The following is a 114,216-nucleotide window of genomic DNA, read 5'->3' on the forward strand; positions in this document are numbered from 1 at the left end:
CCACCGAGACCCCCGGGTCCAGCAGCCTGACCGTCGGCATCATCGGCGCCGGCAACATCGGCAGCACCCTCGCCAAGCTCGCGGTCGACGCGGGCCACCGCGTGGTCATCGCCAACTCCCGCGGCCCCGAGACCCTCGCGGACCTCGTCGCCCAGCTCGGCGAGGGCGCCCGCGCGGCCACGGCCGCCGAGGCCGCGCAGGCCGGCGACCTCGTCGTCGTCACCGTCCCGCTGAAGAACTACCGCGAGCTGCCCGCCGAGCAGCTGGCGGGCAAGGTCGTCCTGGACACCAACAACTACTACCCCGACCGCGACGGCCGGATCGCCGAGCTCGACGACCACAGCGCGACCACCAGCGAGCTGGTGGCTCGCCACCTGGCCGGTGCGTCCGTGGTGAAGGTCTTCAACAACATCTTCTTCGTCGCGCTGGCCGCCCTGTCCGCGCCGGCCGGTGACCCGGCGCGTGCGGCCCTGCCGATCTTCGGGGACGACGACGACGCGAAGGCCACCGCCACCCGCTTCCTCGACAGCATCGGCTACGACGCGGTGGACGGCGGGCCCCTGGCGCGCAGCTGGCGCTCCGAGAACGGCCGCCCGGTCTACGTCATGCCGTACGCGACCAACGGCGACGTCAGCACGCCCGCCCCGGCCGACGCCGCGACGGTGCGCTCGCTGCTCGAGGCCGCCGAGCTGCACGACCCGGCGCAGCAGCCCAAGCCCCTCAGCTGAGGTCGCGCACCGCGGCCACGGCCGACCGCGTGGTCTGACCGGGTGTCATCGCCGCTCACGGTGTGTGGGCGGCGATGACACCGGGCACTTCCCGACCATGGCGGTGGACGGGGTCAGCGCGGTCGGCGGTGCGGGCGCAGGTCAGCCCGGTCTCCAGGAGGAGTACCGGGCTGAGCTGCTGGCGCGGCTGCGCGAGCGCCGTCGACAGCGCCAGGCCCTGCTGCCCCAGCGCGAGCCGCGCCCTGCCAAGGGCCAGCCGCGCCGCTGACCCTCGGACGGGGCTGAGCCTCAGGCGGCGGACGCCTCCACGGCGAGGTCCTCGGCCAGGGCCTGGCGCAGGTCGGGGCGCAGGGGCTCACCCATGGCCCAGAGCAGCCTCGCGGCCAGGCCCGCGGGCACCGTGCCGGTGGCCTCGCGCCGCGTCATGCCGCGCACCACGTCGTAGGGGACGTGCGCGGCCACGGCGAGGTCGCGCAGCGCCTTCGGGCCGAGGGGGCCGGCGTCCTCCAGCCACTCCGCGATCGTCTCGCGCATCGCCGCGGCCGTGACCGTGGTGCGCATGCGGTCGGAGACGGGCTTGGCCGGCAGGTGCAGCTGCGACGGCGAGGGCAGGGGCCGGACCGGGGTCTCGACGCTCCGGACGGGCGCCGTGCTGCTGCCCCGGCTCGTCGTGCTGCTCGTGCTGCTCGTGCTGCTGGTCGCCGTCGTGCTCGTCCTCGTGCTGCGGCGTGTGCTCGCGGTGCTCACCTTCTCGTGCGCCCCCTCAGGTGGCTGGTGCTGGACGGCCGGTACGGCCCGCCCACTGGTGTCAACACCTGTTCGACGCCGTTCAGTCCTCGGTGTGGTCGCGGCCACCTGCCGCGCGGGGTGATCTGGGCCACCTGCGAGGCTGGACGGCATGGAGCAGCGAGCGCTCGGACGGTCGGGCCTGAAGGTCTCGACGATGACCATGGGGACGGCCACCTTCGGCGGCGGCCTGGCGGCCTTCGGCAACACGCAGCTGGACGGCGCGCAGCGCCAGCTGGCGATGGCGAAGGACGCCGGCGTGACGCTGGTGGACACCGCTGACGCCTACTCGACGGGGTTGTCGGAGGAGATCGTCGGGAAGGCCCTCGCGGGTCAGCGCGACGACTGGCTGATCGCCACTAAGGTCCGCTTCCCCATGGGGGACGGGCCCAACGACCGCGGCCTGTCGCGCCACCACGTCATCAGCGGCTGCGAGGCGAGCCTGCGCCGCCTCGGCACCGACCACATCGACCTCTACCAGATGCACGAGTGGGACGGGCAGACGCCGGTGGAGGAGACCCTCGCGGCGATGCAGCACCTCGTCGACTCCGGCAAGGTCCGCTACGTCGGGGTGTCCAACTTCTCCGCGTGGCACCTCATGAAGATGCTCGGTGCGGCCGAGCGCGACCGGCTCGTGAGCCCCGTCGCCCAGCAGATCTACTACACGCTCGAGAGCCGCGAGGCGGAGAACGAGCTGCTGCCGCTCGCCGCCGACCAGGGCCTGGGCGTGCTCGTCTGGAGCCCGCTCGCCGGCGGGCTGCTGTCGGGCAAGTACACGCGCGGCGCCGACGGCCAGGTCCAGGGCCCGCAGGGCTCACGCCACCTCGGTGACTGGCACGAGCCGCCGGTGAACACCCCCGACCGGCTCTTCGCCACCATCGACGTGCTGCGCGAGGTGGCCGCCGGCCGCGGCGTCTCCGGCGCGCAGGTGGCGCTGGCGTGGCTGCTGACCCGCCCCACCATCACCTCGGTGATCCTCGGCGCCCGCACCGAGGAGCAGCTGGCCGACAACCTCGCGGCGGCCTCGCTGCAGCTGACCGACGACGAGGTCGCGGCCCTGGAGTCCGTCAGCCGGCCGCCCCTGCAGTACCCCTACTGGCACCAGAAGATGACCGCGTCCGACAGGCTCGGGCCCGCGGACCAGGTGCTGCACGGCAACCACGCCTGACGGCCCTCGCCGTCGTCGTCCTGGTCTCCGGGGAGCCAGGACGACGACGGCGGCCGGGCGGGTCAGCCCAGCGGGGCGGTGAGCTCGAGGTTGATGTCGTCGGGGTCCTGGATGCTCAGGACGGCCATCTCCTGCGCGGGGATCTCGATGACCTCGCCGTGCTCGATGCCGGCGGCGGCCAGGCGGGCCGAGGCGGCGTCGAGGTCGGCGCGGGAGCCGACGGCCAGGCTGATGTGGTCCAGGCCGGGTCGCTCGGGGCTGAACGTCTGCCCGGAGGCGCCCGGCACCGGGCGCAGGCCCAGGATCTGGTCGCCCAGGGCGAAGACCGCGCCGCCGAAGAGCTTCTGCGGGTCCTCCACCGCGCCGGGGTCGCTGCTGAGCTCGGACGTCTTGTCGACGGCGGGCTCGGCACCGACCAGCGCCGTGTAGAAGGCCTTCGACCGCTCGATGTCCGTCACCGACAGGCGGACGTGGTGGATGCCGCGGGGCTGGGCCAGCGGCTGGGTGGTCTGCGTCGTGTCGCTCACGACGGGTCCCCTACCCGCCGGAGATCGCCTCACACGCCGGATGTCAGAGGCGGCGGGCAGGGTGAGCGGCGTGGCGGACGGGGTGGTTTTGGGCGGGCCGGTCCCGGGCGGGCCGGTCCCGGGCGGGCCGGTGCGGACGCGGCCGATCGTCGTGCCGCCGGCGCCGCCGCCGTCCACCCCGGCTGCGGCGCGCACCATGCGGGCCAACCGGCGACGCGACACCGCCCCGGAGCTGGCCGTCCGGCGCGAGCTGTTCCGGCGCGGCCACCGCTACCTCGTGGACGCCACCCCCGCCGGAACCAGCCGGCGCCGCCGCGCGGACGTGGTGCTGCGCGGTCGGCGCGTGGCGGTGTTCGTCGACGGCTGCTTCTGGCACTCCTGTCCTGTCCACCTGCACGTGCCGAAGGCCAACCGCGCGTGGTGGGAGGTGAAGCTCGCCAGCATCCGCGAGCGGGATGCTCGCACCGACGCCGAGCTGCTCGCGGCCGGGTGGCTGCCCCTGCGGGTGTGGGAGCACGAACGGGCAGCCGACGCCGTGGACAGGATCGAGGCCGCCCTCGCGGAGCGCCCCCGCTGGGCAGGGTCGCGTCCGGTGGGCACGCTGACGTCCGCATCGCGGCGCTGACCCGGACGCCAGGCTCCCCACCGGACGTCAGCCTGCCCGCACGGAGGTGGCGCGCAGAGCCATGATCGTCGGGTCAGGGGCGGGGCGGGTCAGGGGATGGGCGGCACGGCGGTGCTGGGGAGGGCGACCACCGGGTCAGCGGGCAGCGTCACCACGGACGGCTCGGGCCCGGTGGTGGCAGCAGCAGCAGCAGCGGCGGCGGCTGTCGGCGCCGGCTGCGCCTCGTCGGCGAGCGTGGCGACCGTGGTGAGCGGCCCGCTGTGGCAGACGCGGTTGCGTCCGGTGCGCTTGGCCTCGTAGAGCGCTGCGTCGGCGCGGTCGAGCAGGCGCGCCGACAGCTCCGAGGCGCTGCCGTCGGTGGTGCGCGGCGGAGCGGGCGTGCTCGCCGTCCCCAGGCTGACGGTGACGCGGGGCAGGCCCGGCTCGTCGACGGCCTCCACCGCCACCCGCAGCCGCTCCGCCAGACGCGTCACGCGCCGCGCCTCCCCGCGGGCCACCAGCGCGATCTCCTCCCCGCCCCAGCGGACGAGCAGGTCGTCCTCGCGGACGGTGCCGCGCAGCGCGTCGGCCACGGCGACGAGCACGCGGTCTCCGACGAGGTGGCCGTGGGTGTCGTTGACGCGCTTGAAGTGGTCGACGTCGGCCACCACCACCGACACGTGCTCACCTGCGCGCGACGCCGCCCTCACCAGCGGACCCACCCGCATCGCCAGCCCGTGCCGGTTGAGCAGGCCCGTCAGCTCGTCCAGCCCCGCCGCCCGGGCGGCCGCGGCCCGCGCCGCGTCGAGCTGCTGCGCCAGCGCCCACACCACGCCCACCACCACCGCGGGCACGGCGGCCATCGCCGCTGAGGCGATGAGGGTGAGCAGCGACGGCGGCTCCCACGCGGCGAACACCAGCGGCGCCCCCAGGCACGCCAGCGCGGTCAGCGAGACCAGGCCCCACCGCCGCAGGTGCATGACCCCGACCACCGGGATCGCGGTCAGCACCGACGCGCTGAGCCACTGCCACCCGAGGTCGGGCTGCACCACGCCGGACACCGCGGTGGCCAGGGCGCCGCAGTGCAGCAGCACCCCGGCCTCGGCGTCACCGACGCGGCCGCGGCGCACGAGGTGGACGGCGGCGGCGGCAGCCGCGGCGCACGTGCCCGCCACCACGCCGCGCGCGATCGCCAGCCCACCGCCGGAGGCCACGTCCACGGTGAGCACCAGCGCGCTCGAGGCAGCGGCGAGCGCCGCGAGGAGCGCCAGCACCGCGGTGCGCCACTCCAGGCGGCGGACCACCGGCCACCCGCGCCACATCACGCGCCCATCATGGCGGTGGACCCCGACACGGGCTCCCGATGTCCCACGTCCGGCAGACGGCGCAGCACCTACCGCTGCCGTCCGGGGACGGACAGGATCGGGGGCGACCGACCCTCGACGAGGAGGACCTGCGGTGCCCGACCAGTACTTCGACCTCGGTGACCTGCCCCTGGCCAGCGGACACGTGCTCCCCGGGGCGCGGCTCGCGTACCAGACGGCGGGCACGCTGAACGACTCCCGCAGCAATGCCGTGCTGCTGCCGCACATGTACTCCGGGACGGCGGACTTCATGCACGCCTTCATCGGCGAGGGCCGCCCCCTCGACCCGAGGCGGTACTTCTTCGTGCTGCCCGCGCAGCTGGGGAGCGGGACGTCGTCGTCGCCGAGCACCACGCCGCCGCCGTACGACCGGGGCGCCTTCCCCCCGGTGGCCATCAGCGATGACGTCCGCGCACAGCACCGGCTGCTCACCGACCACCTCGGCATCAGTCGGCTCGCGATGGTCAGTGGCTGGTCGATGGGCGGGCAGCAGACGCTGGAGTGGGCGGTGCGCTACCCCGACCTCGTGGAACGGGCGGTACCGTTCGCCGCGACGCTGCGCAACCCCGACCACTGCACCGTCTTCTGCCAGCTCCACACCGACGCCCTGCGCAGCGACCCGGCCTGGAACGGCGGGTTCTACGAGCGAGCCTCGGACGTGCACGTGGGCCTGCGCCGCCACGCCCAGGCGTTCGCGCTCATGGGCGCGAGCTCCCACATGTACCGCCAGGAGGCCTGGCGCGAGCTGGGCTTCACCTCGCGGGACGGCTTCGTGCAGGGCTTCCTGCAGGCGTACTTCCTGCCCATGGACCCCAACGACCTGCTCTGCCAGGCGCACAAGTGGGCCACGAGCGACGTGTCCGCCGACCACGGCGGAGACCTGGACGCCGCCGCGGCGCGGATCACCGCGCGGGTGACCGACGTCGCCTTCACGGGAGACCTGTTCTTCCCGCCCGAGGACGTCCGCGCCGACGCCGAGCGCATCCCCGGCGCGAGGTACGAGGAGATCGGCTCGGTGTGGGGCCACTTCACGATGTTCAACCTGCGCGAGGCCGACACCGCTCAGATCGATGCCGTCTACGCGGAGGCGCTGGCCTCGTGACCCGTCCCGCTGGACCGGGCCGCTGAGGCGGCGGCCCGGTCCACGAGGAGGCGCGGGGCCGCGCAGTCGGACAGGACGGTGGCCGGCCACGCCGGGTCGTAGCGCTCGGCGGCGGTCAGCCGCGCCACCGCGGCGCCCTTGCCGGCGCCGTGGCAGAACATGAGCACCGAGCGCGACAGGTCGCGGAGGGTCGCCACGCCCACGCTCACCCCGTGCCGCGGCACGTTCGCCAGGTCCCCGCCGAAGCTCGGGAACGTGCCGAGGTTGTCGCGCCGGGTGCTGTCCGGCAGCTCCACCACCCGGGTCACCGCGTCGGGCGGCGTGCCCGGCGGGTTGAACGCCACGTGGCCGTCGCTCGCGCCGCTGGCCAGCAGGAACAGGTCGACGCCACCCACGGCGGCGATCCGCGCGTCGTACGCCGCCGGGCCACCCGGAGCGGCGGGGTCGGGCAGCCACAGCGCGTCGTCGGCGGGGCCGCGCCCGGCGCCCGCGGCGCGCTGCAGCGGCTCGAGCACCACCTCCCGGCCGTACCGCGCGCACGAGTGCCGCGCGGCCGGGTCCTCGAGCGCGAGCCCGGGCCCGTCGTCGTCCTCCTGCGGTGCGCGGGGGGACCAGGTACTCGTCCATGAGGACGACGACGAGCCGGCTGACGTCGAGCCGCTCCGCCGCCACCCGGCGGGCCAGGGCGGCGTAGGTGGTGGCCGGGCTGCGCCCCGTCGGGCAGCCGAGGACGAACGCGTCGGCACCGCGGGCGCGGGCGGCCGCGAGCCCCTCGACGACGACGGCGGCGGCCGCCTCGCCGAGGGCCTCGGGGGAGGGCAGGACGGTGGGCTCGACGCGCACCGCCCCGACGCTAGGCGGCGAGCCGGGTGAGCACGCGGTCGAGGGCGTCGACACCGGCGTCGAGCTCGTCCGGGGTCACCGCCAGTGACGGGCGGAAGCGCAGGCTGCGGGTGCCGCACCCGAGCACGAGCACGCCCTCGTCCTTGAGCGCCGCGACCACCGCGTTCCGGGTGGCGGCGTCGGGGAGGTCCACGGCGCACATGAGACCGCGGCCGCGGGGGTGCGTCACCACCGCGTGGCGGGCGGCGAGGTCCTCCAGGCGCGTGAGCAGCTGGGCGCCCAGCAGGCCGGCGCGCTCCACCAGGCCCTCGGACTCGATGACCTCGAGGATGCGCTGCGACCTGACCATGTCGGTGAGGTTGCCGCCCCAGGTGGAGTTGATGCGCGAGCTCACAGCGAAGACGTTGTCGGGCACCTCGTCGACGCGGCCGCCGGCCATCACCCCGCAGACCTGCGCCTTCTTGCCGAAGGACAGGACGTCGGGGACCACGCCCAGCTGCTCGAAGGCCCACGTGGTGCCGGTCATCCCGACGCCGGTCTGCACCTCGTCGAGCACGAACAGCGCGTCGTTCTCGTGGCACAGCTCCTTCATGAGCCGCAGGAACCGCGGGCGGAAGTGGCGGTCGCCGCCCTCGCCCTGGATCGGCTCCATGATGAAGCAGGCGATGTCGTGCGGGTTGGCCGCGAAGGCCGCGCGGGCGGCGGCGAGCGCGGCGTCCTCGGCGCGCTCGACGGCGTCGTCGTCGCCGAGGCCGGTGTGCGGGGCGGGGATGCGCGGCCAGCCGAACTGCGGGAAGCGCGCGGTCTTGTTCGGGTCGGTGTTGGTCAGCGACAGCGTGTAGCCGGAGCGGCCGTGGAAGGCGCCCTCCAGGTGCATCACCTGCGTGCCGAGCGCCGGGTCGAGGCCCTTGCTCTCGTTGAGGCGGCTCTTCCAGTCGAAGGCGACCTTGAGGGCGTTCTCGACGGCGAGGGCGCCGCCGTCGATGAAGAACAGGTGCGGCAGGTCCGGGTGGCCGACCACGCGGGCGAAGGTGTCGACGAACTCCGCCAGCTGCGTGGTGTAGATGTCGGAGTTGGACGGCTTGTGGACGGCCGTGGCCTGGAGCTTCGCGAGGAAGGCCGGGTCGTCGGTGAGCCCGGGGTGGTTGGTGCCGATCGGGTTGGACGCGAAGTACGTGAACAGGTCGAGGTGCTCGCGGCCCGTGGTGGCGTCGCGCAGCCAGGAGCCGTGGGAGCCGGCCAGGTCGACGACGAGGTCGTACCCGTCCACGAGGAGGTGGCGCGACAGCGACGCCAGGACCTCGCGGGGGTCGATCGTCGAGCTGGTGGTGGTGTGCGTCATCACGGCCATGCCGGGACTCTAGAGGTCGATGACCCGCCTGGAAAGCGTCAGGCAGGCCGATCGCCTGCCAGATGCTTGATGTGGAGGCGGATCTACTGCTCGGGGGCGGTGGCGCGCTCGAAGAACGTCTGCAGCACCACCGTGCTGCGGGTGCGCACCGACGCCGCCTGGCGGATCCGCTGCAGCAGGTCCTCCAGGGCCCGCGGCGAGGCCACCCGCGCCATGAGCAGGTAGCTGGCGTCACCGGCCACCGAGTAGCAGGCGCTGATCTCCGGCAGGTGCTCCAGGCGGCGCGGCGCGTCGTCCGGCTGGGCCGGGTCGAGCGGGGTGATCTCGATGAACGCGGCCAGCGGCTGGCCCACGGCCTCCGGGTCCACCACGGCCCGGTAGCCGGTGATGACCCCCTCGGCCTCCAGGCGGCGCACCCGCGCCTGCGTGGCCGACGTGGACAGGCCGGTCTGGCCGGCCAGCTGGGCGAAGGTGGCCCGGCCGTGGTCGCTGAGCGCGCGGACGAGGGCCAGGTCCGTGGCGTCGAGGGTCATGGCGGGAGAACCTAGCGGCGCCCGGCGACAGCGCGGCGCATGCGCTCGGTGTGCGGGGCCAGCCGGCGCAGCACCTCCTCCAGCACGGGCCGCCCGTAGCAGTGCGGGTGCACCCAGATGTGGCACGTGTCCAGCCCGAGGACGACCACGCCGGGGCCGCCGTCCTTCTCGACGACGCCGACGACGTCCTCCCAGCGGACCTCGTGCACGATGCCCGTCTCGTCCCGCTGGGCGATGCTGTGCTCGCCGAGCACGAGCGTGCGGTCCGCGCACGTGCGCGCCAGCCGGCGCCACAGCGGCGGACGCAGCTGGCGCCCCGGCGGCAGCTCGGCCACCTCAGGGCACCAGGGCCTGCGGCTGATGGGCGCCACCTGCTGCGCGGACTCCGGGAGCCGCGCGCCCTCGGGCACCACCAGCAGCGCCCGGCGCGCAGCCGTGGCCAGCAGGTCGCGCACGTCCTCGCGCGTGGTCCGCGCGACGCCCGCCGCGATCTGCGCCAGCGCGGTGGCACCCGGCCGCCCGGCCGCGACACCGATCGCGGTCTCGGCCGCCAGGCGGAACGGCTCGTTCTCCGCGACGTCCTCGTCGGTCGGGTCGACGCGGTCGGCGTAGGCCCGCAGCACGTCGTCGAGCTCGGCCTGCGCCGGGCCGTTCGCGGCGAGGTCGCCCAGCTGCTCCCAGACCAGGCGGGCCGCCTCGCCGGCGCTGTCCTCGGGACCGTCGACGGCGAGGGTGAAGACGTCACCGTCAGGGCCGTCGACGGTCTCGGACACCACCGAGAAGGTCAGCTCCGCGTGGTTCCGCTCGACCTCCTCCAGGCGCTCGGCCAGCAGCGTCTGGGCGACGCGGACCGCGTGGTCGTCGGGGTCGAGGCCGTCGAGCAGCAGGGCCACCCCGGGCGAGGGGGCGTCCTCCACCCACTCCGGCCCGTCCCCGAGCCGAGGCCGCGGGAACCGGCGCGGTGCCGAGGCGTCCGCAGGGGAGGGCCCGCCGGGGCGCAGCGGGAGCTCGAGCCCCTCGGGCAGCGGCCCCAGGACGCCGATCGCCGCGCGCCCGGCGGTGAAGTGGGCGGCGACGTGCGCGGCCACGCCCTGCGCGGTGTGCACCAGCGGGCCGTAGCCCGGCGTGACCACCAGGCCGGCACCGGCGAAGCCGTAGCGGGCCGCCCACGCCGCCGCCGTGGTCAGGTCGGCGCCGACGCTCGCCTCGGTGGCCACCACGTCCTTCTCGCGGTCGAGGTGGTCCAGCGGCAGGTCCGCCAGGGCGGTGCACACCCGGCGCAGGAAGGCGCCCACCTCGTCGGGGCGGCCGTGGGCGTAGAAGGCGGTGTGGTCGACGGTCACCGTGGCGTTCGCGTCGAGGTGGGACTTCGGCAGCTGCGCCATGACGAGGTGCTCGACGAGGTGGGTCAGGCCGATCGTCTCGAAGGACTCGTCCTGCAGCCCCACCCCGAAGAACAGGACGGCGCGGGTCTTGGACGGGCCGGGCTGGTGGAACACCCGGACGCCGTCGACCACCAGCTCGCGCGGCCCGGACGCGGGCTGCGGCTCGGCCTCCACCTGCTCCTCCAGCGGCTCGGCGCTCACGAGGCACCGCCCTGGGCCGGGACCAGCTGTTCCGGGACGTGCTGGGTCGGTGCGGCCTGCTCCCGCGCGCCCTGCTCCCGCGCGCCCTGCACCCGCCGGAGCCGCTCCACCTTCGGCGCCAGGCGGCGCACCACCTCGTCGTAGGCCTCCTGGCCGCAGGAGCGCGGGTGCACGGCGATGAGGCACAGGTTCTGCCCCAGCACCACGAGGCCGCCGTCGGCGTGGGGCAGCTCGCTGACACTCGCCACCTCGTCCCAGCGGACCTCGTGCACCACGTCGTCCTCGTCCTGCAGCGCGATCGACTCCTGCGACAGCACGACCCCGCGCCGGGCGACCTTCCAGCGCAGCCGGTCCAGCAGCGGCGGCCGCAGGCGGCGGCCCGGCGGGAGGGCGGGGACCTCCGCGCACCACCGCCGCTCGGTGATCGGCGCCGCCTGCTGCGCCGCGTCGGGGAGCCGGACGTCCTCGGGCACCAGGAGGAGCGCCCTCCGCGCGGCCTGCGCGAGGCGGTCGCGCACGGCCTCGCCCGTCACCCCGTCCAGGGCGGCGCGGACCTCCTCCAGCGGCCGAACGCGCCCGTAGAGCACGGTGTTGAAGGCCCACCGGAAGGGCTCGTTCCGGGCGACGTCCTCGTCCGCGGCGTCCAGCTCCGCGGCGTCGCCGGTGACGGCGTGGTCGAGCTCGGCCGAGGTCGGGCCGTTCGCGACGAGGTCGGCCAGCTGCTCCCACACCAGGGCGGCCACCTCGGCGCCCCGGTCCTCCAGGACGTCGAGGGCGAGGGTGAACACGTCACCGTCGGCCCCGTCGAGCATCTCGGAGACGACCGAGTACGTCAGGCCGCGCCCGGTGCGTGCCACGTCGCGCAGGCGCTCGCAGAGCACCGACCAGGCGACGTCCGCTGCGCGGTCGTACGGCGCGAAGCCGTCCAGCAGCAGGGCGACGCCGGAGACCGGACCCTCCAGCCACTCGGGACCGTCACCGAGGCGCGGCTGCGGGTGGCGGTGCGGGGACGGGGACGTCACCGTGTCGGGACGCAGCGGCAGCGCCAGCTGCTCGGGCAGCGGGCCCAGCACGCCGAGTGCGGCCCGCCCCGCGCTGAAGTGCTCCGCCGCGTGGGCGAGGACCTCCTCCGCGGTGAGCGACTCCACGCCGTACCCGTCGGTGAGGGCCAGGCCGGGACCGGTGAAGCCGTAGCGGGCCGCCCACGCCGCCGCCATGCTCGGGTCCGCCCCCGCCGTGCCCTCCGCGGCGAGCGCAGCCTTCTCCCGCTCGAGGCGGTCGAGCGGCAGGTCGGCCAGCGCCTCGCAGACCCTGCGCAGGAAGACGCCGACCTCCTCGGGGCGGCCGTACGCGGAGAACGCGGTGTGGTCGACGGTCACGCCGGTCTCCGCCTCGAGGCGGGACGCGGGAAGGCTCGCCGTCACGAGGTGCTCGACGAGGTGGGTCAGACCCACGGTCTCGAAGGTCTCGTCGCGCAGTCCCACCCCGAAGTACAGGGTGGCCCGGGTCTTGGACCCCCCGGGCAGGTGGAAGACCCGGACCCCGTCGACGACCAGCTGCTGCAGCTCGACCTGCTCGGCGCTCACCCGGCGGACGCTAGGTGATCACCCCCCGGTCAGGCGAGGGCCTTTCCCGTCCGGCCGACCGCCGCGGCTGGTCGGCTCAGCCGACCGGGGGACGGGCGCGACGCACGGCGTCCTCCAGGGCGACCCACGCGAGCATCGCGCACTTCACGCGAGCGGTGAACTTCGAGACGCCGGACAGGGCGGCGGCGTCCCCGAACTCCTCCTCCTCGAGCGGGAGCCTGCCCTTGGAGCGCATCGCCTCGCGGAAGCCGCCGGTGAGCCGCGCGACCTCCGCCGTCGTCGTCCCGCGGGCCAGCTCGGTGAGCATCGAGGCGGAGGCCTGCGAGATGGAGCAGCCCAGGCCCTCCCAGGCGAGGTCGGTGACCACCTCGCCGTCGCCCTCGCCGTCGAGGGCGGCGCGCAGGGTGATCTCGTCACCGCAGACGGGGTTGCGCTGGTGCGACGTCGCGCTGCGAGCGCCCTCGGGGACCGCGGACAGGTCGGCGGCACCGACCCGGCGCTTGGCGTGGTCGAGGACCACCTCCTGGTAGAGCGCGTCGAGCCCGGCCACCTCAGGCCACCCCGAAGTAGGCGCGCACGCCGGAGAGCGCGTCGAGGAAGACGTCGACGTCGTCCGAGCTCGTGTAGAGCGCGGCGCTGGCGCGCACGCTCGCCGTCATCCCGAAGCGGCGGTGCAGCGGCTGCGCGCAGTGGTGGCCCACGCGGACCGCCACGCCGCGGGCGTCGAGCAGCTGGCCGACGTCGTGGGCGTGCACGCCGTCGACCTCGAACGCCTGCAGCGCGACCCGCTCCACGCCCTCACCGGCGTCACCGAGGAGGCGGACGCCGGGCATCCCGCGCAGGCCCTCACGCAGCCGGCGCTCCAGGGCGCGCTCGTGCTCGAGCAGCGCGGTCGCGCCGACGCGGTCGGTGAGGGCGCGCTGGTAGTCGACGGCGGCGGCCAGCGCCACGGCCTGGGAGACCGGCTGGGTGCCGGCCTCGAAGCGCTGCGGCGGCGGCAGGTACTCCGCGCCCTCCAGCGTCACCGTGGTGATCATCGAGCCGCCCAGCAGGAACGGCGGCAGCGCCTCCAGCACCTCCGCACGCCCGTACAGCGCACCGACGCCGTTCGGGCCGAGCACCTTGTGGCCGGAGAACACGGCGACGTCGACGCCGAGCGCGGGCAGGTCCAGCGGCAGGTGCGGCGCGGACTGGCACGCGTCGAGCACCACCAGCGCCCGTCCACCGGTGGCCTCGCGGGCCAGGGCCACGAGCTGCTCGACGGGGTTCACCACGCCCAGCACGTTCGAGACGTGCGAGAAGGCCAGCACGGCCGTGCGCGTCGACAGCAGCGAGGCGGCGGCCTCGAGGTCGAGCGTGCCGTCGTCGCGGACCGGGACCGCCTTCACCGAGGCGCCGGTGCGCGCGGCCAGCTCCAGCCAGGGCACGAGGTTGGCGTGGTGCTCGGCCTCGGTGACGACGATCTCGTCTCCCGGGCCCGGGACCCACGGGCCGGCGGCGTCGGGGTGACCGGGGGCGGCGTGGCCCGGCACGGTGCGGCCGGCGGCGGCGTTGCCGAGGGAGTACGCGACGAGGTTGAGCCCGGCGGTGGCACCGGAGGTCCACACCAGCTGCTCCGGCGGCGCGCCCACGAAGCCGGCGACGGTCTCGCGGGCGCCCTCGAACAGCTCGGTGGCCTCCGCCGCGAGGGTGTGCGCGCCGCGGTGGACGGCGGAGTTCACCGTCTCCAGGAAGGCGCGTTCGGCGTCGAGCACCGCGCGGGGACGCTGGGAGGTGGCGGCGGAGTCGAGGTAGACCAGCGGCTCACCGCCCACCTCCACGCCGAGCAGGGGGAAGTCGCCGCGGACGGACGCGGGGTCGAACGGGGTCGTCTCAGCGGTCTTCTCGGCCGTCGCGGGGGAGGCGCTCACCCCTCCAGGCTAGGCGCCGGCCGGGAGCCCCCAGGACGTGCCGAGGACCACCGCGGGAACCGGTCGCGGCAGCCGCGGGAGCTGCGGTCGGGCACCTCGGAGGATGTGCCCCTTCAGCGTGACCAGCCGGTCACGCGCAAGGGGCCGATCCTCCGAGGCTTCGGAACACCACGACCGAGGGCCGGCACCCGACCCTGCTGAGGGGACCCTCGACACGTCCTCAGAGGCGGTGGACGGCGGTGGCGCTGAGGAGGTGGCGGTAGCCCGCGGCGCGCAGCGCGGCGTCGTGGCGGGCGCTCATGCCCGTGGGGGAGCCGTGCAGCCACGCGAACACGCCGGCGTCGGTGCCGGTGGCCGCCCGCAGCGCCGCAGCGGGCGCGCGGACCTCGCGCTCGAGGTCGGCCTCGGTGGGTGTCTCCTCGATACCGGCGTGCGAGGCGGTGTGCGCGAAGACCACGTGCCGCTGGGCCAGATGCCCGACCTGGTCCCACGTCATGGCGGGGCTGGCGGCCGCGAGGTCCTCAGGCAGCAGCACGATCTTGTGGGAGCGGGCGTACAGCTCCTGCTGGTCGGCGGGGCAGCCCACGAAGCCCGTGCACACCCCGAACCACCCCGTGATGCCCAGCTCCTCGCACACCGGCGCGGCCACCTCGGCGCTGGCGCGGTACCCCTCGTAGAAGACCGGCAGCAGGCCCGGGCGCTCGTCACCGTCAGCGCTGCCCGGCCAGGTGCCGGTGGCGGTGACGGCCTCCAGGTCCGCCAGGGTCCACAGCCGGTAGCGCAGCTGCAGCGCGGCCAGCTCGGCGCGCAGCTGGTCGCGCCGCGACGGCGGGGTGTTGTGCCAGCTCACCACCCGCAGGTGGTGGCCTCGGCCCAGCGCCAGCAGGTGGGACGTCATGCCCAGCGGCGCCGGGGCGGGCGTCCGCCGCTGCCGCGGCAGGAGGGCACCGGAGGCGCTGCCCCCGAGGGTGATCCGTCCTGCCAGCCCACCCGTCAGCTCGTCGGCCAGGGCGCCGTAGCCCGCCGTGTGCAGCACGGAGGTGACGCACGACAGGTCGTCGTCGCGCTGGTCCGCCGCCAGCGCCTGCCACGCGCTCGCGGCCCGCGCGGCCAGTTGCAGGCCGTCGAGGCGCACGTGCGCGGGCACCGGGTGCGCGGGGCGGGCGCGGCGGGCGTCGTCGTCGTCCCACAGGAGCGCCACGAGGGCGGGCACGCCGCCGCGGGCGGCCGCCAGGGCGGCGGAGGCCCGCAGGTCGGCGAGGGGCGTGCGGTCCGGAGGCGCGAGGAGCACCGGGGCGGGGCGCGCCGGGGCCGGCAGCAGCGACAGGGACTCGAGGGGCACCACGGGGACCTCGCAGGGGCTCGGACCGGCGGCGGTCGGCTCGACCGTGCACCGACGCTAGGAGCCCGCGGGCCCGGGTGGGGACCGCGACGCGCACGCGACCCACAGACGTAACACGGCGGCCGGGCGGGTGCCGGCAGCAGGCTCCGGACTTCGACCCGCCCGCCGCCGCCAGCGTGGTGGCGCTGGGAGCATGGGCGCGTGCTCGACTCGTCGTCCTCCTCACCGGCCCCGCTCTTCCTCGACTGCGACACCGGCGTGGACGACGCCCTGGCCATCGCCTGGCTGGTGGCCTCGCCCGGCGTCGACCTCGTGGGGGTGGGGGCCGTCAGCGGCAACGTCGCCGCGGCCACCGGGGCGCGCAACACCCTGGACCTGCTGGCGCTGCTCGGCCGCGAGGACGTCCCGGTGCACCTGGGCGCGCACGACTTCCTCGACCACCCCTTCTCCGGCGGTGCCCCGCACGTGCACGGCGCGGACGGCACCGGCGGTGTGGCCCTGCCGCGGGCGGCCACCGAGGTCAGCGGCACGAGCGCGGCGCAGGCCCTCGTCGACGCCGCCCGCGCCCACGCCGGTGAGCTGCGGCTGCTGGCCATCGGCCCGCTGACCAACGTGGCGCTGGCGCTGGAGCTCGAGCCGGAGCTGCCGCGCCTGGTCCGCGAGGTCGTCATCATGGGCGGGGCGGCGATGGCGCCGGGCAACGTCACGGCCGTGGCGGAGGCGAACGTCCACAACGACCCGCTCGCCGCGGCGCGCGTGGTGGACGCCGGGTTCGACCTCACGGTGGTGGGGCTGGACGTGACCATGCACCAGCGGTTCGAGGAGGAGCACCGCCAGGCCCTGCTCGCCGCGGGCACGCCCGTCACCCGGGTGCTGGGCGAGGTGCTGGAGTTCTACTTCGCCTTCTACGCCGAGCGGTTCGGGCGGCCCTGCTCGGTGCTGCACGACCCCCTCGCCGCCGGCGTGGCCACCGGGGACGTGCGGCTGTCCCTCGCGCCGCGGGTGCCGGTGGCGGTGGACGCCACGGACGGGCCCGGGCGCGGCCAGACCATCGCGGACCTGCGGGGGCTCTACCACGGCTTCCCCGGCTCCCCGCCCGTCGGGCCCGGCGCCGCGCGCGTGGCGCTGGAGGTGGGCGGCGACTTCGGGGCCGTGCTGCTGGAGCGCCTGCTGACGCTGTGACGCTGTGCCCCTGTGATGCAGCGTCCGCCCGTCAGGGGCTGACGGCGGCGAGCAGGGTGGTGACGCCGGTGGAGCCGGCCACGGCGAGCGCCACGAACCACGCCCGGCGGAGGCGGTCGGCGGCGCGGACCCGCTCGTGGAGCTCCTCGAAGGCGTCGGCGGCCTGCCCGACCGGCTGGTCCGCGCCGGCCTGGAGGTCGCGCGCGGCGGTGGCCAGGCGCGCGGCCGTGGCGGCGTCCAGCACCCGCGGCTGGCGCCGCAGCCACCGCACCAGCACGGGGGCGCGCAGGACGGCGACGTCGCCCGTGCGCAGCGGCAGCGCCAGCCGCTCGGCCCCGAGGACGACGACGACGGCGCGGACGGGCACGTCCACCCCGCAGGCCCGCGCCAGGAGCTGCTGCACCGCGCGGGCGCGCCGCTGCGCCCGCCGCAGGTGCTCGGCGCGCTCACCGTCCACCACCAGCCCGGTCCGCGCCGCGCGCACCCGCGACCCGGGCAGGTGCAGCGTGGTCACGGCGTAGGCGCCACCGGGCCCGAGGAGGACGTGGTCGGCCCGCTCGGCGGGGTCCCCCTCGAGCGCGCCGAGGGGGAGGTCGTGCAGGAGGTGCCACGGCGGGGTCGGGCCGCTGCGGTGGCGCAGCACCGACAGGCGCCGGCCGACCTCGCGCTGGCCGACGGCGTCGACGTAGTGCTCCAGCGCGTCGCCCACGAGCGGGTCGGCGCCGACCGCGCGGCGCAGCACCCCCAGCAGCGCCGAGCCCTGCGCCGGGGTGCGCTGCGCGGTGACCGCCGCCGCCATCGCGGACGCACCGGCCGGCCGCGGGGCGCCTGACGGGACCGGGGTGCCTGCGATGCCCGGGGTGCCTGCGATGCCCGGGGTGCTCGGGGGGCTGGGGGCGCCGGCCGGTGCGAGCAGGGGCTGGGCACCAGCGGAAGCCGTCACCCCGCTGGCATCGGCCCCTCACCTCCGCTGCTCGAGCGGGCTGCCGCCGGGTCAGCGGTGGCTCAGCGAGTCCTCACCCGTTCGGCGCAGCCGGGGGCCGCCTTCGCCGCGCTCGTCCTCGTCGTCGGCGGTGGTGGCGGGAGTGGCGGGGGAGCGGGGCGCGGTGGCCCAGGGGCCGCGGCGCGCGAGGACCACCACCCCCACCAGGAGCGCTGCGAGGCCGGCGGCCTGACCGGCGCGCCAGCCGGCGCCGCTGGCGAGGTGCTCCCCGAGCGCCGGGCCCGCCAGCGTGATGGCGACCACCGGCTCCAGCGCCGCGATGGCCGGCAGCGCCTGGGTCACCGCACCGGCCTGGAACGCGCGCTGCGCCGTCACCAGCGACGACGGGGCGAGCACCGCGAGGGCGAGCAGCGGCCACGACAGCCACTCACCCGCGGCGACGTGCGCGCCGACGGCCTTGAGCAGCAGGGCGTCCACCCCGAAGCCCGTCGCGGCGGCCACCGCGAGCAGCAGGCACCGGCGGCCCGCGCGCAGCCGGTGGCCGACCGTCCCCGCCACCAGCTGCACGGCGAGCGCCGCGCCGGCCGAGCCGAGCAGCCAGGTGAGCCGGAGGGCGCCGACGTCGGTGCCGTCGGGGTCGACCGAGGGCCGGGCCGTCAGCCCGAAGACCACCAGACCGCCGACGACGAGCGCCGCCGCGCCCCACAGCGCGACGTCGAGGCCGGCGCGCCCGTGGCGGCGGCGCGCCAGCGCCCCGGCGAGCAGCAGCGAGAACACCAGCTGGGTGGCCAGCAGCGGCTGCACCACCACCACGCGGCCCAGGTGCAGCGCCACCGCGAACAGCGCCAGGCCCCCCGCGCCCAGCAGCTGGCCGGCGAGCCACCGCCGCCGGCGCAGGAGCCGCCCCAGCAGCCGCACACCGGCGCCGAAGCCGCGCGGCGCGGGGGCCGTCGAGGCGGCGTCGTGCTGGAGCACGGCCGCGCCGGCCAGGGCCGCCGCCGCCGCGAGCCCGAGGAGCGCCGCGACCACCCGCCCAGCATCCCTGGCCGCGGCCGGTGGCGGCGCCACCGACGCGTGGGGGTGGCCTGGGGCGGGCCAGCTGTTCGCCGGACCTTCACCTGGCGTGCGCCCGCGCGGGGGCGGCGGGCCGCTCGGGTGCGGGCAGGGTCGGGGGGAACCGCCCGGCCCGACGTGAGGACCCTCGATGACCGCAGCGCCCTCGGGCCTGCTCCCCGCCGCGCCCTCCGCTCCGCCCGGCCGCTCCGCACCGCCCGCCCGCTCGCTGCCCTCCGCCCGTGCGGTGCGCGCCCCGCGGGTGCTGGTGCTCACCGGCAGCGTGGGCGCCGGGCACGACGGCGCCGCCGCCGAGCTGGCCGCGCGCCTGCGGGCCCGGGGCGCGGTGGCGGAGGTGCGCGACCTGCTCGACGGGCTCCCGCGCGCCGCGCAGCTGTTCCTGCGCGACGGGTACGCGGTGGCCGTGGCGCGGGCACCGCACCTGTTCGAGGCGGTCTTCCGCGGCATGGAGCACCGCGGGGTCGTGTGGCGCGTGGAGCAGGAGGTCTGCGCGCTGGGACGGCGCGCGCTGCAGGCGTGGCTGGAGGAGGTGCGCCCCGACGTCGTCGTCTCGACGTACCCGCTGTCGAGCCAGCTGCTCGGCCAGGAGGCCGACGCCGGGCGCCTGTCCGTGCCGTTCGTGACCTACTGCACCGACCCCGCCGTGCACGCCTCGTGGCTGCACCCGCGCGCCGCGGCGCACCTCACCGTCACCGAGGCGACCGCGGAGCAGGGCCGCGCGCAGTACCCGGACCTGGAGCGGTCCGGGGTGCCGTTCGAGGTGGCCGGCCCGCTGGTGCCGGCGCGGTTCGCCGAGCGCCCCGCGCTGCCGGAGCTGGTGGCGCTGCGCGCGGAGCTGGGCCTGGCAGTGGGCCCGCACCGGGGCCGGGGCACCGGCAGGCCGGTGGCGCTGCTCGCCACCGGGTCGCTGGGCATGGGCGCCGTGGTGCCGTCCGCGCGCGACGTCGCGGCCGCCGGGTGGACCCCGCTGGTGCTCTGCGGGCGCAACGCCTCCCTGCGGCGCCGGGTCGCCGCCGTGCCCGGGGCGGTGGCGCTCGGGTGGCGCTCTGACGTCCACCGGCTCATGCAGCTGGCCGACGTGCTGGTGCACAACGCCGGGGGACTCGCCGTCACCGAGGCGCTGGTGGCGGGGCTGCCCGCGGTGACCTACCGCAGCATCCCCGGGCACGGGCGCGCCAACGCCGGCGTGCTCGCCGAGCGCGCGGGGGTGCCGTGGCCGACCGCCCGCGAGGAGCTGGCCGCGGCGCTGGACGCGCAGCTGGCGCGCGGGCGGCTGCAGCGGACGTGGCCGTGCGCGGCGCAGGCCGTGCTGCGCCGGGTCGGCCCGCTGGCCGGTGCCCGCACCGCTGCCCGCGCCGCCGCCCGCCCTGCCGGGTCAGGTCTCGTCTGACCCGTCTGACCCGTCTGACGCGCTGGTCGGGCCGGACTGGGCCGCCACGGCCGAGGAGGCGGCGCGCAGGTCCTCCAGGTGCGCGTAGCGGCGGGCCTGGGCCCACCCCGCGCGGCGTCCGGTGCTGCCGGTGTCGGGCACGCCCGCACCCAGGTGCACGGTGCTGTCGGCCCAGGGGGCGCTGAGCAGCACCACGTCGTAGACGGCGCCCTCGGTGCGGGTGTGGTCCGCCAAGCAGGTGTCGATGACGGCCGCCAGCTGGCCCTGGCCCCGCTCGCGGTGCCGGTCGGCGCTGGCGGGGGTGAAGCGCACCCCGGTGTGCACGGCCTCCACGGCGGGGACCAGACCGGTGAGCTCTCCCTCCACGGAGAAGCCGACGTGCGTGGTGCCGCCGCGCAGCTCCCGGCCGGGCGGGGTGATGACCGCGCCGGTGCGCAGGTACTCCGGCCACGCGGTGCGCCCGGCCACCACCACGGTGTCGTGCAGGGAGCGCAGGCCGTGCGCGTCCCAGTACGCCAGCAGCTCGGTGAGCAGCTCGCGGGCGTGCTGGGTGGCCCGCGCCTGCGGGAGCCCGTCGGCCAGGGCGAGGTCGACCACGCCGGCCAGGTGCGCCGAGGAGCACCACGCGACCCGCGGCCGCTGCGCAGTGCCAGCGCCAGCGACCTCCGGCTCGGGAGCGCCCTCCAGCTCGTCCACCCACGGCGGGCGCGTGCGGTCACCGGTCACCACGAGCAGCGCGGCGCCGGGGTCGGTGACCAGCACCTCGCGCGCGGTGCCGCTGACCCGGCGCCCGTCGCGGCCCTCGGCCAGCAGGACCACCGGGCCGGCGCCCTCCAGCGCCGGCGCGGCGGTCCGCAGCAGGGTGGTGGCCAGGACGGCGTCGAGGTGGCGCAGCACGGACGCCGTGGACGTCGTGAGCGGCGTCGCTCCGGACGGCGCCGGGCGCAGGGTGATCAGCGGCATGGTCCACGGGTCGGCGTCCGGCGCGCTGCGGCTGAGGCCCACCGGGGCCCCTGTGCCCCGACCGGACGCGGCCCGCCACCCGTCCGGAGGACGCCCCGCCCCGCCGGGGAGGGGCGCAGGACCGTCAGCCGGTGGCGCGGCGCAGGACGCCCACGAACGCGCCCAGCGCCACCAGCCCCTCGGCGGTGGTGGGCGTGATGGAGCGCAGCGCGGGGGAGTGCACCAGGTGGGCGGCCCACATCGCCCGTGACAGCGCCACGTTGAGGCGGTTGCGGGACAGCAGGAACTCCACGCCCCGCGGCAGGTCGTCACCGGAGGAGGTGGCCATCGACACGACCACCACCGGAGCCTCCCGCCCCTGGAACCTGTCGACGGTGCCCACCTGCACCTCGCCGTGCCCGGCAGCGGCCAGCGCCGAGCGGACCAGCGAGACCTGACGGTTGAAGGGGGCGACGACGAGGACGTCGCCGGTCCCGACGGGGCGCGCCGCGCCGTCCTCGTCCGTCCAGGTGCGGCCCAGCACGTCCCCCACCAGCTCGACGACGCGCGCGGCCTCCTCGGGGGAGGAGGTGGTGTTGTCGCGGTGGTCGACGGCGTGCAGGTGCACCCCGGGCTCCACGCCCTCCAGGTGCCGGTCGCCGGTGCGCGGGTGGGCCGCGAGCACGCCCTCGTACTGCAGCTGCGAGACCGGCTCGCAGACCCGTTCGTGCATGCGCCACGTGGTGTCGAGCAGGTACCCGGCCTCCGGCGGCACGAGCGCGGCCTGGCCGAGCAGGTGGCGCAGCGCGGAGACGTCGACGGGCTCGGGGTGGGTGCCCTGGCAGACCTGCGGCAGCTGCTGCGGGTCTCCCAGCAGCAGCACCCGCTCCGCGGCCGACCCCGCGACGAGAGCGTCGACCAGGGCGAACTGGCCGGCCTCGTCCACGACGAGCAGGTCGAGGTGCTGGCTGCGCACGCCGGGCTGGGCGAAGGTCCACGACGTGCCGCCGAGCACGCACCCGCCCTCCTGCGCGGCGAGCCACGCGTCCACCTTGGGCGGGCGCTCCCACGGGGTGGTCTCGCGCTGGTCGCCCTCCTGCTTCGGCTTGGCCACGGCGAAGCCCGGTGCCGACGGCCTGACCCCCGCGCCCGCCGCGGCGCCCACGGCCACGACGCGCTCGAGGAGGTTCTCCACCACCTGGTGGCTCTGCGCCACCACGCCGATCCGCCAGCCCCGCTGGGCGAGCGCGGCGATGACGCGGGAGCCGACGTACGTCTTGCCCGTCCCCGGAGGTCCCTGGACGGCGACGACGTCGCGGCCGGCGCCCAGCAGCGCCGACGTCACGGCGGCCACGGTGTCCGCGCGGGAGTCGGCGTCGGCGTGGTGCAGGCCGGGGGCGCGGCGCAGGAGCAGGCGCCACCACGCCTCGTCGGGCTCGCGGCCCGCCTCGAGGTCGGCGAGGGCCGCGCGGGCGAGGTCCACGACCACCGCCTCCTTGCCCCCGGTGGCCGGCGGCGCGCTGGGGAACAGGGCCACCGGCAGCTCCGGCCAGCCCCCACCGCCTCCCTGGGCCGTGCTCTCGACGACGGTCACCACGCCGTCGTGCCAGGCCAGCGACCCGCAGCGGGCGTGGGTGCCGCGGGCGCTGTCGGCGGACAGCTGCAGGCCCTCGGGAGCGGGGGCGTCGTAGACGGCGTACGGGCTGCGGCCCAGGCGCGCGACGTCACCGGCCCCCGACGTCGTCGTCGCGGTGACGGTCCGCTTGAGGGTGCGGGCCCGCGGCGGCTTCTCCCAGTCGCCGCCGTCCACCCGGTCGAGCACCACCACGCCGTCGTCGTGGGCGAGCTCGTCCAGCGGCGTGCGGAGCCTGTCGAAGTGCTCCCACCAGAACGGCTTGTGCTCGCGCGGGTAGTACCCCAGCGACGCGGCCAGCAGCGCGCGGGCGTGCTGGAGCTCGCTGCGCTGGTCCGCGTGCGGCGGGACGCCGCGGAGCAGCCGCGTGACGAGGTCGGTCACCACGGCGTCGGGACCGCCCACCGCGTCCGCGGCCACGTCGTCCACGCCGACCGCGGTGGCCAGGGCGAGCGGGTCAGCCCCCTCCGCCACCGCTGCTGCCGCTGCTGCCTCGGCGGCGGCCGCCGTGGTCCTGCCGACCAGCCTCAGGAGCCAGTCGTGCAGGCGGCGCGTGCTCTCGCAGTCGTAGGCGTTGTAGTCGCGGATGGCCGCGAGCACCACGGCGGCGTCGTCGTGGAAGCCGCGGGCGGTCAGCGCCGCGTAGTGCTCGTACTGGACGATCGAGTCGCCGGCGGTGGTGACGTCCCCGCCGCGCAGGTCGGCGCCCATGTACAGCGGCTCGAGCTTCTTGATGGAGTACGACGGCGCCGACACCCGCACCGAGGAGCGGACCACCGCGTACAGGTCCACCAGGCGGCCGTCGCGCAGCAGCTGGTCCACCTGGGCCTCGCGGGTCTGGTGGCGCACCGCCAGCGCCAGCAGCGCGGTCCGCTCGTAGGCGGCGTAGTGGTAGACGTGCATGCCCGGGTGGGCGGCCGCGGCGACGGTCATGGTGTCGACCACGGCCTCGAACGCGATCCGCTCCTGCGCCCGGTCGTGCGCCCAGTGGGCGGTGAAGGCGCCGTCGGCGCCCGTGAGGCCGTGCAGGTACTCCAGGCCCTCGCCGCCGTCGGCGAAGGGGTCGCCCTCGATGTCGTAGTAGAGGTCGCCCGCGTCGGGCTCGGGCAGCAGGCGCAGCGGCGCGTCGTCGTGGACGTCGTGCAGCGGGGGCGAGCCCGGCGGCTGCGCGTCACCGCGGGCCTGCAGCGCGGCCTGGGCGCGCAGCCGCTCGAAGGTGGGGCGGCTCATGCCGGGTGGCCGCACGTCGTCTTCGGCGACGGCGAGGGCCTCCACGGTCGCGGCGCCCCGCTCGCGCAGGCGGTGCACCTGGTCGCGCCGGATGCCGGCGACCAGGCTGAGGTCGCGCGCGTCCGCCCGACCGGTCTCGCACACCGGCGCCCAGGGGCACGTGCCGCACGCCGGGCGCGCGTCGGCCCACAGCGGCTCCGGCAGCACCCCGCCCGCGTCGGCCAGCTCCGCGAGCACCCGCTCGCGGTACTCCGCCACGAGGGGGAGCACGTCGGCGGCGCGCTCGGAGACCACGCGCCCGCCCGGCGACCCCGAGCCCCCGCCCAGCCACAGGTGCACCCGCTGCGGCGCCGGGTGCCCCAGCGCGACGAGCGCGTCGGCGTACGCCGCGGTCTGCAGCAGCGCCGTGGGGCGCGCGGTGCGCGCCAGCTTCGCATCGACCGGCTCGTACCGGCGCCGCCCGGTGACCTCGTCCACCACGGGCTCCCCGGTGACCAGGTCCACGCTGACGAGGAAGTCGGCGAAGCCGAGGAAGCCGCCGCCGCGCGGGTCGTCAGGGGGAGCGGGGACGACGAGCGCGGCCTGGTGGACCACGTCGACCTGGGCGTCCAGGGCCGCGCGCGTCAGGGCGGCGGCGCTGCTGGCGGCCGGGTCGGACGGACCCTCGCCGTCGTCGTCCAGGGGGCCAGGGGCGGTGATCTCCACGACGCGACCGCCGCGGGGAGCCACCAGCGCCGTGAGAGCGGCGAGCGCCTGGCGCTCGTGCTCCAGGCCGTGCTGGGCCACCAGCTCCAGGCTCCCGTCGAGCGGGACCGGCGGACGCTGGACGAGGCCGCGGTGCGCGGCGTGCTCCAGCCGCAGCCGGTGGTCGCACTCCAGCACCGCCATGAGGTCGCGCGGTGAGTGCCACCACCCGTCAGCCGTCCGCCGCATCCGCTGTCCCCGTCCGTCGTGACCGCCACCGCACCACCACCGCACCACCACCGGTCGGGTGTGACGCGGCCGGCGTGGTCACGGCAGTCTGCGGGGCACCACCGACAGCGCGGCCAGCGCCCCACCCGGGTCCGCTCCGGCGGACGCAGGGGTGGGGTCAGATGGCGCAGCCGTCGGGGCCGCAGGCCTCACCTCCGGCGGCCTGGTCGCCGCCCTTCCCGTCGGCGGAGCCAGCCGCGCCGCCGGTCATCACCAGCTGCGGGGAGCGCTCCGCCCACGCCTGCTGCAGCGCGCTGAGCAGCACCTCGGCCGGCTGCGCCCCGGAGACGCCGTACTTCCTGTCGAGCACGAAGAACGGCACGCCGGTGATCCCCAGCGCACTCGCCTCGGCCTCGTCGGCGCGGACGGCGCCCACGTGGCGGCCCTCGGCGAGGACGGCGGCCACGTCGTCGCCGTCCAGACCGGCCTCGACGGCCAGGCGCTGCAGCACGGCGCGGTCACCCACCGCCTCGCCGTCGGTGAAGTACGCCCGCAGCAGCCGCTCCTTGACGGCGCCCTGCAGCGCGGGCCCGCCGCGCTCCAGGGCCAGGTGGATCACCTGGTGCGCGTCGATGGTGTTGGCCTTCACCGCCCGGTCGAACCGCAGCTCCAGGCCCTCGGCGGCGGCCGTGGCCGTCATCTGCGACACCATCTCGCGGCCGCGCTCGACGCCGGTGCCGTACTTGCGGGACAGGCGCTCGGCGTAGTCGTCGGGCCCGACCTCGGTGCCCTCGGGGTGGGAGGAGCTGTTCGGGTCCAGCTCGAAGGCCCGCCAGGTCACCTCCACGGCGTCGGCGTGCTCGAACCGCGACAGCGCCTCCTCGAAGCGGCGCTTGCCCACGTAGCACCACGGGCAGACGACGTCGGACCAGATCTCCACCTTCACGCCAGCGGCAACGCCGGGGCCCGGCGCGCGTCTTCCCGCCACCCCGGAGCAGGATCGGGGGCGTGCTCACCGACATGCCGCTGGACCAGCTCCGCGCCCACCGCAGCGCCCACCGGGACCCGGACGGGCTCGCCGAGTTCTGGGACTCCACGCTCGCGCAGGCGCGGGCCGCGGGGGGCGACGTCGTCGTCGTCCCCCAGCCCACGCCGCTGACCTCCGTCGACGTCTACGACGTGACCTTCCCGGGCTTCGACGGCCAGCCGGTCCGGGCGTGGCTGCGGGTGCCCGCCGGTGCGGTCGCCACCGCCGAGGCGTCCGGGCGCGGGCTGGCGACGGTGGTGCAGTTCGTCGGGTACGGGGGCGGCCGCGGCGAGCCCGCCGACGACCTGCTCTTCGCCAGCTGCGGCTTCGCCCACCTGCACGTGGACACCCGCGGGCAGGGGTCGACGTGGAGCCGCGGCGCCACCCCCGACCTCGGCACCGCCGACCCGGGCAGCCACTCCCCGCAGTTCCCCGGCGTCATGACCCGAGGGATCACCTCCCCGGAGACCTCCTACTACCGGCGCCTGTTCACCGACGCCGCCCGCGCGGTCGACGCCGCGCGCACGCTGGCCGTGGTCGACGCCGCGCGGGTGGCGGTCTACGGCGGCAGCCAGGGCGGGGCCATGGCCATCGCCGCGGGCGCCCTGGTCCCGGACGTCGGTGCCGTGGTGGCGCACGTGCCGTTCCTCTGCGACATCCGCCGGTCGATGACGATCACCGACGCCGACCCGTTCCACGAGCTGGTGCGCTACCTCGCGGTGCACCGCGACGCGGTGGACGCCGTGCACCGCACGCTGGACCACCTCGACGGGGTGGGCTTCGCCCGCCGCGGCCGCGCGCCGGCGCGGTTCACCGCGGCGCTCATGGACGCGGTGGTGCCGCCGTCGGGGCCGTTCGCCGCCCACGCCGCGTGGGGCGAGCGGGCTGCGGCGGGCGGCGCGACCGTGCACAAGGAGATCGAGGTGTGGCCGTACAACGGCCACGAGGGCGGCGGGTCCGTCGACGAGGTGTCCGCGGTGGAGTTCTTCCGCCGCCACCTCGGCTGAGGAGGCCGGTCCCGGTGGTGTCGACGACGACGAGGGGGAGTGCCGTGCCGGTGTCGGGCAGGACGGCGGTGGTGACGGGCGCGGGCTCGGAGCGCGGGATCGGGCGGGCCGTGGCGCACCGGCTCGCCCGCGACGGGTGGAGCCTGCTGCTCGTCGACGTCGACGACGACGGCGTGCAGCGCCGTGCCCGCGAGGTGGGGGCCGAGCTGGCCGACGGGGCGTCGGTGGTGGGCCTGGCGTGCGACGTCACCTCGCCCGACGCCGTCGCGGCGGCGTTCCGCGAGGCCTTCGAGGGGGAGTCCCCGCGGCTGCCGCCGGTGGTGGGTCTGGTGAACCTCGCCGGCATCCCCAGTCCCACGCCCCTGCTGGACGTGACGCTCGCGGAGTGGGACCGGGTGATGGCGGTCAACGCCACCGGCTCGCTGCTGCTCGTGCAGGAGGCCGGGCGGCGCATGGTGGCCGCCGGGCACGGGCGGATCGTGCTGACGTCGTCGGTGACCGCGCTCGACGGTGGCGGGACGTTCTCCAAGTCCGCGTACGCGGCGGCGAAGGCCGCGGTGCTGGGCCTGGCGCGCGGCGCCGCGCGCGAGCTGGGCCCGCACGGCGTCACCGTCAACGCACTCGTCCCGGGGCCGGTGGACACCGACATCATGGGTGGGGCGCTGGACGACGAGCGCAAGGCCCGGATGGCCGGGGGCATCCCGGTGGGCCGGGTGGGCCAGCCGGCCGACCTCGCCGAGGTGGCGGCGTTCCTGCTGTCCGACGGCGCCGGCTTCGTCAACGGCACGACGTTCAGCGTGGACGGCGGCATGCACATGCACTGAGCCGCTGACTGAGCCGCCGACGAGGGGTGGCGCCGGTCAGCAGGTGTGGTCGCCGCCGTCCCAGTACTGGACGTCCACGGCGGTGATCTGCTGGCTGCCGGGGTCGACGGTGAGCACCCACGGGATGACGTCCTCTGCGCCGGCGCGGCCGTCCACGAGGTGCGTGGTGTGGACGCGGGCGCACACCTGCAGCGGACCGCCCAGCTGGCGGGTGGCCGACATCCCCGCGAGCTCCACCCGGGCGCCCGCGACCTCGCCCGTGCCCCCGGCCAGCGACGACCGCTCCTGCGCCGCCTCCCGGGCGTACGCCGCGACGTCCTCCACGGCCCCGCCGCTGAGGAAGGCCCTCGGGGCGAGCCCGGCGGCGAGCTGAGCGGGCGTCTGGCCGGGACCGGCGCTCGGGTCCTGCGTCTCGCGGGCGAGCAGCACCACGCGTCCGCCCAGGTCCTCGCGCTGCACGAGGCTCAGCGGCACCGGCACGGCGAGCGCGGTCTGAGAGGTGGCCACCCACCAGCCCCCGCCGGCCAGGGCGAGCAGCGCCACCGCCCCGGCGAGCGCGGCACCCCGACGGCGCCCCCGCTTCCTGACAGCGACCATGGACGACGACACCACGGCTCGCGCCGGACGGTCGTCATCCCGTGGGCTGACTGCCCGCCCGCTCGAGCGCCAGGCCGCGGCGCACCCAGGAGGCCCCCGCGAGGAGGGCGCCGCCGAGCGCGAGGACGGCAGCGGCCTCCAGCTGCCGCTGCGACCGCTCGGCCGCGCACGTGAAGACGGTGTCCGTGGACGTCCCGTCCTCGAACGCCATGACGGCGAACGCGGGCGGGCAGCCGAAGCGCGCCAGGGGCACGGGGCTCACGCCGATGAGGACGCCGCAGGCGAGCAGGACGGCCGCGGCCGCCTGCAGAGCACCGAGCACGTGCCTGGTCATGGGACTCCTCGTCGTCGAGCCGGTGGGGCCGGTGGGGTCGTAGAGCCGGTGGGTGGAGCGGCTGCGGTCAGCAGTCGTAGGGACCGTCGTCCCAGTCCTGCACCTGCAGGTCGGTGATCTGCCCGGTCGAGGGGTCCTCCGTGACCACCCACGGCACGACCTCGCCGCCGCTGCCGCCGGTGCGCCAGAGGACGTCCGAGCGGACGCGGGCGCAGACGTGCAGCACGCCGTCGAGCTCCCGCCGTGCGGAGAGCGCCTCGATGCTGACGGTGCTGCTCTGGGCCGCGGTGCCCGCGGGCGTGGTCGTGCCGGCGCGCAGGTGGTCGGTGGTGCGGGCCCACGCGGCGACGGCGGTGACGGCCCGTCCGCTGAGCCGCGCGGGACCGGCCAGGGCCGCCGCGGCCTGCTCGGGGGAGGAGCCGGGGACCACGACCTGCGGTGCCTGGTCCGGCGTCGTCGCTGCGGTCGAGGCCGCGCCCGGGGGCTGGACGAGGAAGGCGGTCTGCACGTCGCGGGCCACCAGCAGGATCCGCTCGGAGGTGTCAGCGCTCTGCGCGGCCGACAGCTGCGTCGGGAACGCCTTCTCCGAGCCCGGTGTGAGCCACCACCACACCGCACCGGCGGTGGCGCCCAGGACCAGGGTCCCGCGGCGCAGCCGACCACGAGCCCTGCGCGCGCCCGCCGGTGTCCGGTGATCACGACGAGTGATCAGACCACCGTCCGGCCGCCGCGTCGTCAGCCCACGGGCGGCCCCGGGGACAGCCGGGCGAGCAGCGTCGCGTCGACCACGACGTCGTGCGGGAGGCTCGCCAGCTCGGGCCCGCCCACCGCGACGCCGGATGCCACGGCGACGTCGGCGAGGTGGCTCCAGGAGGCCGCCACCGCCTGCTCCCACGTGCCGCCGTGCACCGGCCCGTCGGGGCCGACGACGGTGCGCGCGGTCTCCTCGACGTCCTCGCGCGTGGTGCTGGCCCAGATGCTGCTGCTCCGACCCGTGCTGCTGGTCCAGCCGCGGTCGTCCAGCAGGACGACCCGCGCGCCGTCAGCGAGCTCGAGCTCCAGCAGCGCCCTGGCGGAGAGCTGGTGCTCCGGCTGCGACGCCACCTCGGGGTCGGGGGTCACCGAGGTCACCAGCCGCCGGGGTGCTGGTCGCGAGGGGGCCACCGGGGCACGGTCTCGCAGCGCGCCCCGGCGGTCCCCGCCGCCCTGGCTGCCGCTGCCCGAGCGGTGACACCGGTGCGACGAGCAACCCCACCGGGGGCTGCGCGCGTACTCCGGGTGTGCCGCGCGACGACAGCCCCCGCCCTCCCCGCCTGACGAGGACGACGACGAGGGCGGGCGCGGTGCTTGCCGCGTCCGCCGTCGTCGTCGCCCTGCTGGGGGCGGCGGGGTGCGCCGGGGGAGCCGGGGCCGCACTGGTGGGCGCGTCCGTCCCTGCGGTCCCGAGCGACGTCCCACGGGCGGGGCCGACGCCGACGCCGTGCGTGACCCCCACGAGCACGGCCGACCTCGCCTCCTCGCTACCAGGCGACGTGGAGGCGGTGGCGCAGGTGCACGTCACGGGCAGGGCGCTGCCGTCGGGGTTCGGGGCGGGCGACGGGTCGTGGGTGGAGACCAGCGCGGTGGAGCCGCTGCTCGGGAGCTTCCCGCACGGCCTGCGACTGTTCTCTCACCGGCCGCCAGGGACGGGGCCCCTGCCCGAGGGCGAGTACGTGCTGCTGCTCGGCGCCTACGACAACGCCACCGGCGTCTACTTCACGGTGGGCGGGAACCAGGGCGCCTACGCCCTGCGGGATGACGGGCTGCTGCACCAGCGTTGCGTGGTGCTCCCGGGGGATGCCGGTCCTGCCGAGACGGCGGGCGGCATCAGCCGCGACCAGCTGCTCGCCCTCGTCGAGGGGCTGGGACCAGGTCCGCGGACCGGCGTCAGCGCCGGGACCTCAGCACGCGACTGACGAGCAGCCGGGGGAGGCCCAGGCGCGCTTCCTGCCAGGAGCCGAACAGCGGCTCCGGGGGCTCCGGGACCCGCTGGACCTCGCCGTCGACCGCCACCTCCAGCCACCGCCGCTGCCGGCCGTCGGGGCACGGCTGCGTGACCTCGCGCGAGCGGCCGTGGAGGTGCCCTGCCGCGAGGGCGACGAACGACGGGGCGACCTCGTCGACCTCCCCCTCGTCCACCTCGAACTCCAGCCGGGTGAAGCCGCCGGAGAGCTCGAGGGCGAGGATCCCCGCGCCCCAGATCGTCACGGCGGCCCAGCGCGCCGCCTCGTCGTCGTCCTGGGGGTGGCTCAGCCGCAGCAGCACGGTCGGGTCGTGCGGACCGACCCCACCCCGCTCGTCGAGCCGGTCACGCGCGTCCCGAGCGGCCACGCCCTCGGTCCCGAGCGCGGCCTGCGCCACCGCGCTGACGATCAGGTCCCCGTAGGCCTGGCGCGCCTGCGCGCGCGAGCGCTCGCGGCGCTCGCGGCGGGTGCCCGCGCGGGCGGGACGGGCGGGGTCGCTCACCGAGGCTCACCCGCGGGAGGACGGTCCAGCAGCGCCGTGGCCGTCGCCTCGACCTCGACCACCCGGTCCGGGACCGCCAGACGAGGGACGCCGAGCACGCTGATCGAGGGAGCAGCTCCGGCGTCCCGCAGCCGCGACGCGAGCTCGCGGACGCTCACCGACACCGCGTGGGCGTCGGTGGTGCGGATCTGCAGGTGCTCGACGTCGGCCAGGGACATCCCCTCTGCCGACAGCTGCCGGCGCGCGTCGTCGAGGCACCGGTGGAGCTGGGAGGGCACACCGTCGTCGCCGTCGTCGCTGCCGTTCGCGGGTGCCGCCGGCCGGCACGTGACCGTCACCGTGCGGGGGAAGGGCCACTGCCGCTCGGGAGCACCGGGCTCCTCCGTCGCCGGCAGGTGCCGTCCCTCGAGGAGGTCGAGCACCACGGCCAGGTCACCAGCAGGCACTGCCAGCTGCACCCCGGCTCCCGCGGTGGTGCTGACCGTCACGAGCCGGCACCGCGCGTCGAAGCGCAGGCTGGTGAGCCACCCTGCGCGCTGCACGCCGTCACGGTCCACGGCGTCGACGTCGACGACGAAGGCCGGCAGCGTCCGGAGGCGCAGGCCCTTCCAGTACAGGCCCAGCGCGACTCGGCCGGGACTGACGATTGCGCGCCCGACCCGCCACCGTCGCGACAGCTGCGGGTGCTCGCCTCCCACCACGCGGGCCCAGCACTCGAACGACCACGCCGCGCCGCCGTCGGGGGAGCCGGTCCTGCGGGATCTGACGAGGTGGGCGGTCGCCATGGAGGTGAGGAGCGCGGCTCCCACCGTCAGGGGCAGGCGCCACAGGAGCTCGACGCCGACGCTGGTCCACTCCACGCGCGGTCCCCCTCACCGACGGCTGCACCGCCCGGCGATCATGCCGGAGCACCTGCACGCCGGTCACCACCAGCGACTCGGGTGGATCAGCGCCGTCACAGCGCGGCACGGCGTGCACGTCGTCGCTGCGCCAGCCCTGCGCAGCCAGGGGTCAGCACCCGCAGGCACGGTGTGCCGCGGGGATGTCGGGGACCAGGTCGTCACCGGGGTCGTCGTCCGGGGGTGGAGTGGCGAGCACGAGCTGCTCCGCTCTCCGCCGGGTGGTCTCGGCGACCGCCCGGCGCGGGTTGGTCACCCACCGGTGCAGCGGGTCGATGCTCATGGGAGGCCGCACCTGGGGCACCCCGTCGACCATCCGCACGTCCCACACACCGAGGGTCACCAAGACGTGGTGCCGACCGCACAGCAGCACCCCGGAATCGACGTCCGTGGGACCTCCCTCGGCCCAGGCGTGCACGTGGTGCGCTTCGAGCCACCCGGGCGGGGCGGTGCAGCCGGGGACGATGCACCCGCCGTCGCGGGCGAGCATCGCGCGCCGCTGGGCCGGGCTGAACAGGCGCACCGCGCGTCCGAGCGCCAGGACGGCGGCGTCAGCGCCCTGGCAGGACAGCGTCACGGTGTGCATGAGCGCGCTGCACGCCAGGTGCTGGAGCTGGGTGGTGGTCAGCGACCGGCGGGTGGTCTCGTTGGTGGCGCGCCCGGAGCCGGGGACGCCCGTCACCTGGCCGTCGGTGGCGGTGACGATGATGCGCGGGGGCTCACCACCGCGCGTCTCGTCGGAGCTGCGGCCCAGGCGGGTGAGGAGCGCGAGGGCGTCGGCCCGGCGCTGGGGGGCCGTCCGCTCGTCGCGCACGGCGACGGCGGGCCGGCTCGGGCGGGCGGTGCCGCCGTCGTCGTCCACACCGGGGAGCGGGACGTCGGCCGTGTCGTCGAGGGCGCTGGCGCGGGAGGGGTCGGCGAGGGGGGCGCGCACCGTGGGGTCGGGCTTGGACAGGTGGTCGATCGCGGCCTTGAACTCCGCACCGACGATGGCGTCGAGGTGACCGCGGACGTCGACCGAGCCGTCGTCGTGGACGGTCAGGGACAGGTAGCGCTTGTCGACGTCGTCGGGGTCGAAGCCGCGGTCGGCGCGGTCGGGGTCGAGCGTCTGCGCCAGCACCTCGCAGGCGATGGCGGCCTGCGGGTGGGTCAGGCCGGGGAGGGTCCGCGCGAGCACGTCGTCCGCCTCGGCGGCGCAGGCGCGCTGGATCCGCCGGGGCAGCGACTCGACCGTGCGGCGGGCCAGGGAGGCGACGTCGGTGGAGATGCGGCCGCGGGCGTGCTCCTCGCCGACCCGTCCCAGACCCTCCCCGGCGGAGGGACCCGCCACCGGCCCGGCGGGGGTGGCGTCGTCCGCGCCGTCCGTGCCGTCCGCGCGCAGCGGCGCCACCGGGGCGGTGAGGGCCTTCGCCAGGCGCACCTCGGAGCTCGCGCGGCGGGCCTCCGCCCCGGTGTGGGTGATGAGCAGGTCGGTGGGCGACGTGGCACCGACCGCGGTGAGGTCCTCGGGAGTGAAGCTGGCGGTGAGGAGCAGCAGCGCCGCGTCGATGACGTGGCGCAGCTCGGCGGCGAGGGTCAGCGCCTCCACGCGCTGGTGGGGGCCGACCGAGGCGAGGTAGCGGGCGGCGTCGACGGCGGCGTCCACGGCCGCGCGGGCGGTGGAGAGGGCGTCGGCGAGCGGACCGGACAGCGGCAGCGGGGGCAGGTCGAGCAGCGGGGCGTCGTCGTCGTGGGGGTGCGACGGCGCGGGACCGGCGCCGAGCGCGCCCGGGGCCAGCGGCTCGGACTCCCACACCTCCCCGCCGCCCAGACCGTCAGCACCGGGGGCGCCCTCGTGGGGCGTCTCGGTGCCGTTCCAGGTCATGCCGAGAACGCTAGGGGTCACCACCGACAGTCGAACGTGCGTGCATCGTGCCTGCACAGAGCGGTGATCACCGCAAGTCGAGATCCACCTGACCGGCGCACTGTGTGGCGCTCGGTGACGGCTGCAGGAGCTCGGTGCGCCGCGCGGGGGTGACCTCCGCCGCGGTCTCGGATGCACGGCAGCACGGGTGCCTCAGCACACTCCTGGCATGTCCAGCGGATCGTCGCCGAGGTGGCTGGACCTGGGGCCGGGTGAGGTCCTCCTCCGCTCTGCTGGCGCCAACCGCTCGACGGGGACCGCCACCTGGGCACTGCTCCTGGTGGCCGTCGACGCCACCGTCGTCGTCGTCCTGCTCACCACCGACGAGTGGGGCCTGTGGGTGACCGCTGTGGCCGTGGCGCTGCTGGCGACCCACCTCTGGCTGGCTGCGCGCACGCTCCGGGGCCCACGGCGCGCCGCGGGCGCCTGACACGACCGTGGACGCTGCCCTCCGGTGCGGGAGCCCGTACCGGAAGGCAGCGTCCACGGTCGCGCTACTGCCGCCGCAGCGGGCGCGTCAGGCGCGCAGCTGCGCCGCCAGCGGGCAGCTGAACGGGTCCCCGGCGCGCAGGCCCACCTCGTTGAGGTGGGCGATGATCGCGCGGTAGGAGCCGACCAGCGAGGTCTCCGTGTACGGGATGCCGTGCGCGGCGCAGAACTCCCGCACCATCGGCTGCACCCGGCGCAGGTTGGGCCGGGGCATGCTCGGGAACAGGTGGTGCTCCACCTGGCGGTTCAGCCCGCCCATGAGGAAGTCGACCACCACGCCGCCGCGGATGTTGCGCGAGGTGAGCACCTGGCGGCGCAGGAAGTCGATCCGCGCCCCGCGCTCCACGATCGGCATGCCCACGTGGTTGGGCGCGAACGCCCCGCCCATGCACAGCCCGAACACGGCCAGGTGGACGCCCAGGAACGCCGCGGCCTTGCCCGGGCCCATGGTGGTCAGCAGCACGGACGCGTACAGCGCCCAGTGCGCGGCCACGAACCCCACGTCCGCCCAGCGGCCCTTCACGGGGGAGCGGCGCGCCATCGCCTTGACGCTGTCCACGTGGAGGTTGGCCCCGGACAGCAGCAGCAGCGGCAGGAAGAACCACCCCTGGTGGCGCGTCAGCGCCGCGCGCAGCCCGCGCCGCTTGGCCGCCTCCTCGGGGTGGAAGGCCACCACCACCGACTCGATGTCGGTGTCCTTGCCCACCTGGTTCGGCGCGGCGTGGTGGCGGCTGTGCTTGTTCATCCACCAGCCGTGGCTCAGGCCCGCGCACAGCCCCGCGAACACCCTCGCCGCCCAGTCGTTGCGCGCGTTCGAGGTGAACACCTGGCGGTGCGCGCCGTCGTGGCCGAGGAAGGCGAACTGCGTGCCCAGCACGCCCAGCGCCGCCGCCGGCAGCAGCTGCCACCAGGAGTCACCGAGGACGACGACGCCCGCCACCAGCGCGGCCGCCGCTGCCGCCGCGGCCGTGATCCGGACCGCGTAGTAGCCGGGCCGCCGGTCGAGCAGGCCCCGCTCCTTCACCGCCCGGGACAGCTCGGCGTAGCTGCTGACCGCGCGGTCGCGCTCGCGGACCCGGGGCGCCCGGGTGCCGGGCTCGGGGGCGGTGGTGGTCATGGGGAAGGTGCTCCTCCGGGGCCGGGGCGCGCACCGCGGGCGCGGGCGCGTGCCGTGCTCCGACGCGGGGCCACCGTCCGGTCCGGTCCGGTCCGGGCGGTGGGCAGGGCGCGGGCGACAGCCACTGCTCACCCGTGCGCCGTCTCGTGGTCCGTGACGTCGCGGCCGACCGCTCAGCGAGGGACCTCGCGGTCCCACCACCACTGTCACACACGATCGCCCACGACCGAGCCACATCCCCGGCCGGTGTCTGCAGAACTGGGACTTACGCTGTACGCGACAGCGGGGGAGGCTCGGGGGCGCCGTCCTCTCCGACGACCCGGCGGCACGAGGGGTGCGGCGTGGACCTGCGCGACGACGGAGCGGTCCTGCGGCTGCGGGTGGAGCACCACCGCGGGGCGCGGGGCTGCGTGGAGGTGCTGAGCATCACCGGCGACCTCGACGTGCTGGGCGCTTCCCGGCTGCGCGAGCAGCTGCCCGATCCGGTGGCGCACCTGCGGGTGGCGGACCTGTCCGAGGTCGCCTTCCTGGACTCCAGCGGCGTGGGCGCGCTCATCGCGATGCAGCGCCGCCAGGCCGAGGCCGGTGGGTCGTTCGCGGTCTGCTGCGCGCAGCCGCAGCCGCTGCAGGTCCTCACCATGACCGGAGCCGACCGGCTGCTCGCCGTGCGCCCCACGCTGGTCGACGCGCTCGGCCTCGCCCGCACCGCCGGCTGAGGCCGGGGCCTCCACCGCCGTCACCGCCGCGGCCCTGAGCGGGGTCACGGGCTCAGGGGCGGCGGCCTCGCAGCACGGCGGCCACCGCAGCCGCTGCCGCGGCCAGGACCACCGCGGCGACGCCCGCTCGGCGTCCCGCACCGGTGGCGCGCAGCGCCGCGGCGCGGTGCAGACGCACCCTCGAGCTGCCCAGCGCGACCCGTCCCAGCGGCGAGGACACCCCGTGCCCGGCGTCGAGCAGCGGGCCGCCCGGGGTCTGCACGCGCACCGAGAGGCCGGCGGCGGCCAGCTCCTCGGCGACGAGCGCGACCGCCCTCGCGCGGGAGCGGCCACCGCGCAGCCCCGCGGCGGCGGCCGCCTCCCGCACCCTCGCCAGCAGGGCCGTGGCGTCCGCGGTGAGCACCCGCAGCTGCGCCCCGTCACCCTCGACGCGCACGTCGAGGCCGTCCACCTGCAGCGACAGGTCCGCGCTGACGCGCAGACCCGTCGGCAGCAGGCGCCCCCGCGGCGAGGAGGTGCTCATCCGCGGCTCGCGTCCTCGGAGGTGGTGATGCGCAGGGTGCCGTTGAGCTTCCAGGTGGCGCGCGGCGCGTCGGGGCCGGTCTCGCGCGGCACCTCGACGGCCATGTCGACGAACTCGTAGTTGATGGCGGCGCCGCGCCCGGTGAGGTAGCTCCACATCTCGCGGAACAGGTCGGGGAAGCTGGTCGAGCCCGCCCCGGTCGAGGTGGGCGTGCTGGTGGTGCTGGAGGTCATGTCCGGCCCTTCGGTCGAGATCGGGGACCGCGCCGCCTGCTGGGCGCTGGAACCACCCTGCGGGCAGCCGCTGGAGCCCGCCACTCGCCCGCTGGCCCCGTCGTCGTCCTCAGTGGTGACCGGCCACCCTCCCGGCCAGCACCGCGAGCGGAGAGGTGCGCGTGCGCCCGCGGGCCTCGGCGGCGTCCGCGGCCCGGTAGGTGGCGTACAGGCCGTGCACCGCCAGCCAGCGCAGCGGCTCGGGCTCCCAGCGGCGCACCCGGTGCCCGACCCACGGCAGCTCCGTCAGCGCGGTGCGCTCGCCGAGCACGAGGTCGCGCAGGGTGCGCCCGGCGAGGTTGGTGGCCGTGACGCCCGTGCCCACGTAGCCGCCGGCCCACGCCAGCGCGGTCCCGTCGGCGGCGCGGTCCAGCCCCACGGAGGCGTGCCAGTCCCGCGGCACGGCCAGCACCCCCGACCACGCGTGGTCCAGTGGTGCCCGGCCGTCCGGGGTGAGCTGGCGCAGCACGGGGAAGAAGTCCTCCAGCACCCGGCGCAGCCCCTCCACTGTCCGCGCCGGGGTGCGGCCGTCCGCGGTGGTGCGGGCCGTGCTGGACCCCCACGTGTAGGGGACGCCGCGGCCGCCCAGCGCGATCCGGTCGTCGGCGGTGCGCTGGGCGTACATGTAGACGTGCGCGGTGTCGCCGAGCGTGGCCCGCCCGTCCCAGCCGATCGCGTCCCACACCGCCGCCGGGAGCGGCGCCGTCGCCACCATGGAGGAGTTCATGGGCAGCCAGTCGCGGTGCAGAGCGGGGATGTCCGCGGTGAAGCCCTCCGTGGCGCGCACCACCGTGCGGGCCCGCACCAGCCCGACCTCGCCGCCGGCTCCACCGACGACGGTGCGCACCAGCCCGGGGAGGAGCTCCGTGGCGCGGGTGCCCTCGTAGACCTCCACCCCCAGCCGCTCGACGACCTCGGCCAGCCCGCGCACCAGCTTGGCGGGGTGGATCCGCGCGCAGTGCGGGTGCCACACCGCCGCGGACGTGCCCGCCACGCCGATCCGCTCGTGGGCCTCCCCGGCGTCCAGCCACCGCACGTCGGTGCCGGCGCGGGCTGCCATCGAGGCGTGCAGCTCCCGCAGCCTGGCCAGCTGCGCGGGGCCGCGGGCCACGGTGTGCTCCCCGCCGCGGTGGACGTCGGCGTCGATCCCCTCGGCGGCGGCCACGCGCACCACCTCGTCGACGGTGTCGTTCATCGCCCGCTGGAACGCGTCGACCGCCGCGGGGCCGTGGCTGGCGCGGTAGCCGTCCACGCCGCCGGTGATCTCGTTGGTCAGCCAGCCGCCGTTACGGCCCGACGCCCCGTACCCCGCGACGTGCTGCTCCAGCACGACCACGCGCAGCGACGGGTCCGCCCGCTTGAGGTAGTACGCGGTCCACAGTCCGGTGTAGCCGGCGCCGACCACGGCGACGTCACACTCGAGCGCGGCTGACGACGACGACGGCGACGTCGGCAGCGGCGGCCGCGGGGCCGGCCGGCCGAGCTGGTGCCACCAGAAGCTGACCTCGCCGTTGACCGGCTCACCGCTGGGCTGCGCGCTCACCGGCAGATCCTCTCTCGCGCGCGCGGCCCCCGTCCGCGCCACCATGGGCGGGTGCCCTCGGTGAGCCCCGCCCTGCTGCGCCAGCTGGCCGCGCTGGCGGCCAAGCGCGGCCCGGACGCCATCCGCTGGATGAGCCTCGTGGCGCCCTACCTGCGCGAGCCCGAGACCAGGGAGCGCGTCCGCGCGCTGACGCGGCGCTGGTCCGACGCGCGCTCGGCCCGGACGCCGGACGCCCGCCTGGCGAGCGAGATCTCCGCCCTCGTCGACCACGCCACCTCCGCCCGTGCGGACGCCGCGTCAGCCGGCAGCCCCGCCCAGGTGGCGCAGGCGGAGGCGTGGCTGCGGCGGGCGAAGGCCCTGGAGCGGTCCCGCCACCTGCTGCTGGGGACGACGACGCCGGGCCGCGCCGACGCCCCGCGCCGTCGCCAGGCGGTGGAGCGGCTCACCCCGGAGATCGAGCGCCTGCGCGCCGAGATGCTCGAGGCCATGCTCGAGCTCGGCCACGGCGGAGGAGACCCCACCCCCCGTCCGTGATCACGGGCGCCGGAGGCGGGGCCGTCAGGGGCGCGGGCCGAACGGGCCGAACGGACTCCCGGGCCCGCCGGGACTCCCGGGCCCGCCGACGCGGACCGTGGCCGACCGCAGCCGGCGCCGCAGGTCCTCCCCGCGAGACCACACCGCCCACCCGAGCAGCGCCACCGCGCCCACGGCCGCCGCGGCGGCGAGCAGCGCCCCGCCCTCGCGGGCCCCGGCGCCGAACGCCACCGCCATGAGGCCCCACACCGCCGCGAGGGTGCTCGCGGCGCGGGCGCGCCAGCGCCGGACCACCGCGACGCCGGCCCCGAGGGCCACCGCCAGCACGCCGGCCTGCCACGCCGCGGCGCCGCCCCCGGTGGTCGGCAGGCCCAGGGCTGCCAGGGCCGACGCGGCGTTGACGGGCACCGCCACCGCCGCCCAGCCGGTGTAGACGCCCAGTGCGCCGAGCAGCAGCAGGCGTCCGGGCAGGCGCATGAGGCGGCGGTGGCGCAGGGCGGTGTCGTAGGCCACCACGAGCAGGGCGAGCATCGCCGCGAAGACCACCGCCGTGGTCCAGACCGGGGCCGTGGCCGCGAGCACCAGCCACGCCACGAACCCCGCCATCACGCCGGCCAGCGGCCAGGCGACCCGTCGGTACGGCGGCTCGTCGCCCCGCCCGGCGGGCAGCTGGTAGACCGCGTACGCCAGGCAGCCGACCACCACCGCGCCCCACACGGCGAACGCGTACCCGGCCGGGGTGATGAGCAGGTCGGACTCGCCCGTGCCCCCGGGGCGGCCGCCCCCGAGCACGGACGCGACGACGGCGGCGAGCAGCTGGGCCGCGGCGAGCACGGCGACGGTCCACCGTCGCACGCGCGAGACGAGCGAGGGCCTGGCGGTGGCGGAGGACGCTGCGGACGGGGGACCGAGGACGCCGGCGGGCATGGCCCAGTCTCTCACCGGAGGGTCAAGAGCGAGTAAAGAGACGGCGGCGCCCCGCGTCGTCGGCGCCGGGCTCTCGACCACGCAGCGCTGGCGTCCGGTCACCGTCGGCGCCCGGCGCGGCCCGGGGAGAGCAGGCCCCTGGTCCACCCGTGGTCACCTCCGCCCGTCTCCGGCCGGTGTCCGTCCACGCTGCGACGGTGATCATCACCACCCTCCGGACCCGGCGGCGCCGCGCGAGCCGCAGGCGGACGCCCGCGGCGGCGCTCGTCGTCGTCGTGGCGGTGCTGCTGGGCCCGGCCGCGGTGGTGGTGCCGGGTGCGGCACCGACCGCCGCTGCCGCGACCAGCTGCAGGTACGTGACCGCGGACGGGCACGACGTCGTCGTCCCCTGCGTGACGGGGACCCCCGGTCAGGGGAGCGGCTCGGCGAGCCAGGGCGGTGGGGCGGGAGCGGCGCCGGCCGGGCCCCGCGTCCGGAACCGCTACGTGCTGGCCTGCGCCGGGAACTCGGTCGACGCGCCGGGCGAGGCCACGTGCCAGCTGGCCACCACCCAGTGCGCCGCCCCGCGCCTCTTCTACTGGCAGTACCAGTCCACGGACGGGGTGACCTACCGCCTGGTGGGCACCCGCTGCCTGACCCGCCAGGAGGCGGTCGACGGCGAGGCCGTGCCCGGCCTGACCCTGGCCGACTTCCGCCGCCTGCCGATCCCGGGCCAGGCCGTGGTCCTCCAGCCGGGCAACGGGTACGCGCTCGTGGGGGTGCCGCTCAACGCGGTGGCCGGGACGGCGCCGCAGCTGCTGGCGACGACGGTCCTGGGGGCGTCGGTCTCGGTGCGGGCCAGGCCGGTGGCGTACACGTGGGACTTCGGCGACGGGACGGTGCTCGGGCCCACCCCGGACCCGGGGGCGCTGTTCCCGGCGCTGGGCACCACGCACACCTACCAGCGAGGTGGCGACGTGCAGGTGGTGCTGACCACCACGTACGCGGGGGAGTTCTCCGTGGACGGCGGGGCGTTCACGGCGGTGGCGGGCACGGCCGACGTGGCCTCGCCCCCGGTGCCGCTGGCGGTGCTCACGGGTGCCGGGGCGCTCGTGGGCGACCCGGTCGGCGGGGGGCGCGGCCCGGGCACCCGCTGACGGCGACACGCCGGGGCGTCGCGCGCCTCCGTGACCGGGCCTCGCCGCGGGTGCACCATCGTTCACAGCAGTCCCAGGGGAAACGCTGGACCTGGGCTGTGAGCCCTGGTCTGTCCTGGTTCGGCGGTCCCAGCCGCTCTCGAGCGGCTCCCGGCCCGGCCCCGGCCAGGAGCGTCCCCCGGGGCGCGACATGCCCCGACGCGCCGGAAGTCCCACGCGCAGAGCGTTCGAGGTGTCACGATCCGTGCATGGAGACGCACCGCCCCGGTCACCCGGGCGACTCGTCTCCCTGGGACGACCACGACGACGACGTCGACGTCCACGCCCTTCCCCGGGTGCGCGTGGCCTCCCACCGCGCCCACACGTCCGTCTCGCTGCCCGCCGTGGCCCCGGGCCGCACGCCGCCCACCCCCACCCCTGTGGGTGCGGCCACCCGCCCCGGCGGCCAGCCCGGTCTCCGCCGGCCGGTCATCGACCTGCGCGACGGCGCAGCGCCCTCCGCCCAGGGGCCCCAGGTCTCCGACCACCTGGACCAGTGGCTGGGGCGCCAGCCCGCGCAGCAGCCGGTCCAGCAGCACGTGCAGCAGCCGGTACAGCAGCCCATCCACCTCCCGCCGACCGCGCCCGCCCAGCACCAGGGCGCGCCGGTGGAGCAGGAGCACTGGTACGGCACGCCGCCCGCCGCTCCGCAGCCGGTCCAGCAGCAGCCGACCTACCAGCAGCCGGTGCAGCAGGCCCAGCCGGTGATGGACCCCTCCCGCTACGACCACGCCGTCGAGCTGCTGGGCCTGGCCCAGCGCCACGCCGAGGAGGTGCGCGCCACCGCCGACCGCGAGGCCCGCACCCTGCTCGCCGAGGCCGCCGAGCGGGCCGAGGCCGCGCACGCCGAGTCCGCCCGGCACGCCGCCCTCGTGATCGGCACCGCCGAGGAGCGCGCCGAGAGCATGCTCGCGCGCGCAGCGCAGGAGGTGGAGGTCCTCGAGACCCGCACCGAGCAGGGCCGCCAGGTCCTCGCGGCGATGGGCGAGGAGTACACGACGCTGCGCGAGCAGCTGAGCCTGCTGCGCACGGACCTCACCGCGCTGCGCACGCGCCGCGGGGAGTTCGTCGAGGAGACCGCGGCCCTCGAGGACCGCGCCAGCGTGCTGCGCGCGGTGGCCGAGACCATCGTGGACGAGGCCGTCGCCCGCGCCGCCGAGGTGACCCGCGAGGCGGCCGTCACCGTGGAGCGCGCCGTGGCCGCGCGCGCCAGCGCCCAGGCCGACGCCAGCGAGCTGCGCCTCAGGACCGAGGCCGACCTCGAGCAGGCCCGGGCGGCCGCCGAGCGGGTCCTCGTCACGGCGCAGGCCGAGGCCGACCGCCTGGTCCGCGAGGCCGAGGCCCGCCTGGCCTCCGCCGGCGCCGACGTGCAGTCCCGCATCGAGGCGGCGCAGGCCGAGGGCGCCGTCCTGCGTGCCGAGGCGGAGGAGGTCCGTGCCCAGGCCCGTGCCGAGGCCGAGCGCACCCGCTCGGACGCGAGCCGCCAGGCCGCGGCCGCCGTCGCCTACGCCGAGCAGCTGCGCGGCGAGGTCGACGACGACGCCGAGCGCGTCCGCGCCGAGGCCGCCGCGGTGGCCGAGCAGCTGCTCGGCCAGGCCCGTTCCGACGCCCACCAGGTGCTGGCCGATGCCGAGCACGAGCGCGACCGGGTCACCGAGGCCGCCGCCGCCGCCGCGGAGCTGGCGCTGGTGGCCGCGCGCGACGAGGCCGACGCCGTGAAGGCGGCGGCGCGCGATCAGGCGGAGCAGACCGCCGTCGCCTCGGAGGCCTCCGCCGCGCAGCTGCGCGAGCAGGCCGAGGACGCCGCCCGCGCGCTGCTGCTGCAGGCCCAGGACCTGCGTGAGCAGGCCGCCGCGCGCGCCGAGGAGGCGCAGGCGCTGCGCGCCGAGGCCGCCGGTGCCGCCGAGGCCGCGCGCGAGCGCGCCGCCGAGCTGGTGGCCCACGAGCTGCGCGCCGCCCAGGGCGACATCGACGCCGAGCGCGAGGCCGTCTTCGCCAAGCTCGAGCTGGAGCGCGAGGCTGCGCTCGCCGACGTCGAGGGGCTGCGGGAGGCCGCGCAGGCCGAGGGCGTCGCGCTGCTCGAGCAGGCCCGCGCCGAGGCGGCGGAGGCGCTGGCCCTGGCCCGCGCCGAGGCGGAGTCGTCCTCCGCTGACGCCGACCGCGCGCTGGCCGAGGCCACCGCCCAGGCCGCCGCGCTGCTCCAGGAGGCCCGCGAGGCCGCGGAGGCCCAGCAGGCCGCGGTGCGCGAGGAGGTCGAGGCGCTGCGCGTCGCGACCCTCGACGACCGCGAGCAGGCCCTGGCCAGCGCCCGCGCCGGTGCCGCCGCCGTGCTGGCCACCGCGCGCACCGAGGCCGAGGCCGTCCGCGAGGAGGTGCTGGCCGGGCTCGACGCCGAGCGCCAGGCCGCCCGCGCCGTCGTCGACGAGCTCACCGCGCAGGCGGAGGCGCTGCGCGTCCAGGTGGCCGCCGTCCGCGAGCAGGCCCAGACCGACGCCGCGCAGGTGCGGGCCGCCGCCGAGGCCGAGCTGGTCGCGGCGCAGGCCGTGCGGTCCGCCGCGGACGACCACGCCGCCGGGGTGTGCGCGGCCGCGGAGGCCGAGGCCGCTGAGCTGCGCTCCCAGGTGGCCGCGGTCCGCGAGCAGGCGGGCGCCGCGGCGGCCGCCGCCCTGGAGCAGGCGCGCTCCGACGCCGAGGAGCTGCTGGAGACCGCCCGGGCCGAGGCCGCGCGGGTGCAGAGCGCCGCCGAGTTCTCGCAGGTGGAGCTGCGCACCGCCGCCGAGGCCGGTGCCGCGGCGCTGCTCGCCTCCTCCGAGGCCGACGCGGCCGAGCTGCTGTCCGGAGCGCAGGAGAGGGCCGCGCAGCTGGTCGCCGCCGCCCGCGCCGAGGCGGCGCAGCTGCAGCGCACCGCGGCCGCCGACGCCGCCACCCTGCGCGCCGAGGCCGCCCAGCTGCGCACGGTGGCCCAGGCCGCCGCGGACACCATCGCCGACCGCGCCGCCCGTGAGGCAGGCACCGCACTGGAGGTGGCCCGCACCGCCGCCGCGGCCGCCCGACGCGACGCGGCGCTCGTGCTCGCCGGGGCCCGCGAGCACGCCGACGCCACCCGTCAGCGCGTGGAGGCCCTCGAGCAGGTGGCTCGCGCCGAGGCCGACGAGCTGGCCGAGGCCGCCCGCGCGTCCGCCGCGGCGCTGCACGCCGAGGCCGAGGCCGTGCTGGCCGGCGCCCGCCGCCACGCGCAGGCCGCCCGCGAGCAGGCCGTGGAGCGCGTGCAGGCCGCGGCCCGCGAGGCCGAGGAGCTGGCCGAGGTGGCCCGCGCGTCCGCCGCGGCGCTGCACGTGGAGGTGGAGGCCGAGCGCGACCGCTCCCGCGAGCACGCCCAGGCCGCCCGCGCCGAGGCCGAGCGCCTCGTGGCCACGGCCCGCGAGCGGGCCGGCGCCCTGGTGGCCGAGGCCTCCCGCGAGGTGGACCGGCTCTGGCAGACCGCCGCCGACGAGGCCGACCGCCTGCACGGCGACGCCGTGGACCTCGCCGACGACGTGCTGGGCCGGGCCCGCGCCAGCGCCGAGGAGGTCTGCGCCGAGGCGGAGGGCGCGGTGGCGTCCGCCCAGGCCGCCGTGGAGCAGATGCTCGCCGACGCGGCCGCTGAGGCCGCCGACGTGCTGACGGCCGCCCGCGCCGAGGCCGAGGCCGTGGGCCGCGAGGCCGACGCGTCCCGCGAGGAGGCCGCCGAGGAGCTCGAAGAGCTGCTGGCCTCCGCCCGCGCCCAGGCCGTGCGCATCACCACCGCCGCCGCGGCGGACGCCGACGACGTCCGCGCCGCCGCCCAGGTGGACGCCGAGGAGCTGCTGACGCTCGCCCGCCAGCGCGGGGTCTCCCTGCTCAACGACGCCGAGAGCGCACGCACCGCCCTGGAGGTGGAGGCGGACCAGATCATGGCGGCCGCCCGCGCCGAGGCGCAGGAGATGCTCTCCAGCGTCCAGCGCGCCGCCGACGACATCACCGCCCGCGCCCAGGCCCGCCAGCGCGCCGCCGAGGCCGAGGCCGACCGGCTGCTGGTGGCCGCGCAGGAGCGCGCCGCCCGGGAGCGCTCGGCCGCCGAAGCGGCCGCCGCTGCCGCCCGCGCCGAGGCGCAGGCCCAGGCGCAGCGCGTCCTGGCCGAGGCCACCGCGGTGCGCGAGCGCGCCGCCGCCGACCTGGCCCGCGCGCAGGCCGAGGCCGAGCAGGTGCTCGAGCGCGCTGCCGCCGACGCGCTGGTGACCGGGGAGCAGGCCAGCTCGGCCGCCGCCGCGCTGCGCGACGAGGCCCTGCTCCTGCGGGAGCAGGCCGACACCGAGCTGGAGCGCGCCCGCGCCGAGGCCGCCGCCCTGGTGTCCGCGTCCCAGCGGCAGGCTGACGAGGAGGCCGCCCGCGCTCGCCGCGAGGCCGACCAGACCCGCCAGCAGGCCGCCGCGGAGGCGCGTCGCGCCACGTCGGACGCGTACGCCGAGGCCAAGCGCTCGCTGACCGCCGCCACCTCCCGCGCCGACGCGCTGCGCGAGGGCGCCGCGGAGGAGGCCGAGGCCGCGCGCGCCGAGGCTCAGCGCGTCCGCGCCGCGGCCGAGGCGGAGGCGGCCCGCGTGCTCGCCGAGGCCGCCGCCCGCCTGCAGGAGGGGAAGGACGACGCCGACCGCCTGCGCGAGCAGGCCGCCGACGCGGCGGACGCCGCGGCCCGCAAGGCCCACGCCGACGCCGCCGCCCTGGTCCGTGAGGCCCGGGAGCGCGCCCAGCAGCTGTCCACCGCCGCCTCCGAGCGCCTCGAGCGCGAGCAGCAGGCCGCTGACTTCGACGTCGCCGAGCTGCGCCGCACTGCTGCTGAGCACGCCGAGCAGGTGCGCGAGGTGGCCGAGCGCACCGCCCAGGAGGTCCGCGACGCCGCCGAGCGGATCGCCGCCGAGCTGCGCCAGGCCTCCGAGCAGGCGGCGGAGGAGCTGCGGACCACGTCCCAGCGGGACGCGCAGGAGCTGCGCGCCACCTCCGCCCGCGAGGCGGAGGAGCTGCTGGGCTCGGCGCGGGAGGAGGCCGCCGAGCTGCGCGCGTCGTCGTCCCGCGAGGCCGAGGAGCTGCGCGCCAGCGCTCGCGAGGAGAGCGCCGCCGAGCGCGCCGCCGCCCGCACCGAGAGCGAGCAGCTGCGCGGGCAGGCCCGGCGTGAGGCCGCCGCTGCGCGCAGCGCCGCCCGCGAGGCCCTCGAGGTGGCGCAGGCCGAGGCGTCCCGCCTCGTGGAGACGGCCACGTCGCAGGCCGCGGCCACCGCCGCGGCGGCGGCTCGCTCGGCCGCCGAGGCCGAGGCCGGGGCGCGCGCCCTGGTGGACCAGGTGGCCGAGGAGGTGGCCCGCGCCCGCAGCGAGGCCGCCGAGCAGCGGCGCTCCGCGACCGCCGAGGCCGACGCCCTGCTCGCCGAGGCGCGCACCGCCGCCCACAAGCTCCTCGAGAACGCGGCCGAGGAGTCCGAGCGGCTGCGCGAGGAGGCCGAGGTGGTGCTGGAGCAGGCCCAGGCCGACGTGGAGGCGCTGCGCGCCCGTCACGCCCGGATCCTCTCGGACCTGTCCGAGCTGTCCGCGGCCTCGTCGTCGCTGGCCTCGGGGCAGTCCGCGCCGCGCCCCCGCAGCGGCTCGCGCGGCTGAGGCCGCCCACTGCACCACATCATGACAGTGCTGTTATACAAGCGCTGTGACATCACCGACCCCGCCTTCGGGTGACGACCCGACCACCCGGAACTTCCTGCGGCCCTTCACCGAGCTCACCGACGCCGTCGACGCCGACATCGCCGCCCTCTACGCCGAGCGCCACGTCCAGGGCCTGCGCCCGCGCTTCGCGAAGGTGCTCATCCGCCTGTCCCGCCTCGGTCCCCTCACCGTGCGCCAGCTCGCCGCCGAGGTGGGGGTGACGCACTCCGCCATGAGCCAGACCGTGGCCGAGCTGCGACGCAGCGGCTACGTGGACAGCGCCCCCGGCAGTGACGCCCGCACCCGCGTCATCACGCTCACGGATGCCGGCGCCGCCGCCGTCCCGCTGCTCGAGCGCGAGTGGAACGCCACCGAGGACCTCCTCGCCGAGCTCGACGCCGCCGTCCCCTACTCCTTCCAGCAGGTGGTCGCCGACCTGCGCGCCCTGCTGGAGCAGCGCTCGTTCCTCGACCGGCTCCGCGAGAGGCTCGCCGACGAGACCGACCCGCGGTGAGCCGCTGGGACCGCCTCGACCGCGTCGTCGACACCCGCCCGCTGCGCGCCAGCCCGCCCTTCCGGCGGCTCTGGCTGGGCGGGGCGCTGTCCACCGCCAGCGGCCAGCTGGCCAGCACCACCGTGCTCTTCCAGGTGTGGCAGCTCACCGGGAGCAGCGCCTGGGTGGGGGCGGTGGGAGCGGCGACGGCGGTCCCCACCCTGGTCTGCGGGCTGCTCGGCGGCCAGCTGGCCGACACCCTCGACCGCCGCCGCCTGGCGGTCGCCACCACGGCCGCTGCCCTCGCGGCTGCCCTCGCGCTGGCGGTGCAGGGGGCCCTGGGCTCCTCCAGCGTCGTGCTGCTGCTGGCGCTGGTGGTCACGCAGACCGCCGCGGGGTCGCTGGGCGCCGCTGCCCGGCGGACCTTCGTCAGCGCCCTCCTGCCGCGCGAGCAGGTGCCGGCCGGTGTCGCCCTGACACACCTCACCTTCCAGGCGGCGCTGCTCCTGGGCCCGCTGTCCGCCGGGGCCGTGCTGGCCGTGGCCGGCCCGGGCGCGGCGTACCTGCTCGACGCCGCCGCCCTCCTCGTCGTCGGGGTCGCCACCGTGCGGCTGCCCCGCGCCGCGGGCGGCGGCGGCTCCCCGCGGCCTTCTCACCTCCTGGCGGGGCTGGGCGCCGCGGCGCGGCAGACGTGGGACGGCTGGCGCCTGGTCGCCCGGCGCCCGGCGCTGTCGGGGTCGGTGGCCCTGGACGCCGCCGCGACGGTGCTCGCGATGCCCGTGGCGCTGTTCCCGGCGCTCAACGCGGCGCGCTTCGCCGACCGGCCGGCCACGCTCGGGCTGTTCTTCTCGGCCCTCGCCGTCGGCGGGCTGGCCGCGGGCCTGGCCACGTCAGCGCTGACGCGGGCGCAGCGGCCGGGGGTGGTGCAGCTGGTGTCGGCCGCGGTGTGGGGGCTGGCGCTGGCCGGGGCCGGTCTCGCGGACGACGTCGCGGTGGTGCTGGTCCTGCTGGCGGTGGCCGGCGCGGCCGACTCCACCGGGGTGATCGCCCGCGGCACCCTCGTGCAGCTGGACACCCCGGACGCCTACCTGGGCCGGGTCAGCGCGCTGGAGAACGTCGTCGGGGTCGCCGGACCGGGGGTCGGGAACGCGCGGGCGGGCCTGGTGAGCTCGTGGACGTCGCCGGGGGCCGCGCTGGTCAGCGGGGGAGTGGCGTGCGCCGTGCTCGTCGCGGCGGTGGCGGCCACCAACCCCGTCCTGCGGCGCTGGCGCCCGCCCGCCTCGTGACCACGGCCGCGTGGTCAGCGCTCCGGCGGACCGCCCAGGGCGCGCGCGAGCTCCAGCAGCGTGCGCACCCCGAAGCCGGTCGCGCCGTCCGCGGAGGCGTCGCCCCGCCAGGACGGACCCGCCACGTCGAGGTGCGCCCACGGCTGCTCGGGCGGCACGAACGCGTCGAGGAACAGCGCCGCCGTGATGGCGCGGCCGCTGTCGGCCAGGGGGTGGTTGCGCACCGCCCACCCGAGGTCCACCTGGCCGCGGTAGCGGTCGGCCAGCGGCAGCCGCCACAGCGGCTCGCCGGCCCGCCGGGCGGCGTCCAGGACGGCTGCGGCCGCGGAGCCGTCCCGGGCCAGCAGCGCACCGACGTCCTGGCCCAGGGCCACCACGGCCTGGTAGGTGAGCGTGGCGAGGTCGACCACCAGGCGGGGGCGCGAGGCGCACGCGTCGGTGAGCGCGTCGGCGAGGAGCACGCGGCCCTCGAAGTCCGTGTCGAGCACCTGCACCAGCCGCCCCGAGCGAGACCGCACGACGTCTCCGGGGCGCGTCGCCCCCGGGCCCGGGAGGTTCTCCGCCAGCGGCAGCAGCGCCTCCACCGCGACCGGCGCGCGCTGGGCCGCCAGCGACAGCACGGCCGCCAGCGCCGCCGCAGCCCCGGCGCAGTCCGAGCGCATGTCCTGCATCGCTGCGGGGCTCTTGAGGGACAGGCCCCCGCTGTCGAAGGTGACGCCCTTGCCGACCACCACGAGGTCCGCCGGCGCCCCGGGGCCGCTCGCGCCACCGGAGCTTCCGGGCCGCCCGTCCCAGCGGACGCGGACGAGGCGCGGCTCGGCGGCGGAGCCCGCCCCGACGGCGAGCACGCCGCCGTAGCCGCCGGCGCGCAGGGCGTCGGCGTCCAGCACCTCGCAGGTCGCCCCCACGGCCTCGGCTCCGGAGCGCGCCCACGCGGCCACGGCCGCAGGGGTCGCGACGCCGGGCGGGGCGCAGGTCACCAGCCGGGCCAGGTGGACAGCGGCCGAGGCCGCCAGGCCGCGCCGGGCCGCCGGCAGCAGCGCCTCCGGCACCCGCACCCGCGGGACCCCACCGGGGGCCGGGCGGCGCTCGAGGCCGAGCCGCGCCGCGGCGGCACCGGCACCGAGCCCGCACAGCAGGGCCTCGACCGCCGCGTCGTCGCCGGTCCCGTCGTCAGTCCCGTCGTCAGTCCCGTCGTGAGGGAGGACGACGACGACGTCGCGGTCCAGGCAGCGCCCCGCTGCGTCGCCGGCGACGAGCCACGGCTCGGTCGCGGGGGCCTCGGAGCCGCCCGACGGGGGTGCGCCGAGGCCCACCACCAGCCCCTCGGCGGTGGTCCACAGCCGACCGAGGGAGCCGTCGGGCGCGGGCCAGCGCGGCCCTCCACCCAGCCCGGCGCCGTCGCCCCGGTGGTCGGGCTGGTGGTCGGGCCGGCGCAGCAGCAGGCGCGCGGTGGGCGTGTCGCCGTCGACGTCGTCGTCGTGGTCGTCGTCGGTGACCTGGTCAGCGGCGGCCACCCGCAGTGGCAGCGGGAGGTCACCGGCGAGCACGGCGAGGGCGGCCTCGACCTCCGCGGCGTGGTCTCGGACGGCTCCGTCGCGGTCGGCCGGGTGGGGGGTCACTGCGGGGTCCACCAGTCGAGGACCGCGCTGACGTGGTGCTCCATGAAGCGCTCGGCCGCGGGGCCGTCGCCGGAGAGCACCAGGTCCAGCAGCTCGTGGTGGTCGACGGCGGAGCGCTCCAGCTCCGGGCTGCCCACCGCCGCCGCGAGCCCGACCAGGCGGGTCTGGGAGCGCAGCTGGCCCACCACCTGCACGAGGTGGCGGTTGCCGAGCAGGGCCAGCAGCTCGGAGTGGAACTGCGTGTCGGCGCGCAGGTAGGCGGCGAGGTCGCCGCTGCGGGCGCCGGCCACGATCGCGTCGGCCAGGGCTCTCAGGCGGGGTGCGTGCTCGGTGACGAGCGCGCACCGCTGGGCGGCCAGCTGCCCCACGGCGGGCGGCTCCAGCAGGCGGCGCACGGCCACGAGGGAGGCGACGTCGTCGCGGTGGACCTCGGTGACGCGGAACCCCTTGTTGCGCACGGTGGTGACGAACCCGCGGGCCTCCAGCGCCATCATCGCCTCGCGCACGGGCGTCGCCGAGACGCCGTAGCGGGCGGCCAGCGCGGGGGCCGAGACCAGCTGGCCGGGCGCCAGCTCCCCGGAGACCACCGCCGCCGCGATGGCCTCCTCGACCTGGTCCCGCAGGCTGCTGCTGCGCGCCGTGACCGTCATCAGCGGCCTCCTTCCCGTAGTGGCATGTGACATGGTACTGATGGGGGTATGGCCGTGACACTCCTTTCCCGGCGCGGGCCGGCCCGCACGGCGGACGTCGTCGTCGTGGGCGCCGGCGTGGTCGGCGCGGCCGTCGCGAGGTCCCTGTCGGTGGGCGGCGCCCGCGTCGTCGTCGTCGACCGCGGCGAGGCCGCCGGGGGGACCTCCGGCAGCGGCGAGGGCAACCTCCTGGTCTCCGACAAGGGCCCCGGCGCCGAGCTGGCCATGGCCCAGCGCGCCGTGCAGCTGTGGCCGGTGCTGGCCGCCGAGCTGCGCGAGGAGCTGCGCGCCGGGCTGCCCGGGGGGTTCCCCGACCTCGAGCTGGAGCCGAAGGGCGGGCTCGTGGTCGCCACCACCGAGGACGGGGCGAGCGCGCTGCGCGCCTTCGCCGCCGCTCAGCGCCCCGCCGGGGTGCGCGCCACCGAGCTCGACGCCGCCGGGGCCCGCGCGCTGGAGCCGGCGCTCACGCCCGACGTCGCCCTCGCCGTCCACTACCCCGACGACGCGCAGGTGCAGCCCGTGGTGGCCACCGAGGCGCTGCTGGCCTCCGCGCGCCACCGCGGCGCGGTGGTGCTCACCGGCGCGCAGGTCACCGGGCCCCTGCTGTCGGGGGCACGGGCGGGGGCGCGCCTCGCCGGGGTCCATACCACCCGCGGGGACGTGGCCGCGGACGCCGTCGTGGTCGCCGCCGGCCCCTGGTCGGGTGAGGTGAGCGCGCTGCTCGGCGCACCCCTGCCGGTGCTGCCGCGCCGCGGCGTGGTGCTGGTGACCACCCGGCAGCCGCACCAGGTGTTCCGCAAGGTCTACGACGCCGACTACGTGGGCGCCGTCGGCTCCGGCGACGCCGACCTGCAGACCTCCACCGTGGTGGAGTCGACGGCGTCCGGGACCATCCTCATCGGCTCCTCGCGCGAGCGGGTCGGCTTCGACACCGCGCTGCGCGTGGAGGTGCTGCGCCGCCTGGCCGCCGGGGCGCTCGCGCTGTTCCCCGGCCTGGCGGGCGTGCCGGTGATGCGCAGCTACGGCGGCTTCCGCCCCTACGTGCCCGACCACCTGCCCGTCGCCGGCCCCGACCCGCGCCTGCCGGGCCTGTGGCACGCCACCGGCCACGAGGGCGCCGGGATCGGGCTCGCCCCGGCCACCGGTGAGCTGGTCGCCGACCTGCTCCTCGGACGCGCACCGGTGCTCGACGCCGCCGCGTTCTCCGTGGCCCGCCCCTCGCTGGCGGCCCACCTCGCCGGCCTGCCGGGGGCGGCGGCGTGAGCGCGAGGCGGGTGGACCCGGCCCGCGACGTCGCCAGGACGACGACGGGGGAGCCCGTGACCCTCACCGTCGACGGCGAGAGCGTGACCGGCGTGCGGGGGCAGAGCATCGCCGGGGTGGTCATGGCCGCGGCGCGCTCGGCGGGCACCGGCGGAGCGCTGCGCCGGACCGCCGGGGCCGGAGCGCCCCGCGGGGTGTTCTGCGGCATCGGGGTCTGCTTCGACTGCCTCGTCACCGTCGACGGCGTCCGCGACGTGCGGGCCTGCCAGCGGCGCGCCGCGGAGGGGGCCGTCGTCACCACGCAGGCCGAGCCGCTGCCAGCCCGCGTCGAGGGCGTGGAGGGGGAGCGTCGTGGTTGAGCCGGCCGAGCTGCCTGGCTCCGCTGGGGCGGGTGCGGGGGTGCGCGACGTCGAGGTGCTCGTCGTCGGGGGAGGGCCCGCCGGGCTCGCCGCCGCGGCCGCCGCCCGCCGCGGCGGTGCGCACGTGGTGCTGGTGGAGGGCGGGGACGACGTCGGCGGCCAGTACTGGCGGCACCTGCCGGCCGAGCGTCCCGCCGCGGCCGAGGAGCGGCTGCACCACGGCTGGTCGACCTTCGCCCGCCTGCGCCGCACCCTCGCCGGCGACCCCGGCTGCGAGCTGTTCACCGGCGCCTCGGTGTGGGCCGTCGAGCCCGGTGGTGGGCGTGGTGACCTGCCCGGCGCCGGAGCCCTCGTGGTGCGCGTGCTCGTGGCGCCGGCCGGTCAGGCCGACGCCCCCGCGCGCCGGCACCTCGCGCTGCGTCCCGCGGCGCTCGTCGTCGCCACCGGTGCCCACGACCTCACGCTGCCGTTCCCCGGGTGGGACCTGCCCGGTGTCGTCACCGGCGGCGCTGCGCAGGCGTTCGCGAAGTCCGAGCGGCTCGCCGTCGGGGAGCGCGTGGTGGTCGCCGGCGCCGGGCCGTTCCTGCTGCCCGTGGCGTCCTCGCTGCTGGCCACCGGCGCGCGCGTGCTCGAGGTGGCCGAGGCCGCCGGCCCCGCGCAGCTCGCCCGGGGCTGGGGCGCCCACCCGCACCGCCTGCTCACCGGGGGCGGCCCCGGGCCCTCCGGCGCGAGGCTCTCCGGCGTCGGGGTGCTGGCGGGCAAGACCCGCGAGCTCGCGGGGTACGTCGCCGCGCTCGCCGCCGCCCGCGTGCCGTACCGCACCGCCACCGGCGTGGTCGCCGCCCGCGGGGACGGGCGCGTGGAAGAGGTGGTGCTGGCCCGGCTCGACGCCACCTGGGCGCCCGTGCCCGGCACCGAGCGCGTCGTCGCCGCGGACGCCCTGGCCGTCAGCCACGGCTTCACGCCCCGCCTCGAGGTGGCGCTGGCCGCCGGCGCCGCCGTCGCCGGCTCAGGCGCCGGCGCGGGGTTCGTCGCCGTCGACGACCGCGGTGCCACCTCGGCCCCCGGGGTCTGGGCCGCAGGGGAGGTCACCGGCATCGGCGGAGCCGACGCCGCGCTCGTCGAGGGTGCCCTCGCCGGTCTCGCGGCCGCCGAGGCGCTCGGCCACCCCGCGGGCCCGGAGGTCGACGGGCTGCTGCGCCGACGCCGGGTGCTGCGCGCCTTCGCCGACCGGCTCGCCGCTGCGCACGCCCCCCGTCCCGGGTGGCTCGCCCAGGTCACCGACGACACCGTGGTCTGCCGCTGCGAGGAGGTCACGGCCGGTCGCCTGCGCTCGGTCGCGCAGGCCACGGCGAGCGCCGCCGACGCGCCCGCCGGCTCCCGGTCGCTGCGCCTGACCACCCGTGCCGGTCTCGGGCCCTGCCAGGGCCGGGTCTGCGGCCACGCCGTCGACGCCGTGCTCGGCTGCGGCCTGCCTGCCTCCGCCTCCACCGGCTCCGCCGGCAGCACCCGCCCGCCGGTGTCCCACCAGCGACGGCCCCTCGCCGTCCCCGTCCGCCTCGGCGAGCTCGCCGACCTGCCACCTGCGACCACACCGACCAGTCCCGCCACCAGCCAGCCGTCAAGCCACCCCGAGCCCGAGGAGACCCCATGAGCATCGACCTGCGCGGCGTCGTCGTCGCCACCGCCCTGCCCTACCGCGAGGACCCGTCCGCACCCGCCGGCCTCGCCGTCGACGAGGAGCGCTTCGCCGAGCACTGCGCCTGGCTGCTGGAGAACGGCTGCCGCGGCGTCGGCCCGAACGGCTCACTGGGGGAGTACTCCTCCCTCACCGACGCCGAGCGGCGCCGCGCGGTGCAGGTCGCCGTCGAGACCGCCCGGACCACGAGCACGCCGTCCGGTGAGCGCGGCATCGTCGTCGCCGGCGTGCACGCCCCGGGCTGGCACCAGGCCAAGCACTGGGCACAGGTGGCCGCCGAGGACGGCGCCGACGGCCTGCTGTGCCTGCCGCCCACCCTGTACCGCTCCACCCCGGCCCAGGTGGTGGAGCACTTCGAGCAGGTCGCGAGCGTCGGGCTGCCGGTGATGGTCTACAACAACCCCTTCGACACCAAGGTCGACCTGGTGCCGTCCCTCGTGGCCGAGATCGCGCAGATCGACAACGTGGTCGCTGTCAAGGAGTTCTCCGGCGACGTGCGCCGCGCGTTCGAGATCGCCGAGCTGTGCGAGGCCGCCGGCACGCAGATCGACGTCATCGCCGGGGCCGACGACGTGCTCATGGAGCTCATGCTCGACGGCGCCGTCGGCTGGTTCGCCGGGTTCCCCAACGTCTTCCCCCGCGAGGCCGTGGAGCTGTACGACCTCATGACCGCCGGCCGCTACGAGCAGGCCCGCGCGCTGTACACGCAGCTGGTGGCCCTGTTCCGCTGGGACTCGCGCACCGAGTTCGTGCAGGCCATCAAGCTGTCGATGGACGTCGTCGGCCGCTACGGCGGCCCTTGCCGCCCGCCGCGCGGTGCCCTGTCCGCGCAGCAGGTGGCCACCATCACCGCCGAGACCGAGCGCGCCGTCGCCGCGGTCGAGGCGCTGCGCGCGAGCGTCTGAGGTGCGCGCCTCCCGCGTCTTCTCCGCTGTCGACTCCCACACCGAGGGCATGCCGACCCGGGTGGTCACCGGCGGCGTCGGGGTGCTTCCCGGTGCCACGATGAACGAGCGGCGCCTGCACTTCATGGCGCACCTGGACGGCGTGCGGCAGCTGCTCGTCAACGAGCCGCGGGGGCACGCCGCCATGAGCGGGGCGATCCTGCAGCCGCCCACCCGGCCCGACGCCGACTGGGGCGTCCTCTACATCGAGGTCTCCGGCTGCCTGCCGATGTGCGGGCACGGCACCATCGGCGTCGCCACCGTGCTGGTGGAGACGGGCATGGTCACCGTCACCGAACCGGAGACCGTCATCCGCCTCGACACGCCCGCCGGCCTGGTGGTGGCGCGGGTGGCGGTGCGCGACGGTCACGCCGACGGGGTCACCCTGGAGAACGTCCCGAGCTTCTGCGACCGCCTCGACGAGGTGCTCCACGTGCCGGGCTTCCCCGGTGGCGCCCGTGACGTCCCGTACTCGCTGGCCTTCGGCGGCAACTTCTACGCCATGGTCGACCTGGACGCCGTCGGGCTGCCCTTCGACCGCGCACACCAGCACGAGATCTCCGCGGCAGGGCTGGCGATCATGGACGCGCTCAACACGACAGCGCCCCCGCACCACCCGACCATCGACGGCGTCGACCACTGCCACCACGTGGAGCTCATCGCCCCCGGCTCCGACGCCCGGCTGTCACGGCACGCCATGGCCATCCACCCCGGGTGGTTCGACAGGTCGCCCTGCGGCACGGGCACCTCGGCGCGGATGGCCGAGCTGTGGGCCCGCGGCGAGCTGGCGCTGGGCCAGGACTTCGTCAACGAGTCCTTCATCGGCTCCCGCTTCACGGGCCGGCTCGTCGCCGAGACGACCGTGGGGGAGGGTGAGCATCAGCGGGCCGCCGTCGTCCCCACCATCACCGGCCGCGCGTGGGTGACGGGGATGGGGCAGTACCTGCTGGACCCGACCGACCCGTTCCCCACCGGCTTCACCTTCTGACCCGCGTCCGCACCACCGGAGGACCACCCCTGTGAGCACCACCAGCCCCGCCCCCCGTCCCGCCGTCGAGGAGGTGGCGGCCCGGGCCGCCGCCGTCGCCCCGGTGCTGGCCGCCACCGCGCCGGCGCAGCTGGCCGCCGGGCTGCGCGCCGCGGCCGCCGCGCTGCGGGCCGACGCCGACCGGCTCGTCGCGACCGCCGCCGAGGAGACCGGCCTCGCCCCCGCCCCGCGGCTGCGCGGTGAGCTGGAGCGCACCGCCGTGCAGCTGGAGATGTTCTCCCAGGTGGCCCTCGACGGCTCCCACCTCGACGCGCGCATCGACGAGGCCGACCCGGGCTTCCGCCCGGTGCCCCGCCCGGACCTGCGCCGCATGCTCGTGCCGCTGGGCCCGGTGCTCGTCTTCGCCGCGAGCAACTTCCCGTTCGCGTTCTCCGTGGCCGGCGGCGACACCGCCGCCGCGCTGGCCGCCGGCTGCCCCGTGGTGGTCAAGGCGCACCCGGGCCACCCGCGCCTGTCCGCCGCCGTCACCGAGGTGGTCCGCGCCGCGCTGGAGGGTGCGGGGCTGCCACGGGACGCCTTGCAGCTGGCCGGGCTCCCCGGCGCCGAGGGACCCGACGACGACGGCGTGGCCGCCGGCGTGGCGCTGCTGCGCGACGAGCGCATCGCCGCGGCCTCCTTCACCGGGTCCCAGCGGGCCGGCCGCCACCTCGCGGACGTGGCCGCCTCCCGCCGCCGGCCGATCCCCTTCTACGGGGAGCTGGGGTCCACCAACCCCGTGGTGGTGACCCCCGGCGCGCTGGCGGCGACCACGGCCGAGGCGTTCGCCACCGCGTACGCGACCAGCGCCACCGGGTCGGCGGGACAGCTGTGCACCCAGCCGGGCTTCGTGCTCGTGCCGGCCGGCGCCCTCGACGCCGACGGGGGAGAGCTGCTCGCCGCGCTCGAGCGGGCCTTCTCCGCGGTGCCCGAGCACCGGCTGCTGCACCCCGGCATCGCCGCCGGGTACGCCGCCCGCCGCGAGGCGGTGCTCGCCAGCGCCGGTGTCGACGTCGTCGTCGCCGGTGGTGTCCGCGACAGCGACGACGGCGGCAGCGGCCAGGTGTGGACCACCCCGACGCTCGTGCGCACCACGCTGGACGCGCTGCTCGCCGCCGGACCCGAGCTGCGCGAGGAGGCGTTCGGCCCGCTGTCGGTGCTGGTCGAGCACCCGGGCGTGGACGCGGTGGCCGCCGCCGTCCCCCACCTCTACGAGGGCGAGCTCACCGCGGGCCTGCACGTCACCCCCGAGGAGGCGCAGACCGCCCCGGTGGCCGCGCTGGTGGCGGCGCTCAGCCGGGTCGCCGGGCGGGTGCTCTTCAACGGCTGGCCCACGGGCGTGTCGGTGACCCCGGCCATGCAGCACGGCGGCCCGTACCCCGCCACCACCGACGCCGGGCGCACCACGTCGGTCGGCACCGCGGCGGTCACCCGGTTCCTGCGGCCGGTCACCTTCCAGGACGCCCCGCAGGCCGTGCTGCCACCGGCCCTGCGCGACGACGACCCGTGGGGCGTGCCGCGGACGGTGTCCCGGGCGGGGGAGTCAGCGGGCTGGGGGGCTGTGCAGGGCTGACGCGCCCCGGGCCGGGGGCCTGCTGGGGGACGTCGGGGGTCAGACCTCCAGAGGAGGGTCGGGTCTGCCGATGGAGCAGAGCACCTTCCCTCGCTCCTGGAGGACCCCCGTGGCCCACCGCCTCGCCAACCTCAAGATCGCCAAGAAGCTGGCCCTCGGCTTCGGCGTGGTCTGCCTGCTGCTGCTCACCGTCTCCACGATCGGCGTGGTCAGGCTGGGGGAGGCGCAGGCCAACCTCAAGGCGCTGGCCGGAAGCGGCCTGGCGTCCGTCGAGTCCGCCGACAAGACCGCTCTGGCCTTCTCCCAGGCCCGCTTCGACCTGGCCAACGCCGCGCTCACCCCCGACGCCGCCGGCACCGCGAAGGCCGTGGCGACGCTCGACGCCGACCAGAAGGCCCTCGACGCGCAGTGGACCGCCTACCTGGCGTCGGCCCCGGCCAGCACCGCGGCCCAGCAGCAGGCCTACACCAGCGCCCTGGCCGAGTGGCGCACCGCGGCACAGCAGCTCATCCCCCTGGCCGAGGCCAACGACCTCAACGGGTTCGTGGCCCTGCGAGCGAAGGCCGCCACGCCCGCCGCGAACGCCGCCTCGGCCGCGCTCGCCGACATCGCCGTCAGCGAGAACGAGGCCGCGGCGACGATGGCGCAGCAGGGCCAGGACGCCTACCGCTCGGCGGTCGCGGTGCTGGTGGGCTGCTCCCTGGCGGCCCTCGTGCTCGCCGTGGTCATCGGCTCCCTCGTGTCCCGCTCGGTGACGCGCCCCCTGGGCCGGGTGGTCGAGGTCATGGCCGGCGTCGCCCAGGGCCGGCTGGACCGCCAGGTCGGGCTCGGCACGCGCGACGAGGTGGGCCAGCTGGCCGCCGCCGCCGACGCGACCATCAGCGCGCTGTCGACGGCGATGCAGGAGATCACCACCGAGGCCCGCTCCCTGGCCACGGCCTCGGCCTCCCTGTCCAGCGTGTCCACCCAGATGGCCTCCGGCGCCGAGGAGGCCGCCACCCAGACCCAGGTCGTCTCGGCAGCCTCCGAGCAGGTCACCGCCTCCATCTCCACCGTCGCCGCCGCCGGGGAGGAGATGACCGCCGCCATCGCCCAGATCGCCTCGGCCACCGCCGACGCCTCGGCGATGGCCTCCTCGGCGGTCAGCGCCGCCGGCGCAGCCGGGACCGCCATCGAGCGCCTCGGGGTCTCCTCCCGCGAGATCGGTGACGTGGTCAAGCTCATCACCTCCATCGCCGAGCAGACCAACCTCCTCGCCCTCAACGCCACCATCGAGGCCGCCCGCGCCGGTGAGCTGGGCAAGGGCTTCGCGGTGGTGGCCGGGGAGGTCAAGGAGCTGGCCCGACAGACCGCCCAGGCCACCGAGGAGATCGTGGGCAAGGTGACCGCCACCCAGGCCGACACCGCCGCCGCGGCCTCAGCGGTCACCCAGATCGGTGAGGTCATCGCCCGCATCGACGAGGTGCAGTCGACCATCGCCGCGGCGGTGGAGGAGCAGTCGGCGACCACCTCGGAGATGGTCCGCAACGTCACCGAGATCTCCACCGGCTCGGCGCAGATCTCCGCGAACGTCTCCGACATCGCCGCGGGCACCGAGCAGAACCGGGAGTCCGCCGGGCACACCGCCACCACCGCCGGGTCCCTGGCGGCCTCGGCCAGCCGGCTGCAGGAGCTCACGGGCCGCTTCACCGTCTGAGGGCTCCCCGCCGTCAGCCCGCCGTCACCCCCGCCGTCACCTCCGCCGTCACCCGGTCACGACCTCGCCGCCGCGCACCACGGTGCGCCGGTCCCGCTCGCCCCAGAGCACGTCGGGACGGGTGAAGGGGTCGCCGTCGACCACCAGCAGGTCGGCGGCCCCACCGGGCCGCACCCGGCCGAGGTCCGGCCGCTGGAGCACGTCGGCGTTCACCGACGTCGCCGAGCGCAGTCCCTGCAGCGTCCCGAGCACGTCCAGGTGCAGCCGCAGGCAGGCCAGCTGCTCGTCCTCCAGCGGCCCCATGAGGTCCGAGCCGAATCCCACCGGCACCCCGGCGGCCACCGCCAGGCCCACCGCGTCGCGCCCCGCGGCGAGCACCTCCCTGTTCTTCGCCTGCGCCACCGGGCTCATGCCCAGGTCGGCGCCCCGCCGCGCCATCGCCTCGTAGCAGCCGAGGGTCGCCACGAGCACCGCTCCCCGCTCGGCCATGAGGGCCGCCGTGGGGACGTCGAGCAGGTTCCCGTGCTCGACGCTGCGCACCCCGGCGCCGACCGCGTGCGCGATCGCCTCGGGGGAGTAGGCGTGCGCCGCCACGTACGAGCCGCGGCGGGCCGCCTCGTCGCACACCGCGCGCAGCTCCTCGGCGGAGTACTGCGGCACCCGGATCGGGTCGGTCTCGGAGACCACCCCACCCGAGGCCATCACCTTGATGGCGTGCGCCCCGCCGTGGAAGCGCTCGCGCACGGCGCGCCGCAGCGCGTCGACGCCGTCGACCACCTCGCTGGTGTGCGCGTTGCAGCCGCACAGCTCCTCGCCGCGACCCCGGACCTCCCCGTGGCCGCCGGTCTGCGACAGCGCCGCACCCGTGTAGAGGTAGCGCGGGCCGACGACGAGCCCCTCGTCGAGGGCGCGGGCCAGCCCGGCGTCACCGCCGGCGACGTCGCGCACCGTGGTGAACCCCCGCGCGAGGGCCGCCTCCAGCCGGCGCCGGGCGTTGAGGGCCACGTAGCTCAGCGGCCACGACTCGATGTCGCGCGGTGACAGGGCCGCCGCGTAGGCGTGGCAGTGGGCGTCGATGAGCCCCGGCAGCACGGTGCGGCCCGCCGCCTCGAGCACGCGGCCCCCCGCCTCGCGCACACGGGTCACCGCCGCGTCGGAGGCGGCGCCGGGGTCGAGCACCTCGGTGACGCTGCCGCCCTCGCAGACCACGGTGGCGGGCACGGGGGTGTCGGACTCCCCGTCCCAGACGTCAGCCCCGACGACGACGAGGCTCATGCCAGCACCCGCGAGGCCCGCTCGGCCCGTGCGTCGCGGGTGGCCGCCTCGTCGACGGTGCCGTCGGCGGACACGACCACGCCGTAGTCGCGCAGCGCCGCTCCCACGGAGACGAACTCGTTGCGGACGTCGCGGCCCACGGCAGCCGGGTCGCGCAGCAGCGGGTCGCCGTAGCCGCCGCCACCCCCGGTGGCGTTGACGAGCACGTCACCGGCCTCCAGGTGGTTGTACGAGCCGCCCTGCACGACCTCGCGGTCGGTGCCCGGGTTGAGGAAGACCTGGTTGTTGGCGCCGGGCTGGCCCCCGAGCACCGGCCACGGCTGGGTGCGGGTCTTGTAGACCAGGCAGATGCCGGTGGAGGGCCCGGTGAAGCGGTAGCTGCGGGCGACGCCGACGCCGCCGCGGTGCTGCCCCGCGCCACCGGTGTCCGGCCGGTAGCCGTAGGAGTCGATGACCATGGACGACTTGGTCTCCAGCACCTCGACGGGGTTGTTGCGGCACCCGGGCTCGGACAGGTGCATGATCCCGTCCTCGCCGTCGCCGCCGGCGTGCCCGCCGAAGCCGACGGCCTCGTTGGTCGCCTCCAGCCAGGCCTCCCCGGTGCGGGGGTGCGTGCCCAGGCCCATCATCGAGCAGACGTCACCGCCGGAGGAGGCCGGCACCCGGTCGGGCATGCCCTGGGCGAGGGCCTTGAGCACCACCTCCCCGCCGATGAGCGCCGTCCAGAGCGTGAACGTGGGCATCGGGTGCACCGCGTGCATCACCGAGCCCGGCTCGGTGACGACCCGCAGCGGCGCGAAGTTGCCCGCCACCACGGGCGTGTCCGGCGTCGTCATGGCCTTGAAGACCAGCGAGCAGAACGCCTCGGTCTGTCCCACGGGCAGGTTGATGGGGCCGCGGACCCCGGTCTCCGAGCCGGTCCAGTCGATGACGAACTCGTCGTCGGTGATGGTCACCGTGCAGTTCATCCTGATGAGGCGGTCGAGGTCGACGCCGTCGTTGTCGACGAAGTCGTGAGCGGTCCAGGTGCCCTTCGGCAGCCCCGCCAGCGCCAGCCGGGCCAGCTTCTCGCCGTGCTCGTTGATGGCCCGCATGGCCCCCTGCACGGTCCCCATCCCGTACTTCGCGACCAGCTCCTGCACCCGCCGCCGTCCGGTCACGCAGGCCGAGACCTGCGCCTGGATGTCGCCGATCGTGCGCTCGGGCATCCGGGAGTTGAAGCGGATGATGTTGAAGACGTCGTCGTTCTGGCGGCCCTCCACGTACAGCCGCGTGGCGGGGAAGAAGATCCCCTCCTGGGAGGCGTCGGTGGAGTCGAGCACGTAGCCCGGGTCCTTCTGCTTGAGGTCCAGCACGTGGATGCGGCAGGAGGCGAAGCCCACCAGCTGCTGGACGCCGTCCTCGTCGTCGGCGTGGACCGGGGCGAAGACCAGCGGGTCCAGCGTGTGCGCGCTCGACCAGTAGGGGTAGTTGAGGATGAAGACGTCACCCGGCCTCATGGCGTCGGCGCCGAGGAACTCCACCGCGCGCTTGATGCCGTGGTCGTTGCCGCGGGTGAACACGGCGATGCCGGGGGCGTCGGCCACGACGTCGCCGGCGGCGTCGTGCAGCCCGATCCCGTAGTCGTGGATCTCGTAGACCACCGTGTTGTACGCGGTGCGGCACAGGTTGCGCGCCATCTCCTCAGCGCTGGCCAGCAACCCGTGGCGGATGACCTCGGTGGTGATCGCGTCTGTCGTGCTCATGGGGGTGCCTCCGGGTCTCAGCGCTGGCCGACGGTGATGACGAGCTCGCCCAGCGAGCCGACGCGCAGCACGTCCGAGGCGTGCAGCACGGTGGTGGCGGTGTGCTCGGTGACGACGGCGGGACCGGCGACCTCGTCCCCGGCGAGCATCGCCTCGCGGGTGTACAGCGCGTAGGGCACGGCCGGATCCGCGTCGCTGACGTGCACCGGGCGCACGCCGTCGCGCTGCAGCGGCCCGTCGGCCGCGGTCCGCGTCCGCAGCCGCGGCAGCTCCGGCTTGTCGACCACGCCGGTGGCCCGCAGCCGCAGCGTCGTCACCTCGACCGGGTCGGTCATGGTGTGGCCGTACTGGCGCTCGTGCAGCGCCGCGAAGTCCGCCGCCACGCGGGCGGGGTCGAGGGCGCCCTCCCCGACGGCGAGCGTCACCGAGTGCTCCTGCCCGGCGTAGCGCACGTCCAGGCTGCGCGCCAGCACCACCGAGGGGCCCTCGAAGCCCTCCTCGGCGAGCGCCGCGCGCGCGTCGTCCTCCATGGCGCGCCACTGCCCGTCGGCCTCGGCCGGGTCCAGGTCGGCCAGGGCCACCACCACGGTGCGCGAGGCGTCGTGCTGGACGTCGGCCAGGAGCATCCCGAACGCGCAGAACGCGCCCTGCCCCGGCGGCACCACCACGGTGGGGATGCCCAGCTCGACGGCGACGTCGACGGCCACGAGGCCGCCGCCCCCGCCGAAGGACAGCATCGCGAAGTCCTTGGGGTCGCGGCCCACCTCCACGGTGATGGCCCGCACCGCGCCCATGATCTTCGTGGTGGAGATGGCCACCATGCCGCGCGCCAGCGCCGGCACCGACAGCCCCAGCTCCTGGGCCAGCGGCTGCAGGGCCTTCCGCGCGAGCTCGGCGTCCAGCCGCAGCGTGCCGCCCAGCGGCGCCTCGGTGCCCAGGTAGCCGATGGCCAGCGCCGCGTCGGTGAAGGTCGGGCGGTCACCGCCGCGGCCGTAGGACGCCGGCCCCGGCACCGCACCGGCGCTGGCGGGCCCGACCTGCAGGGCCCCGGCGGCGTCGAGCCAGCCCAGGGACCCGCCGCCGGCGCCGATGGTGTGGATGTACAGCGACGGGGTGTTGATGGGCATGCCCTCGAACTCCGCGCCCTGGTGCAGCACCGGCTCGCCGTCGAGCACGAGGGAGGCGTCCAGCGACGTGCCGCCCATGTCGATGGTGATGAGGTCGGGCATCCCCAGCGCCTCCGCCAGGGCCACCGCCCCCACCACGCCGCCGGCCGGACCGGACAGGATGAGGCTGACCGGCTGCTCGCGGGCCGCGGTGGCGCTCATCGCGCCGCCGCCGGAGCGGGTCATGAGGAAGCGCCCGCCGAAGCCGGCGTCCTCCAGCTCCCCCTCCAGCGCACCGAGGTAGCGGCGCACCACGGGCTTGACGTACGCGTCCAGCACGGCCGTGCTGGTGCGCTCGAACTCGCGGTACTCCCGGCTCAGCTCGTGCGAGAGCGTCACCGTCACCCCCGGCGCCAGCTCGGCCAGCACCTCGCGCATGGCCAGCTCGTGGTCGGGGTTGGCGTAGGAGTGCAGGAAGCACACGGCCACCGCGTCGTAGCCGCGCTCGGCGACGGTGCGCGCCACGCGGGCGGCGTCGTCGCGGTCGAAGGGCGTCACCACCGACCCGTCGTGCCAGGAGCGCTCGGTGACCTCGAAGGTGTCGTAGCGCTCCAGGAGCGCCGCCGGCTTGCGGTAGGTGATGTCGAAGTTCACGCGCCGGTCGGTGCGGCCCAGGAGGTACACGTCCCGGAAGCCGCGCGTGCCCACCACGGCGGTGCGCGCTCCGGTGCGGGTCAGCAGGGCGTTCAGCCCGAGCGTGGTGCCGTGCGTGAAGGTCCTCACCGCGGACACCTCCCCGCTGGTGGCCGCGAAGCCGGCCATGACGCCGCGCGTGGGGGCGTCGGGGGTGGTCGGGACCTTCTCGAAGCGCAGGGCTCCGGTCCCGGGCAGCAGCTCGACGACGTCGGTGAAGGTCCCGCCCACGTCGATGGCGACGCGCGCGGTCCTGCCGGGGTGCTCGCTGGTCTGCTCGCTCGTGCTCACGGGGTCCACCTCTCGACGGCGCGGGGGAGCGCCGGGTAGCCGACGGCGCACCCCGGGAGCCGGGGTGCGGGGGAGGGAGGGCGCGGTCGCGCCGGCGGCGGGGTGGACCGCGCGCACCGTGCCCCGAGGCGGCGTGGCGCGCTGGCGGGGGCGGGCGTCTGACGGACCCGGCCGCTCGTCACGGGCCACCGGGCTGCGCAGCCCGCGGTCGGACGAGGCTGCGGACGCTCGCACGCACCGCGCAGACCTGTCAACCACCCCGGGCGCGCTGCGCACAGGACACAGTCGGAGGCGGCGCCGGTGTGCTGCTGGCACAGCGGACCGCCGGAGACCTCGGCCAGCATTCGCCCACCCCGCCCCAGGAGGACCCCCCCGTGATCACCAGCGTGCTCCCCCTCAGCGCCCGCCCCGGCAGCGAGCAGGCCGTCGACGACCTGTACGCCCACCTCGGCGTCCTCGACCGCTCCCGCGCCTTCCCCGGCTGCCGCGGCGCCGTGCTGCTGCGCACGGTCGAGGGGTCTCTGGCCGCGGGCAGCGCCACGCACGTCGTCATCGCCGAGTGGGACGACGAGGCGGCCTACGCCGCCTGGGTCGCCGACCCGTGGCGCAACGAGGTGGGCGCCGCCCTGGCCCCCCTGCTCGACGGGGACGCGGCGCCCCGATCCGGGGCCGTGCTCGGCCCCGTCCGCTGATCCAGCTCCATGCCCGACCCCAGCCTCCGAGGAGACACCGTGAAGCGCTCCACCCGTGCCGTCGCCGCCCTGTTCGGCGCCGCCGCCCTCGCCCTCGCCAGCGCCTGCAGCAACCCCAACGCCGGCGCCGGCGGCACCGCCACCAGCGCCGCGAGCACCGCCGCGGCCGCCGACCAGCAGCTGCGCGTGGGCTTCTTCGGCTTCGCCAAGGCCAACTCCTTCGCCCAGGCCGCCTGGGCCGGCGTCCAGGAGGCGGCCCAGGCGGGCAACGCCACCGCGGAGTTCGTCGACTCCAACTTCGACGGCGCCACCCAGGTGCAGCAGCTCACCGACGCCGTCACCAGCAAGCGCTTCGACGTGGTGGTCATCCAGGCCAACGACGGCACCGCCATCACCCAGCCGGTCAAGCAGGCGCTGGCCGCCGGCATCACCGTGGTGGTGGAGTTCACGCCCATCGGGGGGCGCTTCGACACCGTCGAGCCGCAGGTCGACGGCGTCATCTCCATCGTCGACGCCCCCACCGCCAACGGGGAGGGCCTCGCGAAGATGGGCCTGGACGCCTGCAAGCAGCTGGGCAAGCAGCTCGACCAGCAGTCCTGCCAGGTGGCCTACCTCCAGGGCTTCGACAACTACCCCCTCGACGCCGCCCGCACCAAGGCCGCCCAGGACGCGCTCAAGGCCGGGGGCGCGAACCTGGTCGCCAGCCCGATCGGCGGCTACACGCCCGACTCGGGCCGCACCGCCATGCAGAACGTCCTGCAGGCCAACCCGGGCGTCAACGTGGTCATCGGGTCCTCGCAGGCCGTGGAAGGCGCCTCGGCGCTCACCGCGGGCCGCACCGACGTCCTCTACGTCGGCAACGGTGGCTCCACCCAGGCCTACGCCGGCGTCATGGACGGCTCCTGGTACGGCACGTACGTCATCCCGGAGAAGACGGACGGCAAGACGGCCACCGAGCTGGGCCTGAAGAAGCACCGCGGCGAGCAGGTGGCGACGGCCACGGACTCGGCGACGCTCACGCCCTTCAAGGCGCTCGGCACCAAGGAGACCCTGGCCGGCCTCACCGCCGAGTACAGCGACTGACCCGCCGCCGACCGGCAGACCGGCGAGACGAAGACCGCCCGGCGGTCGGGTGCCCCCCGCCCGACCGCCGGGCTCCCACCCGTGAGGAGCAGACCGTGACAGGACCAGCAGCGCCGCGGGCCACCCCGCGGGCCGCACCCCACATCCGCGTGCGCGGTGTCGGCAAGAGCTACGGCGGCGTCTCGGTGCTGCGCGGCATCGACCTCGACATCGCCCCCGGGGAGGTGCACGCCCTCGTCGGGGAGAACGGCGCCGGCAAGTCGACGCTGCTCAAGGTGCTGGGCGGCGCCGTGCGCGCCGACGCCGGGGAGGTGAGCTTCGACGGGGTGGTCACCACCATGACCAGCCCCCGCGACGCCATCGCCCAGGGAGTCAGCCTCATCACCCAGGAGGGCGCCCTGGTGCCCGCCATGACGGTGCTCGACAACGTGGTGCTGGGCCGCTGGCGCGCCCGCGCGGGATGGGTCGCGCGCCGCGCGGACCGCGCCGCCTTCGACGAGCTGCTGGCCCGCACCGGCTTCGACCTCGACGCCACCGCCCGGGTCAAGGACCTCTCCACGGGGGCGCAGCAGCAGGTCGAGGTGCTGCGCGCCCTGGCCCGCGGCGCTCGCGTCATCGCCTTCGACGAGCCGACCGCCGTGCTCACCGAGCACGAGAAGGCCGGTCTGCTCCAGCTCATGCGCGACCTCGCCGCCGGCGGGACCACGGTCCTCCTGGTCAGCCACTTCCTGGAGGAGGTGCTCGCCGTGGCGGACCGCCTCACCGTGCTGCGCGACGGGGACCTGGTGCACTCCGGCGACGCCGCCGAGCAGACCCCCGCGTCGCTGGTGCGGCACATGGTGGGGCGGCAGGTGGACGTCCTCTACCCCGCACCGCCCCCGGTGCCCGACGGCGCCCCCGTGCTCCTCGAGGCGGTCGGGCTCTCGCGCACCACCGGCGCTCGGCCGGTGCACGACGTCGACCTGCGCGTGCGCGCCGGTGAGGTGCTCGGCGTGGCGGGGCTCGTCGGGTCGGGTCGCAGCGAGCTGCTGCACCTGCTCTTCGGCTCCGACACCGCCACCTCGGGCACTGTGAGCGTCGACGGCACCGTCATCACCCGGCCCTCCCCGCGGGCGGCGATGGCCGCCGGCGTCGCCCTGGTCCCCGAGTCGCGCAAGGAGCAGGGCCTGGTGCTGGTCCGCTCCATCGCGGAGAACACCGCGCTGGCCTCCCTGGCCGCCCGAGCGCGGGCCGGGTTCGTGAGGAGGCGACCCGAGCGGTCGGCGGTCGAGCGCGTCAGCCGGAGCACCGACGTGCGCGCCGCTGACCCCACCGCCGCGGTCGGGGCCCTCTCGGGGGGCAACCAGCAGAAGGTCCTCTTCGCCAAGTGGCTGCTGCGCGAGCCGCGCGTGCTGCTGGTGGACGAGCCGACGCGCGGCGTCGACGTGGCCGCCAAGACCCAGCTGCACCACCTCGTCGTCGACCTCGCCCGCCAGGGCCGTGCCGTCGTCGTCGTGTCCAGCGAGGTCGAGGAGGTCCTCGCGCTGTCGCACCGCGTGCTCGTGCTCCGCCACGGCCGCGTGGTGGGGGAGTTCGGCCGCGACGCGCCGCGCGAGGCCGTGGTGGCGCTCGCCTTCGGCGACGACGAGCCCACCGACCAGTCCACCGACCAGCCCGCCGACCCGTCCGCCGAGAGGACCTCCGCATGAGCACCAGCACCACGGCCGCGTCGACGAGCGCGCCCAGCGCCCGTCCCCGTCCGCGCCCCGGGGTCAGGGTGCGCGACTACGGCATCCTCGTGGCGCTCGTCGTCATCGTCGTCGCCCTGTCCCTGAGCACCGACACGTTCCTCACCGCGCAGAACCTCGTGAACCTGCTCGACCAGGCCTCCGTGGTCGGGCTGCTGGCGATCGGCGCCACCATCTGCATCCTCAGCGGCGTCTTCGACCTCACCGCCAGCGCCGCGCTCGCCGTCTCCGCGATCGTCGGGGTGACCGCCAGCCAGCAGGTCGGCGTGGTGGGGGGCTTCGTCGCCGCCGTCGTCACCGGAGCGCTGCTCGGGCTGCTGACCGGCACCGTGGTGGTCAAGTCGCGCGTGAACTCGTTCATCGGCACGCTCGCCACGTCGATCATCTACCGCGGCATGGCGGTGGTCATCACCGCCGGCGCCATCGCCTACCCGGTCGCCAGCCAGGCCGAGCAGTTCGGCATGCTCACCTGGCCGTCGCTGTTCGGGCTCACCTCGGCCACCGTGATGTTCGTCGTCGTGGCCGTCGCGGCGTCGCTGCTGGTCTCCTCGACCACCTTCGGGCGGCGCCTGTACGCGGTCGGCGGCAACGCCGAGGCGGCGCGCCTGTCCGGGATCCGCACCGACCGCGTCCACATCGCCGCGTACACCATCAGCGGTGTCTGCGCGGCGCTCGCCGGGCTCATCCTGGCCTCCCGCGCCGGCTCCGCGCAGTCGAGCATGGCCACCGGGTACGACCTCAACGCCATCGCCGCGGCCGTCATCGGTGGCACGAGCATCCTCGGCGGCGAGGGCGCGGTCTGGCGCGGCGTGGTCGGTGCGCTGCTGCTGACCCTCATCGGGAACGGCTTCAACCTCCTCGGGTGGGACACCACGTACCTGCAGGTCACCACCGGCGGGCTGATCCTGGTCGCCGTCACCGTCGACGGGGTGCTGCGCCGCCGCGCCCGGTAGCCTGCAGCGGTGCCGCCAGCCCTGCTCGAGGAGGGGTCGGAGTGCTTCCAGCACACCGGCCCCTCACTCGTCGGCGCCCAGCTGCGGCACGACGGCGCCACGGCCGCCGTCGTGCGTCCCTCCGCCGGGGCCGCGTCCCCTCCGCAGGTGCTCCTCGTCGAGCGGGCCACCGGTCCCGGGGCGCTCGAGCGCGTGCTCACCGCCGCCGCCACGGCCGCCCTCGCGACCGCGACCGCTGGCCCCGCGGCCCGGCCCGTCTCGGTGGTGCTGGACGTCGGCCCGCACCTCGAGCACCTGCTCCAGCACCCCGGCTCGCTCGACCCGGTGGCCGTGGTGCGGGTCGCGCCGCGGCCCAGCACCGACCCCGCGCTGGCGCGCCACCCCTCGGCGCTGCTCGAGGCGCTCGTCAGCCGGCGCTGGGTGGTGCCGGGCGGGCACGACCTGCTCGGGCGCGAGCTGCGCCTGCTCGACCGCGCCGCGCTCGCCGCGGCGGTGGCCGACCTCGCCGCCGCCTCGCCGCGGTGCGTCGCGGTGGTGGCCGCCGGGTCTGCGGGGCAGCCGGTGCACGAGCGCACCGTGGCCGACGCGGTGCAGGCCGCCCTGCCCGGGGCCCGCATCAGCGCCGCGCACGACTTCGGCGGCCACGGCAGCGCTGCCCGCGAGGCCACGGTGATCGCCGACGCCGCCCTGCGCGGCGCGGTCGACGCGGTGGTCGACCGCGCCGAGGCGGTGCTGCGGCGCCGGGCGGGCGGGCGCGGGGCCGAGCTGCGCCTGTGCCGCGGGGACGGCGGCTCCCTCAGCGCCGAGCGGGCTCGGGCGGCGCCCGTGCTGGTGCTGGGCAGCGGGCAGGGGCCGGCGGTGCTCGGCGCCGCGCAGCTCGCCGTCGCGGACGGCTGCCGAGTGCTCCTCCCCGCCGCGGACGGCGGGCACCTCGTCGGGGGCGTGCGCAACGGCCTGGCGCTGGTGCGCCCCCTCGTGGTGGGCGAGCCCGCCGCCGAGCTGGTGGTGCCGTCGGTGGCCCTGGACCGGGCCCGACCGTCCTCACCCGCCGCTGACCGCCCAGACCGCCCAGACCGCACCGGTCGTGCAGGCGCCCCAGGGGCGCAGGCCCGGGTCCCCGACGTCGTCGCCGACGGCGAGCTCGACGAGCTCGCCTGCGTCGGCGCGGCCCTGGCCCGGCCGCTGTCCTGGCTCGACGAGATCGCGGCCATCGGGTCCGCGGACGACCTCGCGGCCGTCCAGCGCGCCGCGGTGCGGAGGGCCACCGCCGTCGCCACCGCCAACGGCGCCGAGCCGGGCAGCGCCGACGTGGTGGAGGTCTCCACCGTGGCCGTGCCGTACAGCCGAGCCGGGACGGTGCGCGTGCGCGTGCGCGTGGGCGGGGTCGGTCGATGAGTGACGGGGAGCTGACCGCGGCCGACGTCCCGGCGCTGGCGGCGGGCGCGATGCTCTACTCGCCGTCGCTGGCCCCCTCGAGCCTGGAGACGACGGTCGCGTGGCTGACGGACCTCCTCGGGCGCAGCGGGCCGCTGCGCCTGGTGCCGCCCCGGGCGCTGCCGCCGCAGGTGGGCTGCGCGGCGGTGTGCGTCATCGGCTCCGGTGCGGCGCTGGCCGACCTGCCGCCCACGGGTGACGAGTTCGTCACCGCCGTGCGCGAGCTGGAGCGGCTGTCCGGCACCGCGGTCGGGGCCGTGCTGCCGCTGTCGGCGGCCACGGTGAGCGCGCTGGTGCCCGCCGCGGTGGCCTGCCAGCTGGGCGTGCCGCTGCTCGACGCCGACGGCATGGGCCGCACCTTCGCCCTCATCCACCACACCTCGATGCACCTGGCGGGCCTGCCGGTGACACCGCTGGTGGTGGCGGGCGCCACGGGGGAGAGCGTCAGCCTGCGGGTGCCCGACGCCTGGCGCGCCGACGCCCTGCTCCGCTCCAGCATCGACGCGCTCGGCGGCTGGGGGGCCCTGGCCGCCTACCCGTGCACCGCAGCCGAGGTCGCGACCTCCGCCCTGCCGGGCACGGTGAGCCGGCTGGTCGAGGCGGGGCGGGTGCTGCTCGGCTCGCGCGACCCGGACACCGTGGTGGCCCGCCTGGCCGCGGTGAACGGGTGCCGCCGCGTGGGCCGGGGCCGGATCGTGGCGCTGGAGCACCTGTCCCGGCCGGCTGACGCGACGATCCCCACGCACCCCAGCAGCGTGGTCGTGGAGCAGGTCGGCTCCGACGCCCGCCAGCTGCGGCTGGAGCTGCGCAGCGAGGTCGTGGCCGTCTTCAGCGACGGCTCCCTCACGGCGGCCGCCCCCGACCTCATCACGCTCCTGGACGTCGAGCGGGGCGTCATCGCCCCGCTCGACAGCCTGTGGCCGGGCGACCTCGTCGACGTCCTGGTCATCCCCGCCCACCCCGTCTGGTACTCCGCGGAGGCGCTCACCATGGTCGGCCCGGCCTCGCACGGCATCACCCTCGACCACCCCCGCCGCCGGTGAGCAGGGCGACGGCGCCGCTGGCGCTGGCCGAGCTGGTGCGCGTCGACCCGCTCGCCCGCGGCGAGGTGGCGGTGCTGCCGGACCCCGCCCAGCGCGTGCTGGGCGTGGAGCTCGCCGAGACGTTCGACAGGCTGGCGCGCACGCCGGCGCACCGCCTCGTGGTGCTCCACGCCGAGGCGGCCACCGGCGGGTGGTCGCTGGCTGCGGCGCTGCACGTCGCGTGGGAGCGGGGTGCCGCCGGGGTGGTGGTGCCCCGGCCGGCGATGAGCGGCGCGAGCGCGCTGCTCGCGCGCCGCCTGGGCACGGCGCTGCTGGTGGTCGACGACGACGCCGTCGACGTGGCCCTCGAGCTGGCGGCGCGCACCGCAGCGCCGGAGGCGGCCCGGGCGCTCCGCGTGGCCCGCTGCGCGGAGGAGCTGGCCGAGCAGTCGACGGTGCGGGGCGTGCTGGGCGTGCTCAACGCCGAGCTGGCCCCCGGGGTGGTCGCCCTGGTCACCGGCAGCTCGGTGCTGGCGGGGCGGGCGGCCGCGGTGCAGCAGCGCGAGGGCTACCGCGAGGTGCGGATGGCCGTGAACGGGCCCGGTGGCCGGGCCTGGGCCTCGCTGGTGGCGTCCCTGCCCGAGGCCGCCTCGGCGGTGGCGGCGGACGTCGAGGCCCGCAGCGCCGAGTCCGTGCTGCGCCTGGCGAGGCTGCCGCTGGTGGCGGCGTGGGCGCAGCGCCGCCTGGACACCTCCGCGCAGGCCGAGACCGAGCGCGCGGCGTTCGCGGTGCTGCACGCGGCGGCCCAGCGCCCGGCCGGTGCCGCGGCTGCGGCGCCGGGTGAGCCGGACGGCGGCGCGGCCGGTGAGGTCCCCCGGTGGAGCGCGGAGCTGGGCTGGAGGATCGAGGGCGTCAACCGCGCCGTGCGCCTGGAGCTGGCGGACGCGCGCGAGGACGACGACGAGCCCGCCGTCGAGCTGACCCAGCTGCTGCGCGCCCAGTGGTCCCGGCTGCGGCCGGGGTGGCCGCTGGTGCCCCACGAGGGCGGGTGGGTCTCCTGGCAGAACACGGCCGAGGAGCCGGCGCCGGCGGCGGCGCGCCGCGCCGCGGCGGGGCTGGAGCAGCTCCTGGCCGACCACGGCGTGGTGATGGGCGTCGGCGGGGGGCACCGGGGCGCGGCGGGCCTGGTGCGCTCGGTGGAGGAGGCCGGTCTGGCCGTCCGGGTCGGCGGCGCCGACGCGGGGCGCGTCACCTGGTTCGAGGACGTCGGGGTGCGCGCCGTGCTCGCCCAGGTCTCCGCGCCCGCGGTCGCCGAGGTGGCCGCGCTGGCCCTGCCCCAGCTCGCCGCCGCGCGCGACCGCCTCGTGCTCGCCGAGACGGTCGCCGCGGTGCTCGACCACGGCGGCTCGCTGGTGGCGGCCTCGGCCGAGCTGGGCGTCCACCGCAACACGGTGCTCGCCCGCACCGCGCGGGCGCGGGAGCTGGGCCTGGCGCTGGACGACCCGGCCCAGCGGCTGCCGCTGCACGTGGCCTGCCACGGGCTGGTGCGCGCGTGGCGGGCAGCGGGCAGCGGCTGAGCCGCTGCTGACCTGGTGGCCTGCTGTCAGGCGGTGGTGTCGAGCCCGTACTGGTCGCGCGCGCCAGCCGGGGTGAGGTGGCCGTCGAGGACGTCGTCGCGGACCCGCTGGGGGTCGCGCTCGGCGGCCGGGCCGTAGCCGCCCCCGCCGCCGGTGGAGCACCGCAGCACGTCGCCGGCGCGCAGGCGCAGGCCGTTGGCCTTGAGCACCCGCCGCTCGTCGGGGCGGCCGGGGTTGACGACGACGTCGGGGCCGACGGCGTCCTGCCCTCCGAACAGGCCCCAGGCGGGCTGCTGGGAGCGCTCGAACCACAGCGAGACCGTGCAGTCGGTGAGCATCTCGTACTGCCGGACCACGCCGTCGCCGCCCCGGAACCGGCCGGCGCCGCCGGAGTCGGGCCGCACCCGGTACTCGGTGATGCGCATCGGGTAGCGCGTCTCGAGCACCTCCACCGGCAGGTCCTTGAGGGACCCGTTGACGTTGTTGATGAGCGCGGTCTCGCCGTCGCTGCCCTCCCAGGCGCCCCAGCCGCCGACGGTCGCCTCGAGGGTCACGTAGTCGCGGCCGTTGCGCGGGTCGTTGCCGGCCGTGAGCACGATCATGGAGTCCCCGAAGGAGGCGCCCGCCACCCGGTCGGGCACGGCCGGGGCCAGCGCCTTGGCCACCAGGTCGATGAGCAGACCCAGGTGGGAGAAGTACCACTGGCACGCGGCGGGGGCCACGGCGCCGAGCACCGAGCCCCGGCGCACCTGGGTGGTCATCGTGCGAAAGCTGCCGCCGTTGCCGGGCAGGTCGGGGGAGACCAGCAGCTTGTAGCCGACCCGCAGCGCCGAGACCGCCTGCGCCACCCCGCAGTTCACCGGGCCGGTCTGCTGGTCGGCGGAGCCGGTGACGTCGAAGTCGATGCTCTCCCCGCGCACGGTGACGTCGAGCCGGATCGGCACCGGGGCGTCGAGGGTGACGCCGTCGCTGTCGAGCACGCCCTCGGCGCTGTAGACCCCGTCGGGGATCTGCGCGATCACCGCGCGCTCGAGCGCCTCGGTCTGGCGGAAGATCTCGTCGCGGGCGCCGAGGAGCACCTCCAGGCCGAAGCGCTCCACCACCTCCTGCAGCCGCTTCTCGCCCATGGTGATGCAGGCGACCATCGCCCTCATGTCGCCCAGGGTCGGGTAGGGGAAGCGGACGTTGGTGGCGATGACGTCCACCAGTCCCTCCTGCTCCACCCCCGCCACCACGAGCCGCTGCGGCCCCAGGCGCAGCCCCTCCTGGAAGATCGAGGTGGAGTCCATGGAGCCGCCCGGGTCCTTGGACCCGACGTCCACCCAGTGCGCGCGGCTCGCGGTGAAGCCCACCAGCTGCTCGTCGTCCGTGCCCGCGCCGACGAAGACGGGGCCGAAGAGGGTGACGTCGTTGAGGTGGGTGCCGCCGAGGTAGGAGTCGTTGAGGATCCACACGTCGCCCGGCCGCCAGACCCCGCGCCCGAAGCGCTCCTCGGTGGCGAGGGTGCAGGTCTCCAGGTTCCCCAGGAAGATCGGCAGGCCCGCGGACTGCCCCAGCACCTGGTGGTCGGCGTCGAGGAGGGCGACCACGCAGTCGCCGCCCTCGTAGATGATCGGGGTGTACGCGGAGCGGATCAGGGTGGCGTTCATGTCGTCCGCCGCCGCGTTGAGCGCGTTGCGGATGATCTCCACGGTGACCGGGTCGACGGTGCTGCTCGTCGGGGTGGTGCTCATGCGCGGGCCTCCTGCTGGCGGATGACGAGGGTGCCGTCGTCGTCGACGGTGACGGTGTGCGCGGGGGGCACCACGGTGGTCGCGGTCCCCTCGAGCACGACCGCGGGACCGGAGAAGCCGTGCCCGGCGAGCAGGTCGTCGCGGTGGACGACGAGCGCGTCGTGCGCGGCGCCGGCGAAGACGACCCGGCGGGTGGTGCTCGCGAAGGCGTCGGTCTCGGCCCGCGGGTGGGGGTGGCGCGGCGGTGCGCCCAGGTCGCCCGTGGCCGTGGTCCGCAGGGTCACCAGCTCGATCGGGGCGCCGGGGTTGGCGTGTCCGTAGCGGGCCTGGTGCGCGGCGGTGAACCGCTGCGCCAGGGCCGTGGTGAAGCCCTCCACCAAGGGCTCGTCGGCACCGGTGAGCGGCACGGTGAGGGTGAACTCCTGGGCCTCGTAGCGCACGTCGACGGCGTGGGTGACGCTGCGGTCGGCGGCGGGCACGCCCTCGGCGGCGAGGTCGGCCAGTCCCTGCTGCTCCAGGCGCGACAGGACCCCGCGCACCTGCTCGCCGTCGACGTCGGCGTCCAGGCGGTAGTGCGGCTCGGTGTAGTCGCGCCGGATCTTCGTGTGCAGCATCCCCCACGCCGAGAACGCGCCCGGCAGGCGCGGCACGAGCACCTCGGGGATCCCCAGCTCGTCGGCGAGGAACACCGCGTGCATGGGTCCCGCGCCGCCGAAGGCCACCAGGGAGGAGGTGCGCGGGTCGATGCCGCGCGCCACGGTGATGGTGCGGACCGCCTGCGCCATGGTGGCGTTCGCGACGTCGCAGACGCCCTCGGCCATGGCCTGCGCGCTCAGCCCGAACTGCTCCCCGAGCGCTCCGAGGGCCTGTTCCGCCGACGCCGCGTCCAGGGTCATCTGCCCTCCGGCGAAGCCCTCGGCCTCGATGCGCCCCAGCACGAGGTTCGCGTCGGTGACCGTCGGCTCGGTGCCGCCGCGGCCGTAGCAGACAGGTCCCGGGCGGGCACCCGCCGAGCGCGGTCCCACCCGCAGCCCACCCGCCTCGCTCCAGGCCACGGAGCCGCCGCCGGCGCCGACGGTGTGGATGTTGACGATGCTCATGAGCATCGGCAGGCCCTCGAGCTCGGCCTCCGCGGTCACGTCGGGCTCGCCGTCCACCACCAGCGACACGTCGAAGGACGTGCCGCCCATGTCCACGCCGATGAGGTGCGGGCGCCCGCTGCGCGCCGACAGCTCGGCGCAGGCGATGGCTCCGCCGACCGGGCCGGACAGCAGCGTCTGCAGGGGCCGCTCCTGCGCCGAGGCCGCGGTGACGATGCCCCCGGAGGACTGCATGACGTGCAGCGGCACCGCCAGGCCGTCGTCGTCGAGGCGGCGCTCCAGGCGCTGCAGGTAGCGCCGCACCACCGGGCCCGTGTAGGCCTCGACCACCGCCGAGGAGGTGCGCTCGTACTCGCGCCACTCCTTGGCCGCCTCGTGCGAGAGCGACACCGACACGTCGGGGCCCAGCTCCTCGCGCAGCACCTCCCGGGCGCGCAGCTCGTGGGCCGGGTTGGCGTAGGAGAACAGCAGCGCGACGGCGACCGCCCCGTGGCCCTCGTCGCGCACCCGCTTCGCGGCCGCGCGCACGGCGTCCTCGTCCAGCGGGACGAGCTCGCTGCCGTCCGCAGCGATCCGCCCGCCCACGCCCACCACGTCGCGCCGGGGCACCAGCGGGGTCGGCTTGCGGTAGTGCAGGTCGTACAGGCGGCGCCGGGTGCCGCGGGCGATGTGGTAGCTGTCCTCGACGCCCGCGGAGGCCAGCAGCAGCACCGGCACGCCGCGCCGCTCCAGGAACGCGTTGAGGCCCTGGGTGGTCCCGTGCACGAGGAAGGAGATCTCCGCCGGGGAGTCCACGACCGCGCCCAGGCCCGCCAGGACGCCGTCGGACAGGTCCGCCGGGGTGGTGGAGGCCTTGGTGGCCGTCACCGCGCCGGTCACCTCGTCGTAGTGGACGACGTCGGTGAAGGTCCCGCCGATGTCCATGCTGACCCGGGCTCGCCCCGGGTGCGCCTGCTCGGGCATGTGCTGCTCCTCGTCGTGCAGGGTGCCGGTCCGGCGGTCGTGCCCCGCGACCGGTCTCGTGGTGCCGGAACGTACGGCGGCGGCGGGGGAGCCGCGTGTGCTGCGCGCCCGGGCGCCGTCGCGCCGGCCGGGCGGGCAGCACAGCGGCGGCGGTGGCACCGACGGACCGGTCCAGGTGTGCCAGGCTCGCGCGCTGTGCCGACCACAGCGCCAGCCTCGGGACTGCCCCACCACGACGCCCACCGCGTGCTCAGCGCCGTCGGCCCCCGCCGGGCCACCGACCTGCTGCGCCAGGCGCTGATCGCGGGGCTCGACCCGGCGGCTGCCCCGCCCCGGTCGAGCACCGCGCTCGGCGGCGGCGAGCTGCTCACCATGCCGGCGGCCGTCGGCGACCGGGCGGGTGTGAAGCTGGCGTTCGTCGCCCCCGGCAACGCCGCGCTCGGCCTGCCCCGCATCACCGGCGTCTACGTCCTCCTCGACGCGGCGACCCTCGTGCCGCTGGCCACCCTGGACGCCCCCTCCCTGACGCGGCTGCGCACGCCCGCGACGTCCCTGCTCGCCGTGCAGTCGGTGCTGGCCGGCCGCCCCGGCCGCCCCGGCTCGACGCGCAGCCCGCTGCGCGCCGTCGTCGTCGGCAGCGGTGTGCAGGCGCAGGGCCACGTCGCCGCGCTGCTGGCGTGCCTGGGGCCGGGCACGCCCGTGGAGCGCGCGGTGGGCCACCTCGACGTGCTCGTGCGCGACCCCGCCCGCGTCGGACCGACCGGTGAGCTGGTCGGCGACGCGGACGGGGACCTGCTGGCGCTCGGCTCGCCCGCGGCGCGGGAGGCGCTCGCCGCGGCCGACGTGGTGGTCTGCGCGACCTCCGCCGGGGAGCCGCTGTTCGACTCGTCGGTGCTCCGCGAGGACGTCGTCGTCGTCGCGGTGGGCACCCACGAGCCGGACCGGCGCGAGCTGGACGCGGCGCTGCTGGCACGGGCCGCCGTGGTCGTCGAGGACCGCGCGACGGCGCTGCGGGAGGCGGGTGACGTCGTCATGGCCATCGCGGAGGGCGCGCTCGAGGAGGGCGACCTGCTGCCCCTGGCCGACCTCGTCACCGGCCGGGCCCCCGTCCCCTCCGGCGCGGTGGTGTTCAAGGGCACCGGCATGGCGTGGCAGGACCTCGTGGTGGCCTCCGCCGTCCACGACGCCGTCAGCTCGCGACCTGGGCCCTGAGCGCGGCGACGACGACGGCGAGGCCCGGCTGGCCGGACGCCGCGGCGCGCTGCGCGGCGAACACCGTCCGGCGCGGCTGTCCCGGCAGCTCCACCAGGCGCGCGGCGCTCTCTCGCCCGGCGTGGACGAGGTCGGGCAGGACGGCGACGGCGCAGCCGGTCTCCACCAGGCGCAGGTGCGTCTGCAGGTCGGCGCTGGTGAACCGCACGTCCGGCTCGAAGCCGCTCGTGCGGCAGGTCTGCTCGGCGAAGTGCCGGCTCGCGGTGCCTTCCGGCTCGGCCACCCACGGCAGGGACGCGGCGCTCGCGAGGTCGTGGACGCCGGGCGCGAGGTGCTCGGGCGGCAGCGCCAGGCGCAGCGCGTCGCGGACCAGCTCGGTGCGCACCAGCCCGGGCAGGTGCGGCGCCGAGTGCGCCGGGTACTCCTCGGCGACGACGACGTCGAAGTCTCGCGCCTGTGACGCCGCTGCCCGGACCGCCGCAGACTCCAGCGCGGCGCCGGGCTCGGCCTGCACCACCTCCACCCGCAGGTCGGGGTGCTCGGCGGTGAGCTGCCGCAGCGCCCCGGGCACCAGCGCCAGGGCCGCGGACTGGAACACCGCCAGCCGCACTCGCCCGGTCAGCGGCGCCGACGGGCCCCCGGCGCGCTCGCGCGCGGTCACCGCCACCCGGGCCTGGGCGCGCTCCAGCACGTCGAGCACCTCCCCGGCGGCGGCCACCAGCTCCTCGGCCTCGGCGGTGAGCACCACGCGGCGGCCGGTGCGGCGCAGCAGGGGCGCCCCCGCCTCGCGCGCCAGCAGCGTCAGCTGCTGGGAGACGTGGGAGGGGGAGTAGCTGAGCGCCTCGGCGGCCGCGGCGAGCGTGCCGCGGGTGGCGACCTCCCGCAGGAGCAGCAGCCGCCTCACGTCGAGCACCGGTGTCCCGCCCCTCCCTCGAACCATCACCTGCGGTGAACGGTACTGCGCCTCAACGCTCACCGGTGATGACCTGTTGCTCCCGTCGGGTCCGGCGCAGACTCCCTGCATGACGACGACGACCGCACCCTCGAGCAGCACCACCCCTGCACCGCAGGTGCGCGTGGAGGACGTCTCAGCGCTGGTCAGCCGCTGGCTGGACGAGGCCGCAGCGCACCCCCTCAAGGGCGCTGAGGCCCGCGCCGCGGCGCAGCTGGCCGGGCTGCTGCGCGACCCCGACGGGCTCGCGTTCGCCACCGGGTTCGTCGACGGTGTGGTCCGCCCCGAGGACCCGGCCGCCGGCGCCGCCGTGCTGCACCGCCTCGCCCAGCGCCCGCCGGCGTTCCTCTCCCCGGCCCTGCGCTCGGCCGTGAAGGCCGGAGGCGCGCTCGGGCCGGTGGTGCCCGGCGTCGTCGTCCCGGCCGCCAAGCGGGCCCTGCGGGAGATGGTGGGCCACCTCGTGGTCGACGCCACCGACGCCAAGCTGGGCAGGTCGCTGCAGCGCATCCGGCGCGCCGGGGACGAAGCGGCCCCCGTGCGCCTCAACCTCAACCTCCTCGGGGAGGCCGTGCTCGGCGGGCGCGAGGCGGACCGCCGCCTGGCCGGGCTGCGCCGCCTCGTGGAGCGCCCCGACGTCGACTACGTCTCGGTGAAGACCTCCGCCGTGGTCGGCCCGCACGCGCCGTGGGGGTTCGACGAGGACGTCGAGCACGTCGTCCAGCGGCTGGCCCCGCTCTACGAGACCGCCGCGCGCACCAGCGACGGCCCGACGTCCCGACCGACCTTCCTGAACCTCGACATGGAGGAGTACAAGGACCTCGACCTCACCCTGGAGGTCTTCACGCGCCTGCTCGACCGGCCGTCCCTGCGCGGCTACGAGGCCGGGATCGTGCTGCAGGCCTACCTGCCCGACGCGCTCGCCGCCATGCAGCGGCTGCAGTCGTGGGCGGCCCGGCGGGTGGCCGCCGGGGGCGCTCCGATCAAGGTGCGCCTGGTCAAGGGCGCCAACCTCTCCATGGAGCGCGTCGACGCCGACGTCCACGGCTGGCCGCTGGCCACCTGGGACTCCAAGGCCGCCTCCGACGCCCACTACAAGCGGGTGCTCGACTGGGCGCTCACCCCCGAGCGCACCGCCAACGTCAGGCTCGGCGTGGCCGGGCACAACCTCTTCGACATCGCCCACGCGTGGCTGCTCGCCGGGGCGCGCGGTGCCCGCGACGGCATGGAGGTGGAGATGCTGCTCGGCATGGCCGCCGGGCAGGCCGCCGCGGTGCGCCGCGAGACGGGCTCGCTGCTGCTCTACACGCCCGTGGTGCACCCGGCCGAGTTCGACGTCGCCATCGCCTACCTCGTGCGCCGCCTGGAGGAGGTCGCCAGCCCCGACAACTTCATGTCGGCCATCACCGAGATCACGCCGTCCTCGCCGCTGTTCGCCCGCGAGCTGGCACGCCACGAGGAGTCGCTGCAGCTGCTGGCCACCTGGCGCGAGGAGGCGCTCGCGGAGCGCGGCGACGCCGACGCGCCGCCTCCGGCGCACCGCCGCTACGACGTGCCGTCGGACCGGTACCTCGCACTGCCCCACGCGCCGGGGGAGGAGGGCCGCCCCTTCGTCAACACCCCCGACTCCGACCCGGCCGTCGAGGGCCACCGCGCCTGGGTGCGCGCCGCGCTCGCCCGGGCCGTCACGTCGCGCGCCGGGACCACCGGCCGCTTCAGCGCGGCCGGCTCCCTGGTCGACGGTGCTGACGGTGAGGAGCTGCTCGACGACCTCCTCGCCCGCACCGCCGCCGCCGGCGAGGCGTGGGGACGCCGCCCCGCGCACGAGCGGGCCGCGGTGCTGCACGCCGCGGGCCGCGCGCTGGAGGCGCGCCGCGCCGAGCTGCTCGAGGTGATGGCGTCGGAGGCCGGCAAGACCGCCGACCAGGCCGACCCGGAGGTCTCCGAGGCCGTCGACTTCGCCCACTACTACGCGGACGCGGCCCTGGAGCTGGCCGCGGTCGAGGCCCGCGACGGCGTCCGGGCCGTGCCCGCGCGGCTCACGCTGGTGACCCCGCCGTGGAACTTCCCCGTGGCGATCCCCGCCGGAGGCGTGCTCGCGGCGCTGGCGGCGGGCTCCGCCGTCGTCCTCAAGCCCGCCGAGCCCGTCCAGCGCTGCGGCGCGGTGCTCGCCGAGGCCATCGCCTCCGCGCTCGCGGAGGTCGGGGGCCCCGACGCCGCAGCCGCGCTGCGCGTGGTCACCGTCGACGAGGGTGGGCTAGGCCGACAGCTCGTGAGCTCGCCGCGGGTGGACCGCGTCATCCTCACCGGTGCGTACGCCACCGCCGAGCTGTTCCGCACCTTCCGCGCCGACCTGCCGCTGCTGGCGGAGACGTCGGGCAAGAACGCGATGATCGTCACGCCGTCGGCCGACCTCGACCTCGCCGCGCGCGACGTGGTCGCCTCGGCGTTCGGGCACGCGGGGCAGAAGTGCTCCGCCGCATCGCTCGTCGTGCTCGTCGGGTCGGTGGCCACCTCGCGGCGCTTCCACGACCAGCTCGTCGACGCGGCGTCGTCGCTCGTGGTCGGCGCCCCGTGGGACCCGCGCACGCAGGTCGGGCCGGTCATCGAGCGGCCGCAGCCCGGATCGGCGCTGCACTGGGGGCTCACCGAGCTGGAGCCCGGGCAGCACTGGGCCCTCGCGCCCCGCGCCCTCCCCGCTCCGGCTGACGCGCCGACGCTGGAGGGCCGGCTGTGGACGCCGGGCATCCGCTCCGGCGTGACCCGCGGCTCGAGGTACCACAGCACCGAGGTGTTCGGGCCGGTGCTCGGCGTCATGACGGCGCGCACGCTGGACGAGGCGATCGACGTCGTCAACGACGTTGACTACGGCCTCACCTCCGGCATCCACTCCCTCGACGCCGGCGAGCTGCGCCGCTGGGCCTCGCGGATCCAGGCGGGCAACCTCTACGTCAACCGCGGCACCACCGGCGCGATCGTGCAGCGCCAGCCGTTCGGCGGGTGGAAGCGCTCCGCCGTCGGCGCCGGTACCAAGGCGGGCGGGCCGTCGTACCTGCTGGGCCTGACGCGGTGGGAGCGGACGGACGCGCTGGAGGGGGCGGCGTTCCTGGAGTGCGCCGCCGCCTCCGACGCCGCCGCGTGGGAGTCCCTCCTCGGCACCCCGCAGGACCCGAGCGGGCTGGTGTCGGAGCGCAACTGGCTGCGCCACGTGCCGACGCCGATCACCGTGCGCGCCGTCTCCGGTGCCTCCCCGGTGGACGTCGAGCGCGTGCTCGCCGCGGCCGCTCGGACCGGGGCACGCGTCGAGGTGTCGCTGGCTGCGCCGCTGCCGTGCGCCCCCACCGCGGTCATCGAGGACGACGACGCCTGGCTGGCGCGCGCCGCCCGTGACAGCCAGGGGCCGGCGCCATCGCTGAGCCGGGTGCGACTCGTCGGTCCGGCTGGTGACGCCTCCGGCGCGGCTGCGGCGGCCACCGCGCTCGCGCAGGCCACCGGCGGTCGCCCGGACCTCGCCGTGTGGCACGGCCAGGTCACCGCGTCCGGCCGGCTGGAGCTGCTGCCGTTCCTGCGCGAGCAGGCCGTCAGCGCCACCGCCCACCGCTTCGGCACGCCGTCGACCCTCGTCGACGGCCTGCTGTCCTGACCGCTCGTCCGGTGCTGCGCGAGCGGGGGCGCAGCACCGGACGAGCTCTCCTTCCCCGCACGATCAAGCACCTGCGCGCCACTACCGGCACTGGTCGTGGCGGAGGACGGGGCGCCACCAGGGTCCGCCGGGCGACGTCCTCAGGAGCGCGCCGTCTCGGCTGCATGATCGTGCGAGGGGGTGGGGGCGTGGGCGCTCCAGCCGAGCTGTCGGGGTGCCGCCCCCTCCCGCCGCGCCTACGGTCGAGCGATGCCCCTCGAGTTCGGAACCACCGTCCCCTTCATCACGCTCAACGACGGCGTGCAGATCCCGCAGGTCGGCCTCGGCGTCTTCCAGGTCGCTCCCGAGAAGACCGACGAGACCGTGCTGGAGGCCCTGTCCGCCGGGTACCGCCACATCGACACCGCCGCCGGGTACCGCAACGAGGCCGGCGTCGGTGACGCGCTGCGCACAGCGCAGAGCAGCCTCGGCCTGACCCACGAGGACGTCTTCGTCACCACCAAGCTCGCCAACGCCGAGCGCGCCGGCGGCCGCGACGCCGCGCTCGCGGCCTTCGACGACTCGATGTCCAAGCTGCAGCTGGAGCGCCTCGACCTGTGGCTCATCCACTGGCCCGGCTCGGACCAGCAGACGTTCGTGGAGGTGTGGAAGACCTTCGCCGAGCTCAAGGAGGCCGGCCGCATCCGCTCCATCGGCGTCTCCAACTTCCAGAAGACCCACCTGCGGGCGCTCTTCGACGAGACCGGCGTGGTGCCCTCGGTGAACCAGGTGGAGCTGCACCCGTGGATGCAGCAGGAGGACCTGCGCGCCTTCCACGCCGAGCACGGCATCGCCACCGAGGCGTGGAGCCCGATCGGCCAGGGCGGTGACCTGCTCGCCGACGAGACCATCGGCACGATCGCCGCCGCGCACGGCAAGGAGCCCGCCCAGGTGGTGCTGCGCTGGCACCTGCAGCTGGGGAACATCGTCATCCCGAAGTCGGTGACGCCCTCGCGCATCCGCTCCAACATCGACCTCTTCGGCTTCGAGCTGACCGACGACGACATGGCCGCCATCGCCGGGCTCGAGCGCGGCCAGCGCCTCGGCCCGGACCCCGACGTCTTCGGCTGAGGCTCGAGAACGCCGTCCAGGACGCGCGGGACCCGCGCGTCCTGGACGGGTTCTGGGCCGCGGCGCTCGGCGCCGACATCGTCAGCGCGGCGGGCCTGCGCTCGACGACGTCGGACAGGGCGACGACGGCCCCTGGACCGTCTTCGCCGACCCGTCGGGCGACGAGCTCTGCGTGCTGCCTCCCTCGCCGCCGTCCTGAGGCGGCCCCAGGCCCTCCGTGGGTGCAGAAGACGCCCCGTGGATGCAGAAGACGCCCCATCGGTCTGGCCGATGGGGCGTCTTCTGCACGGAAGGGGCGTCTTCTGCGCCCGGCGGGGCGTCAGTGCCCGGCGGCCTTCGCGCCGCGCCGCGGCAGGACGTGCATGACCGCCACCACCACCGCGCCGACCACGACGCCCACCAGCGCTGAGAACGCCGTGTTGGTCAGCCACCCGAGCACACCCCCCAGCGCGCCGGTCGCTGCGGCGACGGCCTCCTCGGCGTGGTGCACCAGGCCGTACGGGCCGTGCCACCCGAGCTCGTCGGTGCCCACGAGCAGGATGTGGCCGCCCACCCAGAGCATCGCCACCACCCCCACGGTGGACAGCGTCGACAGCACCACCGGCATCGCCTTGACGAGCCCGCGCCCGAGCGCCGCCACCCCGCTCGAGCTGCGCTTCGACAGCGCGAGGCCGATGTCGTCCATCTTCACGATGAGCCCGACCGCGCCGTACACGAGCACGGTGATGAACACCGCGACGACGGCGAGGATGACCGCCCGCTCCCACAGGGGCTCCGCGGCGACCTCGTCGAGCGCGATGACCATGATCTCTGCGGAGAGGATGAGGTCGGTGCGCACCGCGGAGGAGACGATCTTCTTCTCGCGCTCGGCCGGGTCCAGCGCGGCGGCCTCGTCGTCGTCCTGCGCCGCGGCGCCGTGGTCACCGTGCGCGCCGGCACCGCGCCTCTCCTGGACCTTCTCCCAGACCTTCTCCGCGCCCTCGTAGGACAGGTAGAGCCCGCCCAGCATGAGGATCGGCGTGAGCAGCCAGGGCAGGAACGCGCTCAGCAGCAGCGCCACCGGCAGGATGATGAGCAGCTTGTTGCGCAGGGAGCCCTTGGTGATGCGCCAGATGATCGACAGCTCGCGCTGCGGCTCGATGCCCTGCACGTAGCGGGGCGTGACGGCGGCGTCGTCCACCACCACTCCGGCCGCCTTGGCGCTGGCGCGGCCGGTGGCGGCGGCGACGTCGTCCAGCGAGGCCGCTGACATCCGCACCAGCGCGGCGACGTCGTCCAGCAGCGCGAACAGCCCGCCGCTCACCGCAGCACCCCCGCGGCCGGCATGCGGGTCACGGGCGCTGTCACGGGCGTGGGAGCGGGAGGCCGGAGCACGAGCGCGAGCCTAGGGCTGAGAGGAACCTGGGCGCAGGCTCCGCGCGTGCAGCTCCCGCACGCGGTCTGCCAGCTGCGGCGCCGGACCGTCCACCACCGCACCCGGCAGCACCGCGGACACCGGCAGCGGGACCACCGCGGACGGGGGTGCCCCCAGCTCCCGCTGCCAGGCCAGCAGCTGGGCGGTGGTGGTGGCGACGACGATGCGCCCCAACCCGGCCCACCCGTGCGCCGCCGAGCACATCGGGCAGTGCTCCCCGGACGTGTACGCCGTGGTCGTCGCGCGCTCCTCGGTCGGCACGTGCGCTCCGGCCCACTGCGCCAGCGCCAGCTCCGGGTGGCGCGTGCCGTCCCCACCGCCCACGCGGTTGCGGTCCTCGAACAGCACCTCCCCGCTCGCGCTCACCAGCAGCGACCCGAACGGCTCGTCGCCCGCGTCGACGGCCTCCTCGGCGAGGTCCACGCAGCGGGTCAGGTGCGCGAGGTCGCGCTCGTCCAGGGGCACCCCGCCGAGCCTGCCAGCCACCCGGCCGACGCGCTCCGCCAGACTGGCCGCCCCCGACGAGCTGGAGGCCCCCCTTGGACGACGACGCCCGCCGCAGCGCCCAGCCCGACCCGCAGTCCGCCCGGCACGACAGCGCGTCCCGGTACGTCGACGCGGTCCCCCAGAGCGTCGACGGCTTCCTCACCACCGCCGCCGGGGGCACCGACCTGAGCCGCCCGTTCCCCGACCGCCCCCCGCTCGCGCCGCGGTCCGCGTGGAGCGTCGTGGCGCCGCTGCTGCTCGTGGTGGTCGCCGGAGCCGGCTACCTGGGGTGGCGGGCCCTCTCGTGACGTCGACCGGCGCCCGGCCGCTGGTGGCGGTGGTGACCACCGGCGGCACCATCGCCAGCACCACCGGGGACGACGGCGTCAGCCGCCCCACGCTCTCCGGCGACGGCGTCCTCGGTGACACCGCCCAGCGCGCCGGGGTGGCGGTGCGCGTGGTGGAGGCGCTGCGGGTCGACTCCTCCACCACCACCCTCGCGCAGGCCGAGCGGGTGCGGGCCGCCGTGGCCGAGGCGCTCACCGACCCGGCGGTGGCCGGCGCGGTGGTCGTCCACGGCACGGACTCCCTGGAGGAGACGGGGTACCTGCTCGACCTCCACCACGACGACGAGCGCCCCGTGGTGCTCACCGGCTCCCAGCGCACCGCCGACGCCCCGGCCTCCGACGCCCCCGCCAACCTCCTCGCCGCGCTGGCCGCCGCCGCGGACCCGGTCCACCGCGGCGCCGGTGTGCTGGTGGCCTTCGGCGGCGCGCTGCTGCCGGTGGCGGGCACCACCAAGCGCCACACCACCGACCTCGCCGCCTTCGTCCCGCCCGCCGTGCCGCTGCCCCGCCCCGCTCCGCTGCCCCTGCCGCTCGCCGCGGAGCAGGAGCCCTGGCCGCGGGTGGACGTCGTCGCCGTCGTCCCCGGGGACGACGGCGCCCTGCTGGACGCCGCCCTCGCGCTGGGAGCGCGCGGCGTGGTGCTGCAGGCGCTCGGCTCGGGCAACGCCACGGCCGCGGTGGTGGCGGCCGTGCGCCGCGCCACCGACGCGGGGGTGCCGGTGGTCCTCACCACCCGCGTGCCCGACGGGCCCGTGGTGCCCTCCTACGGCGACGGCGGGGGCGGGGCCGACCTCGTGGCCGCCGGAGCCGTGCCGTCGGGCCTGCTGCGCGCCGGGCAGGCGCGGGTGCTGCTGGCGGTGCTGCTGCGCTCCTCGGGGACCACGGCGCCCGGCGGCACCGACGTGCGCGCGTTGGTGGCGGAGCAGCTCCGCCTCAGGAGCGGGCCCGCGGCGACCTGACGCGTTCGGCTGATCACCGGCGCGGCCCCTGGTGCCGGGGCGGTCGCCTGCGCCACGATGCGCGGCGCAGCACCGTCCACGCGTCCTCACACCCGGGGAGATCCCATGTCCCAGCAGCCGGCCCAGTACGGGTACCAGAACGCGCCCGTCCAGCGCCCCACCGAGACCATGGCGATCCTGGCCATCATCTTCGCCTTCGTCTTCCCGGTTCTCGGCATCGTCTTCGGCGTCATCGGGCGCAAGAACATCGCCCGCAACGGCAACAACGGCCGCGGCCTCGCGACCGCGGGCATGTGGCTGGGCATCGTGTTCACCGTGCTCACGCTCGTCTACATCGTCGTCGTGGTGGCCATCGTGGCCAGCAGCGGCATGCAGACCGCTCCCTGACGCCTCACCCCCGTCCGGTCCGGAACGGACCGTCCCAGCCGCCGTCCGCGTCGTCGCCCTGCGACCTCGCGGGCGGCGGCTGCCGCGTGCGGGCCCCGAACAGCTCCGCCAGCTGCCCGGCCACCTCCGGCGGCAGGCCGGGCAGCTCCAGGCGCGTGCCGTCGGCGAGCACGGCCGTCGGCCACCACGCGAAGCGCCGCGCCGGTTCCACCGCCGCCACCTCGTGCCACCCCACCCGCCGCCGGCGGCGGCCCGAGGCCACCTCGACCCCCTCGGCGTCGAGCACCGTGCGGGCCTCGCCGGAGCGGACCCACCGCACCAGCAGGTAGCCGCCCCCCGTCACGAGCAGGGCCTCCCACGGCACCCCGCCCAGCCCGTCGCCCGGCAGCAGCGCACCCGCCAGGCCGGTGCCGTCCACCACCAGCGCCCGCACCAGCACCCCCAGGACGACGACGGCGACGAGCCCGCCCAGCAGCCACCGCGCCGCCGGAGGCAGCGCCGCCACCGCGGGCCGGGTCTCGGTGCTGTCGGGGTGGACATCGGGGTGGACGCCGTAGCGCCCGCTCAGCGCGTCCAGACGGGCGGCGCGGTCGTCGTCGTCCACCGGCTGATCATGGCCGGGGACGGGACCGGTCCGCCACCACCGGGATGGGCCGGACGTGGGAACCGGGCGTCCTCGCGCGGTGGACGCTCGAGTTCTGCGCCCAGGTGTCGATGCCAGGGGTGCGGGACCGACGGACGCGGTCCCGAGCACCACCGAGAGGACCACGATGAGGTTCGACGTCCGCCGGGTCCCCCAGGACCGGGCGCACCACCAGCCCGACCAGCCCGACCAGCCCGACCAGCGGGCTGCGGCGTGAGCGCCGAGGCCGTGCCGCTCTCACTGGTCCCTCCCGCCGGGCGGGCCGCACCCGCCCAGGAGCGCCTGGTGATGCGTTCCCTGCTCGACGCCGGGCTCGCCGCGTCCGACCCGCTGCTCGTGGTGGAGGTGCCCACCGGGCCGCGCCGCGGCCGGCGGGCCTCCGCGGTCCCGCTGGAGCAGGCGCGCGTGCTGTGGGCCAACCGCTCCTGCCACGACCTGCTGCGCACGGGGGCCGGTGAGCTGCTGGGCCGGCCGGTGGTGCGGCTGCTCGCCCCGCTGACCCCCGACCAGCTGCAGCCGCTCGTGCTGCGCCGCGGTCGTCCCGCGCGCGCCCACGTGGAGGTGCTCACCGCGGACGGTGCGCTGGTGCCGGTGCTGCTGCAGGCGCTGCCAGCCTCGACGGGGCGGACCTGGGCGATCTCCCTGACCCCGGTCGGCACGCCCGCCGAGCGCGCCGCCCAGCAGCGCGCCGGCGCGCAGGAGCGCCGCTTCGCCGCGCTGGTGGAGCACAGCCCGGTCGCCACGATCATCTCCGAGGCGGGCCTGCGCCTCGCGCACGTCAACGACGCCTTCTGCGACCTGCTCGGCGAGGTGCAGGCGGAGCTGCTGGGCACCGCGTGGATCGACCGCGTGGCCCCCGACGACCTGCCCGCCGTGCTGGAGTGCGTGGAGCGAGCCCTGGGCGGCGCGCCCGCCGCCGCCGAGGTGCGCCTGGTGCGCAGCGACGGCCAGCACCGATGGGTCAACCTGCGGCTGTCGCCGACCTCCAGCCCCGGCCACGGCGCCGGCTTCGTGGGCACCGCCGAGGACTTCACCGACCGGCGCGCCTTCGAGGAGCAGCTGGCCCACCAGGCCCGCCACGACGCGCTCACCGGCCTGCCCAACCGCACCGCGCTCGTGGAGTCCATGGCCCGCCGCCTCACCGCCGGCGGCCCGGACGCCTCGCCCATGACGTGCGTCTTCCTCGACCTCGACAACTTCAAGGTCATCAACGACAGCCTCGGGCACGACGCCGGGGACCGGCTGCTGGTGGCCGTCGCCGAGCGGCTGCGCTCGGTGGTCCGCGCCGGTGACCTCGTCTCCCGCTGGGGCGGCGACGAGTTCGTGGTGGTCTGCGACGGCGTCCCCGACGAGCCCACGGCCCTGGACGTGGGGGAGCAGCTGCTGGACCGGCTCCGCGAGGGCGTGGAGCTGGACGGCGTGCGCCTCGACGTGGCCGCCAGCGTGGGGGTCACGCGCGCCACCAGCCGCCACCGCACCCCCGACGACGTCCTGGCCGACTGCGACATCGCCATGTACCGCGCCAAGCGCGCCGGCCGCGACCGCGTCGCCCTGTGCGACGAGGCCGCCCGCGCCCTGGCCCACGAGGCGCTCGTGCTCACCCTCGAGCTGCGCGAGGCGCTCGCGGCCAAGCACCTCACCGTCGAGTACCAGCCGGTGCTGGACTCCGCCGACGCCGGTGACGGCCCGGAGCGCTGCGCGCTGCCCGCCGTGGAGGCCCTGGTGCGCTGGCGCCACCCGCAGCGGGGCCTGGTGCCGCCGGACCTGCTGGTGGAGACCGCGGAGGCCAACGGCCTCATCGACGCGGTCGGGCTGTTCGTGCTGCGGGAGGCCTGCGAGCAGGCGCTGCGCTGGGACGTCGAGCTGGGGGACCTCGCGCCGCGCGCGGTCAACGTCAACCTCTCGGCCATCCAGCTGTGCTCCCCGCACCTCGTCGACGACGTCGCCCGCGTGCTCGCGCAGACCGGCCTGCCGCCGGAGCGCCTGTGCCTGGAGGTCACCGAGACCGCCCTCATGGCCGACGGCGACGCCGCCAGCGCCCGCCTGCTGCGCCTGCGCGGCATGGGCGTGCGGATCGCCCTGGACGACTTCGGCACCGGGTACTCCTCCCTCGCGCGCCTGCGCACCCTGCCGCTGGACTCCCTCAAGGTGGACCGGTCGTTCGTGGTCGAGCTGTCCCAGGGCCACCCGCAGGTGGCGTCCGCCGTCATCGGGCTGGCCCGCAGCCTGGGCCTGGTGGCGGTGGCGGAGGGCGTGGAGAGCCGCGAGCAGGCGGCGGCGCTGCAGGCGCTGGGGGCCCAGCAGGTGCAGGGCTGGCTGTACGCCCGGGCGATGGCCCCGGCGGACCTCGTGGCGTGGCGACGCGGCGAGCTGCGTCAGCCGTCCCAGGAGCAGCGGGGCACCTGACCCGCCGCCTCCTCGGCGAGCTGCGCGGCGCGAGCGCGGGAGGCGTTGGCGGACGGCCACCCCTCGTCGTCGTCCTGCGCGGCGGAGAGGGTGCCAGTGAGCTGCGCCAGCACACACGGTCCGTCCGGCCCGAGGGCGCCCGGGTCGTCGCGCAGGGCCCCGGCGACGGCGGGGACCGCGTCTGCCGAGAGCGTGGCGAGGTACCGGGTGTCCGCGTCGGAGCGGGCCAGCTGCGCCCGGGCGACGGCGGCGTCGGGGTCCGCCGCGGTCAGCCCGAGCAGGCACGCGGCGGCCACGGCCACCGCCGCGTGCGGCACCCACGGCTGACGGCGACGCCGCTGCCAGCGCGCGCCCGCCACGAGCAGCAGCACGAGCAGCCCGGCGAGGCCCGCGCAGACAGCGGCGACGCCGATCCGCAGCCGCGTGAGGCCGTAGGCGTCCACGTAGGCGCGCAGGTCGGCCGCGGCCGCGGCGTCCAGCCCCAGGGACAGCACGCACAGCAGCGCCAGCGCGGCGCGGACCCCGGGCGCCATGCCCGTCCACCGCACCGCCAGGGCGACGACGACGAGCACCAGCGCCGTGGCCGCCACCAGCTGCGCGAACCCCGCGTGCACCTGACCGGCGAGGGTGGCGCCGGGGGTCTCGGCCACCTCCGGGGCCGTCGCGCGGACCACGAGGAACGCGGTGAACAGCGCGTCGAGCGCGACCAGCGGCAGCAGCTGCTCCACCCGGCGGGTCAGCGCCGGGCGCGGGCGCCGGCCCGCCCGAGCGGGGGCGGGGGTGTCCTCGGACGCGGTGCGCAGCACCGCCGCGAGGGCCACGGCCGCCAGGGCGAAGACCACCGCGCGCCCCACCACGAGGTCCGGTCGGGAGCCCATGAGCGCCTCGGTCGCGGTCGAGAGCGCCTCGGCCAGCCAGGCGGCGCTGGAGCCGGTGAGCCGGTCCAGCAGGTCGGCGAACCGGGCGTCGGCGCCGGCCAGCAGCGGCACGAACACCACCAGCAGCACCGCCGTCAGCGCCGCGGCGCGCAGCGACGGCACCAGCCACGGCCAGCGCCCGCCTGCCCGTCGGGGGCGGCCGGCGCGCCGCAGCACCACGCGGCGCGCGCCGCGGACCACCCACCCGGTGCCGGAGCCCACGCGCGCCAGCGGGCGCAGCGGGGCGAGCAGCACGGCGCGCCACGCGCGCTCGGCGCCGGGTGCCAGCGCGACCGCCCCCAGCGCCAGCGCCGCGACCAGGTCGAGGGCCACGAGCCACCCGGCGTCGCGCAGCGCCGCCGCGCTCGCGAGCAGCACCGCGGCGCTCCCGTGCACCAGCTGCCAGCCGCGCGGCCCTCGGTGCGGTCCTCGGTGCGGCCCGACCGGCCGCTGCACCACGACGACGGCGAGGGCCACCGCCACCGCGAGCACCGCGACGCCGAGCCCGGCGCGCTCGCCGACGAGCACCCGGGCGGCCAGCGCCGCCACCGCGGCCACGGCCACGAGGGCGCGGGCCGGCGCGGCGGGGGCGTGCGGGAGCAGCTCGCGGCTCAGGGGCCGCTCAGGGGCGGGTGCAGACACGGTCGGACCTCCTGGGGGCAGGCATGACGGGGTTGACGGGTGGCGTGGTGCCCAGTGGGTGCTCTGCTGCCCGGGGCCGGGCCCCTGACCCGGGCACACGCCCACCCAGCGGACACCAGCGCACCCGGGGGGCGCGGGTGGCTCAGGCGGGCAGGGTGACGACCACGCGGCAGCCGCCACCGGGCTGCAGGTCGGGGAGCGGGTCGGCGATGCGCACGGTCCCGCCGTGCAGGTCCACCACCCACCGCACGATCGCCAGCCCCAGCCCGCTGCCGCCGGTCTGCCCCGCCGAGCGGGCGCGGGAGGTGTCGGTGCGGGCGAACCTGTCGAAGACGCGCTCGCGGTCGGCTGCGTCCACGCCGGGGCCGGCGTCGAGCACCTCCAGCACGACCCCGGCGGGGGAGCTCCGCCCGGTGACGCGGACGGCCGATCCCGCGGGGGAGTGGCGGGTGGCGTTGTCGAGGAGGTTGGCGAGCACCTGCGCCAGGCGCTCGGGGTCGGCGTCCAGCTCCACCTCGGGGGCGCTGACGACGACGGCGACGTCGCGGCCCAGCGCCGAGCACTGCGCCCGCGCCTCCGCGGCGGCGGTCTCGAGCAGGTCGCGGACCAGCACGCGGCGGCGGTGCAGGGGCACCTCGCCGGCCTCGAGGCGCGACAGGTCCAGCAGCTGCGCCACGAGGCGGGACAGGCGCTGGGTCTGGGCGAGGGCCACCTCGAGGGCCGCCGGGTCGGGCTCGGTGACGCCGTCGGCGAGGTTCTCCAGCTGCGCCTGCAGCGCGGTGAGCGGGGTGCGCAGCTCGTGGCTGGCGTCGGCCACGAGGCGCCGGCGCTGGGCGTCGGTGCGCTCCAGCTCGGCGGCCATGGAGTTGAAGGCCGCCGCCAGCTGGCCGACCTCGTCGCGCCCGGCGGCGGTGACCCTCACGCCGTGCTCGCCGCGCGCCATGCGTCCGGCGGCCGCGGCCATCTCCCGCAGCGGGGCGGTGACGCCGCGCGCCAGCAGCTGGATCACCACCACGGCGATGACCACGGCGATGACGAGGGAGTAGCGCATGCGGAACCCCTGCAGCAGCAGGAACGCCCCGCCGGCCAGGCCCGCCACCACCGACCCGAGCACCACCACCCCGAGCTTGGCCTTGATGGAGGTCATCCACGCCAGGGGCGCCGCCAGTGGGCTCGTCATGCCGGGGTGACCGGGAGCGCGCCGGCGTAGCCGACGCCGTGGACGGTGCGGACCACGTCGTCGCCGAGCTTGCGGCGCAGGGCCGCGACGTGGCTGTCGACGGTGCGCGTGGTGGTCGTCGACTCGGCCCGGCTGACGGCGAGGTCGCGCCAGCCCCAGACGTCGGTGAGCAGCTGCTCGCGGGAGATGACGGCGCCGGGGCGCTCGGCCAGGCGCACCAGCAGGTCGAACTCGGTGGGCGTCAGGTGCACGGCCCCACCGCCGCGGTGGACCAGGCGGGACTCCACGTCCACGGTGACGTCCCCCAGGCGCAGCGCGACCGGAGCCGGGTCGGGGACCGGGGCGGGGGCGGTGGTGCGGGCGGCCCGGCGCAGCAGCGCGGCCGCGCGCGCCGACAGCTCGCGGGGGCTGAACGGCTTGGTGAGGTAGTCGTCGGCGCCCAGGCGCAGGCCGAGCACGAGGTCGGCCTCGTCGTCGCGGGCGGTGAGCATGAGCACCGCGGCGTGCAGCGGGTCGGGCCCGGACTGGATGCGCCGGCACACCTCGTAGCCGTCGAAGCCGGGGAGCATGAGGTCCAGCACCACCAGGTCGGGGCGCACGCTCCGGCACAGCGCGACCCCGGAGGGACCGTCACCGGCGAGGGTCACGTCGTGGCCGTCCGCGCGCAGGCGCGCGGCGACGGCGCCGGCGATGGCGGGCTCGTCCTCGACCACCACCACCTGCGCGCGGCGTGCGCCCGGCGGGGTCTGCTGCGTCATGACCACGCCCCGAAGGCTAGGGAGGCCGGCGCCCCCGGTGGCGGACGTCCTGTGCCGGACGTGTGGAGGTCCTGTGGAGACCCCCCTCCGTGATCATGGGCGTCGTGCGCACCACCCTTCCCGCCCCGAGGATGATCGACGAGGTGGAGCAGCATCCCCGCCTCGACGCACCGCGCGTGCTCGTCGTCGTCACCGTCGGGTGGGCGCTGCTCGCCGTCGTCGCCTGCGTCGCCCTCCCCCTCGTCACGGTGCACCGGGGCGCGACGGGGGAGCAGCCGATGGTCCCGCTGGTGACCTCCTACGGGCTGAGCGGCTTGCCGCCGGGTGGTCTGCTCCTCGTCGCAGCCCTGGTCACCGGTCTGCTGCTGCGGCGGGGGCGAGCGGTCCAGCTGGAGCGCTGGAGGGTGGTCGCGGTGTCGGTGTGGTCCGGTGCGGTGCTGGTCTGCTGCCTGGCGGGCTCGCTCCTGTCGCCGCGCGGCGGGCTGGTCCTCCTGCCGTTCGGTCTCCTGGTCGTCGCCACCGCGGCGGTCGCGTGGTCCTCGCGCTCCGCGAGGATGCGGGGGTGACCGCCCCCACCTCGTCCGCCAGCTACGACGTCGACGCCCTGCGCTCCCGGTTCCCCTCCCTCGACCCGGCCGGTCCCGGTGGCGGGTGGGCGCTGTTCGACGCCCCCGGCGGCACGCAGACCCCGCGCGAGGTTGGCGAGGCGATGGCGGCAGCGCTGACCGGCCCGCTGTCCAACCGCGGGGCCGCGTCCCCGTCGCAGCAGCTCGCCGAGCGCGCCGTGGTGGACTTCCGCGCCGCGGTCGCGGACCTGCTGGACGCCGACCCCCGCGGCGTCGTCCACGGCCGCAGCGCCACCGCGCTCACCTACGACCTGTCCCGGGCGATGGCCCGCACGTGGCAGCCCGGTGACGAGGTGGTGCTGTCCCGCCTCGACCACGACGCGAACGTCCGCCCCTGGGCGCAGGCCGCCGAGCGCGCGGGCGCGGTGGTGCGCTGGATCGACCTCGACGCCGCGACGGGCGAGCTGCGCGTGGACCAGCTGGGCGAGCTGCTCAGCGACCGCACCCGCCTGGTCTCGGTCACCGGCGCGTCCAACCTCCTCGGCACCCGCCCGCCGCTGCGGCGCATCGCCGACGCCGCCCACGCCGTCGGCGCGCTGCTGTGGGTGGACGGCGTGCACGCCACCGCCCACGAGCTGCCGTCCCTGCGGACCAGCGGCGCGGACGTCTGGGTGTGCTCGCCGTACAAGTTCCTCGGCCCGCACTGCGGCGTGCTCGCCGCCGACCCGGCGCTGCTGGAGACCCTGCACCCGGACAAGCTGGTCCCGTCCACCGATGCCGTCCCGGAGCGCTTCGAGCTGGGCACCCTGCCGTACGAGCAGCTCGCCGGGGTGACCGCGGCCGTCGACGTGCTCGCCGGGCTCGTCTCCGCGTCGTCGTCGGCGCAGGGGAGCCGGCGCGAGCGGCTCGCCGCCTCCTTCGCCGCCGCCGAGGCCCACGAGGACCGCCTGCGCCACCGCCTCGAGGAGGGGCTGGCAGAGCTCGCCGAGCGCGGCGCCGTGGTCGTGCACTCCCGCGCCGCCGACCGCACGCCCACGCTGTACTTCTCCACCCCCGGCCGCGACGCCGCCGCCGTGTCCGCGGCGCTCGCGGAGCACCGGGTGCTCGCGCCGGCCGGGTGGTTCTACGCCGAGGAGCCGTACCGCGCGCTGCAGCGGGCGGCCGCCCTCGACGGTCCCGGCATCCGCGTGGGGACCGCGCCCTACACCTCCGACGACGACGTCACCCGCCTCCTCGACGCCCTCCGCTCCGCCCTCTGACCCCCCCACCCCACCGTGATCATGGACTTCGGAAGCACTTTCCACTGCGGAAACTGCTTCGGAAGTCCATGATCACGGCAGGGGGGCAGCGGGGGAGCGGCGGGGCCAGCGCTGCTGGACCAGCAGCACGCTGACCACCACCACGAGCGCGCCGACCGGCTCGTTCCAGGTGACCCGCTCGCCCAGCACCGCCACCCCCGCCAGCACGCCCACCAGCGGCGTCAGGTACGTGACGCTCGAGGCCGCCAGCGACCCCCACTCCACCAGCACGAACGTGCTCCACACGTACGCCAGCCCGGTGCCGAGAACCCCGAGCGCGACCAGCGCCAGCACCGGTGCGGCGCCCGGGGCGCCGACGCCGCCGGAGATCAGCCGCGGCACCAGCACCGGGGAGAGCAGCAGCCCGAGCACCGCCGCCGACCCCACCTGCCCCGCGGCGACCGCCAGCGGCCCGTGCCCGTGCCGCCCGGTGACGAAGCGCCGCATCCACGCGAACCCCGTGCCGTAGCAGGCCGTGGCCCCGAGGCAGGCGAGCTGCGCGGGCACCGACGCCGCGAAGGACGCGTCGGCCACCACCCGCCACAGCCCCAGGACGACGGCGACGCCGACCACCCCCAGCGCCACCCCCGCCACCTGCCCGCGCGTCAACCGCTCACCGCGGCCGGCGGTCCGCGAGGCGGCGGTCACCGCCAGCGCGGTCCAGATCGGGGTGGTCGCGTTGAGGATCGCCGACAGCCCCGACGGCAGGTGCTCACCCGCCCAGGAGAACAGCAGGAACGGCGCCAGGCACAGCAGCACCCCCACCACCGCCAGGTGCGCCCACAGCCACCGCTCCCGCGGCCACCGGGTCCGGGAGAGGGCCATGAGGACGACGAGCGCCGCCGCCCCCAGCACGATCCGCCCGACGGCCACGCCGCCCACGGTGAAGCCCGAGCCCGAGCCCGAGCCCGACCCCGGACCCGGACCCGAACCCGAGCCACCGAGCGCCACCTTGATGAGCAGGAAGCTGCTGCCCCACGTGAGGGCCAGGGCGGCGTAGGCGGCCACCGCGCTCGCGCGCGGTCGGGTGGGGGAGGGGGTGGTGCTCACGGACGTCGAGTCTGCGCAGTGCAGGGCCGCCCGTCGAAGAAGCCGCGCCGCGATCCCATAAGGTCGTCTGATGGCGGTGACCCTCGCCCAGCTGCGCGCCCTCGACGCCGTGGAGCACCTCGGCTCCTTCTCGGCCGCGGCCGAGGCGCTGCGGGTGTCCCAGCCCGCGGTCTCCGGCACCGTGAAGGCGCTGGAGGCCGAGGTCGGGGGAGCGGTGCTCCACCGGCCCGCCGCCGGGCGGCCCCTGGCGCTGACCCCGCTGGGCGGGGCGCTGCTGCCGCACGCGCGCACGGCGCTGGCAGCCCTCGCCCGGCTGGACGCCGCGGCCGCCCAGCACCGCGGTGCGCCGCACGGGGCGCTGCGCCTCGCCGTCGTCCCCTCGGTCCGGGCCGGGCTGGTCCCCGACCTGCTGCGGCGCGCCGCCGAGGCGCTGCCGGCGGTCACCGTCGACGTGGTCGAGGGCGACGACCCGGAGATGCCCGACTGGCTCGACGCGGGCCTGGCCGACGTCGCCGTCCTCGTCGACCCCTCCCCGCGCGACCTCGGCCCGGGCGCCGTCGAGCTGCCCGGGGACCTGCTGCTGGCCGCGGTGCCGGCCGCGCACCCCCTCGCCGCCGGGCCGGTGGCGCACCTGCACGAGCTGGCGGCCGACCGGCTGCTCTCCAGCGGTGGCGGCTGCCAGGTGCAGCTGCGCGCCCTGCACCGCGCCGAGGGGCTGCCGTTCCGGCCGGTGGCCGAGGTGGCGGGCCTGCCGTCGCTGCTGTCGATGGTCGCCCGCGGCGACGGCGTGGCCGTGGTGCCCGAGCTGGCGGCGCCGCTGGTGCCCGACGGGGTGCGGCTGCTGCCCCTTCTGCCCGAGCTGCGCCGCCGCCTGGTGCTGACGGGACCCCCCGACAGCGCGCACCCGCTGGTCGAGCCGCTCCTCGCCGCCCTGCGGTGAGGCGGAGCCAGCGCGGGCCCAGCCGCGTCACAGCGCCGTCGCAGCGGACGCGGTGATCGTCGACGCCGTGCGCGCCCCGGGCCTGGCAGCGGCTGCCGTCGTCGTCCTGCTCGTGCTGGCGGGGTGCACGGGCACCGGGTCGAGCACGACGACGGGCGACGGCGTGCCCGGGGACCGCCGCCACGTGGTCGAGCCCACAGCACCGGCCACCACCTGCGCCACCGTCACGGCGCAGGTGGCCATGACCGGCCGCGAGGCCAGCCCCGCCGACGAGGCCGCCCCGCCCGACACGGGCCGGCTCCAGCAGGCCCTCGACCGGTGCGCGCAGCGGGGTGACGGTGTCGTCGCCGTCCGCCTCACCGCGGGCGCGAGCTCGTCGAGCTTCCTGTCCGGCCCGCTCACCGTGCGCCGCGGGGAGGTGCTGCTGCTCGACCCCGGCACCACCCTCGACGCCTCCCGCGACGCCGCCGACTACCAGGCCCCCGGCCAGCCGACCTGCGGCACCGTCGCTCGCGGCGGCGGCAGCAGCGGGTGCCGGCCGTTCATCACCCTCAGGGGCGGGGACGACGGGCTCGCGTCGACCCGGGCCGCCGACGGGACCCAGGGCCGGGTCGACGGCCGCGGTGACCTGCCCGTGCTCGGGACCACCACCAGCTGGTGGCAGCTCGCCGCCGCTGCGAAGGGCAGCGGCGAGCAGCAGCAGGTGCCGCGCCTCGTGGAGTCGGAGGACGCCGACGACGTCGTCCTCCACGACGTCGACCTGGTCGACTCACCCGGGTTCAACGTCTCCGACGAGGGCGGTGACGGGTTCACCGCGTGGGGCGTGCGCATCGACGAGCCCGCCACCGCCCGCAACACCGACGGCATCGACCCCGCGGGCGCCACCGACGTCACGATCACGGACAGCTGGATCGCCGACGGCGACGACGGCGTCGCCGTCAAGGGCGGCTCCGCGCCGTCGTCGCACATCACCGTCAGCGACGACCACTTCTACGGCACGCACGGCATCTCCCTCGGCTCGGAGACGACGGCGGGGATCAGCCACGTGCTCGTCGCCGACGACACCGTCAGCGGCACCGACCCGAGCGGCACCCCCAGCGCCGACAGCGCCGGCATCCGCATCAAGAGCGACCCGAAGGCCGGCGGGGTGGTCGACGACGTCGTCTACCGCGACGTCTGCGTGGCGGCGGTGAAGGCACCGATCGACGTCGACCCGCGCTACGGCGACCCCAGCGGCCCGAGCGAGAGCGGAGCGCACGTGCCGTGGTTCACCGGCATCGCCGTGGACGGGCTCACGGCGGTGGGCTCCCCGGCCGGGGCGACCTCCACCCTGGCCGGCTACGACGACGACCACCCGCTCGGGCTCACCCTCACCGGCGTCTCCGTGGACGCACCGCACGTGGTGGTCGCGCACGCGCACGTCACCGCCTCCGGCACGACGTTCGGCGGTGCGCCCCTGCCCGGCGCGGCCGGCGCGGCCGTCGCGCCGTCGTCGTCGTCCTCGGGAGCAGCACCCGCGTGCACGTTCCCCGCCTACCCGGCGCTGTGAGCCGCGGCTAGCGTGACGGGTGTGCCGCACCAGGGTGAGCCGCTGCGCCGGCTCGGCTTCCTCACCATCGGGACCTTCGCCGAGGACGACCCAGGCCCCGGGCACGAGGAGGTGCTGCGGGTCGTCGAGCTGGGCGAGCGCCTCGGGTTCGACTCCGCGTGGCTGCGCCACCGCCACCTGCAGCCCGGCATCTCCTCGCCGGTCGCGGTGCTCGCCGCCGCCACGCAGCGGACCACCCGCATCGAGCTGGGGACGGCGGTGACCCCGCTCGGCTGGGAGAACCCGCTGCGCGTCGCGGAGGACTGGGCCACGGTCGACGTGCTGTCCGGCGGCCGCCTCAACCCCGGCTTCTCCACCGGCACCCCGATGCGCTTCGACGACGTCCGCGGGGCGCTCTACCCCGACACCGCCGAGGTCGAGGACTTCACGCACCGCCGCGGCGAGCGCCTGCTCGCGCTGCTGCGCGGCGAGCCCGCCGGCACGCGGGGCACGCAGGGGATCGAGGTGTTCTCCGACCGGGTGCAGCCGCACTCGCCGGGCCTGGCGGCCCGCACGTGGTGCGGCGTGGGCAGCACCGGCTCAGCGCGCTGGGCGGGGGAGCAGGGGCTCAACCTGCTGCTCTCGTCGGTGGTGAGGGCCGAGGACGGCGTCGGCCAGCGCCCGGGCTCCTCGCCCGAGGAGGACCACGCGTGGGACTTCGGCGCGGTCCAGGCCGAGCACGTCGCTGCCTACCGCGCCGGCTGGGGCGAGCGCGCAGGAGCGGGGCGGGTCTCGCAGGGGCTGGTGGTCATCCCCACCGACTCCGCCACCCCCGCCCAGGTGGAGCGCTACCGCGACTACGCCGCCTCCCGCGACGCCCGCACCGCCAGGCCGCAGGGCCCCGCGCGGCTGCTGTTCGCCCGCGACCTCGTGGGCAGTTCCGCGCAGATCGCCGAGCGGCTGTGGGAGCACGCCGGCTTCCGCGCCGTCGACGAGGCGGTGTTCGCGCTGCCGTTCACGTTCGAGGCCGCCGACTACGAGCAGATCCTCACCGACCTCGCGGGCGCGCTCGGACCCGCGCTCGGCTGGGCCCCGTCGACGTCCCCGGCGTGACGCGGGCCACGGACCGCGCGCTCGCCGAGATGGGTCGTGTGCGGCAGAGTTCTGCCCGTGACTCGCGACGGGGCGACGACGCCCCCCGGTGACGGACGGGCGGAGTACGGCGACGTGCTCGCGCTGCTCGACAGGGCCGGCCTGGACGCCTCGCTGACGCACGATGGCGACGAGCTGCGCGCCATCGAGGTGGTCCTCGACGACGGGCAGGCGCTGGTCATCACCGAGGTCGACGGCTGCCTGGCGCCGCGGCGCGAGGAGCACCGCAGCTGGGGCGTCAGCCTGTACCCGGTGGGCGCCGAGCGCGGCGAGCCGGTCGCGTGGGACGGCGTCCCCGACGACGGCAGCCCGGAGGCGCTGATGCCGCTGGTCAGCGGGGTGCTGCTCGACACGATGCGAGGTCCCACCCCGCCTCTGCGGTGATCGTGGGGTGGTCAGCGGGGCAGGTGCGCCAGGCGCACGGCGCCGGTGCGCTCCGCCAGCCCGAGCAGCACCGCGGCCGTGGCGCGGGCCTCGGCACCTGACTGGTGCAGCGGGAAGCGCGGCAGCGCCAGCGCGGTGGAGACGTCGGGCAGCGCCCAGCTGGTGAGGTCCAGGGCCTTGCGGGCGATCGCCTCGGTGCAGTGCCACTCCCACGCCGGGGCGTCCACGCCCGCGACCTCGCACGCCTGCGCCAGGTGGGCGGCGTCCGCGGCAGCGTGGTGCGCCACCACCGGGAGGTCGCCGACGAAGGCGCTGACGGTCTCGAACAGCTCGGCGAACGGCTGCGCGTGGTAGATGTCGCCCAGCTGCAGGCGGTTGGCGGACATGCGGCGGTAGTCGGCCTCGCCGAGCTCGGCGGCCGGGTGGCACAGCGCCTCGTACTCGTCGACCACCACGCCGCCGCGCACCACGGCCAGGCCGACGGCGCAGACGGAGCCGGTGCGGCCGTTCCACGTCTCGACGTCGACGGCGACGAAGTCGAAGCCCGTCAGGTCGCGCCGCTGCCGCGGGACGACGGCGGTGCGCAGGGACTCGGCGGTGCTGCTCATCAGGGGTCGTCCTCTCGGTGCGGACAAGGTCGCTGGCTGGATCGGGGAGAGGTCACCGGTGGTTGAGCGGGTGACACCCGCCGCCATCCGTTCGCCGCAGTCCGCTACCCCGCCCGGCGCAGCCGGCTGCGAGCATCAGCGCGTGCTGCTCGCCGAGGTGGTCGCCGCGTCCGCGGACGTCGCCGCCACCCGCTCCCGCTCCGCCAAGGCCGCGCGCGTGGCGCAGGTCCTGCGCGCCGCCGCCCCCGCGGAGGTGCCCGTGGTGACCAGCTGGCTGGCGGGGGAGCCGCGCCAGCGCAAGCTCGGGGTCGGCTGGCGCACCCTCGCCGGCCGCCGGCAGGCCGCCCGGGAGGCTGCCGCCGCGGAGCAGGAGCGGTCGGCACCGGGGCTGCACGTGCTCGCTGTCGACGAGGCCCTCGACCGCCTGGCCACCACCTCCGGCCCCGGATCCGCCGCGCGGCGCGAGGCGCTGCTCGACCAGCTGTTCGCCGCCGCCGACGACGACGAGGGCGCCTTCCTCGTGCGCCTGCTCACGGGAGAGCTGCGCCAGGGGGCGCTGGAGGGCGTGGTGCTCGACGCGGTGGTGGCCGCCTCCGGCGCACCGGCCGCCCTGGTCCGCCGGGCGGCCATGCTGACCGGCAGCCTGCCCGCCACCGCGGGGGCGGCGCTGGCGGGGGGCAGCCCCGAGGCGGCGGTGGCGGCGCTGTCAGCGGTGGGGCTGGAGGTCGGCAGGCCCGTGCACCCCATGCTCGCCAGCCCCGGCGGCAGCGTCGCGGACGCGCTGGCGGACCTGGGCGCCGACGTCGTCGTCGAGCCCAAGCTGGACGGAGCCCGCATCCAGGTGCACCTCGACCGCACCGCCCCCGACCCGTCGCGGCGGGTGCGGGTGTGGACCCGCACGCTGCGGGAGATCACCGACGGGGTCCCGGAGATCGCCGCCGCCGCGCTCGCCCTGCCGTGCCGGTCCGCCGTGCTCGACGGGGAGACCCTGGCCCTGGACGACGACGGCCGGCCGCGCCGCTTCCAGGACACGATGAGCCGGTTCGGCAGCGCCCCCGGGACCCTTGACGACGACGACGACGACGCGTCGCGCGTGCTGCTCAGCCCGTTCTTCTTCGACCTGCTGCACCTGGACGGGTGCGACCTGCTCGACGAGCCCCTGGAGGCGAGGCTCGCGGCGCTGGACGGCCTGCTCGCCGCGCCCGAGCACGCGCCGCTGCGGATGCCCGGCGCGCGCCGGCCGGACCCCGGCGCCGCGCAGGCCGCGCTGGCGGCCGCGCTCGCGGCGGGGCACGAGGGCGTGGTGGTCAAGGAGCTCGCCTCGTCGTACGCCGCGGGCCGGCGGGGGAGGGCGTGGCAGAAGGTCAAGCCGGTGCACACCCTCGACCTCGTGGTGCTGGCCGCGGAGTGGGGGTCCGGCCGGCGCACCGGGAGCCTGTCCAACATCCACCTCGGCGCGCGGGACCCCGACGGCGGGCCACCGGTGATGGTCGGCAAGACCTTCAAGGGCATGACCGACGAGCTGCTGGCGTGGCAGACCGCCACCTTCGGGCAGCACGCGGTGGCCGAGCCCCGCTGGGGCGTGGTGCTGCGCCCGGAGCTGGTGGTGGAGGTGGCCCTGGACGGCGCGCAGCGCAGCAGCCGCTACCCGGGGGGTGTGGCGCTGCGCTTCGCGCGGGTGCTGCGCTACCGCCCCGACAAGACCGCGGCGGACGCCGACGACCTCGACGCTGTGCGCGCCCTGCTCTAGCCGGTCAGCCGGCCGGGGTGGCGGCGGGGGCGGCCGGGTCGGTGCCGACCGAGCCGGACTCGCCCGAGGTGCCCGACGTGCCCGACGTGCCGCTGCCCTGCTCCGCTCCGGAGCCGGAGGCGGGCGCCTTGGACGGGGCCTTGGAGGCGGCGGGGGCGGCCGCCGACCCGCCGCTGACGCCCGCGGCGTCGGCCGTGGCCGGCTCCGCGCTGGCCGAGGGGGCGGCGCTCGCCTTGGCGGTGGCCTTGGCGGTGGCGCTCGCCGCGGCGCTGGTGGCCGCCTTCTTGGTCTGGTCTGTGCTCGCCTGGGCGTCCTTGACGGCGGTCGTGGCGCCCTGCGTGGCGGTCTGGGCCTGCTGCGCGGTGGCGAGCTGCTGCTCCGCCGCCTGCTGCGCCTGCTGCGCCTGCTGCGCCTGCTGCGCGGTGGTCGCGGCGTTGCGCGCCGCCGTCAGCTCCGAGGCGTGGCCGCTGGCGCCGAGCAGGTACCCGACCATGCCGGTGAGCACGAGGGCCGCCGCCACCAGCAGCCACGTCAGCACCGGGGGGCGCTGGCGGCGGGGGGCCGGCTCGTCGTCGTGCAGCAGCTGCAGCTCACCGTCCGCGGGGTGCGGCAGCTCGTGGGGCATCGCGTACCGCGCGTCGGGGGGCATCGCGTACCGCGCGTCGTGGGGTGCCGGGCGGCGGGTGCTGCGGGGTGCGGCGGCGGGCAGCTGCTGGTAGCTGTCGTAGGCGTCGGCGCTGCCGTAGGAGTCGTAGCTGCCGTAGCTGCCGTAGGCGGTGTGCTGGGCGTGGTCGTCGTCGTCCCAGGAGCGCGCGGGGACCTGCTCCTCGACGTAGCCGTACCGGTGGGCGTGCGGCCGGTGGTCGAGCTGGTCGTCCTCGTCGAACCCGTGCGCGTCGGGTGCCTGCGGCGCGACCCAGCGGGTCTGCGCGACGGTGGGCGCCGGGGCGGGAGCCGGGGCCGAGGTCGCGGAGGGGCGCAGGTCGCGGCGGCGGGGCGCCGGTGCGGCCAGGGTCTCGGCGGCGGCCGCGGTGGGCGTGCCCTCCAGCCCGAGGTCCGCCCAGGATGGGAAGCGCGGAGTGGGCACGCGGCCCGGGGCGGGGCGCGCCTCCTCGACGAGGGCCGTCAGGTCGATCGCCCGCTCGCGTGCCACTGGTGCCTCCTGGTCGTCCACGGACGAAGGGTCTGTGTGGTTGGTGACGGTAGGTCGGCGGCCGCCGGGAACCGGGGCAGACACGCCGACCGGGCGTCGCCCGCGCCGCGCCGCCGGTGTGTCGGGCGCGACTCGCCGGGTTGGGTGCCGCGCCGCAGGTGCTGCGGGACGTCGGTGGCGGTGGCCAGGATCCCCGGTGTGGACGACCGCGCCCGGTTCCTCGAGCGAGCTCCCGCGCTGGGGCTGCCGGACTGGTGGCTCACCGCGGGCGCCCTGTTCCAGACGGTGTGGAACGGGCTCGACGGCCGAGACCCGGCCGCAGGCATCCGTGACGACGACCTCTTCTACGACGACGACGACGTGAGCTACGCCGCCGAGGACCGCGTGATCCAGGCGGCCGCTCGCCTGTTCGCAGACCTGGACGCCGTCGTCGAGGTCCGCAACGAGGCCCGGGTGCACCTCTGGTACGAGGAGCGCTTCGGCGTGCCGGCGGAGGCGTTCACCAGCGCCACTGACGCCGTGGACCACTTCGCCTCGACCACCTGCTGCTTCGCCGTCACGACGCTCGCCGGCGGAGGTCTGGAGGTGTACGCCCCGCACGGGTACGGCGACCTCTTCGCGCGCCGTGTGCGACCGATCCCCGTCATGGCGCCCCGCGCGGTCTACGAGGCCAAGGAGCGCCGGTGGCAGGCCGAGTGGCCGTCGCTGCGCGTGGACCCCTGGCCGGACCCGGCCTGACCCGCACGGGTCTCGCCCGCGCTCGGCGGCGCGTCGACGGTGCCAAGATCACCACCGTGCTCTGGTCGGTGCTGCTCGACGTCGCCCCCGCTGCGATCGGGGTGATGGTGGCGGTGGTCGTGCTGCGCCGAGGGCCGCAGCCCCGCTTCGGGCCGTGGGAGTCGCTGCGCCGGCAGCTCGCGCGGTACGGCACCTTCGGAGGGCGTGCCAGCCGCTCGGAGCTGTGGTGGCCCTGGCTCGTCATCCTCCTGCTCGACACCGTCCTCCACCTGGCGTCGTTCCCACTGGCTCACGGGGCCGCCCAGGTCGTCGACGTCGTCCGGTCAGTGATCGCGGCAGTGGTGCTCCTCCCGGGCTTCGCCGTCACCGCGCGCCGTCTGCACGACACCGGGCGGTCGGCGTGGTGGTGGCTGCTGGTGCTGACCGTCGTCGGCATCCCGTGGGTGCTCTGGTGGCTCACGCGCCCCTCGCAGGTCGGTCCCAACCCGTGGGGCCACGGACCCGGGACGTCCCTCCGCCTGCCCCGCACCGAGGGGCAGCCGCGCCCGTGGACGACCACCGGGCCGGCTCGGCTCGGGGTGCTGTGGAGCACGGTGACGCTGGCGGGAGCCCTCCTGTGGGGCGGGGGCGAGGTCGTGGAGTCGCTGTGGGGAGGCCGTGAGCCGTCGTCCTCGTGGAGCCTGCTCTCGGCCCTGGGATCCCTGCTCCTCCTCGGAGGGGTCGTGGGCCTGCGAGGTGCTCCGCTGTTCGGCCGGGCGGGGGCGGACCCGCGGGCCACTGCTCCAGCGGCCCCGCCGGCGACCTGAGGCCGAAGGCAGTGCTCGCTGGTCGTGCTGCGAAATGGTTGGCCGGAGGCGTTGCTCTCCTGTGACGATCGCACCCGCTGACGTGACGCGAAGGGGTGGAGGTGGCGGCGGTGGGCGTGGCGGTGGTCCTCTGCGTGGACGAGCTCCCCAGCCCGCGTCACCGCTCCGTGAAGCGCCGCCGACGCGAGACCCGCACGGAGATCCGCCGACGCAACCAGGCGCCGTCACGGGTCGTGGACCGCCTCGACGACGAGGAGGCGTTGTCGCACTTCCTGGGGGACCCCAACCGCCACGGGCAACCGCTGCTCTCGCGCTGGGCGCCGTTCGGGCGCTGCTGGGTGATCCCGTCGGACGAGGTCTCGGCGATCGCCGTCGAGGTGGGGCGGGCCCTCGTCGCCGCCGAGTCCGGCAGCGATGAGGCGCTCATGCTCGAGCAGCTCCTGGGCCTGGCCCGGCGTGCTGCCGCCGAGGACCTCGTGATGCGCGTCTACCCGGACTAGGCGCTCGGCCCCGGACGGCGATCGGTCCGGCTGTCACCAGGTGAGCCAAGCCATGCCTCCGGGGACGGCCACCACGTCGTCGTCGGTCGGTTCGACGACCACCTCGAGCGCAGGTTCCTCGGACTGCCAGAACCCCTCGGCGTCGACGTCGGATCTGGAGGTCTCGAGCAGATCGTCGTGCCACAGCGAACACGTGCTCCCGGACGCCGCCTGGCCTCCTAGCGTTCGACCATGACCGCACCAGCCACCCGTCCGGAGCGTCCGGGCTGGGACCACTGGGAGCTCCTGCCCGGCCTGCACCACCTGCGGTGCGGGCACAGCAACGCCTACCTGTGGTGGCCCCGGACTCCCGCGGAGGGCGGGGCCACCCTCATCGACACCGGTCCGGTCGGCACCTTCCCCCGCCTGCTCCAGACGCTGGCGGAGCTCGACGTCACCGACACCGCGCTCCAGCGCGTGGTGCTGACCCACTTTCACGACGACCACACCGGTGCAGCCGCCGAGGTCGCCGAGTGGAGCGGTGCCGAGGTGGTCGCCGGCCGGGCCGACGCCGACGTGGTCCGCGGTCTCACGACCGGACCGGTCCCGGTGCTGACTGCGGCGGAGCAGCAGCTGTTCGCGGCCGTGACCGCCGCTGCCGGCGCCGGGCCGGTCCCTCGGCCCGAGCCGTGCCGGGTGGACCGGGAGGTGGAGGACGGTGACGTGCTGGACCTCGCCGGAGGAGCCAGGGTCCTCGCGCTGCCCGGGCACACGCCCGGCAGCATCGCGCTGCACCTGCCGCGGCTGCGGGCGGTGCTGACCGGGGACACCGCGGCCGAGCACGACGGCGTCGTCGTCCTCGGTCCCTTCGGGCTGGACCGTGCGCAGGTCCGGTCGGACCTGCGGCGCCTGGGTGCGCTCGACGTCGAGGTGGCCTGCTTCGGGCACGGCGAGCCGGTGCTCACCGGAGCCGCCCGGGCGGTGGCGCAGGCCGGCGACCCCTTCGCCTGACGGTGGTCCGCAGTCCGGCCGCTCGATCCGCGTCCCCGTGCAGCGGCTCCACGACCCACCTCCGCGTGGTGGTGACGCACGCGGCGACCAGCCCGAGCAGCACCACCTGGAGGAGCGCAGCGACCCCTGGGCCGTCGTCGGTGTCGCTGAGGACGAACGTCAGCGCCAGCACCGTCACGGCGGCAGGCCATGCGAAGAGCAGCCCCAGCACGAGGCCCCTGCGCCGCGGCGCCCGAGCCGCGACGACCAGGCCCGTGGCGGCGCACAGGACTGCCGTGGGCACCCCGCAGGCAGCGCCCACCAGGGCAGCCACGAGCAGGAAGCCGCCGCCGTCGAACAGCGTGCCGCCTTCCAGCGCGGTGACCAGCAGCACCAGGACCGACGCCGTGAGAGCTCCGGTCAGCACTCCGACGGCGAGGAGGCGCACGGCTGCGCTGAACCACGCCGTGGACCAGACGCCAGGGGCAGCCACGTGATCAGTGTGGGGGTGGCAGGTTCTGGACCGATGGCATCCTCGACCACGGCGTGCCGGTTCGAGCTCCGTGGACCTGGTCACAGGCCCCCTGCGACGCGCAGGACCGCTCCGGTGACGTAGGCCGCGTCGGGCCCCAGCACCCAAGCGACGGCGGAGGCCACCTCCTCCGGCCGTCCCACGCGTCCGACGGGGATGCGCGGCAGCACGCGCTCCAGCCGTCCGGGGTCACCGGCGGCCGCGTGGATGTCGGTGGCGACGACGCCGGGGGCGACGGCGTTCACCCTCACGCCCTCCGCGGCCAGCTCCTTGGAGAGTCCGGTGGTCAAGGCCTCCAGGCCCGCTTTGGCCGCGGCGTAGTGGACGTACTCGTGCGCAGAGCCGAGCGTCGCCGCTGCGGAGGAGATGTTGACGATGGCGCCGCCGGACCCACCCCGCGCGGTGGACATCACCTGTGCGGCGCGGCGGGCGCACCAGATGGCGCCGAGGAGGTTGGTCTCCACCACCTGGGAGATGACGTCGACAGGGGTGTCGGCGAGGTCGCCGATGTGGGCGGTCACGCCCGCGTTGTTGACCAGTCCGGTGACCGGACCCAGGTCGCTCGCCGCGTCGAAGAGGCGGTCCGCGACGGCGGGGTCGCGCACGTCACCGGCGACGACGACCACCGCGGCGCCCGCGGCTCGCGCCGCAGCGGCGACGGACTCGACGGAGGCACGGTCGGTGAGGTGGCCCAGGACCAGGTCGTGCCCTTGCCGGGCCAGCAGCCCGGCGGTCGCGGCTCCGATGCCGCGTCCGGCGCCGGTGATGACCGTGACCGCTCGTCCGACGGGCTCCTCATGCGACATGGGGCGATCTTGCGCCACGTCACGGTGGGTCCGTCAGCGGGCGCTCAGCGATCCCGTGGGGCGCCGAGGTGGGAGAGGGCAGCGTCCGTCAGACCGTGGACGCTGGTCGTCGGATCGGGCGTCCAGTCCGCTCGTTCCAGCGTGAAGTTGAGCTGCAGGTGCCGCCTGCCGTCCCCGCTGCGCACCGTGGTCCCGTTCTCCCGGTAGCCCAGAGCTCGAGAGATGGCGAGAGACGGCGCGTTGTCCGACCACGCCGATGACTCAGCGCGCAGGGCACCGAGGGCGAAGGCGAGGTGGAGCACCGCTGCGCGCATGGTCCGTCCGTACCCGCGCCTCTGGTGCTCAGGCGTGATCCAGGACCCCGTCGAGACGGTGCGCGTGACGGCGAAGTCCTGCGCGCCGATCTCCTGGACGCCGATGCACCGTCCACCCACCTCGACGGCCAGCAGCAGGTTCCACCGACGAGGTGACCAGTCGGCGAGCGAGGCCCAGTAGTAGCGCAGGAAGGCGCGGCCGGCCTCGGTGGGCTCACCTCCGCTCCAGCCCGCCACGGGCGAGCGTGGCAGGAACCGGTTCTGAGGGTCGTAGATGGTGGTGCTGGCCAGGGCGGCGAGCTGCGCGAGCTGGTCCTCGTCGGGGCTCCTGAGCTGCACGTCGGAGGCGCTCACCCGAATGCCGAAGGTGGGCCAGAGCTCGGCGATGGGCATGGGGCATCCTCCCGCTGTTCCTCGTCAGGGCCGCAGACTGCCTGCTCACTGCTGGGCCGCGGCGCGGCGTCCGAGCGGGCGATCTCCCCGCGTCACGGGGTCGGGGAGGCGTCGGGGAAGCCGGCGCACGCCAGCTCGTGGAACCCGGCGCGGGTGGTCAGTACCGGAGTGGAGCCCCTGTCGCCCTCGGGGTCGTACGCGGAGTAGAGCACCGCATCAGGTCCGGCTGCCACCACCGAGGCCAGTTCCGCCGCGCCGAAGTCCACCTGGCGCAGCTCGCTCTGCCGCCCGGACGCGGAGACGATGACGAACTCGACGGAGTCCAGGGGCAGCGACGCGGGAGCTCCGGTCCAGCCTGACGGTGGTGCCAGCAGCGGCACCGTCGTCGGCGCGGTGACCGGTGCCGGAGCCTGCAGGGCCGCGATGAACGCGTTCGTGCCTCCGGTGTTGGGGCCGACCACGCTGATGGTGTCCACCGCGCCGCGACACACCTCCAGCACCAGTACGGGATCGCCCGCAGCGTCGGCGGCGAGCCCTACCTGGCCGTTGACGCCCGCCAGTCCGCCGTCGGGGCCGGTGTCACCGGGGAGCACCCTGTTGACCACCTGCAGCGCGACCACCAGGACGGCGGCTGCGACGACCGGCACGAGCAGAGCGCCTCTGCCCAGACGGACGCGGTGCGCCGCCAGCAGCGCCCCGCTGGCCACCACGGTGAGGAGCCCCGCGCCGGCCACGACCTGGGCAGCGACGTAGATGAAGAACCCGCCGATGTTGGGGCCGCCCCAGCTGAGCGGGTACAGCGTGCGCAGCACCCGGTCGGTGATCTGCCACGACAGGCCGAGCGCGAGCAGGGCCGCCCCGGTCCACCAGGCCCTGGTCATGCGGCGCTCTGCCGAGCGGGGGCGAGGGTGGAGCGCGGCGTGATCACGTGCTGAGGGAACCAGCGCAGCGGCCGGGGTGGAAGCCGCCGCACTGTGAACGGGATGGTCGAAGCCGTGCGCTGGCGCGTCAGCAAGGCTTTCCGGTCCCCGTGAGCCGCTCGATCTCGTCCACCACCTGCGCCACCGGCCTCGTGGCGTCGACCGGGGTCCCCTCGGGCAGGTCCCGCCCGGTGCGGTGGAGCTCCTCCACCAGGGCGCGCTCCTCGGGGGCGGCCCCAAACTCGTCGGCCGGGCGCGCGTCGAGCCGCCGCAGGAGCGTCGCGCGGTCGACGGTGAGCACGAGGACCCCGTCCCACGCGGCCGTGAACTCCGCGTGGTTGCGCGCCCCGCCGCAGAAGTACGTCACCTCGTGGGTGGTGTCCGCGAGCAGGGCCCGGACCTTCGCCACGTCCCACAGGTGGTGCTCGTGCCCGCCGTCGGCGACAGGCGCACCCGTCACCGGGTCGCCCCGGTAGGCGAGCTCGCGGTCGCCGTGCACCACGTGGTGGCCGCGTCGCTGCAGCTCCTCACCGACCGTCGTCTTGCCGCTGCAGGAGACGCCGTCGACGAGGTGGTTGTGGCGGCCCACGGTCCGCACGGTAGGGAGCGCGCGGGACCGGGTCACGCCGAATTCCATGGCGCGCGGCGTCGGCGGGCCCGAGGATCGCCCCCGTGATGGCCGCACCCACCGCGCTCGACCTCCTGCGCCTCCTCCAGCGCGCCAGCGACGCCGTGTGGGTGGACGGCGGATGGGGCGTGGACGCCCTGCTGGGGGAGCAGACCCGGCCGCACGCTGACCTCGACGTCGTCCTCCCCGCTGCCGACGTCTCCCGCGTGCGGCAGCTGCTCGAGGACGGCGGCTTCGCTGTCCTGAGGCAGTGGCTGCCCACCGCGCTCGCGCTGCGCCACCCCGACGGGCGGGAGGTGGACCTGCACCCCGTCACCCCCACCGACGACGGCGGCGGCGACCAGCAGCTGCCGCCGCCCGACCCGCCCTTCCACTACGGACCCCCCGTGGTTGGCCGGCTGGACGGCGAGGAGGTGCTCTGCGTCAGCGCCGAGTCACAGCTGCGCGCGCACGTCGGCTACGAGCCGCAGCCGGAGGACCGCGCCGACGTGCGCGCCCTGGCCGAGCGGTTCGGCCTGCCGCTGCCCGAGGGTTACGGACCCCTGCCCTGACGGCCGATGAGTTCCGACCCCTCGACAGGTCTCAGCGACGAGACGCCGACGACCGACCCACCGCGGAGGAACCGTGTCCTACCAGGCCTACCTCGACGCCGTCGAGGCCGAGAGCGGCAAGACGCCGCGCCAGCTGCTCGACCTCGCCGCCGAGCGCGGCTACGGCCCGGCCACCAAGGCCGGTGAGGTGGTCGCGTGGTTGGCGGAGGACTTCGGCATCGGCCGTGGCCACGCCATGGCCTTCTACGGCGTGCTGAAGAACGGCCCCACCATCAGCGACAAGCACGTCGGCACCACGGGCAACCACCGCGACGCCTCCACCGAGCTGCACCTGGACGGCGTGGCCAACCGCCCTCCAGCCGCCGGCTGACCGCCAGAGCGGGGGTGGAGGACGTCGAAATGGCGTGGTCCGCGGACGGCCACCGGTCCTAGCGTGCCCGCATGGCGCTCGACGACCCCCGCGTGGAGGCCGACGCGGCCCTGGTCCGTCGGCTCCTGCGCGAGCAGCTGCCGCAGTTCGCGGACCTGCCCGTCGTCGCCGTCGCCGCGCAGGGCAACGACAACCGCACCTTCCGCCTCGGGGACGACCTCACCGTCAGGCTCCCCTCCCACCAGCGCTACGCCGCGGGCATCGCCAAGGAGGACGCCGCCCTCCCGCTGCTGCGCCGCCACCTGAGCACGCGGGTCCCCGAGGTGGTCGCCACCGGCCGCCCGAGCCCGGCGTTCGGCATGCCCTTCTCGGTGCGCCGCTGGCTGCCGGGCACGGCGCTCGATGCGACCGCAGCCGTCGTCGACGACGAACAGCTCGCCGTTGACGTCGGCGCGTTCCTGCGCGAGCTGCGCGCCGCCCCCACCGCGGGCGGGCCGGCCGGCGGCCTGCACTCCTTCTTCCGCGGCTGCCACCCCAGCGCCTGCGGCCACGAGGTGCAGCTCGCGCTGGCGCAGCTGGCGGGTGTGGTGGACGCCGCCGCGTGCGAGCGCGTGTGGGCGCGGGCGCTCCTCACGGTGTGGCAGCACCCGCCCGTCTGGTTCCACGGCGACGTCGCCCCCGGGAACCTGCTGGTCGACGACGACGACGACGACGCAGCAGCGCTCGCGGCTGCCATCGACTTCGGGACCTGCGGCGTCGGCGACCCCGCCTGCGACCTCGTCCTCGCGTGGACCCGCTTCGACGGTGACGCGCGGGCGGTGTTCCGCGAGGCGGCCGGCCTGGACGAGGGCACCTGGGCCCGGGGTCGCGCGTGGGCGCTGTGGAAGGCGCTCATCGTCCTCGCCGAGCTGCGCGGCCTTGGCGAGCAGCGGCGTCCCGGCGAGGAGGAGGCCCAGCTCCTCATCGTCGACCGCGTCCTGGCCGACGCCTGATGGGGGTCACCGGGCTGCGCGAGGTGTTCGACCGCGCAGCCCGCGACCTCGGCTCCGCGCTCGACAGCGAGCAGCGACCGGCCGCTGACGCGCTCGCCGCGGTCGGCGCTTCGCTGCTCGACGCCTCACCCGTCGAGGGTGCGAGGCGTCGGGTGCGCCGCACGCCCGCCCGTGGCGCCTACCTGCACGGTCCCGTCGGGCGCGGCAAGACCTGGCTCGTCGACGTGCTCGCCGACCAGCTCGCCGTCCACCTGCCCGACGGCACGGTGCTGCGGCTGCACGCCTACGAGGCCGCCCGCCGTCTGCACCGGGCCGTCGCCGCCAGGGCCGGCACGGGCACCGGCCTGGACGGCGCCCTGACCGACCTCCTCGGCGACGCCCGCGCGCTCGTCCTCGACGAGCTGCACGCCCACGACCCCGGCGACGCCATGCTCCTCTCGCGCCTGGTGCGGTCACTGCCCGAGCGCGGGGTGGTGCTGCTCGCCACCTCGAACTACGCCCCGGCGGGTCTCCTGCCCGACCCGCGGCACCACCACCTCGTGCTGCCGCTGGTCGCGGCCCTCGAAGCGACGTGCCACGTGGTCGCGGTGGACGGCCCGGTCGACCACCGCGCCGCGGGGCACGGCGGCGCCCGCCCCCGCTGGTGCACCGGAGCGTGGCTGACCCCGGGGACGGCCGCGCAGCTGGCCGCCGAGGGTCTGGCTCGGCCCGTCCCGGCGCGGCGCCGCCAGCTGCTCGTGGGCGGTCGCCCGCTGTGGGCGCTGGCAGCGGACCCCCTCGACGACGACGACGGGGACGCCGAGCCGGCGGTGCACCTGCACTTCGCCGAGCTCTGCGAGCGGCCGACGTCGGTGGGAGACCTCCTGGAGCTGACCGACCGCTACCGCACCGTGGTCCTGTCAGGGGTCCCCGCTCCGGCCGCGGCCGGACAGGATCCCTGGCGGCGCTTCGCGGACCTCGTCGACGTCTGCTGGGACCGCGACGTGCGGCTCGTGGTGCTCGCCGCCGAGGAGCCGAGGTGCGTGCTCGACCTGCCCATCACCGACCGTGACCGGATGCTCAGCCGCGTCAGCCTGCTGCCGGCCATCGCCGCCAGCTAGAACGGCGGCTCGACGGGGAAGCCGCGGGTGGGGTCGACCGGCCTGCGCACCGGACCGGTCGACGGCACCCGCGACGGTGGTGCCCACGCGCGGTAGCGCGGGATCGGGTCGGTGTACGGCCGGGGGCGGGTGACGTGGTCCAGGCCGAGGGGGGAGCGCCAGTGGGCGTGCCCAGCGGTGCACCGCCAGTGCTGCCAGCGCGCGCTCCACGCTACGTCGGCGGCGGTGCGGGGATCACCGGCG

The 114,216-nt window shown here is 76.7% G+C and carries 104 protein-coding genes (2 of these 104 only partly in view); 53 read left to right on the top strand and 51 right to left on the bottom strand.

The annotated features are described in order from the left end of the window. Window positions 1-728: the 3' portion of an NADPH-dependent F420 reductase gene (locus H7K62_RS04035; RefSeq protein ID WP_186716663.1), read on the top strand. It extends 7 nt beyond the left edge of the window; 728 of the gene's 735 nt are visible here — the last part of the coding sequence; its start codon lies off the left edge, out of view; the stop codon is at window positions 726-728. A 64-nt stretch (window positions 729-792) separates the two neighbouring features. Further along, complete coding sequence (locus H7K62_RS04040) at window positions 793-996, top strand: hypothetical protein (RefSeq protein WP_186716664.1); 204 nt, start codon at window positions 793-795, stop codon at window positions 994-996. 20 nt (window positions 997-1,016) lie between these two features. Here H7K62_RS04040 and H7K62_RS04045 read toward each other — a convergent pair whose 3' ends face one another. Beyond that, window positions 1,017-1,475, bottom strand: a complete 459-nt coding sequence (locus tag H7K62_RS04045) for a hypothetical protein (protein ID WP_186716665.1) — start codon at window positions 1,473-1,475, stop codon at window positions 1,017-1,019. A gap of 151 nt (window positions 1,476-1,626) precedes the next feature. Here H7K62_RS04045 and H7K62_RS04050 point away from each other — a divergent pair, with 151 nt between their 5' ends. Then, complete coding sequence (locus tag H7K62_RS04050) at window positions 1,627-2,682, top strand: aldo/keto reductase (RefSeq protein ID WP_186716666.1); 1,056 nt, start codon at window positions 1,627-1,629, stop codon at window positions 2,680-2,682. Window positions 2,683-2,744: 62 nt separating this feature from the next. On the opposite strand, the gene H7K62_RS04055 is transcribed toward H7K62_RS04050, so the two are convergent. Beyond that, window positions 2,745-3,209: a VOC family protein gene (locus H7K62_RS04055; RefSeq protein ID WP_186716667.1), complete on the bottom strand. Its 465-nt coding sequence runs from the start codon at window positions 3,207-3,209 to the stop codon at window positions 2,745-2,747. Between the two features lie 196 nt (window positions 3,210-3,405). Between H7K62_RS04055 and H7K62_RS04060 the strand changes: the two genes are divergently transcribed. Then, window positions 3,406-3,834: a very short patch repair endonuclease gene (locus tag H7K62_RS04060; RefSeq protein WP_186717030.1), complete on the top strand. Its 429-nt coding sequence runs from the start codon at window positions 3,406-3,408 to the stop codon at window positions 3,832-3,834. 89 nt (window positions 3,835-3,923) lie between these two features. On the opposite strand, the gene H7K62_RS04065 is transcribed toward H7K62_RS04060, so the two are convergent. Further along, a complete protein-coding gene (locus tag H7K62_RS04065) occupies window positions 3,924-5,135 on the bottom strand; it encodes a GGDEF domain-containing protein (protein ID WP_255479609.1) in 1,212 nt (403 codons plus the stop codon). A gap of 136 nt (window positions 5,136-5,271) precedes the next feature. Here H7K62_RS04065 and H7K62_RS04070 point away from each other — a divergent pair, with 136 nt between their 5' ends. Continuing rightward, window positions 5,272-6,279 carry an alpha/beta fold hydrolase gene (locus H7K62_RS04070; RefSeq protein WP_222437068.1) on the top strand — a complete coding sequence of 336 codons (1,008 nt, stop codon included), beginning with the start codon at window positions 5,272-5,274 and terminating at the stop codon, window positions 6,277-6,279. Here the strand turns inward: H7K62_RS04070 and H7K62_RS21475 are convergent. The 8 genes from H7K62_RS21475 to H7K62_RS04110 all read right to left on the bottom strand — a co-directional run bounded on the left by H7K62_RS21475 (window position 6,255) and on the right by H7K62_RS04110 (window position 15,430). Further along, window positions 6,255-6,797 (bottom strand): sugar phosphate isomerase family, encoded by a 543-nt coding sequence (locus H7K62_RS21475; RefSeq protein WP_222437069.1) that lies wholly within the window; start codon window positions 6,795-6,797, stop codon window positions 6,255-6,257. The genes H7K62_RS04070 and H7K62_RS21475 overlap by 25 nt on opposite strands. A 335-nt stretch (window positions 6,798-7,132) precedes the next feature. Then, window positions 7,133-8,464: an L-lysine 6-transaminase gene (lat, locus tag H7K62_RS04080; RefSeq protein ID WP_370591632.1), complete on the bottom strand. Its 1,332-nt coding sequence runs from the start codon at window positions 8,462-8,464 to the stop codon at window positions 7,133-7,135. A gap of 92 nt (window positions 8,465-8,556) precedes the next feature. Further along, window positions 8,557-9,006, bottom strand: a complete 450-nt coding sequence (locus H7K62_RS04085; RefSeq protein ID WP_186716671.1) for an Lrp/AsnC family transcriptional regulator — start codon at window positions 9,004-9,006, stop codon at window positions 8,557-8,559. Window positions 9,007-9,017: 11 nt separating this feature from the next. Then, window positions 9,018-10,592 (bottom strand): peptidase M16 family protein, encoded by a 1,575-nt coding sequence (locus H7K62_RS04090; RefSeq protein ID WP_186716672.1) that lies wholly within the window; start codon window positions 10,590-10,592, stop codon window positions 9,018-9,020. Continuing rightward, window positions 10,589-12,178, bottom strand: a complete 1,590-nt coding sequence (locus H7K62_RS04095) for a M16 family metallopeptidase (protein ID WP_186716673.1) — start codon at window positions 12,176-12,178, stop codon at window positions 10,589-10,591. Before H7K62_RS04095 ends, H7K62_RS04090 begins: the two co-directional genes overlap by 4 nt. A 76-nt stretch (window positions 12,179-12,254) precedes the next feature. Next, entirely contained in the window at window positions 12,255-12,728 is a 474-nt protein-coding gene (gene sufU, locus H7K62_RS04100; RefSeq protein ID WP_186716674.1) for a Fe-S cluster assembly sulfur transfer protein SufU, read from the bottom strand. 1 nt (window position 12,729) lies between these two features. Then, on the bottom strand, window positions 12,730-14,088 hold the full coding sequence (locus tag H7K62_RS04105; protein WP_186716675.1) for an aminotransferase class V-fold PLP-dependent enzyme: 1,359 nt from the start codon (window positions 14,086-14,088) through the stop codon (window positions 12,730-12,732). Window positions 14,089-14,308: 220 nt separating this feature from the next. Beyond that, the gene (locus tag H7K62_RS04110) at window positions 14,309-15,430 is read right to left on the bottom strand and encodes a polysaccharide deacetylase family protein (protein ID WP_186716676.1); all 1,122 of its coding nucleotides are present in this window, start codon (window positions 15,428-15,430) and stop codon (window positions 14,309-14,311) included. Between the two features lie 201 nt (window positions 15,431-15,631). On the opposite strand from H7K62_RS04110, the gene H7K62_RS04115 reads away from it, so the two are divergent. Further along, window positions 15,632-16,612: a nucleoside hydrolase gene (locus H7K62_RS04115; RefSeq protein ID WP_186716677.1), complete on the top strand. Its 981-nt coding sequence runs from the start codon at window positions 15,632-15,634 to the stop codon at window positions 16,610-16,612. 31 nt (window positions 16,613-16,643) lie between these two features. On the opposite strand, the gene H7K62_RS04120 is transcribed toward H7K62_RS04115, so the two are convergent. Together H7K62_RS04120 and H7K62_RS04125 are read right to left on the bottom strand one after the other, a co-directional pair. Next, the gene (locus H7K62_RS04120) at window positions 16,644-17,555 is read right to left on the bottom strand and encodes an NERD domain-containing protein (RefSeq protein WP_186716678.1); all 912 of its coding nucleotides are present in this window, start codon (window positions 17,553-17,555) and stop codon (window positions 16,644-16,646) included. Between the two features lie 51 nt (window positions 17,556-17,606). Then, window positions 17,607-18,584: a DMT family transporter gene (locus H7K62_RS04125; RefSeq protein WP_186716679.1), complete on the bottom strand. Its 978-nt coding sequence runs from the start codon at window positions 18,582-18,584 to the stop codon at window positions 17,607-17,609. A 175-nt stretch (window positions 18,585-18,759) separates the two neighbouring features. Between H7K62_RS04125 and H7K62_RS04130 the strand changes: the two genes are divergently transcribed. Further along, complete coding sequence (locus H7K62_RS04130; RefSeq protein ID WP_186716680.1) at window positions 18,760-20,019, top strand: MGDG synthase family glycosyltransferase; 1,260 nt, start codon at window positions 18,760-18,762, stop codon at window positions 20,017-20,019. On the opposite strand, the gene H7K62_RS04135 is transcribed toward H7K62_RS04130, so the two are convergent. The 3 genes from H7K62_RS04135 to H7K62_RS04145 form a co-directional block, all read right to left on the bottom strand. Continuing rightward, a complete protein-coding gene (locus tag H7K62_RS04135) occupies window positions 20,005-21,024 on the bottom strand; it encodes a hypothetical protein (protein ID WP_186716681.1) in 1,020 nt (339 codons plus the stop codon). The genes H7K62_RS04130 and H7K62_RS04135 overlap by 15 nt on opposite strands. Before the next feature lie 82 nt (window positions 21,025-21,106). Further along, complete coding sequence (locus tag H7K62_RS04140; protein WP_186716682.1) at window positions 21,107-24,757, bottom strand: TM0106 family RecB-like putative nuclease; 3,651 nt, start codon at window positions 24,755-24,757, stop codon at window positions 21,107-21,109. Window positions 24,758-24,914: 157 nt separating this feature from the next. Next, the gene (locus H7K62_RS04145; protein ID WP_186716683.1) at window positions 24,915-25,682 is read right to left on the bottom strand and encodes a DsbA family oxidoreductase; all 768 of its coding nucleotides are present in this window, start codon (window positions 25,680-25,682) and stop codon (window positions 24,915-24,917) included. A 62-nt stretch (window positions 25,683-25,744) separates the two neighbouring features. Between H7K62_RS04145 and H7K62_RS04150 the strand changes: the two genes are divergently transcribed. Together H7K62_RS04150 and H7K62_RS04155 are read left to right on the top strand one after the other, a co-directional pair. Beyond that, complete coding sequence (locus H7K62_RS04150; protein ID WP_186716684.1) at window positions 25,745-26,770, top strand: acetylxylan esterase; 1,026 nt, start codon at window positions 25,745-25,747, stop codon at window positions 26,768-26,770. 44 nt (window positions 26,771-26,814) lie between these two features. Beyond that, on the top strand, window positions 26,815-27,594 hold the full coding sequence (locus tag H7K62_RS04155; RefSeq protein ID WP_186716685.1) for an SDR family NAD(P)-dependent oxidoreductase: 780 nt from the start codon (window positions 26,815-26,817) through the stop codon (window positions 27,592-27,594). A 36-nt stretch (window positions 27,595-27,630) separates the two neighbouring features. Here the strand turns inward: H7K62_RS04155 and H7K62_RS04160 are convergent, their stop codons facing one another. The 4 genes from H7K62_RS04160 to H7K62_RS04175 form a co-directional block, all read right to left on the bottom strand. Continuing rightward, the gene (locus tag H7K62_RS04160; protein ID WP_186716686.1) at window positions 27,631-28,191 is read right to left on the bottom strand and encodes a hypothetical protein; all 561 of its coding nucleotides are present in this window, start codon (window positions 28,189-28,191) and stop codon (window positions 27,631-27,633) included. Window positions 28,192-28,225: 34 nt separating this feature from the next. After that, on the bottom strand, window positions 28,226-28,525 hold the full coding sequence (locus H7K62_RS04165) for a hypothetical protein (protein WP_186716687.1): 300 nt from the start codon (window positions 28,523-28,525) through the stop codon (window positions 28,226-28,228). Window positions 28,526-28,592: 67 nt separating this feature from the next. Then, window positions 28,593-29,138, bottom strand: coding sequence for a hypothetical protein (locus tag H7K62_RS04170; protein WP_186716688.1), 546 nt, complete (start codon window positions 29,136-29,138; stop codon window positions 28,593-28,595). A 122-nt stretch (window positions 29,139-29,260) separates the two neighbouring features. Beyond that, window positions 29,261-29,689, bottom strand: a complete 429-nt coding sequence (locus H7K62_RS04175; RefSeq protein WP_186716689.1) for a hypothetical protein — start codon at window positions 29,687-29,689, stop codon at window positions 29,261-29,263. A 179-nt stretch (window positions 29,690-29,868) separates the two neighbouring features. Between H7K62_RS04175 and H7K62_RS04180 the strand changes: the two genes are divergently transcribed. Further along, window positions 29,869-30,480 carry a hypothetical protein gene (locus H7K62_RS04180; protein WP_186716690.1) on the top strand — a complete coding sequence of 204 codons (612 nt, stop codon included), beginning with the start codon at window positions 29,869-29,871 and terminating at the stop codon, window positions 30,478-30,480. On the opposite strand, the gene H7K62_RS04185 is transcribed toward H7K62_RS04180, so the two are convergent. The 3 genes from H7K62_RS04185 to H7K62_RS04195 all read right to left on the bottom strand — a co-directional run bounded on the left by H7K62_RS04185 (window position 30,452) and on the right by H7K62_RS04195 (window position 33,793). Further along, on the bottom strand, window positions 30,452-31,030 hold the full coding sequence (locus H7K62_RS04185) for a hypothetical protein (RefSeq protein ID WP_186716691.1): 579 nt from the start codon (window positions 31,028-31,030) through the stop codon (window positions 30,452-30,454). The genes H7K62_RS04180 and H7K62_RS04185 overlap by 29 nt on opposite strands. Continuing rightward, a complete protein-coding gene (locus H7K62_RS04190) occupies window positions 31,027-31,890 on the bottom strand; it encodes a RidA family protein (RefSeq protein WP_186716692.1) in 864 nt (287 codons plus the stop codon). The genes H7K62_RS04185 and H7K62_RS04190 overlap by 4 nt, the downstream gene beginning before the upstream one ends. A 151-nt stretch (window positions 31,891-32,041) precedes the next feature. Further along, a complete protein-coding gene (locus tag H7K62_RS04195) occupies window positions 32,042-33,793 on the bottom strand; it encodes an HNH endonuclease signature motif containing protein (RefSeq protein ID WP_186716693.1) in 1,752 nt (583 codons plus the stop codon). Window positions 33,794-34,001: 208 nt separating this feature from the next. Here H7K62_RS04195 and H7K62_RS04200 point away from each other — a divergent pair, with 208 nt between their 5' ends. Continuing rightward, a complete protein-coding gene (locus H7K62_RS04200; RefSeq protein ID WP_186716694.1) occupies window positions 34,002-34,262 on the top strand; it encodes a hypothetical protein in 261 nt (86 codons plus the stop codon). 87 nt (window positions 34,263-34,349) lie between these two features. On the opposite strand, the gene H7K62_RS04205 is transcribed toward H7K62_RS04200, so the two are convergent. Then, a complete protein-coding gene (locus H7K62_RS04205; RefSeq protein ID WP_186716695.1) occupies window positions 34,350-35,438 on the bottom strand; it encodes a fatty acid desaturase family protein in 1,089 nt (362 codons plus the stop codon). A gap of 341 nt (window positions 35,439-35,779) precedes the next feature. Here H7K62_RS04205 and H7K62_RS04210 point away from each other — a divergent pair, with 341 nt between their 5' ends. Continuing rightward, window positions 35,780-36,154 (top strand): STAS domain-containing protein, encoded by a 375-nt coding sequence (locus H7K62_RS04210; protein WP_186716696.1) that lies wholly within the window; start codon window positions 35,780-35,782, stop codon window positions 36,152-36,154. A 52-nt stretch (window positions 36,155-36,206) separates the two neighbouring features. Here H7K62_RS04210 and H7K62_RS04215 read toward each other — a convergent pair whose 3' ends face one another. The 3 genes from H7K62_RS04215 to H7K62_RS04225 form a co-directional block, all read right to left on the bottom strand. Beyond that, window positions 36,207-36,677 (bottom strand): hypothetical protein, encoded by a 471-nt coding sequence (locus tag H7K62_RS04215; protein ID WP_186716697.1) that lies wholly within the window; start codon window positions 36,675-36,677, stop codon window positions 36,207-36,209. Further along, a complete protein-coding gene (locus H7K62_RS04220) occupies window positions 36,674-36,910 on the bottom strand; it encodes a hypothetical protein (protein ID WP_186716698.1) in 237 nt (78 codons plus the stop codon). Before H7K62_RS04220 ends, H7K62_RS04215 begins: the two co-directional genes overlap by 4 nt. 109 nt (window positions 36,911-37,019) lie before the next feature. Then, a complete protein-coding gene (locus H7K62_RS04225) occupies window positions 37,020-38,492 on the bottom strand; it encodes an NAD(P)/FAD-dependent oxidoreductase (RefSeq protein ID WP_222437070.1) in 1,473 nt (490 codons plus the stop codon). Between the two features lie 51 nt (window positions 38,493-38,543). Between H7K62_RS04225 and H7K62_RS04230 the strand changes: the two genes are divergently transcribed. Continuing rightward, the gene (locus H7K62_RS04230) at window positions 38,544-39,026 is read left to right on the top strand and encodes a hypothetical protein (RefSeq protein WP_186716700.1); all 483 of its coding nucleotides are present in this window, start codon (window positions 38,544-38,546) and stop codon (window positions 39,024-39,026) included. 24 nt (window positions 39,027-39,050) lie between these two features. On the opposite strand, the gene H7K62_RS04235 is transcribed toward H7K62_RS04230, so the two are convergent. Continuing rightward, entirely contained in the window at window positions 39,051-39,953 is a 903-nt protein-coding gene (locus H7K62_RS04235) for a hypothetical protein (protein ID WP_186716701.1), read from the bottom strand. 197 nt (window positions 39,954-40,150) lie between these two features. Here H7K62_RS04235 and H7K62_RS04240 point away from each other — a divergent pair, with 197 nt between their 5' ends. The 4 genes from H7K62_RS04240 (at window position 40,151) to H7K62_RS04255 (ending at window position 48,609) form a co-directional block, all read left to right on the top strand. Next, window positions 40,151-41,089, top strand: a complete 939-nt coding sequence (locus tag H7K62_RS04240) for a PKD domain-containing protein (RefSeq protein ID WP_186716702.1) — start codon at window positions 40,151-40,153, stop codon at window positions 41,087-41,089. A 248-nt stretch (window positions 41,090-41,337) separates the two neighbouring features. After that, complete coding sequence (locus tag H7K62_RS04245; protein WP_186716703.1) at window positions 41,338-46,788, top strand: hypothetical protein; 5,451 nt, start codon at window positions 41,338-41,340, stop codon at window positions 46,786-46,788. A 46-nt stretch (window positions 46,789-46,834) separates the two neighbouring features. After that, a complete protein-coding gene (locus H7K62_RS04250) occupies window positions 46,835-47,344 on the top strand; it encodes a MarR family winged helix-turn-helix transcriptional regulator (protein ID WP_186716704.1) in 510 nt (169 codons plus the stop codon). Continuing rightward, window positions 47,341-48,609, top strand: coding sequence for an MFS transporter (locus H7K62_RS04255; protein WP_186716705.1), 1,269 nt, complete (start codon window positions 47,341-47,343; stop codon window positions 48,607-48,609). Before H7K62_RS04250 ends, H7K62_RS04255 begins: the two co-directional genes overlap by 4 nt. A 14-nt stretch (window positions 48,610-48,623) precedes the next feature. Here H7K62_RS04255 and H7K62_RS23525 read toward each other — a convergent pair whose 3' ends face one another. Next, entirely contained in the window at window positions 48,624-50,231 is a 1,608-nt protein-coding gene (locus H7K62_RS23525; RefSeq protein ID WP_186716706.1) for a M17 family metallopeptidase, read from the bottom strand. Continuing rightward, a complete protein-coding gene (locus H7K62_RS04265) occupies window positions 50,228-50,881 on the bottom strand; it encodes a GntR family transcriptional regulator (protein ID WP_186716707.1) in 654 nt (217 codons plus the stop codon). Before H7K62_RS04265 ends, H7K62_RS23525 begins: the two co-directional genes overlap by 4 nt. Before the next feature lie 54 nt (window positions 50,882-50,935). Between H7K62_RS04265 and H7K62_RS04270 the strand changes: the two genes are divergently transcribed. The 7 genes from H7K62_RS04270 to H7K62_RS04300 all read left to right on the top strand — a co-directional run bounded on the left by H7K62_RS04270 (window position 50,936) and on the right by H7K62_RS04300 (window position 59,478). Next, window positions 50,936-52,183, top strand: coding sequence for an NAD(P)/FAD-dependent oxidoreductase (locus H7K62_RS04270; protein ID WP_222437071.1), 1,248 nt, complete (start codon window positions 50,936-50,938; stop codon window positions 52,181-52,183). Then, window positions 52,180-52,542 (top strand): (2Fe-2S)-binding protein, encoded by a 363-nt coding sequence (locus H7K62_RS04275; protein ID WP_186716709.1) that lies wholly within the window; start codon window positions 52,180-52,182, stop codon window positions 52,540-52,542. Before H7K62_RS04270 ends, H7K62_RS04275 begins: the two co-directional genes overlap by 4 nt. Beyond that, on the top strand, window positions 52,535-54,196 hold the full coding sequence (locus H7K62_RS04280; RefSeq protein ID WP_222437072.1) for an FAD-dependent oxidoreductase: 1,662 nt from the start codon (window positions 52,535-52,537) through the stop codon (window positions 54,194-54,196). Before H7K62_RS04275 ends, H7K62_RS04280 begins: the two co-directional genes overlap by 8 nt. Continuing rightward, window positions 54,193-55,146, top strand: a complete 954-nt coding sequence (locus H7K62_RS04285) for a dihydrodipicolinate synthase family protein (protein ID WP_186716710.1) — start codon at window positions 54,193-54,195, stop codon at window positions 55,144-55,146. Before H7K62_RS04280 ends, H7K62_RS04285 begins: the two co-directional genes overlap by 4 nt. 1 nt (window position 55,147) lies before the next feature. Continuing rightward, the gene (locus H7K62_RS04290; RefSeq protein ID WP_186716711.1) at window positions 55,148-56,173 is read left to right on the top strand and encodes a proline racemase family protein; all 1,026 of its coding nucleotides are present in this window, start codon (window positions 55,148-55,150) and stop codon (window positions 56,171-56,173) included. Between the two features lie 31 nt (window positions 56,174-56,204). Then, on the top strand, window positions 56,205-57,782 hold the full coding sequence (locus H7K62_RS04295; RefSeq protein ID WP_186716712.1) for an aldehyde dehydrogenase family protein: 1,578 nt from the start codon (window positions 56,205-56,207) through the stop codon (window positions 57,780-57,782). 109 nt (window positions 57,783-57,891) lie between these two features. Continuing rightward, window positions 57,892-59,478: a methyl-accepting chemotaxis protein gene (locus H7K62_RS04300; protein ID WP_370591605.1), complete on the top strand. Its 1,587-nt coding sequence runs from the start codon at window positions 57,892-57,894 to the stop codon at window positions 59,476-59,478. A gap of 48 nt (window positions 59,479-59,526) precedes the next feature. Here the strand turns inward: H7K62_RS04300 and H7K62_RS04305 are convergent, their stop codons facing one another. Genes H7K62_RS04305 through H7K62_RS04315 form a run of 3 tightly spaced genes read right to left on the bottom strand, consistent with a single transcriptional unit; the run spans window position 59,527 to window position 64,588 of the window. Further along, window positions 59,527-60,753: a metal-dependent hydrolase family protein gene (locus H7K62_RS04305; protein WP_186716714.1), complete on the bottom strand. Its 1,227-nt coding sequence runs from the start codon at window positions 60,751-60,753 to the stop codon at window positions 59,527-59,529. Then, a complete protein-coding gene (locus tag H7K62_RS04310; protein WP_186716715.1) occupies window positions 60,750-62,498 on the bottom strand; it encodes a hydantoinase B/oxoprolinase family protein in 1,749 nt (582 codons plus the stop codon). The genes H7K62_RS04305 and H7K62_RS04310 overlap by 4 nt, the downstream gene beginning before the upstream one ends. 17 nt (window positions 62,499-62,515) lie before the next feature. Continuing rightward, complete coding sequence (locus H7K62_RS04315) at window positions 62,516-64,588, bottom strand: hydantoinase/oxoprolinase family protein (protein WP_186716716.1); 2,073 nt, start codon at window positions 64,586-64,588, stop codon at window positions 62,516-62,518. 374 nt (window positions 64,589-64,962) lie between these two features. Here H7K62_RS04315 and H7K62_RS04320 point away from each other — a divergent pair, with 374 nt between their 5' ends. The 7 genes from H7K62_RS04320 (at window position 64,963) to H7K62_RS23530 (ending at window position 73,076) form a co-directional block, all read left to right on the top strand. After that, window positions 64,963-65,280: a putative quinol monooxygenase gene (locus tag H7K62_RS04320; RefSeq protein WP_186716717.1), complete on the top strand. Its 318-nt coding sequence runs from the start codon at window positions 64,963-64,965 to the stop codon at window positions 65,278-65,280. 39 nt (window positions 65,281-65,319) lie between these two features. Then, a complete protein-coding gene (locus H7K62_RS04325) occupies window positions 65,320-66,363 on the top strand; it encodes a sugar ABC transporter substrate-binding protein (RefSeq protein ID WP_222437073.1) in 1,044 nt (347 codons plus the stop codon). A gap of 95 nt (window positions 66,364-66,458) precedes the next feature. Beyond that, window positions 66,459-68,051, top strand: a complete 1,593-nt coding sequence (locus tag H7K62_RS04330) for a sugar ABC transporter ATP-binding protein (protein WP_186716719.1) — start codon at window positions 66,459-66,461, stop codon at window positions 68,049-68,051. Further along, window positions 68,048-69,043, top strand: coding sequence for an ABC transporter permease (locus H7K62_RS04335; protein ID WP_186716720.1), 996 nt, complete (start codon window positions 68,048-68,050; stop codon window positions 69,041-69,043). The genes H7K62_RS04330 and H7K62_RS04335 overlap by 4 nt, the downstream gene beginning before the upstream one ends. A 9-nt stretch (window positions 69,044-69,052) precedes the next feature. Next, a complete protein-coding gene (locus H7K62_RS04340; RefSeq protein ID WP_186716721.1) occupies window positions 69,053-70,438 on the top strand; it encodes a hydantoinase/oxoprolinase N-terminal domain-containing protein in 1,386 nt (461 codons plus the stop codon). Next, complete coding sequence (locus tag H7K62_RS04345) at window positions 70,435-71,520, top strand: DUF917 domain-containing protein (RefSeq protein WP_186716722.1); 1,086 nt, start codon at window positions 70,435-70,437, stop codon at window positions 71,518-71,520. Before H7K62_RS04340 ends, H7K62_RS04345 begins: the two co-directional genes overlap by 4 nt. Then, complete coding sequence (locus H7K62_RS23530) at window positions 71,517-73,076, top strand: helix-turn-helix domain-containing protein (RefSeq protein ID WP_186716723.1); 1,560 nt, start codon at window positions 71,517-71,519, stop codon at window positions 73,074-73,076. Before H7K62_RS04345 ends, H7K62_RS23530 begins: the two co-directional genes overlap by 4 nt. Before the next feature lie 26 nt (window positions 73,077-73,102). Here H7K62_RS23530 and H7K62_RS04355 read toward each other — a convergent pair whose 3' ends face one another. Then, window positions 73,103-74,809 carry a hydantoinase B/oxoprolinase family protein gene (locus H7K62_RS04355; RefSeq protein ID WP_186716724.1) on the bottom strand — a complete coding sequence of 569 codons (1,707 nt, stop codon included), beginning with the start codon at window positions 74,807-74,809 and terminating at the stop codon, window positions 73,103-73,105. Next, window positions 74,806-76,872 (bottom strand): hydantoinase/oxoprolinase family protein, encoded by a 2,067-nt coding sequence (locus H7K62_RS04360; protein WP_222437074.1) that lies wholly within the window; start codon window positions 76,870-76,872, stop codon window positions 74,806-74,808. Before H7K62_RS04360 ends, H7K62_RS04355 begins: the two co-directional genes overlap by 4 nt. 195 nt (window positions 76,873-77,067) lie before the next feature. Here H7K62_RS04360 and H7K62_RS04365 point away from each other — a divergent pair, with 195 nt between their 5' ends. Next, complete coding sequence (locus H7K62_RS04365) at window positions 77,068-78,084, top strand: ornithine cyclodeaminase family protein (RefSeq protein WP_222437075.1); 1,017 nt, start codon at window positions 77,068-77,070, stop codon at window positions 78,082-78,084. Here the strand turns inward: H7K62_RS04365 and H7K62_RS04370 are convergent. Then, complete coding sequence (locus H7K62_RS04370; protein WP_186716725.1) at window positions 78,062-78,997, bottom strand: LysR family transcriptional regulator; 936 nt, start codon at window positions 78,995-78,997, stop codon at window positions 78,062-78,064. The two genes, H7K62_RS04365 and H7K62_RS04370, sit on opposite strands and share 23 nt — an antisense overlap. Before the next feature lie 109 nt (window positions 78,998-79,106). Here H7K62_RS04370 and H7K62_RS04375 point away from each other — a divergent pair, with 109 nt between their 5' ends. Both H7K62_RS04375 and H7K62_RS04380 read left to right on the top strand, forming a co-directional pair. Continuing rightward, a complete protein-coding gene (locus H7K62_RS04375) occupies window positions 79,107-82,676 on the top strand; it encodes a proline dehydrogenase family protein (RefSeq protein WP_186716726.1) in 3,570 nt (1,189 codons plus the stop codon). A 249-nt stretch (window positions 82,677-82,925) separates the two neighbouring features. Beyond that, window positions 82,926-83,786 (top strand): aldo/keto reductase, encoded by an 861-nt coding sequence (locus tag H7K62_RS04380; RefSeq protein ID WP_186716727.1) that lies wholly within the window; start codon window positions 82,926-82,928, stop codon window positions 83,784-83,786. Window positions 83,787-84,105: 319 nt separating this feature from the next. On the opposite strand, the gene H7K62_RS04385 is transcribed toward H7K62_RS04380, so the two are convergent. Both H7K62_RS04385 and H7K62_RS04390 read right to left on the bottom strand, forming a co-directional pair. After that, window positions 84,106-85,089: a DUF808 domain-containing protein gene (locus tag H7K62_RS04385; RefSeq protein ID WP_186716728.1), complete on the bottom strand. Its 984-nt coding sequence runs from the start codon at window positions 85,087-85,089 to the stop codon at window positions 84,106-84,108. A gap of 81 nt (window positions 85,090-85,170) precedes the next feature. Beyond that, the gene (locus H7K62_RS04390) at window positions 85,171-85,665 is read right to left on the bottom strand and encodes a nucleoside deaminase (protein WP_186716729.1); all 495 of its coding nucleotides are present in this window, start codon (window positions 85,663-85,665) and stop codon (window positions 85,171-85,173) included. A gap of 74 nt (window positions 85,666-85,739) precedes the next feature. On the opposite strand from H7K62_RS04390, the gene H7K62_RS04395 reads away from it, so the two are divergent. From H7K62_RS04395 to H7K62_RS04405, 3 genes are all read left to right on the top strand, one after another. After that, a complete protein-coding gene (locus H7K62_RS04395; protein ID WP_186716730.1) occupies window positions 85,740-85,994 on the top strand; it encodes a hypothetical protein in 255 nt (84 codons plus the stop codon). Further along, window positions 85,991-86,992: an asparaginase domain-containing protein gene (locus H7K62_RS04400; protein WP_186716731.1), complete on the top strand. Its 1,002-nt coding sequence runs from the start codon at window positions 85,991-85,993 to the stop codon at window positions 86,990-86,992. The genes H7K62_RS04395 and H7K62_RS04400 overlap by 4 nt, the downstream gene beginning before the upstream one ends. A gap of 105 nt (window positions 86,993-87,097) precedes the next feature. Then, window positions 87,098-87,379 carry a DUF4190 domain-containing protein gene (locus tag H7K62_RS04405; protein ID WP_186716732.1) on the top strand — a complete coding sequence of 94 codons (282 nt, stop codon included), beginning with the start codon at window positions 87,098-87,100 and terminating at the stop codon, window positions 87,377-87,379. A gap of 4 nt (window positions 87,380-87,383) precedes the next feature. On the opposite strand, the gene H7K62_RS23535 is transcribed toward H7K62_RS04405, so the two are convergent. Further along, the gene (locus tag H7K62_RS23535) at window positions 87,384-87,983 is read right to left on the bottom strand and encodes a PH domain-containing protein (RefSeq protein WP_186716733.1); all 600 of its coding nucleotides are present in this window, start codon (window positions 87,981-87,983) and stop codon (window positions 87,384-87,386) included. A 252-nt stretch (window positions 87,984-88,235) separates the two neighbouring features. Here H7K62_RS23535 and H7K62_RS04415 point away from each other — a divergent pair, with 252 nt between their 5' ends. Then, on the top strand, window positions 88,236-90,428 hold the full coding sequence (locus tag H7K62_RS04415; RefSeq protein WP_186716734.1) for a putative bifunctional diguanylate cyclase/phosphodiesterase: 2,193 nt from the start codon (window positions 88,236-88,238) through the stop codon (window positions 90,426-90,428). Here the strand turns inward: H7K62_RS04415 and H7K62_RS23540 are convergent. The 3 genes from H7K62_RS23540 to H7K62_RS04430 form a co-directional block, all read right to left on the bottom strand. After that, the gene (locus H7K62_RS23540; RefSeq protein ID WP_186716735.1) at window positions 90,398-91,987 is read right to left on the bottom strand and encodes a DUF4153 domain-containing protein; all 1,590 of its coding nucleotides are present in this window, start codon (window positions 91,985-91,987) and stop codon (window positions 90,398-90,400) included. The genes H7K62_RS04415 and H7K62_RS23540 overlap by 31 nt on opposite strands. A 142-nt stretch (window positions 91,988-92,129) precedes the next feature. Continuing rightward, window positions 92,130-93,167 (bottom strand): sensor histidine kinase, encoded by a 1,038-nt coding sequence (locus H7K62_RS04425; RefSeq protein WP_186716736.1) that lies wholly within the window; start codon window positions 93,165-93,167, stop codon window positions 92,130-92,132. Then, window positions 93,164-93,925: a response regulator transcription factor gene (locus H7K62_RS04430; RefSeq protein ID WP_186717034.1), complete on the bottom strand. Its 762-nt coding sequence runs from the start codon at window positions 93,923-93,925 to the stop codon at window positions 93,164-93,166. The genes H7K62_RS04425 and H7K62_RS04430 overlap by 4 nt, the downstream gene beginning before the upstream one ends. Window positions 93,926-94,068: 143 nt before the next feature. Here H7K62_RS04430 and H7K62_RS23545 point away from each other — a divergent pair, with 143 nt between their 5' ends. Continuing rightward, complete coding sequence (locus H7K62_RS23545) at window positions 94,069-94,491, top strand: hypothetical protein (protein WP_222437076.1); 423 nt, start codon at window positions 94,069-94,071, stop codon at window positions 94,489-94,491. Continuing rightward, window positions 94,488-95,750 carry a cysteine desulfurase-like protein gene (locus H7K62_RS04435; RefSeq protein ID WP_222437077.1) on the top strand — a complete coding sequence of 421 codons (1,263 nt, stop codon included), beginning with the start codon at window positions 94,488-94,490 and terminating at the stop codon, window positions 95,748-95,750. The genes H7K62_RS23545 and H7K62_RS04435 overlap by 4 nt, the downstream gene beginning before the upstream one ends. 72 nt (window positions 95,751-95,822) lie before the next feature. Here H7K62_RS04435 and H7K62_RS04440 read toward each other — a convergent pair whose 3' ends face one another. Then, complete coding sequence (locus H7K62_RS04440; protein ID WP_222437078.1) at window positions 95,823-96,839, bottom strand: DMT family transporter; 1,017 nt, start codon at window positions 96,837-96,839, stop codon at window positions 95,823-95,825. Window positions 96,840-96,909: 70 nt separating this feature from the next. Between H7K62_RS04440 and H7K62_RS04445 the strand changes: the two genes are divergently transcribed. From H7K62_RS04445 to H7K62_RS04460, 4 genes are read left to right on the top strand one after another with little or no spacing between them, the layout of a single operon-like run. After that, window positions 96,910-97,779 carry a LysR family transcriptional regulator gene (locus tag H7K62_RS04445; RefSeq protein ID WP_186716738.1) on the top strand — a complete coding sequence of 290 codons (870 nt, stop codon included), beginning with the start codon at window positions 96,910-96,912 and terminating at the stop codon, window positions 97,777-97,779. A gap of 52 nt (window positions 97,780-97,831) precedes the next feature. After that, complete coding sequence (locus H7K62_RS04450) at window positions 97,832-99,328, top strand: glycoside hydrolase family 28 protein (protein ID WP_222437079.1); 1,497 nt, start codon at window positions 97,832-97,834, stop codon at window positions 99,326-99,328. Between the two features lie 21 nt (window positions 99,329-99,349). Further along, window positions 99,350-100,420 carry an LLM class flavin-dependent oxidoreductase gene (locus tag H7K62_RS04455; RefSeq protein ID WP_186716739.1) on the top strand — a complete coding sequence of 357 codons (1,071 nt, stop codon included), beginning with the start codon at window positions 99,350-99,352 and terminating at the stop codon, window positions 100,418-100,420. A 57-nt stretch (window positions 100,421-100,477) separates the two neighbouring features. After that, window positions 100,478-100,843: a hypothetical protein gene (locus H7K62_RS04460; protein ID WP_186716740.1), complete on the top strand. Its 366-nt coding sequence runs from the start codon at window positions 100,478-100,480 to the stop codon at window positions 100,841-100,843. Window positions 100,844-100,854: 11 nt separating this feature from the next. Here H7K62_RS04460 and H7K62_RS04465 read toward each other — a convergent pair whose 3' ends face one another. Further along, window positions 100,855-101,451 (bottom strand): 3'-5' exonuclease family protein, encoded by a 597-nt coding sequence (locus tag H7K62_RS04465; RefSeq protein WP_186716741.1) that lies wholly within the window; start codon window positions 101,449-101,451, stop codon window positions 100,855-100,857. 142 nt (window positions 101,452-101,593) lie between these two features. On the opposite strand from H7K62_RS04465, the gene H7K62_RS04470 reads away from it, so the two are divergent. Then, window positions 101,594-103,201 carry an ATP-dependent DNA ligase gene (locus H7K62_RS04470; protein ID WP_186716742.1) on the top strand — a complete coding sequence of 536 codons (1,608 nt, stop codon included), beginning with the start codon at window positions 101,594-101,596 and terminating at the stop codon, window positions 103,199-103,201. A gap of 4 nt (window positions 103,202-103,205) precedes the next feature. Here H7K62_RS04470 and H7K62_RS04475 read toward each other — a convergent pair whose 3' ends face one another. After that, window positions 103,206-104,354 carry a hypothetical protein gene (locus tag H7K62_RS04475; RefSeq protein WP_186716743.1) on the bottom strand — a complete coding sequence of 383 codons (1,149 nt, stop codon included), beginning with the start codon at window positions 104,352-104,354 and terminating at the stop codon, window positions 103,206-103,208. Window positions 104,355-104,552: 198 nt separating this feature from the next. Here H7K62_RS04475 and H7K62_RS04480 point away from each other — a divergent pair, with 198 nt between their 5' ends. From H7K62_RS04480 to H7K62_RS04495, 4 genes are all read left to right on the top strand, one after another. Beyond that, entirely contained in the window at window positions 104,553-105,092 is a 540-nt protein-coding gene (locus H7K62_RS04480) for a nucleotidyltransferase family protein (protein ID WP_222437080.1), read from the top strand. Next, window positions 105,038-105,898, top strand: coding sequence for a DUF805 domain-containing protein (locus H7K62_RS04485; protein ID WP_186716745.1), 861 nt, complete (start codon window positions 105,038-105,040; stop codon window positions 105,896-105,898). Before H7K62_RS04480 ends, H7K62_RS04485 begins: the two co-directional genes overlap by 55 nt. Before the next feature lie 110 nt (window positions 105,899-106,008). Then, window positions 106,009-106,398, top strand: coding sequence for a hypothetical protein (locus H7K62_RS04490; RefSeq protein WP_186716746.1), 390 nt, complete (start codon window positions 106,009-106,011; stop codon window positions 106,396-106,398). A 231-nt stretch (window positions 106,399-106,629) separates the two neighbouring features. After that, window positions 106,630-107,388 (top strand): MBL fold metallo-hydrolase, encoded by a 759-nt coding sequence (locus H7K62_RS04495; RefSeq protein WP_186716747.1) that lies wholly within the window; start codon window positions 106,630-106,632, stop codon window positions 107,386-107,388. Here the strand turns inward: H7K62_RS04495 and H7K62_RS04500 are convergent. The 5 genes from H7K62_RS04500 to H7K62_RS04520 all read right to left on the bottom strand — a co-directional run bounded on the left by H7K62_RS04500 (window position 107,339) and on the right by H7K62_RS04520 (window position 110,921). Next, a complete protein-coding gene (locus H7K62_RS04500) occupies window positions 107,339-107,860 on the bottom strand; it encodes a hypothetical protein (RefSeq protein ID WP_186716748.1) in 522 nt (173 codons plus the stop codon). The genes H7K62_RS04495 and H7K62_RS04500 overlap by 50 nt on opposite strands. 80 nt (window positions 107,861-107,940) lie before the next feature. Next, window positions 107,941-108,705, bottom strand: coding sequence for an SDR family oxidoreductase (locus H7K62_RS04505; RefSeq protein ID WP_186716749.1), 765 nt, complete (start codon window positions 108,703-108,705; stop codon window positions 107,941-107,943). Between the two features lie 44 nt (window positions 108,706-108,749). Next, window positions 108,750-109,412 (bottom strand): GNAT family N-acetyltransferase, encoded by a 663-nt coding sequence (locus tag H7K62_RS04510; protein WP_186716750.1) that lies wholly within the window; start codon window positions 109,410-109,412, stop codon window positions 108,750-108,752. A 92-nt stretch (window positions 109,413-109,504) separates the two neighbouring features. Beyond that, entirely contained in the window at window positions 109,505-110,293 is a 789-nt protein-coding gene (locus H7K62_RS04515; protein ID WP_186716751.1) for a hypothetical protein, read from the bottom strand. A 127-nt stretch (window positions 110,294-110,420) separates the two neighbouring features. Then, window positions 110,421-110,921, bottom strand: coding sequence for an AAA family ATPase (locus H7K62_RS04520; protein WP_186716752.1), 501 nt, complete (start codon window positions 110,919-110,921; stop codon window positions 110,421-110,423). Window positions 110,922-111,007: 86 nt separating this feature from the next. Here H7K62_RS04520 and H7K62_RS04525 point away from each other — a divergent pair, with 86 nt between their 5' ends. The 4 genes from H7K62_RS04525 to zapE all read left to right on the top strand — a co-directional run bounded on the left by H7K62_RS04525 (window position 111,008) and on the right by zapE (window position 113,973). Continuing rightward, window positions 111,008-111,511: a nucleotidyltransferase domain-containing protein gene (locus tag H7K62_RS04525; RefSeq protein WP_255479634.1), complete on the top strand. Its 504-nt coding sequence runs from the start codon at window positions 111,008-111,010 to the stop codon at window positions 111,509-111,511. 73 nt (window positions 111,512-111,584) lie between these two features. Beyond that, window positions 111,585-111,881 (top strand): DUF4287 domain-containing protein, encoded by a 297-nt coding sequence (locus H7K62_RS04530; RefSeq protein WP_186716754.1) that lies wholly within the window; start codon window positions 111,585-111,587, stop codon window positions 111,879-111,881. A 71-nt stretch (window positions 111,882-111,952) separates the two neighbouring features. Next, window positions 111,953-112,873 carry an aminoglycoside phosphotransferase family protein gene (locus H7K62_RS04535; protein WP_186716755.1) on the top strand — a complete coding sequence of 307 codons (921 nt, stop codon included), beginning with the start codon at window positions 111,953-111,955 and terminating at the stop codon, window positions 112,871-112,873. 23 nt (window positions 112,874-112,896) lie between these two features. After that, complete coding sequence (gene zapE / locus H7K62_RS04540) at window positions 112,897-113,973, top strand: cell division protein ZapE (protein WP_186716756.1); 1,077 nt, start codon at window positions 112,897-112,899, stop codon at window positions 113,971-113,973. Here zapE and H7K62_RS04545 read toward each other — a convergent pair. Further along, window positions 113,970-114,216, bottom strand: the 3' end of a protein-coding gene (locus tag H7K62_RS04545) for a hypothetical protein (protein ID WP_186716757.1). Its footprint extends 1,991 nt past the window's final position; only the last 247 of its 2,238 coding nucleotides appear in the window; the start codon falls outside the window, past its right edge — the gene reads right to left on this strand; it ends in the stop codon at window positions 113,970-113,972. The genes zapE and H7K62_RS04545 overlap by 4 nt on opposite strands.

Source organism: Quadrisphaera sp. RL12-1S, from assembly GCF_014270065.1.
In the GTDB taxonomy this organism is placed as follows: Bacteria; Actinomycetota; Actinomycetes; order Actinomycetales; family Quadrisphaeraceae; genus Quadrisphaera.

What these genes read in the sequence shown, in the direction of transcription:
- H7K62_RS04050 (WP_186716666.1), top strand. Translation starts at nt 1,627, where the DNA reads ATGGAGCAGCGAGCGCTCGGACGGTCGGGCCTGAAGGTCTCGACGATG.
- H7K62_RS04060 (WP_186717030.1), top strand. Translation starts at nt 3,406, where the DNA reads ATGCGGGCCAACCGGCGACGCGACACCGCCCCGGAGCTGGCCGTCCGG.
- H7K62_RS04065 (WP_255479609.1), bottom strand. Translation starts at nt 5,135, where the DNA reads ATGTGGCGCGGGTGGCCGGTGGTCCGCCGCCTGGAGTGGCGCACCGCG.
- lat (WP_370591632.1), bottom strand. Translation starts at nt 8,464, where the DNA reads ATGACGCACACCACCACCAGCTCGACGATCGACCCCCGCGAGGTCCTG.
- H7K62_RS04085 (WP_186716671.1), bottom strand. Translation starts at nt 9,006, where the DNA reads ATGACCCTCGACGCCACGGACCTGGCCCTCGTCCGCGCGCTCAGCGAC.
- H7K62_RS04130 (WP_186716680.1), top strand. Translation starts at nt 18,760, where the DNA reads ATGACCGCAGCGCCCTCGGGCCTGCTCCCCGCCGCGCCCTCCGCTCCG.
- H7K62_RS04140 (WP_186716682.1), bottom strand. Translation starts at nt 24,757, where the DNA reads ATGCGGCGGACGGCTGACGGGTGGTGGCACTCACCGCGCGACCTCATG.
- H7K62_RS04160 (WP_186716686.1), bottom strand. Translation starts at nt 28,191, where the DNA reads ATGGTCGCTGTCAGGAAGCGGGGGCGCCGTCGGGGTGCCGCGCTCGCC.
- H7K62_RS04165 (WP_186716687.1), bottom strand. Translation starts at nt 28,525, where the DNA reads ATGACCAGGCACGTGCTCGGTGCTCTGCAGGCGGCCGCGGCCGTCCTG.
- H7K62_RS04195 (WP_186716693.1), bottom strand. Translation starts at nt 33,793, where the DNA reads ATGACCTGGAACGGCACCGAGACGCCCCACGAGGGCGCCCCCGGTGCT.
- H7K62_RS04200 (WP_186716694.1), top strand. Translation starts at nt 34,002, where the DNA reads ATGTCCAGCGGATCGTCGCCGAGGTGGCTGGACCTGGGGCCGGGTGAG.
- H7K62_RS04205 (WP_186716695.1), bottom strand. Translation starts at nt 35,438, where the DNA reads ATGACCACCACCGCCCCCGAGCCCGGCACCCGGGCGCCCCGGGTCCGC.
- H7K62_RS04215 (WP_186716697.1), bottom strand. Translation starts at nt 36,677, where the DNA reads ATGAGCACCTCCTCGCCGCGGGGGCGCCTGCTGCCGACGGGTCTGCGC.
- H7K62_RS04220 (WP_186716698.1), bottom strand. Translation starts at nt 36,910, where the DNA reads ATGACCTCCAGCACCACCAGCACGCCCACCTCGACCGGGGCGGGCTCG.
- H7K62_RS04235 (WP_186716701.1), bottom strand. Translation starts at nt 39,953, where the DNA reads ATGCCCGCCGGCGTCCTCGGTCCCCCGTCCGCAGCGTCCTCCGCCACC.
- H7K62_RS04245 (WP_186716703.1), top strand. Translation starts at nt 41,338, where the DNA reads ATGGAGACGCACCGCCCCGGTCACCCGGGCGACTCGTCTCCCTGGGAC.
- H7K62_RS04265 (WP_186716707.1), bottom strand. Translation starts at nt 50,881, where the DNA reads ATGACGGTCACGGCGCGCAGCAGCAGCCTGCGGGACCAGGTCGAGGAG.
- H7K62_RS04285 (WP_186716710.1), top strand. Translation starts at nt 54,193, where the DNA reads ATGAGCATCGACCTGCGCGGCGTCGTCGTCGCCACCGCCCTGCCCTAC.
- H7K62_RS04305 (WP_186716714.1), bottom strand. Translation starts at nt 60,753, where the DNA reads ATGAGCCTCGTCGTCGTCGGGGCTGACGTCTGGGACGGGGAGTCCGAC.
- H7K62_RS04310 (WP_186716715.1), bottom strand. Translation starts at nt 62,498, where the DNA reads ATGAGCACGACAGACGCGATCACCACCGAGGTCATCCGCCACGGGTTG.
- H7K62_RS04335 (WP_186716720.1), top strand. Translation starts at nt 68,048, where the DNA reads ATGAGCACCAGCACCACGGCCGCGTCGACGAGCGCGCCCAGCGCCCGT.
- H7K62_RS04345 (WP_186716722.1), top strand. Translation starts at nt 70,435, where the DNA reads ATGAGTGACGGGGAGCTGACCGCGGCCGACGTCCCGGCGCTGGCGGCG.
- H7K62_RS04355 (WP_186716724.1), bottom strand. Translation starts at nt 74,809, where the DNA reads ATGAGCACCACCCCGACGAGCAGCACCGTCGACCCGGTCACCGTGGAG.
- H7K62_RS04360 (WP_222437074.1), bottom strand. Translation starts at nt 76,872, where the DNA reads ATGCCCGAGCAGGCGCACCCGGGGCGAGCCCGGGTCAGCATGGACATC.
- H7K62_RS04375 (WP_186716726.1), top strand. Translation starts at nt 79,107, where the DNA reads ATGACGACGACGACCGCACCCTCGAGCAGCACCACCCCTGCACCGCAG.
- H7K62_RS04380 (WP_186716727.1), top strand. Translation starts at nt 82,926, where the DNA reads ATGCCCCTCGAGTTCGGAACCACCGTCCCCTTCATCACGCTCAACGAC.
- H7K62_RS04405 (WP_186716732.1), top strand. Translation starts at nt 87,098, where the DNA reads ATGTCCCAGCAGCCGGCCCAGTACGGGTACCAGAACGCGCCCGTCCAG.
- H7K62_RS04425 (WP_186716736.1), bottom strand. Translation starts at nt 93,167, where the DNA reads ATGACGAGCCCACTGGCGGCGCCCCTGGCGTGGATGACCTCCATCAAG.
- H7K62_RS04430 (WP_186717034.1), bottom strand. Translation starts at nt 93,925, where the DNA reads ATGACGCAGCAGACCCCGCCGGGCGCACGCCGCGCGCAGGTGGTGGTG.
- H7K62_RS04445 (WP_186716738.1), top strand. Translation starts at nt 96,910, where the DNA reads ATGGCGGTGACCCTCGCCCAGCTGCGCGCCCTCGACGCCGTGGAGCAC.
- H7K62_RS04465 (WP_186716741.1), bottom strand. Translation starts at nt 101,451, where the DNA reads ATGAGCAGCACCGCCGAGTCCCTGCGCACCGCCGTCGTCCCGCGGCAG.
- H7K62_RS04495 (WP_186716747.1), top strand. Translation starts at nt 106,630, where the DNA reads ATGACCGCACCAGCCACCCGTCCGGAGCGTCCGGGCTGGGACCACTGG.
- H7K62_RS04505 (WP_186716749.1), bottom strand. Translation starts at nt 108,705, where the DNA reads ATGTCGCATGAGGAGCCCGTCGGACGAGCGGTCACGGTCATCACCGGC.
- H7K62_RS04510 (WP_186716750.1), bottom strand. Translation starts at nt 109,412, where the DNA reads ATGCCCATCGCCGAGCTCTGGCCCACCTTCGGCATTCGGGTGAGCGCC.
- H7K62_RS04515 (WP_186716751.1), bottom strand. Translation starts at nt 110,293, where the DNA reads ATGACCAGGGCCTGGTGGACCGGGGCGGCCCTGCTCGCGCTCGGCCTG.
- H7K62_RS04525 (WP_255479634.1), top strand. Translation starts at nt 111,008, where the DNA reads ATGGCCGCACCCACCGCGCTCGACCTCCTGCGCCTCCTCCAGCGCGCC.
- H7K62_RS04535 (WP_186716755.1), top strand. Translation starts at nt 111,953, where the DNA reads ATGGCGCTCGACGACCCCCGCGTGGAGGCCGACGCGGCCCTGGTCCGT.